Source organism: Hyphomonas sp. UBA4505 (assembly GCF_002388685.1).
Taxonomy (GTDB): domain Bacteria; phylum Pseudomonadota; class Alphaproteobacteria; order Caulobacterales; family Hyphomonadaceae; genus Hyphomonas.
The window spans coordinates 56,831-164,060 of record NZ_DGMZ01000009.1; the positions used below are offsets into that span (position 1 = coordinate 56,831).

Sequence of the window (107,230 nt, forward strand, 5' to 3'; positions counted from 1 at the left end):
GTGGAGATCGTCGAAACCGCCGTCGCGCTGCCGCTGCCCGGCCAGATGATGCCCATCGGCGCGCGTGTCACCACCAATGCCGATGGCAGCGTGACGCGGACCTACACAAGGACGATATCGCGTCCCTCAGTGTCACCGGCTGAAGCCATCAGACAGGGCCGCACCGGCGCGCTTATCGAACCTTCGGTCGATGGCTATGTGAACGCGATCCAGGTCTATCCCTATACAGAAGGCGCGCTCTACCGGCTCTATGCCAGCCCCGGACAGGTTTCGGACATTGCCCTGCAGCCGGGCGAGGAACTGGTCTCGGTCTCGGCAGGCGACACGGTCCGCTGGGTCGTGGGCGATACGATCTCCGGCTCTGGAAACACTTCCCGCGCGCATGTGCTGGTCAAACCGATTTCCTCCGGCATTCGCACCAATCTGATGATCGCCACGGACCGGCGCACCTATCATCTGGAACTTGAAAGCACGGACGGCGGCTATATGGCCGCTCTGTCCTGGCGCTACCCCGCGGATGAACTCGCAGGCCTCACTGCCCGCAATGAGCGCGCGATCGCACGGGACGCGGGAAGCATTGAGCGCGGCCTGACGCTGGAAGGCCTGAACTTCGACTATCGCCTCTCCGGCGACAGTCCGGACTGGAAGCCTGTCCGCGTCTTTGATGATGGCCGTCAGGTCTTCATCCAGATGCCGGAGGACATCGCCACAACCGACATGCCGCCGCTTTTCGTGCTCGGCACGGACGGTGATGCGGAACTGGTGAACTACCGTGTGCGCGGCAATTATTATGTCGTGGACCGGCTGTTCCGTGCGGCCGAGTTGCGCCTCGGCGAGCGGAACCAGACCGTGGTGCGAATCTCACGCAACGAGCGGCGCTCGCCGCTGGCTGGCCTGTTCGGGAACTGAGCCGATGTCCGAGCCCATTCCCTTCGACGAACATGCCGAGCGGCTGAAGATCCGCTCCAGCCCGAAGCCGGTGACGCGGATCAATCGCAAAGTATTGATGGTCGGCGCAGGCCTCGGCGTGCTCGCCCTGTTCGCAGCCATGAGCGTTGCCCTCAAACCGCCAACCGCTATCGATCCGGATGCCCGTCGCGAGCTCTACAACACGACGAACACGCGCAAGCCCGAAGGTCTCTCAACGCTTCCGACCAGCTATAGCGACATCACATCCGTCGAGGACCGCGTCACGCGTCTTGGCCCACCGCTTTCGGGCGATCTCGGCGCGACCATGCTGCGCGCCGAACGCGAGCTCGGTATCGAACCGGAATATGTGACCCGGTTCGAGGATGACTTTCGCCCGAACCCAGCCGACGAGGCCGAACGTGCAAGGCGCATGCGCGAGGCCGCCCTTGCCGATGAAGCCGCCCGCGCACCGGTCTTTTTCCGACTCGATTCTCAGAGCGGCACGGCAAGCACCACCGACACCCGTCCTGCTTATCGAGACCCCGCGCTTGATCTGGGTTCTGAGCTTCTGGCGCTCGCCGCTCTGCCGCAAGGCGCACGGTCCGCTTTCGGACAGCCTATCGATACAAATCTCCAGTCCCGCAAGCTCGCCTTTACGAGCGAAGGACCAGCAAGCGACATCTACAATCCACACGGCGTGGAAGACCCTGCCTCGCCGTATCAGGTCATGGCTGGCACGCTCATTCCGGCTTCAATGGTCACGGGCATCAACTCAGACCTGCCGGGCACGATCGTCGCGCAGCTCACCCAGCCCGTCTATGACACCGTCACCGGCCAATACCTCCTCATCCCGCAGGGCTCGCGCCTGATCGGGCGCTACCAGTCGGAAGTCTCTTTCGGGCAGGACCGCGCACTCGTGACCTGGGACCGGATCATCTTCCCGGACGGGTCGTCGATTGTGATTTCCGCGCCAGGCGCTGATGCGCAAGGCTTTGCGGGTCTCTCGGATCGAACCGATCATCATTGGGACCGCGTGTTCATCGCAGCAGGCCTCGCCACCATTCTCGGCGTCGGCGCAGAACTCGGTGCAGACGGTGACGGCGATCTCGAACGCGCGATCCGACGCGGCACGACCGACACCGTCAACCAGGCCGGCCAGCGCGTCGTCGAACGCAACCTTGGCATTCAGCCGACGGTCCGTGTGCGGCCGGGCTGGCCCGTGCGCGTGGTCGTCACCCGCGACCTCATCCTCAGACCCCATCCACAAGGAACAAGCAGATGACCCTACGCCTTGGACAGTTACCCGATCGCACCCCGGTGCGTATGAGCCTCTCGGTCGATCCCGACCTCGCCAGCGCCCTCAGCGACTATGCCGAAATCTACCGGCAAACCTATGGCGCGGAGGAAAAGCCCGAAGCGCTCATCCCCGCCATGATCGAAAGCTTCCTGGCGTCAGATGCCGGGTTCAAACGGGCGCGCCGCGCCCTTCATTCCAACGCCAGCAAAGGAGACTAACCCATGGCGCAGATCGGCACGTTCACCCTGAAAGATGGCAGCTATACCGGCACCATCCGTACCATGACCATCAACGTCAAAGCACAGCTTGTCCCGAACAGTGACAAGGCATCAGATGGCGCACCCGACTTCCGGCTCTATGCCGGCGGGGCCGAACTCGGTGCGGCCTGGCGTCAGGAAAGCAAGGACGGCGAAACCCCGTACCTCGCCGTCAAGCTCGACGATCCAAGCTTTGCCAGCCCCGTGCGCGCCGCCTTCTTCGAGAATGAAAAGGACGGCACCGGCGTCATGGTCTGGAACCGGACGAAGACCAACTAGCAAAGGGTCTGGCGCCCCAATGAGCCTCAGCCTGCATGATCTTGAAAAAGGCCGCCGCATTGCGGCGCTCGTCGTGCGCCATTGCGGTGAGAAGTATTTTCCCCTGTTCGACCGGTTCGACCGGGAAGTCCGCGAGCGGGCCTCGGCGGCCGACCGGATCGAGGACGCCATCGGCGCGAACATGCCCGCTCGGCCGAGAAAGCGAGGGCGCTCTTGATTTCCTCAGAAAGAACCGCTATATATCCCTTCAGTGGAAAGGATCGCTCAATGTCCCAAACAGCAGCCATCGACGCACAGGAACGGGCACGGGTGATGACCATGGCCGTGGTCCGGGCCGCTGAAAAGCTTGGTCTTTCCGGGAAGGACATGGCCCTGATTTTGGGGGTTTCGGAACCGACCGTGTCGCGGATGCGCAAGGATGAGTTCCGGCTGGAGGAAGGCACCAAGCCGTTTGAACTGGGAGCGCTGTTCGTTCGCCTGTTCCGGTCGCTTGATGCGATCACCGGCGGCGACGGCAAGGTGGCCAACGCCTGGCTACGCAATGAAAACCGGGCGCTTGGCGGTCGTCCACTCGATCAGATCAAGACGATTACAGGACTGACCCATGGCCTTGCCTATCTGGATTCCAGACGCGCTCCGCTCTGAGCGGCAAGGCGTATCCCGCGTTTTCTGGCGCTGCGTGGAGGCGCAACACATCGTCTCCACGCTTCAGCTTGTTGATACGCTGGATGAGCAGCGTATTCTCGAAGACATGCTCGAAGAAACAAAGCCGCCTGTACCCCCCGACTGCGCAGGGCTCCACTATCTCTACATGACGCCGTTCCGCTACGGCCTCTATCCGAACGGCTCGCGGTTCCGCCGCGCCGGACCGACGCCCGGCGTCTATTATGTGTCCGAAGAACCGGCGACAGCGATCATCGAAACCGCGTTTCATTTGCTGCTCTTCTACGCAGACTCTCCGGGCACGCCATTTCCGGCGCAGCCGAGCGAGCACACCGCATTCGACGTGCCGGTCCGCACCGACGCAGCCATAGATCTCATGTCAAAGCCATTTAGCGACGCTGCCAACCTCTGGACGCATCCAAACGACTACGAAGCGTGCCAGCAACTCGAAGAAGCTGCGCGTGCGGAGAGTATCGGGCTGATCCGCTATGCGTCAGTGCGCGATCCCGAGCACCGGCCAAATGCGGCTATTCTCTCCTGCGCCGCCTTCGCCGCCGCAACCCCGACACAAAACCAGACCTGGCGGCTATGGTTCAACAAGACAGGCGTGCACACGATATGTGAGTTTCGGGGAGAAAGATTTGGTATTCCAGCGCTTGCATGGGAAACCGACGAAAGACTCAAGCGACTGTTTTCTGCAGATACCACGCAGAAAACTCCATAAAATTGAATTACATAAATAGTCGGATCCCACTGAATCGAATGCTCCATGGAAAAAACACAGAATGAGCGCACTGTCCTCTTCGTCACAAAAGCGACGCCAGAGGATAATGAATTCACAGAGTGGCTCGCCCCGCGCCTTGAGGCTGCAGGATACCAGGTTTTCGCCGACATTCTGAATCTCGAAGGAGGTGAACGCTGGCGAAAAACATTGACCCGTACTTTGCAGGACCGGGCGGTAAAGCAATTGCTGATTTGCGCCGGAGATGGCTTGCATAAAAACGGCGTGCAGGAAGAAATTGGCATTGCAGCCGACGTCTCCCGCACGACCGGTGATGAAAAATTCACGATACCGCTTCGCGTTAGGAGCTTCCGCAAAGTCTTCGGCATGGGAGAACTACAATATCTGAACTTCGAGGATAGCTATGCGGATGGTCTCGCTGATCTGTTAGAGACGCTCGAAAAGCAGAACGTCCCAAAACTCAATGAACCTTTGATTCAGCCGCAATGGGAGCAGCACCGAAGGCGAAATGAGATCAGACTGGAAAACCGCGCCGAAACCCTGACCAGCAATTGGGTCGCGATCGAAAACGCGCCAGACGAGATCGCTTATGTCGCGCCGACTGGACCTTGCGATCGCGACAAGCTGAAAAGGCGCGCGAACAGCTTCGCTTTTCCCACTTATCCTCACTTATCTGGTTTCATCACCTTCGCTTCCCCCTTGGAAATGGCCGAGCATTTCGAGGGGTTCGGACCGATCAAGACGATTGCTACGAGTCGCCTTTCATCTTTCATGGAAAAGGGGTGGTCGGAACTCGACATAAAGAGTCGTGAAGCCAAAAATATTTTAGTCGCGCTATTCCGTCAGGCCTGGGAGCGACGTCTCTCTTCGATCGGGTTTCAAGAATATGGGTGGGCGAGCGGTCTCGGGCATCATGCCGCCCCCGCGCAGATTCGCATCAACGAACGCGTGGCATGGGGGCCAAAGGAAGGCAAGCGTAGGTCGGTTCTGCGGAACGTCGCAAAGGGGCGGGTTTGGTCCTACGGCGTGAGCGCAATTCCCAATCTCTATCCCTTCCCCCATTTCCGGCTCAAGGCTCGGGTTCTGTTTTCGGATATCAAGGAAAACGCTAAAGGAGATGAGGACCGTCAGGGCAGCATCATCGACGATAAGGAGAGGCAGCACCGTCATCGGCGCAGCGACTGCAAGGGCTGGAGGAACAAGTCCTGGCACGGTCGCATGATGGCGTTTCTGGAGCTTGTGGCGGGAGGCGATTCCTATATCTCACTTCCCATCGGCGCGGGCGGCAATCTCGTCCTCAACGTAATGCCTATACAGATGATTTCACCGGTGACGACACCGATCGTCCATGACGACGAGGACGCCGAAGAAACTGATCCCTCGACTCTGGCTGGCGATTTTGACCCCGAGGATGGGGATACCTCCGATGAAGAGGAGGCGCAGAAATGAAATTTGACGTCGTTACGCCGAGACTTATTCACCTCCCGGAACCAGCTCTCTCATTCGGTTTCGGTCAATCGACGGACCATCCCAAAGACGGGCTATATCTCTACGGACCCCACAAAGCGGATGATCGCAACAAGGTCATCACCATAGGCGTCATCGGCACAACAGAGGGACTGGAATATTTCCGGCGCTGGGGGCGCAGCGTGCTCGGCGATGTGCTCGTGCCGCCCCCAAAAAAGACGGACAAGGAACATCGTCTCCATCTCAGCAATTTTCCGGGGATGCCTGCGGCCTTTGGTGTTAGCTTCGACCCCCGAGACTTCATTGAATACGTGGTCGACGGCGACAAGATTGAGACAACCACAGCCCTGCAAAACCACCATGAAGCGGTCGCCCAGACAGTTGAAGTTTTTCTCGAACGCGTTCGCCATCATGACGAAAACGAAGAAAGACGTCCCGACGTCTGGGCGTTTGTCCTGCCAGAAATTATCTATACGCGTTGCACACGCCAGGCTCGGCGCAGCGGCGTGACTCTATCTCCTGGCGAATATGTGAAGCGTCAGAAGCAGCGCAGCAACTTGCCGCTTCTGGAAGATGTAATCGATCTTACGAAAGAAGACATCTTCGATGACGTTCCGGACTTCCATCGTCAGGCAAAAGCCAAGCTTCTGAAGCTGGGCTACACTTCGCAGCTCGTGCGGGAAACAACGCTTGCGCCGGAAGCATTCACAAATGCCCACGGCTATCCTATCCGCGGTGTCCAGGATGCAGCCACAATTGCCTGGAATCTGGCTACTGGTCTCTACTACAAAACGCAGGCCGAACCGCCGTGGAAGATCGCTAATATGCGCGATGGCGTCTGCTATGTTGGGCTCGTCTTCAAGAACCTCCCAAATGACAGGAACAATCATGCATGCTGCGCGGCACAGATGTTTTTGTCAGAAGGCGACGGGATCGTCTTCCGTGGAGCAAATGGCCCTTGGCAAACGGAAAACGGCGAGTTCCACTTGAAGAGCACCGCCGCCCGGGATCTCATCGGCAAAGTCCTTGAGACGTATGAGGAGAAATTCGGCGCACCCCCAAAGGAACTCTTCATCCACGGGCGCGCTGGATTTTCGAGCGAAGAATGGCGCGCCTTTGAGGCAGCCGCTCCCAAGGAAACGAATATCGTCGGTGTTCGAATTAAGACGACGACCGGCCAGGTGAAGCTGTTCCGGGACGGAAAGTATCCAACCTTGCGCGGCACGGCCATGATCCTCGATCAGAATAACGCCTTCCTCTGGACATCCGGCTACGCACCGAGATTGGACACATACATTGGTCCAGAAACGCCAAACCCTCTGAACGTGACTGTACTAAAGTCATCCGGCGAAAGACCGGATATTGAAACGGTGCTGTCCGACATCTTGGCGTTGACGAAAATCAACTACAACGCCTGCAACTACTCGGACGGCCTGCCCGTCACCATCCGATTCGCGAATAAAGTCGGTGACGTTCTGATTATGGGTAGCGCGAGAGGCGGCGGAAAGCAGCCGTTCAAATTCTATATCTGACGGAGAACATGAATGGTCTATGTAAATGGAACCGCACATATCCGTCACGCTCAGAGCGGTCAGGTCTATGAGATTGATGCCGACATGCTCGACTTCGAAAGCGTCTCCAGTGAAGAACGCAGCATGGGACCGGAAACAGCCTATTCGGCAGTCGTTGAACATCCGGAGCTTGGGCAGCTCACCTGGTCGATTTGGGAATATCCAATAGGCGCAGAAAATTATCGCGAGACCGATGTCGGCCCGCATGAATTGCTGAACAACCTTGAGTTTGGACTGGAACACGAACCGCCAGACCCGGACGAAGACGGCGACGAAAGAATAGACGAAGAAGACCGACAGGCGCAGATAGACGCGCTGGTTGAATGGTTCTTTGAGCGTTATGAAGATCCGGCCCAGCGGCTACCCTATATCAGCGCCGAAGGCGGCTACCAATGGATTTATGGCGGCCCTTACGATGCACGCGAGGAACTGGCTGAGAACTTCCCAGACTTGCCCGACGACGTCATCGAAGCTGCTGTCGATGAAATCGAATCTGACGGATTGACGGATTGGGCACCCGTCGCAAGTGCCGAGGACTATGATCAGTATGAGGACAACGAGCCGGATGATTTAGAAGTTTCCGCAATCGCGCGCGACCTTGAAGATTTAATTCAAGGCCTTCCAGAGGCCGTTGCTGAGCCAGCGTTTGAGGTCGGCGGTGATGGCCTGATCCATATGGCGATCCCTCCTGATGCGACGACGCCGGATGCGAACAACCCTTTGCTCGATGAGTTACGTGAGGCAACGCAGGATTTACTACACGAACTCAATGGAACGAATGCGCATACGGATCTTCTGAATGCCGTGCAGCGCTATCACGCTACCATCAGCGCTGATTCGATTTCTATTTCGCAGGTTTATTCTCGCGGCATACGGCTGGCGAACGTCGGTGAGGCAACCGAAAAAGCGATCGCGCGGGACTATCTTCCGTCATTCCCGTTGAGTGTTGAGGCGCATCTGTCCTCTGTGCTGGACCTGAACCGCGCTTACATTATGGCCCACCCGGAAGGACGCAGGATCGCCGAGAATTCTGCCGCCTATCAACGGACGCCATCAGATACAGAAGCAATGCGAAGGGCCGCGGATGATTTTGCCGATGCCGTTGCCAGTGCACGAAGCCTGTTTGCCGATGACGTCCGCGAACTCGTTGTACAGGCATCGTCGCAGATAGGGCACGGCCCCCAGCCAGGCCGGTCGAATCAGAACGCCGCACACACGTTCGGCAACCTGACTCGGTTCATTCTAAAGCAAGTTGGGACCGCAGCCTTGTTCACAGGCGCCGCTCTCGGCGGCGCGGCAATCACGGGAAGTATTCCGGGCGGGGCGTTGGCTGCAACCGGAACCGAGTACATCAATTTATGTTGGAGCTTTTTGGTCGCAAACGCATCCGCCCTTCACGCGATTGCCGCCTCCTTTGGCGCAGACTTGTCCTGGATGTCGTCTGCTGCGCACATTCTCGAGCGACACAAAGCGCAAAAGCCTGACTCATGATTTTGCGGAGCCGCCGACTGCCCAGAGTACATTTTCGCGATCAAACAACTCCATCACCCGAGGATCAAACGGGTGGATGATCTTGAGCAGTTCGTCACGCCGATACTCAAGCGAGCCACCGTCGCCATAGACGGGTCTTGTCGTCTTGTGGCCCATGAGCAGGCATCGCAGGCCGTAGTCGATATTGGCTTCCTGCATGCGTTTCTCGAAGGCGTGGCGGAATGAGTAGATCTTGTGGTCGGGCGACTCCAGCAGGCCGCGATTGCGGAAGTTCTTCATCATGTTGGCGGAGAAAAGCTCGCCCTTGTCGTAGTAGTGGGCAAAGGCTTTCGGCGCCGCGCGCTTTGCCGCTTCGAGTGCGATGCCGACCAGCGGAATGTCCCTCTCGGAGGTGTCGGTCTTCACTTCGCGGTCCGTCCGTGCGCGGATGGAGATGTAGGGCACCGGCTCATCAATGTGAAAATCTTCAACGCGTAGGTTGATGATCTCACTCGGTCGGCATCCTGTCTCGATCAGCATCAGCGTAATGAGCTGCAGTTCCGGCCGCCATTTACGGGTAGCACCCGGCGCAAGAATCTTCTCCCGCACCCAGTTGGATGAGAATGGCGGCACTTCGGTTCTCGCCTTCGCCTTGAAGTGCATATTGCGGAAGGGGTTCGGACGTTCCTCTTCGCCAATGTGCTTGAAGTAATCGGCATAGAGCGAACGGATATTGCCGATGTGACGGTTAGCGGTGTTAGGCGCGACCGGCTTTGCGTTCTGATCCTTGGGTCTGACCTGTTTGGCCCAGTGCTTCTGGTAATTGAGCGCGAGGTCACGGGTGATCTCCTCAAGGGCAATGTCACCGGCAAAGTCGATAAAATACTGAACTGAGGTTCGCTTAGTTTTCTCCCACGATGCGCGTTGGTTCGGCGATTTGTACAGCTGCGCGTTGTACGCGATCTCGTTCACATAGACTTCGAAAGCCTCGGACACGCTGACAGTCGGTTTCGGCGCGCCGCCAAGCAGCGCTTCGGCGTCCCGCACTTTGGGGATTTCGGCGGGCCCTGCGTTCTGATGAACCGCAAGCAGCCGTGCCAGCGCCTCTTCAAGCGGCGCAACAGTCGCGAGATGGTCGATGGGCTGATAGGTGAAGCCGCTCGCCAGCGCCTTGACGGTCGCCATGCGATAGCGGCGACGAACGGCCTCCGAAGTTTCCCGACTGGATGAGGGCCCGACCTCTTCGGCGATCTTCAACGATGCCCAGTAATGGTCATCGGCTTCGGCCAGCAAGTCGCGCTTGTAGCGAGCCTGGTCGATTGAAGTGGTCCCCAGCGATTCCTTGATCCGCTTGCGCGAATCAAGGTGCGCGAACTTACTCGGCACACGGCGGTTATACCACCAGACGCGGCCTCGCTGTTCGAGGTAGGAATTGTCGTCGACGCGCTTCATGACGCCGACCATTGGTCCACAATCTGGTCCCATTTTGGTCCACAGATTCCGGCCATTTTATGCAAAGCGAAGCAAACGAGATCAAAAATATCGTTTAACTTCAATGCTTTACACGGAAACCATTTCGAGAGAAATGGCGCGAGTGACGGGGCTCCTGTACGCTGCCGGCTCGCCCGGCGGGCGTCGCCCTTCCCTGTTCGACTGCCTGACACTGCTATCGACCTTTTGATAGCTCTGATAAACCGGACGGGGCGGGCCCGCATTTGCTAGAGCAAGCGCGCCGATCGGCTCACCAGGTAAGAGTTGGAATTCTTAAGGGGGACATGATGTCCGCGCGTATTATGGTTGCGGCTGCTATTCTCGCCGCAAGTCTGTGATACGGGGATCTCGACATGAAATTAAAACACATGTTCGCACTCAGCTTTCCAGCTTTACTCCTTCTCGGGGCCGCCTCTTGTACCAACAGCCCTAACCCAGTTGAAGAGAAGGCACCTGCCGCCAACGAGGTGGTGAGCGACACGCCTCATGTTGCGCGCGCTTTTGGCTCTGTGCTGCAGCGCGATCTCGATACGCGCATTCTGGAAATTACACATAGCCCGGTACCAGAAGCAGACTGGCCCATCATGCAAATGGAATTCTACGTCTCGAACGAGATTGAGTTAGCGGATTATCGGGCGGGCGACGCCGTTGAATTCATTTTCAATTTCGCGGCCGAGCAAACGCCTGTCATTATCGCCATGCGGCGAACGAGCGCTCAGGAACTAATAGGCGCGTTGTGGCCCGAGGCGTTCCCGGAAGACGACGCAGAAGCAGAATCAAACTGACTGAACACCCAAGTACGCAACGACAAGCTCAATCTCAAAAAACCTAACGCGACTGAGTGGGTGGAGGCGCGATAGAAGGCTAACATTCGTTTCCTGTGGGCGACAATCAATGTCGACACCAAGTGTTTTGAGGGGACGGCATAGTCTAGCCGTATCCCTGTAAGTGCGTGTCCAGAATCTTTATGCGCATTTGAAATTCTGGAACAAACCAACAAGAGCTGGTCTAGGTATCAGTCAGGAGAATGACGATGTATAATAGACGACGATTTTTAAAAACGACGATCGGAGCTGGCGCACTTGCCAGCGCCTCTGGCTTAGTGCCTGCCTGGGCGCGCCCTGCCAGCGATGGCAATCTCGGCATCCCATCGCTTACAGGCAACCAATTCGATCTCAGCATCGACAAGTTCCCGATACGCATAGATGGCCGCGCCACTGAAGCCATTGGCGTAAATGGCAGTGTTCCTGCGCCGCTTATTCGCTTTCGTGAGGGTGACGATATCGTCTTAAATGTGACAAACGCCTTAGAGGAAGACACGTCGATACATTGGCACGGGCTTCTGGTGCCTTTTGAAATGGATGGTGTTCCGGGCGTAGCCTTTCCGGGTATTAAGCCAGGTGAAACCTTTCAATACAAATTCGCAATGCCTCAAAATGGTACCTATTGGTATCACTCGCATAGTGGATTGCAGGAGCAATTGGGGCATTTCGGGCCGATCATCGTTGATCCGGCTGGCTCTGATCCGGTCGTTTATGACCGAGAATATGTTTTGATGCTGAGCGATTTTACGTTCGAAAACCCCTACAGGCTATTTTCCAAGTTGAAGGCTAATAGCGGATCCTTCAATTTCCAGAAAAGAACAGCCGCAGATTTCATGCGCGATGCCGACGAAAAAGGCTTGGCGGAAACTTTTCGCGACCGAGCGAATTGGGGCAAAATGCGCATGTCACCGACTGACTGGTCAGACATAACCGGCGCGCAATACACCTATCTTATCAACGGCCATTCAAGTGCTGACAACTGGAACGCCGTTTTCAAAGAGGGCGAGCGCATTCGGTTAAGAATCATCAACGCAGCTGCGATGACAATTTTCAATTTCCGTATCCCCGGCCTACCAATGACGGTGGTCGCCGCTGATGGACTGAACGTGCAGCCTGTTGAGACTGATGAGTTCCAAATCGGTGTCGCAGAGACTTATGATGTCATCGTGACGCCTGAACAAATCAAAGCCTATGCCCTGGTTGCCGAGGCGATTGATCGTTCGGGAATGGCGGTTGCGACGTTGGGCCCTAAACCAGGGATGAAAGCGCAGGCTCCCGCGCTACGCGAACCCGTTCCGCTCACCATGAAAGACATGGGCATGGGTGATATGAGCGCTATGGGCGGCATGCAAATGGACAATGGGTCCAAGGCGGACATGAGCAACATGGCCGGAATGGACGCTCCCACAATGCCTGGAATGGATCATTCCATGATGGAGGGTATGAACGGCAATGATATGATGGAAGGCCGCGACGCGATTCCGCTCATTGCTCCAGATTTGAAAACCGGTCCGTCCATAGCAAAATTGGCCATGGCACCAACCAGCAGACTAGATGAGCCTGGGCAAGGTCTGAATGATGTTGCGCACAGAACATTGACCTATTCACAACTGCGAAGTCTTGAGCCAAATCCCGATCAACGCGCACCAGCACGTGAGATTGAACTTCATCTGACTTCAAATATGGAACGATATATGTGGTCTTTCGACGGGTTGACCTGGTCAGAAGTCGACGGTCCCATCATTTTTAACGAGGGCGAACGCCTTCGATTGACGCTCGTCAATGACACGATGATGCCACACCCCATCCATTTACACGGCATGTTTTTCGATGTCGTAAATGGCGGTGGAAGCCATAAGCCCCGTAAGCACACAATCACCGTGAAACCCGGCGAAAAGCTCTCAGTCGATATCAGCGCCGAGCATGTGGGCGACTGGGCATTTCACTGTCACCTCCTTTATCACATGGAGGCCGGAATGTTTCGGGTCGTATCGGTGATGCCAAACAAGTCGAAGACTGAGGCCAATATGATGACCATGCCTATGGCTCTGGAGCATCCCCAAATGAAGCAGCCGTCGATGGACATGAACGATCACGGTTCAATGAAGATGCAGGATCAAGAACAATGACTCACATAAACAAGCGTTGGTCGCAATTGACCTTATGTTGCTTTGCCGCGTTGGCCGTTCCATTTTCCGCTTTGGCTCAAACATCAGGCATGACTTCCGAGAGCACCGAGGAAACCACCGTCGAAAAACCTGCCCCCGTAGCGGGTCAGCAGGCAGATGCATATTACTCAGAAGACGAGATGGAGAAATCGCGAGAAGAATTGAAGAAAATGCTCGGCAACCGTAAAACGGGGTCCATTCTATTCAATCAGTTTGAGGCGCAATCGGTAAATGGCAGCGAAGATTTGTATTGGAACGGACAGGCCTGGTATGGCGGTGATATAAATAAGATCTGGTTTAAGTCCGAAGGCTTGGTTTCACTGAATTCCGGAAAAGTGGATGACGCTGAATTACAGGCGCTTTGGTCTCGAGCTATTTCGCCATATTTCAACCTTCAAACCGGTATCCGCCATGACTTTAAACCGAAGGGGCTGGACCATGCTGTGTTTGGTGTCCAAGGACTTGCCCCTTATTGGTTTGAGGTCGATGTTTCTAGTTATCTGAGCACAAAGGGTGACGTTACCGCGCGGGCGGAGATTGAGTATGATTATCGGCTTACGCAGCGGCTTATTCTGCAGCCACGCATTGAAGCCAACTTTTCAGCGCAAGACATCGCCGAACGAGACCTTGGGTCGGGCCTGACGGACGTAAACGCCGGACTGAGAATGCGCTACGAAATCAAGCGGCAATTTGCACCTTATCTGGGTGTAGAATGGCAAGGTAAGTTCGGAGGAACGCGGGATATTTCGAAGCTCGCCGGAAACAGCGGCGACCAAACCGTATTCCTTGTCGGCATACGGTCTTGGTATTAGGGGTCAGACATGGCCGCATCACATAACCCTGAATACTCTTTGAAAACTCGCTTGGTTCATATGCTCATCGCTATCGCTGTGATCGTTCAGCTGGCCACGAGCCTGGTTATGAAGGCCCACCCTCAAGATGGGACTGAAGATGTTTTTTTTGAAGTCCACGAATATTCTGGACTGATTTCCTTTGCTGTCATCTGCGCGTTTTGGGTGATTATTTTATTCCGACAACGCGGGACCACGCTTGCAGAATTGTTCCCGTGGTTTTCGACCCGGCACCGGAAAGAGCTGATCGAAGCAGTCAAGGCTCGTTTCAGGAACACAGACAAAACCGGTCGCTTATCATTTTATGACGGCGACCCGTTCGCGAAAGCCGTGCATGGATTGGGTATCGCCATCATTTCGGTCATGGCAATGACAGGGGTGACCTATTTTGTAGCTCTGAAGCTCGGCGCAGACGAAGGCATTCTCGCATCTGGCGCAATGTTAATCCATGAGCCAGTATCGAAACTGGCTTGGGCGTATCTCGTCGCACATGCCGGCATCGCTGTTTTTCATGCGTTACTGAAGGAACGACCGCTGAGCGTGATGTGGAACATTTCCCCTTGGGCTCAGAAAAAGTAATTAATTTGGTTGAAAGTGCCCGACAATCATCCAGCTTCCAATTGCAACAAAGCCGGAGCCTGCAAGCAGTTTAAGTGGAAGTTCTGACAGATAACGCTCCAGTGCTGCTCCAAGCAAAACCGCAATGCCTGTCGAAGCAATGAGCGCGGCTGAGGCTGCGGCAAACACAAACCATCTATTCTGCTGTCCATCCGATGCGAACAAGACCGTGGCAAGCTGTGTCTTGTCTCCGAGTTCGGCCAGGAAAACAGTGGCAAAAATTGAAAAGAAAATACCCATGATTGACATTCACATTTGATTAGAGAGCTGGTTCTTCAACTCTAGGCACATCCGTTTGAAACCGTTCGTTTTTTAGGATGAGTTTGTACAAAGGGACACAAATTATTGCGAGCGCGAGCACGCCCAAACTCTCCCCGGTCAGGATAATTATTCCATTTGCATGGAGCGCGCTCAGAAGCCCCCAAATCATAACCAAACACATGACCCCGAGGGTTTGCGCGAGAAAAAAAGTCCCAATTGCTGCTTTTACGTAATCCATTGTTTTTAATCCGTATTTATTCCGATCAGTGTTGAATGCCCCAGAGCGCGCCTATGAACAGCCCTTTTGCGCGCGGCAATGCCCCAATCACCAGAATAATGATGAGGCCGGCCAAGAGTGGATAGCTAATCCACGGCGATAGGTTTGCACCTGCGATCGTCATAGTCAGTATAATGAGGACGGGACCCAAGGCGAGTACGGTGAGCCAGGTCGGTCCATCATCCGCTCGAACTGAACCTATGGGCGCATGACAAATCTCGCACCGCTCATATGGCTTGAGGTAGGTACGATATAGCCTTCCTCGCCCGCACGCAGGACAGAAACATCTGAGCCCCCGGAGAATGGATGTTCGCATTTGGACATTCCAGACTAATTTCAAAAAGTGGCGGGTCGCTGGTTCAATAACGACCCGCCGGTGATGGGCATCCCAGTTACTCGACATGCGATCTTTCTATCGCAAACAAGGTTCGGAAAGGGGCACTAGGCTGCCACACTCGCGCGCGCTGCGACCGCGATATCGCGCAGAACGCTAATTTCGAGTTCATCATGTTCATGAATTTTCGCGAGAACATCGCGAATGCTGAGTGTTGCAACTGGTACACCACAATCGGTTACAACAAGGTGGCGTATGCCATACCGCCCCATGAGGCGAAGCGCATCGGCTAGTTTTTCATCAATTGCGCAAGTGATGACTTTCTCTGTCATCCATTCATACACTTCGATGCCGGACAGATCGCCCTTGCTATGGGCCAGCGCCCGCATGATGTCGAAATCGGTCAGAATACCGACAAGATCTTCAGTGCCATTGAGGACCACGATCGCGTTAACGTTGTGATTAACCAGGTCACGGGCGACGTCGAGTAATTCATCCGTTGGCGCGCAATAGAGAAGTTCGGCCGCGGGATCTCCAAGAAGGTGAAGGACAGACATTTGGGTTACTCCTTTAGAGCAGAGGTACGCTACAAAGCGTGGTTTGAAGCTCCGCGCAGGTATCTGGGCGGAGGGGAAAAACGGATATTGCGGTCGCGCTGAGTCTTTGCAGATTGCTTTTCAGCTTGTTCAAGCCGCGGTTCAAAGACGAGATTTCCTGCTCGCTCAAACTGTGCAGTAGATCGTCTTTTAGCTCTTGCGCGGTCGCATCTAGCGATAGGACGAGGGCATTTGCGGCGGGCGTTAAGTCGAGAGTATAGGCACGGCGGTCATCGAGTGCGGGGGAGCGCACAATGAAATCCCGTTCTTCCAAACGGTCGATAAGTCGCCCGACGGCCGCCGCGCCCAGTTCCAGTTCCGACGCTAACTCTGACTGTGTCAGTCCTGGATTTTTTTTGATGACCCCAAGAGCCAACCATTTAATCCTTGTGAGATTATGGGGAGCGACGCGCCGGTCTGGACTGCTTCAGAAAAACTGGCCCATAGTTTGAGAGAGGATCGGCTCCAAAATGGAGTTGAACCATGGGCAAGAGAGCCAAGCCTGAAGAGATTATTGCAAAGCTGCGCGAGGTGGAGGTGCGCCTCAGCCAGGGCGAGACCATCGCGCAGGCGGTGCGCGCGATCGGTGTAACCGAGCAGACATTCTACCGCTGGCGCAAAGAATATGGCGGCCTTCGTGTTGGCCAGGCCAAGCGGATGAAGGAGATCGAGAAGGAGAATGCCCGGCTACGTCGTGCGGTCTCCGATCTAACGCTCGACAATCAAATCCTGAAGGAGGTCGTCCGGGGAAAGTACTAAGCCCTTCACGTAAACGCGTTGCGGTCGATCATGTGGTGGAAGAGCTCGGTGTTTCTGTGCGCCGCGCCTGCCGCGTGGTGGGCCAGCATCGCTCGACGCAGAGACGCGAGAAGACGCCCCGGCATGATGAAGGTGCGCTGACAGCGGCCATCATATCCCTGGCGGAGAGGTTCGGCCGATATGGCTATCGCCGGATCACAGCCTTGCTTCGTGAAGCAGGTTGGTCCGTCAGCACGGGCCGCGTCTATCGCATCTGGCGACGTGAAGGGCTGAAAGTCCCACAGAAACAACCCAAGCGCGGGCGGCTTTGGTTGAACGATGGATCATGCGTGCGGCTCAGGCCCGCCCACAAAGGCCATGTCTGGTCTTATGACTTCGTTCAGGACCGCACGCATGACGGCAAGGTCTTCCGCATGCTCTGCGTCATAGATGAATTTACGAGAGAGTGTCTGGCGATCCGCGTCGAACGAAGACTGAACTCACGCGATGTCCTGGACACACTTGGCGAGCTGTTCCTGGAGCACGGCCCACCGGAGCATATCCGGTCAGACAATGGGCCAGAGTTTATCGCCACCGCTTTGCGTGAATGGCTGCAGGCACTGGATGTCAGGACGCTCTATATCGAGCCGGGGTCGCCTTGGGAGAACGGATACTGCGAGAGCTTCAACTCGAAGCTTCGAGACGAACTCCTTGCCCGTGAAATCTTCTACGACCTGCGCGAGGCGCAGGTCCTGATCGAGAACTGGAGGCTGTTCTACAACACCGCAAGACCGCACTCATCGCTGGGCTATAAACCGCCCGCACCGAGAACCATCTTGCCCGCGACCTTCATGCCGCCTTATAGGTTGGAGGCGGCATGAACGCCGCTACAAACCAACCGTCGATCCCAACATTACGGTTGGGCCAGTCAGATCAGGCAGGCCACGTTGGGGTTTCCCTTCGTTTCACTCTCAATAGACGCAGTTTTTGTTTCATCCGCCAGTCCAACAGGCCTGGGCTTAAACTCAATCTGCTGTAGCCGGCCCTGATGAAGCGCGATGACCTTATCGGCCGCTGCTAATGTCTCAGGTCGATGAGCTGCAATGATGCGGGTGATCGATAGTTTTTTGAGCTCTTCATTGATGCGCCGCTCCGTTTGCACATCAAGCGCGCTCGTGCCCTCGTCCATGACGAGAAGGCGGGGCTCGCGATAGAGCGCACGGGCCAACATCACACGTTGTTGTTGGCCACCTGAGAGGGTTGTACCCATATCGCCGACCAAGGAGCGATAACCCATCGGCATGGCTTCAATGTCCTCGTGAATGGCGGCGATGCGCGCAACTTCCAGGATACGGTCTCTGTCCGGTCTTTCATCGAAGAGGCAGATATTTTCTTCAATCGATCCAGCCAGCAATGTATCGTCCTGCATGACCACGCCCATTTGCTGGCGCAGGCTCGATAACCCCCATTTGCTACCTTCAAGACCGTCATAGAAAATCTTGCCATGACTCGGCTGATAGAGGCCAAGGATCAGGCGGAGCAGGGTTGACTTGCCTTCGCCGGAGGGGGCCGCGAGCGCAATGAAGTCTCCGGGTTCAATCTCCAGGTTCGCGCCTTTCAAAATATCAGGCTCAAACTGTGCGTAGCGAAAGTGGAGGTTTTGGATTGTGATCCGTCCGTCCAGCTGTTTACCCGTCGACGGTTTTTGCAGCCCGTCCTCTTTCTTGGCGAGCGCGATGTCTGAGACGCGTTCCAGATGCACATCGAGCAGCTTGAAGTTCACATAGGTCTCAAGCAGCGCCATGAGCTTCTGTTCGAACTGCCCCTTATAGGCAACGAAGGCTGTGATCATGCCGATCGTCATTGCCCCGCCAATCGCACTGCTGGCAGCCAGGTAAATGACGAGAATATTGGAAAGCCCCATCAGGGTCTGACTGATCGCGCCATAGCCAATGTTCACGTTACCCATCCGAATTTGGGCGTTTAGCGTATCGGCCGCGAGATTGCGCCAAAGGCCTTCGCGTTCATTCTCTATTCCAGAAACTTTAACCGTCTGCATGGCGCGGAGCGTTTCAAGGAACTTGGTGTTCTCCTTCGCGTCCGCGACGAGGAAATCACCGGATAAACGCTTGGACAGCGACAAGAATGCAAAGCGAAGGGCGGCATAAACGACCACAAAGCCGACGACGACGAAGCCTAGCATCGCGTTGTAGAGAAAAATAATGATTCCTAGAAAAATGGCCAGGAAACCATCTATCAAAGCCGCAATGGCACCATTGGCAATGAAGTCTCGGATGGGTCCGAGCGATTGAAAACGCTGCTGAATGTCTCCGACATGTCGCCTGTGGAAGTAGGTCAGTGGGAGCCTTGCCATATGGTGGAACAAGCTCGCCTCCATATCAAAGGCGAGAATGTTCGAGAGGAACTGGAAGACGAGCCCGCGTATAATTGTGGTGATCGCTTCGAATAGCTTTAGGAGGGCAAAGCCGGTCGCAATAGCCATCAGCAGCGAGAAGTCGCCTTTCAGGATCGCCTCATCAATCACGAGCTGCATGTAGTATGGCGCTAGCAGGACAAAGACTTGCAGGAACACGGAGAGCGCCAGTCCTTGGACGACAGCTTTCCATGCCGTGCCGTCTAGTTTGACGAGACTGATAAGTTTGACGGGGTTGCGCTCGCGTTTGCGCTGGAACCCGGATGATGGCGTCAGTTCAAGTGCGACGCCCGTAAAGTGTTTGCTGGCCTCTTCAAGTGTCATGGTAACTTTGCCAGCGGCAGGGTCGTAGATGGTGAACTTGTTGCCACTCACGCCGCTGAACACGACGAAGTGGTTCATGTTCCAGTGCAGGATCGCGGGAACACGCAGTCCTTTGAGCTCTTCGGGTTCACAGCGCACGGCCCGCGCGCCCATATCCATCTGCGCCGAGATTTCGATAATGTCCTTAAGCGTCGCGCCCTTAAGAGAAATCGGGAACTTGGATCGCAGAGTAGGAAGGTCCATCTTGTGGCCATGAGCGCCTGCAATCATCCCGACACATGCAAGGCCACATTCGGCGGCCTCTGCTTGGCGGAGTAGAGGCATTTTTCGGACGCCAGAGAGATTGAGCACCGACATTCTAACGCTCAACCCTAGATGGAATGGCGGTTTTTCGGCTACAAGTGTCGTATTGCCAAGACGCGCAAAATCGCGCATAGGTAACGCAGGTCACAAATGCATCTCCACATGCAGTGATCACCGTCCCGGGACTGCTTCACCAGTCCCGGGACAATTTCATTTTCGGGACACAAAAGAAGACGCAGTAAATGTCAAAGTCAACATAGACTTTGTTCACAGTCTTCAAGACCTGTGGATGCATCACCCTTCGACCACATCGAAAAACCAGCCATGTCGCGATGCTTATGTCCGCTCTACGCCGAAAGCAGTCGTTAGTTGGGCGGCTCAAAATCGCCCCAAGTAGGACACTGGTGGAGATCACATCGATGACCGCAAATGGCGAATTTCAGTCGTTCTAATCGGAGTCCCCCCTAGTTCGAACCGCCTCGCAAATATTCTCCCCAGTCCGCCATCATTGGCCTTCGCTTTTCGACCTGCGACATGCGTTTGTAAGCGAGTTCAGTGTCGGAGCCCTGCTTGTGCGCGATCGCAATTTCGGCAAGTTCACCGGGATAGTCTGTAAGCTCAGCGACCCAGTCTCTAAAAGTAGATCGCAGACCATGGGGTACAGCCCTTTTCCCCGTCTGCTGATCCAGGAAACCTGAGCGACCAAGATTCACTTCATCGTTATGAATCTCCCGCATGATCTTTGAGATAGTGCTGTCACTCATGGGCCCGCCGTTCACTCCAGGAAAAACATAATCGCTAAAGCGGATATCTTCGGCATCACGCAGCAGCTTCATCATCGGGGCCGTGAGCGGGACGGTATGATGTCGTGTCTTCAGCTTGGTCCCCTCGCGGTTTGGTGGAATTGTCCAGACCTCAGCATCGAAGTCGATTTCTTTCCACGTCAGAAACCGCACATCCCCTGACCGCACCGCCGTGAGGCAAAGAAATTCCAACGCGCGCGCAGATATGGGCTCTTTCTGTCGGAGCAGCGAGAACCAAGTCGGGGCTTGAACAAAAGGAATTGCTGGCCTGTGTTGCGTGACCTTATCGCGACCAAGCGGATTCAAAATGGGCTTGAGATCAGCCCATTTTGCGGGGCTATCATCTGTCCGGTACCCCTTTGCCTTCAGCCAAACAAATATCTTATCGAGCCTGATGCGAAGCTTCTTCGCCATTTCGCGCTTTTCAATCCAAAGAGGCTTCATCACCTCGGCGACTTGTAAGGAGGTGATTGTGTTGACGTCTCGTTTTCCAAGCGAAGGTGTAATGTGGGTGTTCAGCGAGCTACGCCAGGCTTTTCGTTCCTTCTCTTTGACATCTTGGAGCTCTAACTCAGAAAACAGGTCGACGGCATAGGCAAAATTGATCCTACGTTCTTCGACAGCCTTTTTACTGGCGATCGGATCGATCCCCTCAGCGATAAGCTTTTTCCAGGCTTTTGCTTTTTCACGCGCCTCTGCGAGCGTGACGAATCTTGCTGAGCCCAATCCAAAATGACGTCGACGTCCGTTTAGCATCGCGCGAAACAGCCAAGACCGGGAGCCAGTTTCATAAATCACGAGGTATAAACCGTCGACAACGCCGACTGGGTGCATGGTCTTTCTGCCCACCCCATTGTGTTGTAAAGATTGGACGGCCTTGGCTGAAAGTGGGGTAACGATCTTCGGCATCTGAGTTCGACTCCGCAATGTGGAGCCAGTCTCGCCCCACCAACCTACCCACCAAAAGGAATTTGATTAAGGGGGTATATGATGGAACACGAGAGTACAAGAAAATTCTTCGAACACTCTGATTAAATTGCAATTTTCGTCGAAATGGAACAGCGTGAAATACGGTGAAATCGGCCAAAATTTCCTACTCGCGGAGCCACCTTCCCTTCCCGAAAAATCCTATACGTGACGTAGCCCATCCACGGGTCGCAGACTTCCAAGTCTTCTTCTACAAATGCTACACACCCGAAAGGGATTTCATGTATGGTGGAAAAAGATGGAACGCGGCCGATTGGCGGAACGATCGTCCTTTGGATCGTTGCAACCGGGTTTTGCGTGATCGCCCCCTTCATCACCTACTCGGTTCTCAAACCTGTCGGCCTGACCATCGCAGCACAGAACTGGGAGGCGCGTCCGGCCGTCATCCTGTCCAGCCATGTCCAGAATCGAAACCGGCAATATCGACTGCGAACCGAGTATAGCTATGTCTGGGACAACGAGACTCATGTCTCTCGTCGTACCTTCTTTGATCAAACCTTGGGCGTTCGGAAATCCTATTATCACCAGCTCAATCGCCAACTGAGTCGGCACATGTCTCGGAATGAGCCCCTATCCGTTTGGATTAATCCGAAAAGCCCCTCCAAGGCCGTCATCTATCGCCATATTCGCTGGGACAAGCTTGGGGCGGGGATCCTGTTTCTGAGCCTTTGGGCGCTGATCACATTCATATTGGTTCGCTCTGCCCTGGCCGAACTCAATCACGGACCGTCTTCAGAAGACTGAATTTTCCGCCTGATCAGGACCGATCAGCCGATCAGACGTTCCCAGAGCCGGATGACGAGATAGCAGCTGCCAACAAGACCCAGCGCCGCAAGAATCAGCACAAATCCATCGCGCGCGGTTAGCGCCAGCCCGAACAGTAGCACCGTCAAACCTGGCAGGACCGGCCCGAAAGGAATGAGGCCGAGCGGAAACGAGACGAGCGCCGCCGCTATACAAATCAACGCCACGAGCTGCACAAAGGGCGGGTCGGTCAGGAATGCGAGTCGCGGTTTCAAGAATCGGTCGACCTGGCAAACATAAGGATGCGCCTGTTCCACGCCCAGGATCAGCGCCGATCGCGGAAACTCGAAATCCAGAATGCGCCGCGGTACCCATGGATATTTCAGGCCCAGGACGATTTGACCCGCGATTATGAGAATGATCAGGGCGACGAGCCAGTTTGCGCCCGGAATGATGGTCAACGGGCTGATCGACACAAAACCCAGAAGCAGTAACAGTGGTCCGTAAGATCGTCGCCCGACCGCATCAAGCATGGCCCCAACGGTGACCTTCTCTCCCGATGTCTGCTCCCGCAGGCTGTCCAGTAGCGATCCGAGATTGTTGACTTGCGTCATCAGCACTCCACGACGTTGACGGCTAATCCGCCCTGACTGGTTTCCTTGTATTTCGTGGACATGTCGAGCCCGGTCTGCCGCATTGTCTCAATGACCTGATCCAGGGAGACATGCGAATGCCCGGTTGAATGCAAGGCGAGTCGCGCCGCATTGACGGCTTTCACCGCTCCGATGGCATTGCGTTCGATGCAAGGTATCTGGACAAGCCCGCCAACCGGGTCACATGTCAGGCCGAGATTGTGCTCCATACCGATTTCCGCTGCGTTGGACACCTGTTGAGGAACTGCGCCCCAAACGGCAGCGAGGCCGCCAGCCGCCATGGAACAAGCCACGCCGACTTCACCCTGACATCCCATCTCGGCACCCGAGATTGAGGCGCGCTGCTTGTAGAGAATGCCAATCGCGCCCGCGGTAAGCAGGAATTTACGCGTACGGTCACGCGCATCGTCTGTACCACTGCAATAATGACGGATCACGGAAGGGATAATACCAGCGGCGCCATTTGTTGGCGCGGTGACCACCTGCCCCCCCGACGCGTTTTCCTCATTCACCGCCATGGCATACACATTGAGCCAGTCAAACAATTGCTCGCGCTCGTTTGAGCCATGATCACTCGCGAGCTTCGCCCAAAGCGATGCAGCGCGACGTTTGACATTTAGCTTGCCCGGTAGGGTTCCCGACTGTGACAGGCCCCGCTCAATGCATTTCGCCATAACGTCAGAGATACGGTCGAGCGCTTCAAACGTTTCAGACCGAGGCCGCAGCGAATCCTCGTTGGCCAGGACGAGATGTTCAATCGTGAGGTCGTTCTGCGAACACATCGTGATTAGCTCAGCGGCAGACGAATAAGGGTAAGGCACGTCGACTTGAGTCTGGATGAGATCGTCTTCAAGCGGCTTTTCAAGTTGGCGCTGGGAGGCAATGAATCCCCCGCCTGTTGAATACCACGTCTCGTCGGACAAAATTTCACCCGATGCGTCGAACGCCCTTAACCGCATGCCGTTGGGATGCAGGCTGGGGATAATTCCATATGCGAATACGATATCCTTATCCGGATCAAACGTGATCTGGTGCGTTCCGGCCAAGGAGAGATTGTGGCTGGAGTTGATCTCAGAGACGGCCGCATCTGCCGCGTCCGGATCCAAAGTCTCTGGTGCAAACCCGGCGAGCCCAAGTAGAACCGCCTTCGGCGTAGCATGCCCCTCCCCCGTCAGCGCCAAGGAGCCCTGTAGCTCCACTTCGATCCGCTGAACTTGTGAGAGATTGCCCGCCTTCGCAAGTCCGTCAGAGAAACGCGCCGCAATCCGGATGGGCCCAACTGTGTGGGAACTGGAGGGGCCAATCCCCACGCGAAATAGGTCGAGAACTGAAAGCATAGGGACCCGAATATTGTTTCAAATGAAACATCTGAATGCCCGCTTCCCAGCGAGCTGACAAGCCGTGCGCCACTCAGCCCAGCGTGACGTCGTGCCCATACAGCCAGTCATTCCGCGAATGGATAAAGCCCTTCATCATGCGGCCGGCCATCCACATGGGACCGTATGTGGATAATTGGGTTATTGGATTACTGCGATGGAAAAGGCTCGCATTCTCTCTCGCGCCCGCCTGAACCTTGCTGGTGCGCGGTTTGCGGCAGGCCTCATAGGCCTTGAGAGCGTCGGGCACGTCTGCCGCGGACGAAACTTCCCTTGCAAGCACATAGGCATCTTCAATGGCCATCACGGCGCCCTGCGCAAGGAAAGGCAACATCGGATGACAGGCATCCCCCATCAATACTGCGCGCCCGTCGGACCAGCGCGGTAGCTCGTCGCGGTCAAACAGCGCCCAGCGATGCAGCACCGGCGCGTGTTCGATGATGCCGGTGACGGATGAGTGCCATCCCTTGAAATCAGCGAGCGCATCCTCTCGCGATCCTTCAGCGGTCCATGATTCCAGATGCTTCGCCTTGCGCTCCACCACGCCAACGAAATTGGCGAGACTGCCGCCTCTCAGTAGATAGGTGACAGCATGTCTGCGAGACCCGGTCCAGACTGTGGCCGTTGGAGGCGGGATTTCGGTCAGGTCCGAGACAGCGGACATGGCCCGCCAAGCCGTCATGCCAGTATATCGGGGCGCTTCAGTGCCGAGCATCTGAGTCCGGACGACAGAATGAATTCCATCTGCGCCGACAAGAAGCTCGCCCTCGACAGTTTCGCCGGTGTCCAATGTCGCACGAACGCCAGTCTCATCCTTCTGATAGGAAACAACTTTTCGGCCAAGACTGACTGCTTCCGGACGGCGTGCGACCAGTGCATCGTAGAGAGCCTGGATCAGGTCAGCCCGGTGGACATGGAGATAGTCAGCGCCCCAGCGATTGATCGCCGACTTGCGGAGCGGGATGTCGAACAGCCGACGACCGCTGCGGCCCATCCGCATTTCCAGAGCCTTGGGACGGAACGTATCCTTGAGAATGCGGGCGGATACTCCCAGCTGATTGAGCACCTGCATGCCATTGGGGCTGAGTTGGATACCCGCGCCGACTTCATCCAGCACGCTGGACTGTTCGAAAACGAAAACCTCGTGCCCAAAATGATCGAGCGCCAGAGCGGCGGTCAGGCCCCCAATGCCTCCGCCTGCTATCAGGACGCGCATTCGGACACCTCACACATCATCCGGCCGCAATCATCGCGCCCGTGAAGGGTCTTGCTTGCCGCCGATCAGAACGAATCGCCGGTCACAATATTTGCACTCGACGAAATCCTCGTCGCCCATTTCGTACCAAACGCGCGGATGTCCGAGGGCGCCGCCGCCGCCATTGCACGAGACCCTATGGCTCGTCACCATTGAGATTTCCGGCGGGTCGAACACATCGCGTTTCGTGGACATGACTTGTAATTCCATCTGCAATTTCGTCGGCATGGTTGTTACCGGTGCCACATGGTCCTACCTAGATTGCACCGCCCATCGGCGCAAGATCGAATGGACAGAGTGAAAAGGCCCCCACATGTCGTCCAGCAAACCTGCCCCTGACTTCGCCATTGAAGTCAAAGACCTCAACAAAATCTATCGCGCATCTGGCAAGATGCCCGAAAAGCATGCGCTAAAGGGCCTGAATCTGGAGATTCCGCGTGGCTCTATCTTCGGACTGCTTGGTCCGAACGGTGCGGGAAAATCGACCTTTATCAACATTCTGGCTGGCCTTGTAAACAAGACGTCGGGTTCGGCGAGCATTTGGGGGCTGGATATCGACAAATCTCCACGCCAGAGTCGGGCAGCCATCGGAGTGGTCAATCAGGAAATCGTTGCCGATCCCTTCTTCACGCCTTTGGAAATGCTTGAATTGATGGCTGGTTTTTACGGCGTGCCGAAATCGGAGCGCCGCAGCCTTGAAATCCTCACAGCCGTCGGGCTCGATGACAAGAAGGATGCCTATGTGCGCCAATTGTCGGGCGGCATGAAACGTCGCCTGATGGTGGCCAAGGCCCTCGTCCACAATCCCCCCGTCCTGATTCTCGACGAGCCAACAGCGGGTGTCGATGTGGAACTGCGCAGGTCTCTGTGGACCTATGTGCGGGAACTTCACGACAAAGGCACGACAATCATCCTGACGACTCATTATCTGGAAGAGGCCGAGGAGCTGTGTGATTCAATCGCCATCGTGAACCATGGTGAGATTGTTGCTTGCGAGCCGACCCCACAACTACTTTCCCGCCTCGACTACAAGACGCTGGTGATTACGCCGAAGGAACCGCTTGCGACCGTGCCCGCTGCCCTGTCGGATATGGATGCAGTGTTGCGCCCCGATGGCGATCTCGCCATTACGTTCCGGTCAAGCGAAACCGGTATCGGCAGGTTGCTGGAGACTGTACGCTCAAACGGAATCGGAATTGGCGACCTGGTTACAGAAGCACCTGACCTTGAAGACGTCTTCATCGCCCTGACCACGCAAGCTGCATAAAAAAACGCCGACATCGCTGCCGGCGTTTCTTCAATATCTACTTAGCAAGACGTTTTAGACGCTTTGCTTGATCCAGTCAGAGATGGCCTGTTTGCTCATCGCGCCCAAGTGCGTCGCGGCAACTTTGCCATCCTTGAAGATCATGAGAGTCGGCATACCCCGGACTCCATACTTCGAAGGCGCGATTGGGTTCTCGTCCACGTCGATCTTGGCGACCTTGATCTGGCCTGCCAGCTCTTCGGACACCGCATCAATGTGCGGCGACATCTGCTTACATGGACCGCACCACTCAGCCCAGAAGTCCACAACCACCGGCAAATCGGAATCGCCGATCAGGCCGTCAAATTCATCGTCGGTAACATTCACCGCAGCCATAGCGTGGCTCCTTCATGCTTTCTGTTTCAGTTGGAACATACATAGGAACTCTATTGGGAAGTCAAACCGGGCTCTGCGCACCCTTTAGAGCTTCTAATAGCATCTCCTCAGGCAAGAACATCAGGCGTGGACCGTCAGTCCAGCAAAGCGCCGTGCGCACCGTCCGTCCGGGATAGGCCCGCCTCAGAACAGCCCAATAAGCCGCCATCTGGGCACGATACGTTTCTGCTACACCGTCCGGCCTGTCAGGCGCAGGCTGATCGGTCTTGAAATCGACAATCAGCACTTCGTCATCCGTCACCACCAGCCGGTCGACCCGGCCATTGATGATCAGCCCGTCCGGCAGCTCAGGCGCCGAACCGACAATCGCAGCCTCCGCGCGCCCGCCGGGCCGGAACAGACGCTGCATGTCTGGCGCGTCCAGAATGCCAAAGACCGCAGCGTTCATTTCGTGGCGATCAGAATCTGTGAGGTCGGATAGGCGGGACAGGTACCTATCCGCGGCCGCCTGGCGCGCGGCAGGGTCCAGCGCCGGCAAGTATTCCAGCAAGGAATGAATGATTCTACCGCGGCGCAGGCGCGCCTGCCGCGTCTGGCTGAAAGGCGCAAGGACCGGTGTCTTGCGGCCAAGCAGGCTGGACGGCGCGCCGAACCTGCGCTGGCGTTCGGCCTGACGGGGTGGCGTAAACACCCAGTCTGGCAGCGCTGAATGCGCTTTGGATTCTTCGAATACATCCCGGTCTTTCGGAGGCACCCGTCCAAACCTGCGGATGCCATCCTCATCAGCCTCTTCAGCAAACCGGCTCATGGCCGCGCCACACAATGCATACCAGCTCCGGTCATGATACCCGGGCGGGCGCGCACCATGCCAATGACCGGCAATGATCAACCGGTCCTGCGCGCGGGTCAGCGCAACATAGAGAAGCCGGCGAAATTCTTCTTCGGATTTTGCGTTCGCAACAGCACGCGCATGCTCTGCAGCGGGGATGTCGCTGTCCTTGCGGGGAGACCAGATCGGCATGTCGCTGACGGTGAACATGGACGATGAAACAGACTTCGGCCCAGCGGTCGTATCGGGCAGCACGACGACCGGAGCCTGAAGCCCCTTGGCACCATGCACCGTCATCACCCTGACCTTTCCTTCAGGCGCGGCGAGATCTCGCTTGATCTCGACAAGCTTCGACTCCATCTCTGCAACGAAGGCCTGCAGTGAAGACGGCTCCGTCGCATCAAAGCCTTGAGCGCGGGAAAGCAGTGCCTCGACAGGATCATGAGCCGGCGCACCAAGCCGTGCATTGATCTTGTCCCAACCCGTCAAATCGTCCGCCCCCGGCACATCCAGCACCCGCGAGAGAAATTCGTATGGCGGCTCATGGCGACGCTCCAGCAGGCCTGACAAAAATCTTTCGGCAGCCTGCACATCGGGATCGTCACTCGCGCGAACGCGCGACCAGAGCGTCTCGCCCTTTCTGCGCTTGCTCGCAAGCCGGAACAGATACCGATCATCGTCCACCAGTCCGACGAAAGGCCCGCGCAGGATTTCCGCCAGTGTCAGATCACGCTCTGGCAGGAGCGCAAACCGCATCAAGTTCAGGCAATCCTGTACTGCAATATGGTCGGTGAGCTTCAACCGGTCGGCCCCAGCAACCGGGAGACCTTCGGACTTGAGCGCTGAAATCATTGCATCGAAGAGGCCACCCGTCCGGCTACGCACCAAGATCAGAATATCCTCAGGCTTCATGGCCCGGCGCTGCCAGTCCCGTGTCGGCAATTCCTCCCATACGGTCTCGCCCCGATCCACCATGGCTTTCAACTGTTTTGCAAGCCGGCTTGCAAGCTGCGCCTTTGGAGAACTTGAACGCAGCGCATTTACGGGTCGTGACCACGCATCAGCGTCTTCGTCCTCGTCACGCTCATCCACCGGCCAGAGCTCTACCAAGCCGGGCTGGTTCGCGCGACGAGCCGTATGTGTCACCTCATCCGCCGTCAGCGGAGGTTGTGCGCCAGATGCAATGTCGACCGGCGGGGCCGAGTTCCAGACCGCGTCGACGAAGCCGAGAATTTCCGGCGATGACCGGAACGACATTTCCATGGTTTGGGACAGGGCCGCCGGATCCTTCTGGATATAGGCCTGCTCCTGCGCACGAAGCTGGGCAGGCTCTGCGCCCTGGAAGGAATAGATAGACTGTTTCTCATCCCCCACCACGAACAAGGTACGCGGGTCCTGTTGGCGTTCGGCGCCGATGCCCGCGGTGAATTCTTCCGTCAACGCATTGATCAGCTGCCATTGTTCTGGGCTGGTATCCTGTGCTTCATCGAGCAGTATGTGACTGATTCCTCCGTCCAGTTTGTAAAGTACCCAGTCGGACATGCCGGTCCGGGTGAGCAAGTCACGTGTCTTGCGGATAAGGTCGTCGAAATCGAGCGCGCCGCGACGACGCTTCTCTTCCTGGTATGCGACCAGCGCACCCAGCCCGACTTCCAACAGAGCGGAGGTGCGCTCTACGGTCTCGGCCAGCTTCAACTTCGCCGCGAGCGCCTCAACGCGCGCCACTTCTGACCCAATTTCATCCTTGGTCGCGAACAGCGCGACCACATTGGCATCCTTACCCGCCTCTGCATTGTAAAGGGATTTGTATGCGTTGCCCTGAGCGCCGAAGAAGGCACCCTTGTAACAGCCCCACCGGCGGCCCGGGTCTTCTTCGTAAAGCGCCGCCTCTACGGCATTGGCCGTACGGGTATCATCACGCTTGCCAGAGGCGCGAAGACTGATGAGGGCCTCTCGCAGTGCACCAACTGGCATCTGCGAGCCCATTTCCAGCTCGAGAATTTCTGCAGGGCTCGCCTGAGGTGCGTTCAGCCCCTCAATGAGAGCAGCACGCATCGCAGCCTGATTGAATGCATGCGTTTCAGCGAAATCAAGATAGACGCTCATCTGGAACCGCATGGCATTCAACGCAACGTCCGCACCATCATGCCCCCCCTCCAGCGCCAATACGTTCAAAGCTTCAGGAGCCACCTCACTTGCGTTCAGCACCGCTTGCGCACGAACGGATTGCCAAATTGCCTGAGCCTCATCTTCTTCAATCTCTGCGAAGCCGGGTAGCACGCCGGCCTCCAACGGGAAGCGTCGCAGGATGCGCGCACAGAACGCATGAATCGTTTCGATCCGAAGGCCGCCTGGTGTTTCAAGCGCGCGAGCGAAGAGTGCGCGGGCCGCTCTCAGGTCATCTGTCTTGTAGGCATCTTTCGGTCGCCCCTCCAGGCGGGACAATTCCTCGCGCAACTTGTCGTCGCGCATGATCGACCATTTGCCGAGCGTTCGAAACAGACGCGACAGCATCTCGTTTGCGGCGGCCTTTGTGTAAGTTATGCAAAGGATCGAATCCGGAGCAGCGCCCACGCGCCCATCTTCGCGGCGCAGCAACAGGCGAGCGACGCGATCAATCAGGACTTTTGTCTTGCCGCTGCCCGCATTGGCCATAACGAAAACCGGACGTGCCGGATCGGCCGAAACGAGCTGGGCAGTGTTCGCACGACGGTAGTCTTCCGTATCCGGCGGAGTAATGGGCATCTTCACGTCAGGCATCCCCGCCCTCCCCGTCTTCGGTATCACCTGCCCACTCGGCACGGCGGGCCAGGAGATTGTAGCCATTGTCGTATTTCACGAATTTCACCCGCGGCGCAGACAGGAATTTCGAGTTGGGTTCGCGATAGGCCTCAATCAGGCGCAACAGGCCATCTTCAGCCATGGTTGCCATGTCGGCGGGCTCTGTCGGGAGGTTGTGCTTGCCCCCCAGGCTGAATGCATCGGGCTTCGCCTTGAAGGCCACATAGTGCAACTGGTCAACCCGTGCCGCTGGCACCCCGTCATAGCCACCCTTCTGGGCGATGAGGGCCTGCAAAGGCATTTGCTGGCTAAGCCCTGTGGCCACTTCCTTATCGCGCGGCGGACTGCCCGTCTTGAAGTCCACAATGACAAGATCGCCCCGGGCCGTTTGCTCTATCCGGTCAGCGGTCGCCGACAAAGTGAACGGCTGACCGGCGACGCTGTACTCAATGGAACCCTTGACTTCCTGCTTCAACTTGCCGCCCGACGTATCTCGCTGACTACGCCAGACCATGAACCAATCTACTGTACGCCGCCACACGGCCTCACGCGCCGCCCATGCGTCGCCAGGTTCGCCCACACGCAGCAATTCCTGCCTGAGCAGGCCCATCAAGTGTTCGGCCGTCTTCGGATTTCCGTCTTCCTCGAACAGCTCTAGCGCCCTATGAATTGCGGTCCCACGCGGCGCAGGGCCGAGTTCATCATTCAGCGCATCGATTGAGGAGAGACCCAGCACCTGTTCAGCCCAGAGCGCATATGGATCGCGCTGCAACAGGTCGACGCGTGTGGCGGACAAGCGCGCGGGCCAGCCTTCAGGGCGCGCGGATGGAGTCGGCTCGGCGCTAAAGTCGGGAACCGCATTCACCCGGTTCAGCTTTAGACCTTCCACCAGCTTGATCGGATCAAAAGCCGTGGGGGTGAAATGATCTGCAGCCTGATTTTCCAGCGCGCCTTCCGCGAGCGTCTTGAGCCGCCAGACCCAGCGCGACGCGACTGCCGGTGCATCATTTCTCCGTGAGGCGTAAACCAGAGTGACATCCGGCGCGCAGGCAAGCTGGGCAAAGTCGTGCGCGGCAAGTCCCATGCGCTCTTCAGGATCACCCAGGCCGAGGCGCGCACGGAAATGCCGGGGCAGGAACGCGTCCGGCGCCGGGCGCTTTGGCCAAACGTCCTCATTAAGTCCGGCAAGGATCACCCGATCCGCAGACTGAAGTCGCGCTTCCAGCGGCCCCCAGATCGAGAGTTGCGGATGCTCGGCTTCACCAAAACTGACGGTCATCTGGGACGCCTGCGCATTGACGAGATCGGCGAGCGCGGCCGGTCGCATCGGTCCCAGGGATTCAGAGACCTCGCGCACGAATTCAAGCAAGCGGCTCGTGGCTGCGCCGTCTTCCCCAGCCCAAGGCATCGGCGTCTGGCTGACCGATTCCGCCAAGGCTGCGATACGTTGAATTGCGTCGTCGCCGGTTACTTCTTCAATCTGGCTAAGGTCCGCATCGGCATGCTCGAACCGGGCAATCAGGGATTCCACAAGCGTGATCCCCCTAATCTGATCATCTGGCCCGAATTGCGGATAGGGCTCGATCATATCTCGAGTGCGAATGCTCTCGACCAGTTCCTGAAGGGATTTCCATCGTCGCGGACCTCTCAGGAAATGAAGCTCAAAGTCGGCGAGATCATCGACTGGCGCGGCCAGTTCATGCGTTAGAACCGCCACGATCAGGACCGGGTCGCCCGGATCGACCGCCCATTTCGCGCAGAGCCCCACGAAGCTACCGGCGGCTGTCCGCCCAACCGGAATACCGGCCGACGGCGGCACACTGATGTCCCAACGCTTCAGCAGGGCGGAAACCCGGCGCGCCAAACCAGCATCCGGCGTCACGAGGGCCGCCGTCCGGTCCTTGGCTTCCAATGTCTCGCGCATTATCAGGGCGATGGCACTTGCTTCAGCAGACTCGTCCGCAGCCTCTACGAGCGACAGGCCCTCCAGCGCGTCTCTTGCAAAACTTGGTACATCGGTGCCAGCTGTTGCGGAAAGTTGGTCGAGGGTATCTCGCCAGTCTGCTGTGGCATCGGCGGGCGCGAGCGCCTCCATGATCATGCGACGGCGCGCGTCGCGCTTGGGGCCAATCTCGATGCCAGGCCATTCAGCCACAGCCCCCGGCTCAATTTCGAGCGCGACCAATGTATTGAGCAACGTATTTTGCGGATGTCCGACCTCGGAAAGAATACCGGCACGATGCTCTTCCGAGGCGGCAGAATCGAGCCCGGGCAAAACGATAAGCCCCATCGGCAATTGCAGCGCGGCTTTCATCAACACGCGCCCGGCAGGCGTCGCCCCGGTCGAGCCGGCAATGATGACCGGTGCCTCGGGTGGATGCGCCAGCCAAGCCTCTGCGGTCGCTTCCGCAGCCAGCAATCTCCTTTGAAGGGGGTCGGTGACGCCCTGCTCTTCAAGCCATTTCGGCCAGGCATCGGTTATGATTTCGAGGAATTTGGCCGAGTTCTCCCAATGCTGGGCAAGGTCGGCGTCTTTCGCCAGATCTGCCAGCCCACTCCAGTCAGCCCCGGGGCTGAGATGAGCCTGGTCCAGCAATCGCGCCAGCTCGTTCGCGGCTGCAAGCGCCGACGATGGCGGAACATCCATGCCGGAACTCTCGCGATAATAGGCCTGCACAAGAGAGGCCAATGTTCCGAGCCGCTTGGCAGGCGCCAGTGCTGGGGGCAAATCGGTTACTGAAAACTCGGCGACAGGCGGGGCCTCGTCGCTTTCGAGATCGCCCATCGCCCGGATGTCTGGCGACAGGATCGGGGTTTCGTTCGCGGCGAGGAAAAGGGCGGCAGTCAATTCCCGCGCAGACCGGCGGTTTGGAACATAAATGGTGGCGTCCGCCAACGCATCCGGGATGTTTTGCAAATCCACCGCGCGAGCCAGTTCCGCTGCGAGGCATTTCAGGAAGTTTTCGCCCGGCGGGATGGACCAGACTTTTGGCGCGCCTACGCCAAACAGGGCAGGATCACGCGCCATGGCAGCGCAACCACATTTCGGCATCTTTCAGGGCGTCCGGATCGCCCACATGCAGCCAGAAATCATCCAGTGGCAGACCATGCAGCCGTCCGGATTCGACAAGCGGCCCCCAAATTCGCCAAGCAACCGAGAAGCGCTCCACGGCGAGGCCTGAGAATGCTTGCGGTTTGAGGATGCGTACTCCCGCATAGGCCCATGGGGCAGACGGGTTTTCGCCGCGTCGCTTGAGGCTGCCATCCTCGGCACGGAGAAAGTCTCCGGCGCCCCCATATCCCAGGCTGCGCTGCGTATCCGCGAGAAGGAGGATCTCGTCCATCTGCGCTGGGTCAAATGCGTTGGCCAGATCGAGGAAAGGTCTCGAATCACCGTTACCCCAGAACGCATCTGTATTGACCACGAAGACGGGATCATCGCCAAGCATCGGCGCGGCTTTCACCAGCGCGCCGCCTGTTTCAAGCACTTCGCCACGTTCGTCCGACACAATCAGGTCCACACCCTTGATGCCCGAAACATGATCCTCGACCTGATCGGCGAGCCAATGGACATTGACGACGATCCGCTGAACGCCCGCTTCGATCAGTGGGTCGATCATCCGGTCCATCAGACGCTTGCCACCAACCTCTATCAGGGGCTTCGGACATGTGTCCGTCAGCGGCCGCATCCGGGTACCGAGCCCGGCGGCCAGCACCATCGCCGTATGCGGAATATTTGATGACATCAGCTTTCCTTGAACACGAAGGGGGTCGTCTCCCGCACGAAGGCCGCCATGGGCTCCAGTGCGGGGTGGGACAGATTGCAGGCCAGCAGTTTCAGTTGGCGCGGTTGGAATGTGCCATACCGGGCCTTGCCATCACGATGCTGCAACCGGGAGAACACACCTGCAATACGCAGCGCGTTGAGAGCCCCAATCACGGCGAGCCGCTCGTCAAAGGCCTCGCGCGTCTTGCCGGTCTGGTCGAGATAGTGCCGGATCGCGGCTTCGGACGCCTCATGCGAAACGTCCCGTCGCGCGTCCTGGGTCAGCATGGCCATATCCCACGCATCCCAGCCCTTCACCGCGTCCTGAAAATCGAGCAGCGCGATGCGGTCGTCGCCCAACCAGAGCAGGTTTTCTGCATGATAGTCACGCAGAGTGAACACACGCGGGAACGCCATTGCCTGTTCGATCAGGGCATCACGTTCGGACTCCCACCTAACGCGGGCAAGTCCAGTCAGCGCACCGCCACCCGCCTCCACTGGCAACCAGTCCGCATACAGGTCAGCATTCGAGGACAATGCGAGGCGGTCAAAATCGAGAATCGGCCATTGCTCGGCCCCATAGATCACAGCCTCGGGGATCGGTTGCTGATGAAGTTTTGCCAACATGCCAGCGGCCAGCATGTAGGCGGGCACTTCCAAAGCTGGATCCTGCTCGATCTGCCGAGCCAATTCCCTACCGTCGCCGTAATCCTGCAGAATAGCCAACCCGGCTTCAGTATCATGCGCAAATATCTCCGGCGCCTCAAAACCGAGTAATCTGAGATGGTGCGCAATCAGGACGAAGGCGTCGACACGAGAGGCCGCCAAACGCGTCTGTGCATTCCAGCCCATCGCGTTGCGCGTGGCATCATCGGCATCTGGTGGGCATGGGTCGGCTTCGATGCGTGGGGCATCCATCAGCATCGCCGCCGAACCATCAGCGCGCACCATCCGAACATACCGGCGCGTGGATGCGTCTTGTCCCAATGGCTTGAGGTCTGCACCACCCCATCCATGACGCGCAAGAAAATCGGCGATCAGCGCGTCGCGGGAATTAGAATTGAAATTCATTGCAGCGCGCCCGCCAATCTTCGCCTTGGGGTTCCAGGGATACGAGCCGATGTTCGCCTTCAAAGTCAAAGACGATATCCAGCCGCCACGCAGGAAGGTGCTTTCCCGCTTTCTCCGGCCACTCGACAATCGCCACGCCTTCCGGCGTCTCGTCCCACCCAATCTCAGCCATCTCGTCAGGCGATCCCAGCCGATAGAGGTCAAAATGCCAGACGGGAAAATCCGGAGCCTCGTAGGCTTGGACCAGAGTATATGTCGGGCTCGGCACTTCCTGAATGTCCGGTATGAGCGCCCGGACCAGCCCTCGCGTAAATGTCGTCTTCCCGACACCCAGTCCGCCATGCAAGGCAATCACGTCGCCCGGCTTCAGCAAGGGGGCGATCGCATTGCCGAATGCGAGCGTGTGAGCCTCATTGTCGAGTCGGTAGGTCAATTTCATCATCATGTGCATATAAAAGACTGACCTCACACACCATCGTTTCCTGACCAAATTGCGGCAAAACGCGTGGTGACATGCCTTGCAGTAGCAGGCAGACTGGCCTAGAACATTAAAAAATGACGCAGGCGTCACGAATTGACCCTACGTAGACCGGGAATAGCACATTGGATTTGACAGACGCAAAACGCATTGTGGTGCTTGGGGCTGGGCAAGCTGCGGCGCAAGCAATTCAATCCCTGCGCATGGGTGGCTATACGGGCGAATTGACATTGGTCGGTGAAGAACCGGCACTGCCCTACCAGCGCCCACCATTGTCAAAAGCCTATATGAAGGGGGAGTTCGCCGAGGAGCGCCTCTACTTCAAACCAGCCGCCTGGTACGAAGACAACAATGTGGAATTGATCCTTTCGACACGTGCAACCAGCATCGACCGGGCGGAACGCAGAGTGGATCTCGAACATGGTGGCCGCCTCGAATATGACGCGCTGATCATCGCGACGGGTTCGCGCCCTCGCGCCCTGCCGATCGACGGTGCAGAGCTTGAGCATGTCTACGCGCTGCGCGGTCTTGCCGATGTCGAGCGGATCCGGCCGCAAATGGTGGCCGGACGCTCCATGGTGATTATCGGAGCTGGTTATATCGGTCTTGAAGCAGCGGCCGTCGCCCAGCAAATGGGTCTGAAAACGACCGTTCTGGAAATGGCACCACGTGTTCTAGCCAGAGTTACAAGCCCGATCATGAGCGAGTTCTATGAGGCTGAGCATCGCCGCCAGGGCGTTGAGATTCGCACAGAGACGAGCCTGTCGAAGCTTGAAGGGAATGATGGCGCGGTGACCGCTGCCGTGCTCACCGATGGGACCAAACTCGATGCGGACATTGTTCTGGTCGGCATCGGTATCCTGCCAAACGAAGCACTCGCCAAAGATTCCGGAATTGCCTGCAATAACGGCATTCTTGTTGATCGCGATGCGCGCACATCCGACCCACGAATCTTTGCCGCAGGCGATTGCGCCAGTCGGCCGCTGGTGCATTTTGGTCGCTCTGGCCGGCTTGAAAGCGTCCACAATGCCATCGAGCAGGGCAAGCTCGCTGCCGCCGCCATTCTTGGCAAACCGCGACCGAATGAAGATTGCCCTTGGTTCTGGTCAGACCAGTACGACCTCAAGCTCCAGATCGCCGGGCTCGGCGCCGGGTATGACGAGATCGTCGTGAGGGGTTCACCGGAGGATCGAAAGTTTGCGGCCTTCTACCTGAAGAACGGAACGCTCATCGCAGTGGATGCGATCAACAGTCCGCCCGAATTCCTCGCATCCAAGAAGCTCATCATGTCAGGCGCCAAGCTTTCGGCTGACATTCTTGCAGACACATCAATAACAATGAAAGAGATTGCCACTAACGCAGTGGCAGCTTGAAGGAGAGAAACCCGCACATGGCGAAAATTACCTATATCGACCACGACGGCACCGAGCGCGTTGTGGAGGCCCAGAACGGCGAGACCGTGATGGAAGCTGCTATCAAGAACTCCATTCCGGGCATTGATGCCGATTGCGGCGGCGCCTGCGCGTGTGCCACATGCCATGTATATGTCGACCAGGCCTTCATGGACAAAGTTGGAGAGCAGGAAGAAATGGAAAAATCCATGCTGGATTTCGCTGAAAATGTTCAGGAAAATTCCCGCCTGTCTTGCCAGATCACCGTTTCGGAAGATCTGGATGGCTTGAAAGTCACGACACCGGAGAGCCAGCACTAGGCTGCGCCCTATCGAAAACATTGAGCGTCCCGGTGATATGCCGGGGCGCTTTTTTGTTCGCATACCCCGGCGTCAAGAGTTGGTTCCTTTCCAGAACTGACTAAATTGGCGCTCTGTAGTCAGGGAGAGACTGATGGATTTCACCACCCTCATGCGCAGCGGCAAACAGACCGGCGACCATGCCATGTCTTTTCATGTGCCGGAGACCTGGATGCAAGGCCGCACAACCTATGGGGGGCTGACTGCGGCGCTGTGCCTGCAGGCCGCGATGCCGACCTCTGGCGGGCGTCAGATCCGGTCTGCGCAAGTGGCATTTGTCGGGCCTGTGTCGGGTGACGTCGAATGCACCGCCACCCTGCTGCGCGAAGGCAAGAATACCGTCTTTACGAGCGTGCGCATGATGGGCGAAGCAGGCGTTGCTGCCGAGGCGATCTTTGCCTTTGGGGCACACCGTGAGTCATCCCTCAATTTTGCAAACCTTCCTGCGCCTGAAGTTACCTCCCCGGACGAGACCGCATCTTTCTTCGGAGAGTCGCCGAGGCGCCCTGCCTTCACCCGCAACTTCAACATGCGGCTGGCGAATGGAAGCCCCCCGATGTCGGGTGCGCCAGACGCAGACATGTCTCTCTGGATGCGGCACAAGGATGGCTCGGTTCCGCCGGACGCGGTTTCCGTCCTGGCACTCGCAGACGCACCACCGCCTGCGGCAATGTCGATGCTGACAGGACAGGCCCGTATCAGCTCCATGACATGGATGGCAGAATTCCTGACAGATGACATTCGGACGAACGAGGGGTGGTTCCTGGCCCGGCATGTCGCCGATACGTCAAAGGATGGCTATAACAGCCAAGCCATGACGTTGTGGAATACATCAGGCCAACCGATCATGATCGGCCGACAGACCATCGCCGTCTTCGCCTGAACTAGTTTTCAGGCTCCGGCTCTTCAGTATCATTCACGATCGGCCCCGGCTCGAGCACTTTCATGAGTGATGCTGGCACCTGGCCTGCTGGACAGGCTTCCTGAAGGACATAAGCATTTCCGACACCCGGTGCACCGGCATAGACCGGAGCGGTGATCGTCTGAGAGCGGAAAATCCAGCTCAGGAAAAACATTGCGAACACGGCTGCGCCAACTGCGGCAATCGTGCCCCATCCCATGCCCAATGGATCTGAAGTGGCAGGCGCCGCTGAGCTTGTTGGGCGTTGGCCTGGACCGGAACTTGCGACATGCGGTTTGACGGAAGCCTTTGCCAAGGCGGCTGCGCTGGCCGTCTCGGCCGCTGGCGCAGGCTTGATACCCATCGCCTTCTCACGCTTCTTCTTTGCATCAATAGCAAGCGGGTCGTCCGGATGAGCCGTGAGCCAGTCTTCCCGCGCTTCTTCATCCTTCGAGCCATACCCCATCCACTCTCGAAGGTCGGAGCGCCCATCGCGCTGGCCGAGCTCTTCGATCAGTTTGTAAAAGCCTTCAGGAGTCTTGCGCGACGTCATGCCCTCAATCGAGAAACGTTTGTCGCTTTTGAACGGCTCGTAAGGGATCGTCTTGTCGACGCTGACCTGGGCCAACATGCCAGGCCGCGAATGCCCGACAGAAGCCGCCGCACGCACCCAGTCGCTCTTCACTGCATGTTCGGACCACATGACAAGCATATGCTTGGAATTGCCCGCATTGCGTGCATCCTTGGCATCGAACGTATTGTCCACCTGCTTTTGATCGAACCAGACCTTGAACTTCAGCGAACGCAGCCGACGTGCGACCAACTTCGCCATGTCGCGATCTTCGATCGCCGATACCAGGAAAACATCGTACGCCATATGCGCGCTACCTCTTGAAGTAATGAGCCAAGCATACCCATAGACCCTTAATATTCCACCCAATTCCGCTATCAGGCGATATTTCCGTCTGTTTTTCGGCTGTGAATACGGCTATTTGCGCGGCGAACAAGTTACTCAGGAGACCGGTATGGGCTTCAAATGCGGCATCGTAGGCCTTCCCAATGTGGGAAAGTCCACACTCTTCAATGCGCTCACTCAGACGGCCACAGCGCAAGCGGCCAACTATCCATTCTGCACGATTGAGCCAAATGTTGGCGAAGTCGCCGTACCAGAGCCCAGGCTGGAGAAGCTCGCCGAAGTCGGTGGCTCGAAGGAGATCATCCCGGCGCGCATGAACTTCGTGGACATTGCGGGTCTCGTAGAGGGCGCCTCCCAAGGTGAAGGCCTTGGCAACAAATTCCTCGCCAATATCCGTGAGACAGACGCGATCATCTATGTCCTTCGCTGTTTCGAGAATGACGATATCACGCATGTCAGCGGGAAGGTCGACCCGATTGCCGACTTCGAAGTCGTCGAGACCGAACTCATGCTGGCTGACATGGAAAGCCTTGAAAAGCGCAAGGCCGGCGTCGTGAAAAAGGCCAATTCCGGTGACAAGGAAGCCAAGGCTCAGGTCGCTTTGATTGATCTCGCACTTGCCGAGCTGAACGAAGGTCGCCCGGCCCGACGCGCTGTTGTCTCGAAAGACGACACAAAAGCGTGGAACATGCTGCAGCTCTTGACCTCAAAACCGGTTCTGTTCGTCGCGAACGTTGATGAGGATAGTGCCGCAACAGGTAACGAATATTCCAGTCGTGTCGAGGCCCGCGCGACTGAAGAAGGCGCTGCGTGCGTTGTGATTTCAGCTCAAATTGAAGCCGAGCTCGCCCTGTTGGATGAGCCGGACCGCAGCGAATATCTTGAGACGCTCGGACTGGAAGAGCCGGGCCTGACCCGTCTGATCCATACCGGATACGACCTTCTCGACCTGCAGACCTATTTCACGGTCGGACCGAAGGAATCCCGCGCATGGACCATCCGGAAAGGTTGGAGTGCTCCCAAGGCTGCCGGGGTTATCCATGGTGACTTTGAGAAAGGCTTTATCCGCGCCGAAACCGTTGCCTACATGGACTATGTCGAGCATGGCGGCGAAGCAGGCGCGAAAGAAGCCGGCAAGATGCGGTCAGAAGGCAAGGATTACATAGTCCAGGATGGCGATGTGATGCTGTTTCGCTTCAACGTCTAGGCTATTTTGCCGACAACGCAGCGCGCCTTTTCCCGCGCTCGCTTCCAGACAAGCTGGCCCAATCCGGACGGACGTACAGGAAATTGAGCGGCGTGCCGCGAATGAGGGCGTGGAAGGCAAGCGGGAGCGCAACAGCGAATGTCAGGGTCAAGGCGGACGCCAGCCCCACATCGCCGAAGGGCGCTCCGATTGCAGGCAGCACCAGTCGCTCCATCGCAACGAGCGGAAACGCGTAGGTCAGGTAGATGACGATCGAGTGCCGACCGCAATATCTGAGAAAGTCTGCTGCGCGGAACCGGGTCAGCAGCGCTGACACGACGCAGACGGCAGTCGCGCCGGCAATGCCCAGAATGAAACTGGCAACCACTTCTTCATGCAAGGCGAGGCTGACTGCCCACCAATTCAGAATGCCCCAAGCCAGCAAACCAAGGGCTCCGATCCAAGGCGCTTTGGCCGCCCTTCCGGCAAATCGGAAGATTTGTGGTGCAAACGCGTACCCCATGAAGAAATAAACATACCGGTTTGCGAACCGGTCGATCACGCCCCATCCCGTATCAATCAGCACAAGTTGGTAGAGAGACTGGAGGATGAAGGCGCCTGCAAACACGATCCAGACCGGCACGTTTCGCAGCAAGCGCGTAACCACATAGAAGATCGCCAACATGTGCACGAACCAAAGCGAGTTCGAGGGTTCGACGAAGCTGTAGAACCATAGCTTCAGGACATAACCAGGATGGGACACCAACGCATCGAACTCCAGAACGGGAAGCTGGAGCGTGAGCCAGAGCACGTAGAAATATATGAAATGCACGACTTTCCGGTCGAGATAGTCGGCGAGCGGCGCATGAATCGACCGGCTCAGGAACAGACCCGCCACCAAAAAGAAGTCTGGAATTCGGAAGGGCCGTGCAAAATCGATGATGGGATGCATCCATCCTTGCTCATCGAACAGATATTCGACGCCATTTACCGCGTGCATCATTACCACCAGAATGATGCAGATGCCCTTCGCGTAATCTACCCAATCTACCCGTTGCGCAGGTGGTGCGGCGATAAGATGCGTCGAAAACATTCAATGCAACTCCAATGGCGACATCGTTTCAGCGTCGGGATGCAGAAACCACCGACAAGGTGGGATGATCATTACAATAGGCTTTGATGCAAGCAGTGAACCAATCGAATGTCTGGTCCACGCGGGTGACTGCATCGCGTTGGCGCGACAAAACGCTGGCCTTGCCATGGGGCAACCAGAAATACGGATTGGCCTCCCATATGATGATGTGCCCCTCTGGACGGATGCTATAATCGACCGCGGCAAAGTCCAGCCCGAGCGCCCTGACCGCCTTAACGAGTTCCTGCGCCTCTTCCAAAGGCGCGGAGAAATATGCCTTGTCTGCAGCAATCAGGTCGGCTCGCAAACGCTCATGATAGCCAAAATATCTTGCCAGACGCCGCAGTCGGCTCGCCTCCCGCTGGAACAGACTGTTGGACAGGCCAACGATTCTCTCGGTCGAAAAGAACAGGTGAGATGCCAGAACACGGTCACCACACACGAACGCTCGGGCCTTGTGGTGATAGCGCGCAAAGAGATCGGAGCGGGGCCTGCCAACGTCACGGTATTCCTGACGGATGTCATACAGCTTCAGAACAACTGCTGGCAGTAACCCCTCGCTGTCGAGCGCCTTTGCGTCCTCAGCCTTGAACAGGGTCGCAACCTGTCTTTGTGCATGCTCCTGATCACTTCGGACGATACAGGGAAATCCGATTTGCTCGATCGCGCCCGCCATCTCCTCCAATGTCGATGCCGACGCAGCGGCGGCGCATGGTACGCCTGCGTCAGCCCAGATATGCGCCTGCCTGGATTTGGTCGTGTTGCTGAGCGCGTCTGGATGGTTGAGGATACGAATCCCTCGATCAACCGCCTCTTCGGCAATGGCCAAAGCATCAACATAACAGGCCGGGTACTTCTGCATCAGAGGATCGCCCAGCCAGAAGACGACCAGCCCCACACCCTCAAAGTTGGCGGACCCGGAACCTGTGCGATGGATCCGGATATCCTTGAGCAAGGGATCAGACTTCGCTGCCAGCCGTTTCAGGAAAACATCGCCTGTCGGCACTTTGCGGCCGCGACCCGCGCCATGCGTAATGAAGAGAATCTTGCTGTTGCCGGAGGCGTACATACGCACCTTGGTCTCGAATCCTGACAGTCGCACAATCGCCGCGACACACAGACTCTACGACGCAAAAGGTATGCCAAGATAGAGAAACAAGCACAGGATGCATGCGCCAAGTGTGGCGAGACTGTGTGGCTCTTGGCGCCACCGAACCTTGCCCGCCGACTTAGTTGTGACGCCCGGATTTTCAGGCTGCGCAGGATATGCGGAAGCAGGTCGGAAAGCCGCGCGACTGGCGCCGAACCTCCAGGAAAAAGCTGACATGAGAAATTTGCCGAGCCTGTACAATCGCCTCCGATGCTGCCTAGAACCCCGCCACACGATTTAAGTAAACGGGCATTCTTCATCATGCAGACACCTACAGATACGGATGCATCCCATTCTGAAGCGCAATTTGAAGCTCAGATTCGCGCAGCAATCGACGGCAAAACCAAACCAGTTGGCGCGCTGGGGGGGATCGAAACGCTTGCTGTTCAGATCGCGCAGATCCAGAAATCCCTGACGCCTCGCGCGGACACATGCAGGCTCTCCATCTTTGCAGCTGACCATGGCATGGCAACAGCGGGTGTCTCGGCATTCCCGCAGGATGTGACCCGCCAGATGGTGCTCAACTTTCTTTCGGAGGGCGCAGCCGCCAATGTCTTCGCCCGTTCTGTTGGCGCGAGCGTCCGCGTGGTTGACGCTGGAGTAGCTGGACAGCTGATCGATCACCCAGGCCTGATCCCACGTCGGATCGCAGCAGGCACGGCCAACGCCATTGAGCGGCCCGCCATGACATCTTCCGAGCGCGCTGCTGCGCTGTCTTCCGGGTCAGCGCTGGGTCATGAAGGCGACGAAACGGTTGCGTGTTTTGGCGAGATGGGCATCGGCAACACATCCTCAGCAAGCCTCGTGGCGGCCAAAATACTCGGAGTGCCAGTTGCCGACCTGACTGGACGGGGCACAGGTCTCGACGATGATGGTCTTCGCCGCAAATGCGAACTGTTGGAAAAAGCTGCAAACCGGACGAACGATAAACTGGAAGCTGGTCTGGCGCTCCAGGAGTATGGCGGCTTCGAGATTGCCATGATGGCCGGCGCCATGATCGGAGCAGCAGCGAGCGGCAAGATTGTCATCGTGGACGGCTTCATTGCGACAGTCGCCGCATTGGCCGCTGAAGCGATTTCACCCGATTGCCTGAAGAACATGATCTTTGCGCACCAATCCGCAGAGGCCGGACATGGGCGTGTACTGGCCGCGCTAAAGGCCAGGCCTTTGCTGCATCTGGGCATGCGCCTGGGCGAGGGTACGGGCGCATTGCTCGCCTTTCCGCTTGTGAAGGCAGCCGCAGCGATGCTGCGTGAGATGGCGAGCTTCGAGAGCGCCGGAGTGAGTGGCCCGGCATGAATGGCGAACTCGCCAAACTCGTACTCGCTGTGCAATTTCTGACTCGGCTACCGCTCAGAACAGACAAGATGTTCACACCGGAGCGCATGGCGCAAGCGCCGAGATATTTCCCCCTGGTCGGCATACTTGTGGGGCTCGTGAGTGCGGGCGTTTTCTGGATCGCCGCCCTGGTCCTGCCGGACTTCATGGCGGCGTTGCTGGCGGTCAGCGCAGGCCTGCTGCTGACAGGTGCGTTCCATGAGGATGGCTTGGCCGACACGTTTGACGGCATTGGCGGCGGACATACACCTGTTCGTGCATTGGAAATCATGAAGGATAGTCGGCTCGGCACATATGGGACCGCCGCGCTGTTCCTGGCGCTCGCAATCAAGGTGGGTGCGCTGTCGGCGATACCGCCAATCTGGGTCTGCGCTGCCCTGCCCGTTGCGCATTGCGTCTCTCGGTTCTCAGCTGTGTGTGTGATCGCGACCAGCCGGTATGTGCGGGAGGAAGGTACGGGAAAGCCTGTGGCAACGGGTATATCTGCGTCCAGCTTGATAATTGCCGGTTTCACAGCGTTGGGGGCTGTTGCAGTCGGTGCTGTCCTGTTTCCTTTCGTCTCACTTTTGTCCGGTATTGTTTCATTGTGTTTCGCGCATGTTCTAATGCGCCTGTTCTTTGAGCCCAAACTGGGGGGCTATACGGGCGACACGCTCGGCGCGGTACAGCAAGCAAGCGAGATCGGATTCTATCTGGGGCTCCTCGCATGGCTCTGACCCTCCTTCGGCATACAACGCCTGATGTCGCACCCGGCACCTGTTATGGTCGAACTGACCTGGCGCTCGCGACCTCTTTTGCGGACGAGGCCAGCATCGTTCTGGCCGGACTGCCACGGATAGACCGCATCGTATCGAGCCCGCTGACCCGGTGCGCTGAGCTTGCCGAATTCGTCGGAGAACGGAGTGGGCTGAACATCATCCGGGATGAACGACTGGCCGAGATGGATTTCGGAACATGGGAGATGAAGCCCTGGAGCGAATTGCCGAGACATGAACTCGATGCCTGGGCGTCGGACTTCCTCCATGCGAGGCCTCATGAGGGGGAAAGCGTCGCCATGCTGACCGCCCGCACTCAGAACGCCATAGCCGAATTCAACCACCCCGACAGCCACACTCTTGTCGTGACCCATGCCGGCGTAATCAAGGCAGCCTTTGCCGCGCTCGGCGGCCACCATCACTATCAGAGCTCGGTCGCCTATGGCGGCCTCATCACGCTGCTGGAACACTCAGGAAACGCGACATGACCGACGACACTTCCCATACTGAAAAGATGAAGGCGCTGCAGGCAGAGCAACGCAAGAAGACCGACGCGGCCGCCGTGCCGGATCGCGGGCTGGTGCTGGTTCACACGGGAAATGGCAAGGGCAAGTCAAGCTCGGCCTTCGGCGTCATTGCCCGTGCCCTTGGCTGGGGTCACCATGTGGGGGTCGTCCAGTTCATCAAGGGCAAATGGATTACCGGTGAACGACAATTCTTCGACAAGTTCCCCGATCAACTCGAATGGCACACAATGGGTGAAGGCTTCACTTGGGACACACAGGACGAGGCTCGCGACATCGCCGCCGCCGAGGCAGCGTTCGACCGTGCGAAAACCATGATGGCGAATGGCTCCTACAATCTTGTTGTGCTGGATGAGATCAACATCGCCATGCGCTATGACTATCTCTCAACCGACGCTGTTCTCGAGGGACTGAAAGCGCGCGACAGCCAGACCAGCGTCATCCTGACGGGGCGCGATGCCAAACCCGAACTTTGCGACTATGCCGATCTTGTCAGCGAGATGGTCGAGGTGAAGCACCCCTTCAAAGCGGGGCTCAAAGCCAAGCGTGGCGTCGACTTCTGACCATTTTGCCGCGCGTCCTGTAATAGCGGCAGTATTGACAGGTCGCGAGGCTTGCAACATTACCACTTTCAGATGGTGCTTTCTGCAAGGAAAGCTAAGAGGGAAGCCGATGTGAATTCGGCGCTGTACCCGCAACTGTGAGCCGGGAGTTGAAGGCCATACAGCCACTGGAGCAATCGCTCTGGGAAGGCGGCCTGAGATGACGATCGGTGAGCCAGGAGACCTGCCATCGCGTCGTTCGTCCGGAGGCCGGGAATAGTTCTCAGCGGGCGGGAAGGCTTCAAGCCTATCCTTTGTAACGACATCCGAACCCCTGGGCCTGGCCGTCCGCACCAATCACAAGGTGAGGCCAGATTGTCGTTATGAACTGCATCCACCATTCGGGCGGCTGGGATGCGAGGAAAAGATATGTTCTACAAAACCGCCCTGCTGGGGGCTGTTGCGTTCGGCTTTACCGTCTCGGCGACCGCCCAGACTGCAAGCATCGAAGAAACCAAACTCGATACGATCATCGTCAATGGATCACGCCTTGACCAGACGATGACCGAAATTGGCTCAAGTGTCTCCGTCATCACGCGGGACGACCTGGAAGAGTTGGGCGTCGACTTTGCCCTGGACGCTATTGCAACCGCGCCCGGTGTCACGGTCAACCAGAACGGCGCCTTTGGCGGCAACGCCAGCGTGCGTATACGCGGTGCTTCCAATGACCAGACATTGGTGCTGATCGACGGCGTACCCGTAAACGATCCGACCGGCACCGGTGGCGGCTACAACTTCGCTTATCTGGACACAGACACCATTGAGCGTATCGAAGTGCTGAAAGGCCCGCAATCGACGCTCTGGGGGAGTGATGCCATTGGCGGCGTCGTGTCCATCACGACCAAGCGCCCCACAGAAGGCTTGTCAGGCACGGTGTTCGGCGAATACGGCTCCTTCAATACATTGCGCGGCGGCGCGTCGATCAGCAATGCGAATGAAATCGGTGATTTCCGGCTCGCGGCTACCGGACTGACCACAGATGGTATTTCCAAAGCGGATGAGGCGAATGGTAACTCCGAAGACGACGGCTACGACTCACAGACGGTCTCGGCCAAAGGCGGTTTGAACCTGCCGGCCAGTGTTCGTCTCGAAACCAGCCTGATGTGGAGCGACGCAGAGTCTGAATATGACAGCTATGCGTTCGGTGCGCAGGGCAGCGTGGCGGATGGTGATGAGGTCACGAATTCGGAGACGCTGTCTGGAAACATCACCCTGAAAGCGCCACTGTTCGATGGCCGACTCGAGAACCTTGTTCAGATTGGCTATGCCGATATTGAACGCGAAAATACGTCAAACGGTGTCCAGAGTTATTTCACCGAAGGTGACCGCGTGCTGTTTCGCTATCAGGGCACATTCGCCATCAACGACACAAATACATTGGCCTTTGGAACGGAGCGCGAAGAGACAAGTGCCAATGAGCAAGAGTCCTCGATTGACAGTTTGTTTGCGCTCTACGAATTCAAACCCGTGGACAGTTTGACACTGACAGGCGGAATTCGGGTCGACGATCACGAGACTTTCGGCTCTGAAACAACGGGTCGCGTGGCAGCAGCCTGGACCGCAACAGATCAGCTCACCTTCAAGGCAAGCTGGGGTCAAGGCTTCAAGGCACCCAGCATCTTTCAGTCGACCTATATCTGCACCTTCTGTGGACTGACCGCCCCCAATACCAACCTCAAGGCTGAAACCTCCGAGGCTTATGACATTGGTGTGCAATGGCAGTCTGCTGACGAGCGCATCGTCCTTGGTGCAACCCTGTTCGATCAGGAAACCGAAAACATGATCGATTTCTCTTACACGGCTGGCTACGACAATATCGCCCTTGTGGACTCGCAGGGGGGCGAGTTGACTGGCGCTTACGCGATCAACAACTGGCTGGGTATCGCGGCGAGTTATACGTTCATTGACTCAGATGATGGCAACGGAAACGCATTGGCCCGCCTCCCGGAAAGCACCGGGAACATCTCAGCTTCTTTTGATCCGGACGGCCCCTTCTCTGGCGCAGTGCTCGTTCGCTACAATGGCGAAGAAACTAATACAGACGGATCCGAACTCGACAGCTGGACACGCGTCGACCTGACCGGCAGCTATGATCTCAATGATACAGTCGAAATCTATGGCCGGATCGAGAACCTGCTCGATGAGGAGTACCAGCAGATCCTGGGATATGGCACACCCGGACTGTCCGGATCTGTCGGCGTGCGGCTCCGCTACTAGGACATCTCCATGTCGAGGCTGATGATCCCAATTCTTGCGCTTCTTCTGTCTGCTTGCGGACAGGCCGGCAAGAATGTGCTCACAAAGCCTGAGCGCCCTGCCCGGATTGTCAGCCTCGACTATTGTGCCGACCAGTATGTTTTGAAGCTTGTCGACCGGGAACGCATCCTGGCCTTGTCGCCGGATGCGGGTCGGGAATTTTCCTATATGCGGAACACCGCCGACGGCATCGCGACCGTCAGGCCAAACGCCGAGAATGTACTGATCCTCAAGCCCGACCTTGTTGTGCGGTCCTATGGCGGCGGACCGAATGCCGCCGCGTTCTTCGAGAAGGCAGGCGTGCCTGTGGTGGAAGTTGGTTGGACGCCTGACATTCCTTCCGTGATGAAAAACACGCAACGCATCGCCAACGAGTTGGGAGAGCCTGAACGGGGTGCGGTCGTGAACACTGAGATGCAACACCGCCTTGCGCGGTTGAGAAAGCGCGAGACTGGCCAGACCGCATTGTACATGACGCCCGCAGGTGTAACGACCGGACCGGGCTCGCTGATTCATGAAATGATCGTGGCGGGGGGCCTGACCAATATGGAAACAGAACATGGCTGGCGATCCATCCCGTTGGAAACGCTTGCCTATGAGAAACCTGATGTCGTAGCGGCTGCCTTCTTCGGATCGCGCACCAATCATCCGGACGCGTGGAGTCCGATGAAGCACCCTGTCGCAAAGGCGCAGCTTACCCAGAGCGAAGTCGTATCGCTTGAAGGCGCGTGGACCTCGTGCAGCGGCTGGTTCTTGATGGATGCCGTCGAGGCGTTGGCCGGAAAGGACGGACAATGACGCGTGAAACCCTGCTCATGCCGACATTGATCGCCGCAAGTGTGTTGGCAATTCTCTCGGCATGCCTCCTCGGATCAACCGCCCTGCCCGCCGACCGGTTGCTGGCAGCCCTCTTCGGGGGAGCGGAAGCAGGCGACCGCCTGGTCGTTTGGCAGATACGGCTGCCGCGGGCGATCGCGGCTTATATCGTCGGGGCCGCGCTGGGCATCAGCGGCGCTGCCTTGCAGGGCTTGCTGAGGAACCCTCTGGCAGAACCGGGGGTTCTGGGAGTCTCGGCGTCTGCGTCGCTTATGGCTACGTTCGCACTCTATTACGGGATCGCCTCGATCACGCCCTGGGCCGTACCGATTGCCGCGATCATTGGTGCACTGACGGCAACAGCTCTCATTACCATCGCCGCATTGCGCACCCAGTCTGTTGTCACGCTCATCCTGATCGGTGTTGGCCTGTCGAGCTTTGCTGGCGCGGCCATGAGCCTGTTGATGAACCTGGCACCGAACCCGTTTTCACTATCTGACATGATCAACTGGATGCTGGGCTCAGTTGCCAATCGCAGCTTTGACGAAATTACGCTGGCGGCGCCCTTCATCCTTGCGGGCGGCGCAACTCTGTTTGCTACGCGGCGCGGTCTGTCTGCATTAACTCTCGGCGAAGAGGCAGCAGCAGGGATTGGCCTCAATCTGCGGCGCCAGCAGATATTCACCGTGGTTGGCGCGGGTCTGGCAACCGGTGGCGCGGTGGCGCTGGCTGGAGCAATTGGCTTTGTCGGCATTGTTGCGCCTCATATCATTCGTCCCTTCGTCGGGCATGACCCAGCGCGCTCGCTTGTGCCGTCTGCGCTGTTCTCCGGATTGATCCTGGTCGTCGCTGACATTTTCGTTCGCCTGATGCCGACGTCAGCGGAGCTTAAACTCGGCGTTGTCGCGGCGCTCATCGGTGCACCCGCTTTTGTCTGGATCGCGATGCAAAGGCGGACCGGAAATGACTGATCTCGTCGTCGAAAACATCTCCGTTCTCGCAAGGGAGAGCGTGCTGGTAGACGATGCCAGCTTTCGCCTCGGCTGTGGCGAGTTCGTCGCGCTGCTTGGTCCGAATGGTGCGGGCAAGACGAGCCTGATCCGCGCCGGTCTGGGCCTGCAATCGGCGAGTGCGGGGCTCAGCTTGCTTGGCGGTAAACCGGTTGATGCTCTCTCACCGACGCAGCGCGCCCGGCAAATAGCCTACCTTCCCCAGACCCGGCCGCTTGCCTGGCCGAATAGTGTCCGTGACGTCGTATCCCTTGGGCGGTTCAGCCACGGAGCGCCGTTGGGCCGCTTGAAAGGATTAGACGCCGAAGCCGTTGACCGCGCGCTTCAGGCCTGCGGACTTCTGGAACTGGCGGGGCGCCGAACGGATACGCTTTCAGGCGGGGAGCTGGCCCGCGTCCATTGTGCGCGCGCGTTTGCCGCCGAAGCGCCTTTGCTCATCGCGGATGAGCCCATAGCTGCGCTGGACCCCCGTCAGCAATTTCGGATTCTCGACCTGATCCGCACCTATGTGGACCAAGGTGGCGGCGCACTGGTCGTGCTCCATGATATTCAGCTCGCTGCACGCTATGCCTCTCGCATGGTCTGGATGAAGGATGGGCGTATTGAAGCGGATGGCCCTCCGTCCGAAACACTGACAGCCGAGCGAATGAGAGACATTTATGGCGTTGCGGCACGGGTCGAGGGGCTGAACATTCATATTGACGGTGCCGCATGACCGCCCGCGCACTGATGTTGCAAGGCACTGGCTCGGATGTCGGCAAGTCTGTCCTGACGGCGGCCCTTTGCCGGATCGCGCGGCGCCGAGGTCTGAGTGTTGCCCCCTTCAAACCTCAAAACATGTCCAACAATGCCGCCGCCTGTCCAACGGGGGGTGAAATTGGCCGCGCTCAGGCGCTGCAGGCGCGTGCGGCAGGTCTGGATCCCCATGTTGACATGAATCCGGTGCTGCTGAAGCCCCAGACAGACTGCACCGCGCAGCTCGTCGTGCATGGCAAGGCTACTCATGCCATGGAAGCCGCAGACTATATGGCCAATCGCGACCAGTTGATGGGCGCAGTCATGGAGAGCTTTGGCCGACTTACCAATGCGTACGATCTGGTCATTGTCGAGGGCGCCGGCAGCCCGGCGGAAACAAATCTGCGCGACCGGGACATAGCAAATATGGGGTTTGCCCGACGCGCGGGCGTTCCCGTTTGTCTGGTTGGCGACATCGAAAAAGGTGGTGTCATTGCCAGTCTTGTTGGAACACGGAATGTAATTGAGAAGAAAGACAGTGCGATGATCCGCGCCTTTCTGGTGAACAAGTTCCGGGGCGATTTGAAACTGTTTGATGAAGGCGTGACGGAAATCGAAACCCGCGCCAGGTGGCCGTGCCTCGGCGTGATACCCTGGTTGCCCGCCGCTTCGAAACTGCCTGCCGAAGACGCGCTCGTCCTGGACACGCCGCTCACACCCTCTGGAAAGGCTTTGAAAATCGCGGCACCCATACTGTCGCGGATTGCAAATTTCGACGATGCCGACCCTCTCAAGCTTGAGGAGAACGTCAAATTCAGTTGGATTCCTCCGGGCCAGGCCATTCCGCGCAACACGGATGTTGTTATCCTGTTTGGCACGAAATCAACACTCGGTGATCTCGCTTTCCTGCGCGCACAGGGTTGGGACCACGACATCATCGCGCACGCACGTGCGGGAGGCCGGGTGCTCGGTATTTGTGGAGGATACCAGATGCTTGGCAATCGGGTCTCTGACCCTTTCGGCGTCGATGGTGACCCGGGCGAGGCAGCCGGCCTTGGATTGCTCGATGTCGATACGATCATGACCCGGCACAAGGAAGTGAAACCTGTTAGCAGAGGCGTGACGGCCCTGGGACCGACTACATCCGGTTATGTCATTCATGCTGGTCGCACGTCAGGCCCTGATGCGAACCGGCCATTCATAAATTTTGGTGCGGAGCAGGATGGCGCGCGCAGCGCAAATGGCCGGATCGAAGGAACATATCTGCACGGAGCATTCGCAGGCAATGAGTTTCGCCGCGCGTGGCTGGAACAGGCCGGACATTTTCGCGGGGCAAATCTCGACTATGGTGCGGCGGTGGACACCGCTCTGGACGAATTGGCCGATGGCGTCGAGCAAGCCGTGGATGTTGATGCGCTGCTGAAGCTTGCGGAGGAGCCTGGTTGGCGCCGGAAAACTTGATGGGGTTCGCGCCGTTGATACTGTGCGCATGGGGGTTGGAGGTTACAATTGGCTGGCCTCAACAACTGTTTCGCCGAATTGGTCACCCCGTGACATGGCTGGGCGGAGTAATCGGCACCGCGGACCAGATGCTCAACCGCCCGGATTGGTCGCACGGGGTTCGTTACCTGATCGGCGGATTTGCAAGTGCGGTTCTCGTATTGAGTGTCGCCACTCTGGCGCACGCCATTTCGAGCCTGTTGCCTCCAACGCTTGTCGGAACTGTTCTTGAAGCAGCCATCGCCTCAAGCCTCATCGCGTCCCGTAGCCTTCATTCGCACGTGGCTGACGTGGCGAAACCGCTAACGACCGGAGATATCAGTGGAGCACGCCAGGCGGTTTCATTGATCGTGGGCCGGGACCCTGCGCAACTGGAGGAAGATGGCATCGCGCGCGCAGCGCTGGAAAGCCTGGCCGAAAACATGTCTGACGGCGTGATTGCTCCGGTATTCTGGGGGCTTGTATTCGGATTGCCGGGAATTGCTGCGTACAAAGCCATCAACACACTCGATTCGATGATCGGGCATCGCAGTGACCGGCACTATGCGTTCGGTGGTTTTGCCGCAAGACTGGATGACGCGGCAAACTTCCTTCCGGCGCGCCTGACGGGCTTGCTCCTCGCCTTCACCTCCCTGAAGGGACAAGCGTGGAGAGTGATGCTGAGAGACGCAAGACGACACCGTTCTCCCAATGCTGGATGGCCTGAAGCTGCAATGGCGGGCGCGCTTGGCATTCGGCTGTCGGGACCGCGCGCATATGAAGGACGCACCACCAGTCAGCCCTGGCTAAATGGTGGTGCGAGAGATCCGGCGCGGGGTGATGTGTTGAGGGGACTGGCGCTGTACCGCCGTTCATGCGCGATGGCATTCGCATTGGTGGCATTGGTCGTTTTCGGAGCGTACATGTTATGAGGCACGATCTCGTTCACGGTGGCTCCCTCGACAAGATGCGCGCCGCATTTCCAAATGCGTCAGGGCCATGGATAGATCTATCGACCGGAATCAATCCGTGGTCCTATCCAGTACCGGATGTTTCGCCAGATACGCTGAATGCCCTGCCGACCCGCGACGCATATCAACAATGCCGAGCCGCCATGGCATCGGTCATTGGCGCGCCCGCTGACACATTGGCGCTTGCGCCTGGAAGTGAATTGCTGATCCGGCTGTTGCCGCAGATCATTTCTCCGAAACGTGTCGCGGTTCTGACCCCCACTTATGGGGATCATGCACAAGTTTGGCGCACAGCCGGATGTAGCGTCATAGAAACCACTTCCCCCCTGTCTTTATCCAGTGACGTCGACGCCGTCGCCATCTGCAACCCAAACAATCCTGATGGGCGTCTCTTCCATCCGGATGAACTGGAGGCAGCTCGTGCGAAGCTGGCAGAGCGGGGCGGATGGTTGATCGTGGACGAGGCGTATACTGACCTTGCACCAGAGTTCAGCCTCGCCCGGTATGCCGGGGCACCCGGCTTGATTGTGTTGCGGTCCTTTGGAAAATTTTACGGGCTCGCTGGCCTGCGCCTTGGCGCAATCATCGCTTCTGAAGATATACTGCGACCGATATCAAACCTTCTCGGTGTTTGGCCCGTATCCGGATTGGCGCTCGACATTGGCAAGCGCGCCTATCAAGACACTTCCTGGCAAGTCAGCACACGAGCGCGGCTTGACGATGCCCGAAGACGTCTGGACGAGATATTGGTGGGCACCGGAATCAAGGAGATTCACGGAACCAATCTTTTTCGGTTTGTTGAGTGCGAAGATGCTCATCTGATCTGGAGACGACTCGCCGAGCGCGGCATTTACGTGCGTCGCTTTTCCTGGTCGAACCAGCATCTGCGTTTTGGCCTCATCGCGAACGAAGCGGCAGAGACGCGATTGCTGGAAGCGCTCAGCCTTTCAGTCTGAGCGGAAGGCCGGCAGCGACAAAATCCACCTGATCGCAAACAGCAGCAACATTCTGGTTCAGCCGCCCCTGTGCATCCCGAAAAGCCCGTCCCAAAGATGTCTCCGGCACCAACCCCAGGCCAATTTCATTAGAGACGAGTGCAATCTGCACCTGTGACGACTGGAGCGCATTACAAAGCGCCATAGTTTCCTGCTCTATATCTCGATTGTGGTGGAATAGATTGGAGAGCCAGAGCGTCAGGCAATCTATGAGTACGGACTCACCCGGATTGATCTCTCCCTGAATCACGGACACCAGATCAAGCGGCGCTTCAATTGTTCGCCAGCCTTCACCGCGATCGGCCTGATGCCGTTTAATCCTGTCGGTCATTTCGGCATCGAGTGCCTCGGCGGTTGCCACGAACAGGCGGTGCGGCGAGGCGGCCTCTGCGAGAGCCTGCGCGCGGGCGCTTTTACCGGATCGTGCGCCCCCCAGAATGAGGAATTTCGTCATCGGCTCAATAAGCAGAATTGCATCGGCTTGGCCAAATTATTCGTCTCGGTTCATGTGCGCTCAGTCGGCGGCTGGATCAGGCGGGTGTATCGTCGTCGTTATCCAGAATGCGATAGGCAGGTCCCTGCATGTCGTCAAACTGACCCGAGCGGATCGACCATACAAACGCGCCCAACCCCAGCAGGCCAAGTGCCAGAGCAACTGGAATGAGATAGATGATGATGGTCATAGACCTTTAGTTCTCGATCTGCAGCCGTATTGCGTTGAGGGTTACAATAATTGAGGACAGCGACATGGCAATGGCGGCGATCAGAGGTGTTACGTGCCCGGTCACCGCAATCGGAACGGCGACAACATTGTAGGCAGCGGCCAGCGCGAAATTCTGCCGCATGACCGACCGTGTTTTTCTCGCTACGCGCAAAACGACCGGAATGGCTTCGAGCCCCCCACTATATACGGCGTCGCTCGCTGACTGGGTGATGTCGATCGCGGCTCCCGGTGCCAAAGATGCGTGGGCCAGGGACAAAGCGCCGGCATCGTTCAGCCCGTCCCCCACCATAAGGACGCGGCGGCCATCGGCGCGGAGACTCTCCAGACGGGCGACCTTTTCCTGCGGTGTGGCTTCTCCGGTCCAGTCGCTGATCCCGAGGGCCCCAGCCAGCGAGGCAACGGCGCTATTCTGGTCTCCCGACACTATCTCCAACTCGATGCCCTGGTCTCGAAGCGTCTCAAGCGCCTCAGCAGCACCCGGCTGTACATCATCAACGAAGCGAAATTGGACCGCTGGAGTGTCGCCCTGGTCTAGCCACAAGGATGGGCCGAGCAGAGCGCCTTTCGCTGCCGCACCTGTCCAGCCGGCCGAGCCCAGCCGCCAAACCTGACCATCCACTTCCGCCTCAAGACCGCGCCCGGCAATTTCATGTACACCTTCCAGCACAGTTCCCGGTCCCGCCATGGCCACGAGGGCGCGCGAAAGCGGATGATGGCTGACACGGGCCATGCTGGCGGAATCTGCAAGCATGGCTGCAGCCTCAGTCGACGCAAGTGGCACCGGGCAGCCATTCTGCTGAATGCCTTCTAGTTTCGGCGTACCGAGAGTAAGTGTCCCGGTCTTGTCAAAGACGATATGATCCACTTCGGCAAGACGCTCAAACGCATCCCCGGACCGTAGATAGACGCCCTTGCGAAACAGTCGCCCCGCCGCCACGACTTGAGCCACTGGCGCCGCGAGGGCGAGCGCACACGGGCAGGTAATGATGAGGGTCGCTACGGCGATCATCAGCGCCTCTGGTAGTGACGCGCCAAGCAGCAACCAACCGACACAGGCGAGCACCGCTGTCGTATGAACGAACGGCACGTAGATGGAAACGGCACGGTCGGCGATCCGGCGATAGGCAGACCGGCGCTGCTCACCAGCCTCCAGCATTTCGCCAATTTGTGACAGCAACGACTCTTCAGCGACCTTCAACGCCTCACCACGAAGAGGTCCGGTCACGTTGATCGCGCCCGCATGAAGCGTCATTCCCGGAGAGAATGTACGAGGCAGAGATTCACCCGTCACCAGGCTCTCATCCACATCGCTGATGCCTGTGAGAATACGCATATCCACCATTGCGCGCTCTCCTGGCGCGAGCAGGATGCGATCCCCTGCCGCAATGTCGCTGGCCGCGACAGAGACGGCGCTTCCATTGTCGTTCAGGCGGGTGACAGCACTTGTCTGCATTGCCGCCAGGGCATTCGCTGCCGCATGCGCCTGCCGACGGAGACGCGCATCCAGGAACCGTCCGATCAACAGGAAGAAGCACAACATCACGACGGCGTCGAAATAGGCGTGTTCACCGCCGCGTATCGTTTCAAAAAGGCTAACCCCAAACGCGAGGCTCAGCGCCAGTGAGATTGGGACATCCATGTTCGCATGCCCCTTGCTGAGCGCGGCCCATGCCGAGCGAAAGAAGTGGCGCCCGGAAAACAGGAGGACTGGAAGAGCAATTATCCCGGAGAGCGCATGCAGCGTTTTGCGTGTCGCCTCGCCCATCTCGCCATGTCCGGCCCAGACAGACACCGACAGCAACATGATGTTGGCGGCCGCAAAGCCTGCGACGCCCATCGAGATGAGGAGGGAGCGTTCTTCGCGCGCCTTGTCGGCTGCGCCGGTATCGGCTGCCTGCGCCGAAACACCATAACCGAGATCGGATATCGTCTGGGCAATCCGGTCAGCGGCAAGAGGGCCGGTCCACCGCACCCGCATCTGTCCGCTCGAAAGGTTCAACCGTGCCTGCGTCACACCCGGCAGGGCCGAGACGGATTTTTCAATCTTGCTGAGGCAGCCACCGCACTTCGCCCCCCGCACAACGAGATCAATCGCGCGCTCGTCTCCGACAATCCGAACAAAGCCCGAATATCCCCTTTTGGTATCTCGCGTGGCTGCAGGTGCAAGACCAGAGGGGCATCCGGGTACGGAGGGAATCGCTGTCGTCACGGCAGAATCACGATCCGCTTGTTCGCACGGAACACCACCTCGTCTGCCTCAGCATCAAAGACCTGGAACCGAGCGTCCCATCTACCAGCCGGTAAATCGGCAACACTCGTGACATAGTCACCTGAACCATGAGACTCGAGCACTACGACCTCGTCGTGCGTCGTACTGCCGGGATGGCGCAACTCGACAGATACCAAACGCGCCGATATGGGCTCGCCAGCGGAGTCAGCCAGATTGAACACAAGATTTTCGTCATACAGGCCAGCCGCAGCGCTCCATCCGAGCAGGTCTTGCGAGGCCTTCGCTTCCAGCGTGCTGTTATAGTCCAAACCCTGCAGGTAGGACTTCTTCACATCCTCACCCGGAAAGCTGGTAATCGCATGATAGAGGAAAATACCGTTCACCGTGAACATGAGACCGAAGAAGCCCAGCATGATCCAGAACACATGCCATCCGGTTAATTTTCCACTCTTGGAACTCGGGTCAGCGCTCAGCGCATGGTCTGTCATTGTTCATCTCCTCTGAACGAAGATATGTTTACATCGGTCTCACCCGTGGCCGCGTCGCGCACCGTGAACGTCACTTGTCGGCGAGGAACGGTCGCATTTGCCACTACGAGGATGCGGTAGCGATCCACCCCAAATGCCTCCACAGGCAATTCGAGCGTGTCGCTGCCTTCATGCTCCATACCGATCACCTTGAACGCCCCCCCTTCCAATCCACTGACATCAAGCAGCATTGTACGGGGTTCACTTGCCTTGTTCACGAGCTTGAGTGTGTAACCATTCTGAATACGTCCGTCCGAAAGGGTGACAAAGGGGGGCGAGCGATCCTTGAGTATGTTTGCTTCAATGGTCGACTTGGTGGCAAGCCCCCACGCCATCAGACTCCCGATGGCAAGCATGACGACAGCATAGACGACAGTACGTGCTCGAATCAGTTTGTGCTTGGGCGGGATCAGCCCTTCATTTCGCGCAGCCACGGCAATCTGTGTATCATAGGCAATAAGACCCTTGGGCCGATCTACCTTCGCCATGATCTCGTCGCACGCATCGATGCATAGTGCGCAATGGATGCATTCGAGTTGCTCACCATCCCGGATATCGATGCCCATCGGACAAACCTGAACACATTGATTGCAATCAATGCAATCGCCACGGTCGTCCCAGCTCTCGGATTTACGCTTCGGACCTCGGGGTTCACCGCGGTCATAGCGATAGGTCACATTGAGGGCCTGCTCATCTGTCAAAGCGCCCTGAATGCGCGGCCAGGGGCACATATAAGTGCACACCTGTTCGCGCATCGTCCCTGCCAGGAAATAAGTTGTCAATGTGAGGATTCCGGCGAACCAATAGGCGGTCAGGGGCGCATCACCGGTAAACCAGCCAGCAGCGACAGTCGGTGCGTCATGCCAGTAGAGAATGAAAGCGCCACCGGTCCAGAATGCGATAACAAGCCAGACAGCATGTTTGCCCAATTTTCTCGCGATCTTGTTTGCCGTCCAAGGTGCTTTGTCGAGACGCATGCGGGTCGCACGGTCACCCTCAAAGGCGCGCTCGACCCATATGTAGAGATCGGTCCAAACGGTTTGTGGGCATGTGTATCCGCACCAGACCCGACCAAGCAGGGAGGTCACAAGAAACAACAATAGGGAGGCGAGTATCAGCCCGCCAGCCATGTAGTGGATGTCCTGCGGCCAGAGTTCGATAAAGAAAAAGTAGAATTTTTCGCTGGAGAAGTCTGCCAACACAGCCTGATCTGGAATGCCTTCACCGCGATTCCATCTTACCCATGGCAAGCCATAGTAAACACCCAGAGTGGCGGCCATCACAATCCATTTGATCGTCCGGAACTTGCCATGCGCGAGCTTGGGGTAGATCTGCTTGCGCTTGGCGTAGAGGTCTTCATGCCGCGGTGGCTCCCCGCCTGATTGGGCAGGGAGTTCCGAAGCGTGGTCGATCAAGGTTGTGCTGGCCATACTGGCTCCTACTCGCCGCCGCCGAGCGAATGTACGTAAACGGCAATCGCCTTGATAGTTGCGTCATCCAATCGGTCGTCCCAAGCTGGCATGTGGGAATTGCGGGCATTGTAGATAGTGGCTTCGATGTCCGCTTCGCGGTCACCATACAGCCACTCTGCATCCGTCAAATTTGGTGCCCCTTGGGTGCGATCCCCGGTCCCGTCCGCCCCATGACAAGTAGCGCATTGCTGCTGAAAGATTGGTGCGGCCCGCAATACAGCTTCCGGATCATCACTGTGCCCTGACAGATCAAGAACGTACTGCGCAAGATCATCCACTTCGCTGCGCTTCAGCAGGCCATCTCGTCCAAATGCCGGCATCGCGGAAAAGCGGGTTCCATCATCGGTATCGTGACGGATACCGTGTCGGATCGTGTATTCGATACCGTCCAGGGAACCATCCCAAAGCCAAACGTCATCCGCCAGCGCCGGGTACCCAATGGCACCGCGCCCACCTGCCCCATGGCAAGTTGCGCAATTGTCGCCGAAGGCACTTTCACCCATGGCCAACGCAAACTGCTGCAAGGTGCGGTCGGTTTCGATCTTTTCGAGCCCAGCATCCAAAAGGACGATGGATTGTGCGTCACGCGCCGTCTTGAGTTCGCTCACCGCCTTGGCGACTTCAACTCGATCTGAATGTCCGCGAAGACCTTTGGTGTTGGTACCGAGTCCCGGCAACGCAGGTATGGCCGGCATCAGGATCATGTAGACAATCGCCCAAGCAATTGACATGTACCAGACAAACAACCACCAGCGCGGCAGCGGATTGTTCAGCTCCTTGATTCCGTCCCACGAGTGTCCGGTCGTCTCAACGCCGGAATGTTCGTCAATATCCTTGGATTCATCAGTCATTTGACGGCCCCTTGTCTTCAAGCGGAGAATTGGCGGCGCGGTCGAATGTTTCCTGGTTGCTGGGCCACAAGGCGTAGATCAATGCCCCGGCAAACATGAGGACGAAATAGACCAGGCCACCGGTCTGAGCGAAACTTGAGAGTGCTTCATACATGCGAGTTGCCTCCTAGCGCCGATTGCTGAGGTCATCAGCTTCATAGGTCGAGAAGTCGACGAGCGTGCCGGTCATTTGAAGATAGGCCACAATGGCATCCATCTCCGTGACGCGCCGAGGATCACCATCATAGTCGCGAAACTCAACGGAGCCCTCGCGCCCGGATGCGCCATCATATTGTTCAAGTAAGCCATCTAGATAATCATATCCTTTTTCGTCTGGATCGGCCTGAGCGTAGAGGTGCCCTTCCGCGTTCTCGATCATTTCATCTGTATAAGGCACGCCAAGCATGCGCTCGGTACGAAGGCGATCCTCAATCCGGTCGAAGTTCAGCTTCTTCTCTGCAAGAAAGGCATAAGGCGGCATGACACTTTCCGGCACCAGCGCACGCGGATCCTTGAGGTGGTCCACTTGCCATTCAGCAGAATACTTTCCACCAACACGGGCCAAATCGGGACCAGTCCGCTTGGACCCCCACTGGAAAGGATGGTCGTACATACTTTCTGCCGCGAGTGAGTAGTGGCCATAGCGTTCCACTTCATCCCGCAAAGGGCGCACCATCTGGCTGTGGCAAACATAGCAGCCTTCTCGGACGTAGATGTCCCGGCCCATCAGTTCGAGCGGGGTGTAGGGACGCATCCCGTCCACTTTCTCGATCGTGTTGTCCATATAGGCAAGCGGTGCCATCTGGATCAGTCCGCCGATGGAGACCACAACCAAGATACCTATGGTGAGCAGAAGCGAGTGACGCTCCAGCAATCCATGTTTGTTCAGAATACTCATGGATTCGCTCCTATTCAGCCGGAACCAGCGTCGTGCGTGGTTCGGGAGTTGCGTATGGGTCGGGCTTGGCCTCGACCGGCTCGGCAGCGCCATGACCAAGTGCGGTACGCACAAGGTTGTAGGCCATGATCAAGGCACCGCTGAAGTAAAGACTGCCGCCCAGCGCACGGATCATGTAGCTGATGTGCTTGGCTTCGACGGTTTCCACGAAGCTGTATTCGAGGAAGCCATACTCGTTATAGGCACGCCACATCAGGCCTTCCATGATTCCGGCAAACCACATGGAGATCATGTAGAACAGGATGCCGATCGTGGAGATCCAGAAGTGCCATTCGACAAGAGACTTTGAGAACAGAGCCTTCTTCTTGTAGAGCCACGGCACGAGGCAATAGAGCGCCCCGAAGCTGATATACCCAACCCAGCCGAGCGCCCCGGAGTGAACATGCCCGATTCCCCATTCCGTATAGTGACTGAGTGAGTTGACGGCACGCACTGACATAAGCGGACCTTCGAACGTCGCCATGCCGTAGAACGCCAACGACACGACCATCATGCGAACCACTGGATCCGTGCGCAGCTTGTCCCAGGCACCAGACAGGGTCATGACGCCGTTGATCATGCCGCCCCAGCTGGGCATCCAGAGCATGATCGAGAAGGTCATTCCAAGCGTTTGCGCCCATTGGGGCAGCGCCGTGTAATGGAGGTGATGCGGCCCCGCCCAGATATAGATGAAGATAAGGCTCCAGAAGTGAACAATGGACAGCCGGTAGGAATAGACTGGTCGATTAACCCGCTTCGGAATGAAATAATACATGATGGCGAGGAAGCCTGTGGTCAGGAAAAAGCCGACCGCATTGTGGCCGTACCACCATTGCGTCATCGCATCCTGAACACCCGAAAATACCTGCACTGACTTTGTGCCCGTCAATGACACGGGAATGGACAAGTTGTTTACGATGTGAAGCATCGCGATGGTCACGATAAAGGAAAGGTAGAACCAGTTCGCCACATAGATATGCGGCTCTTTGCGCTTCCACAGCGTACCGAGGAACACGAGCAGGTAGGCAACCCACACAATCGTCAGCCACAGATCTACGTACCATTCAGGCTCTGCATACTCTTTCGACTGGGTCACCCCCATCAGGTAGCCAGTCGCCGCAAGCACAATGAATATCTGGTAGCCCCAAAAAACAAACCAGGGCCACATACCGCCCGCTATGCGCGTGCGACAGGTGCGCTGGACGACATAAAAGCTTGTCGCTAGCAGCACGTTTCCACCAAAGGCGAAGATCACGGCGCTGGTATGCAACGGCCGCAATCGCCCAAAATTCGTCCATCCCAGTTCAGGGAAGTAGAAGATGTTCGGGAAGGTCAGTTGAAGCGCGATAATGACGCCAACCAATAGTCCCGCAATACCCCAGAACATGGACGCGAATACACCATATTTTACCAGCGTGTCTTCATAGCGCGACTCATCGAATGGATTGCGGTCGAGCAAATTGCCAGCCCACAAACCCGTGCCCACCAGAAACGCCGTGGCCAGCGCGATGAACGTCATCGCCTGGATGCCCATGGCGTGATCAATCGTGCGTCCTGCGATGATCAGGGCGAGCACCCCGAAGATCGCAACCAGCGCGGAGACACTTGCGATACTCCCCCCGCTGGCATTCGATGAATTGGTTCGTGATGTCATCATTCTGTTTAGCCCCTTCCGCAGAGCGTTGCGGTTGCGTCGTATGGGGCTTGATTACGGTGATCGCTTTGCGGCGCGTATAGGGGCTTTCCCGTATGGGACAGTTCGTCCGCTTCTCTTAAACGAGGGCGGGAATTGGAGGGTCTTGCCTGTGAAACGAATTCATTCTTATGCCATCGCCGCCGCGCTGGTGTTTGCGGGCATCACCAAGATGGTCTTGCAGGCTTCTGCGCAATCCACGCTCATCCTGCCGACCTGTCTTGGAAAGTCTGTGACTATTCCGATTGAAAGCGCCGGCGCACAACTGACGCATTGCTGGGGATGCTACGTGCTTCTGCTCGGGCTGTTGGCTTTCGGTGCGCTCCTGTTGAACGACCTGCGGCATTCACGTCTCCGCACGAGGTCTGTTCTTTCCTAAATGCCCAGCCGCACCTACAGTGCTGGGATCATGCCGAATCCCCTGTCTGACCTCTGGCGCTTGGAGAATACCGACTTTCAGGATTCGGATTCGCTCCAGTCGATTCTGAGATCCATCCTGCTGTCGGTCCCAGATGCCATGATCGTGATTGATGACACGGGAATCATCATGGCGTTCAGCCGGGCGGCCGAAAACTTGTTCGGCTACAAGTCGGAAGATGTCGTTGGGACGAATATCAAATGCCTGATGACCCAATCTGACCAGACGCATCACGACCAATATATCCGCAACTACCTAACCACCGGAGAGCGCCAGATCATTGGTATCGGTCGGATCGTTGAAGCGCGCCTCGCAAATGGCGATTCCATACCGGTGGAATTGAAGATTGGCGAAGCCAGTATCGGCGGCCGCAAGCTGTTTACGGGGTTCATCCGTGATATCACCGAGAAACAGGCCAACATGCATCGTATCGGGGAGCTCCAGGCGGAACTCGGAAACTTCTCGCGGCTGAGCGCGGTCGGGACGATGGCCTCCGCCATGGCTCACGAACTCAATCAGCCGCTCACAGCCGTCGCAAACTATCTCGAAGCCGCACGTGACCTGCTGGATGAACCGAGCGAGAATGACCTGGCCATGGTTCAGGAAGCGGTGTCCGCCGCTGCAGAACAATCAATCCGGGCTGGCCAGATTGTTCGCCGGTTGCGCGATTACGTCTCACGCGGGGAACTCGATCTCAGGCCCGCTCCCCTGAAGGGTGTGATTGACGACGCTGCGGCCATCGCCAAGGTCGGCATCGAAGGCCCCCTCGCCCGAGTAATTCTTCGAATGGAAGATCCCGGGATCATTGTCATGGCGGACAGGCTCCAGTTGCGACAGGTGTTCGCCAATCTCATCAGGAATGCCATTGAGGCGCTTTCGGGAACAGAAACACCTCAGATCTGGATCTATACGCAGTCTTCCGGCGAGGAAGTGACGATCGAGGTCAAGGACAATGGCCCGGGGCTTTCAGAGGAGTTGCTCCATTCCCCATTTGATGCTTTTCAAACAACCAAAGCCAGTGGCATGGGGCTTGGCTTGTCGATTTGCCAAACCATAATCGAGGCGCATGGCAGCACGATTGCGGTTTCGTCCGAACCTGGCGCTGGAGCATCGTTTACGTTTACTTTAAGAGTAGCCACGAACGTGGCAGGGTGAGCATGCGATGACGAAGACCATTTTCCTCGTAGATGACGATGATGCCATCCGGCATTCCGCCAGCTTCATGCTGCGGCATGCCGGCTACACGGTGAAGACCTATCCGGATGGCGTGAGCTTCCTGGACGCATATGAGCCGAACGACTCCGCCTGCATACTTCTGGATGTTCGCATGCCTGTGATGGATGGCCTGACTGTACAGCAGGCCTTGTCCGAACGCGGCAACAAGATGCCCATCATTGTGCTCACCGGGCATGGAGATGTATCGGTCGCCGTTCAGGCCATGAAGAATGGCGCCATCGAATTCCTGGAAAAACCTTATGAGAAAAAGGCTCTGCTTGAAGCCATCGAAACCGGTTTCAGCCGCATTTCCGACGACGAGGCCCAACAAGGGCTCAAGAATGAGGCGGTTGCGAAACTAACCCGACTAACGACCCGAGAATCCGAAGTGCTCGATTGCCTGGTTGAGGGCATGACCAACAAGGCCATCGCCGACGAATTGTCGATCTCCCCCCGAACGGTGGAAATTCACCGTGCAAACCTGATGGAAAAACTTGAAGCCGACAGTTTGTCTGCAGCGCTGCGCGTTGCATTCATGGCGGAACGAGGCCGCAAAGAGGCGCGCTAAGTAGGTCTACTTAGAGACGTCATACTCCTGCGATCATAGATGTGTGACTCCGAAACTATCGAGACCACGCCTAAATGAATCAGTCCGTTTCACAGCCCGACCTGCTGAGGGTTGCACTTGTCGAGGATGATGAGGAGGTTCGCTACTCCCTCATGATGCTCCTGCGATCACGCGGGTTTGCCGTAGATTCCTATCGCAACGGCATGGAAATCCTGATGAACCAACCAAGTCTGCAAGTCGATTGCCTTTTGATCGATTACAAACTACCTCGGTTTGACGGTGTGGATCTTCTCGAGAAAATGAGGCTGGCTGGCGACATGACACCCGCAATCCTGATCACTGGCTATTACTCCACAACGCTCAAGGAGCGCGCGCTCAAGGCTGGATATGCCGCTGTTGTCGAAAAGTCTTCTGCTCCTCAGGAAATCCTGGACCGATTGTCAGAGGCGACAAAGCAACTCCATTAGGTTCGTCTCGTCTTCTGCAGGAATCACTGGTCGTAGAATTTGCACAATGTCTCTATGACTGCAGTGCCAACACCTCCGGTCGAACGGTAGAATATCGCCTGACCGTCCCGTCGCGACGCAACCAGCCCCTCGGCCTTCAATTTCGACAAATGTTGCGACACGGCTGATAGCGATTGGTTCACTGCCTCGGCAATCTGGTTTACAGGCATTTCACCGTCAAACAACTCACAGAGAATACGTAGACGGGTCTCATTGGCCATCGCCCGCAGTGTCGCGCAAACTTCGGATACTTGATCCGACAGCGCATCAACTGAATCTGGATCGGGACGTGGATCGGCAGGCTCGCTCATGCCGTCTGACCTTCTGTGACAAGATCGTCATCGCCATCAGAAACCGCTGGTGCCACCCAATCTGGGCCCTTCAGCGCCACATAGATCGCCGGAATCACGAGCACCGTCAGAGCCGTTGAAGAGGCAAGCCCGAAAAGGAGCGAAATCGCGAGTCCCTGAAAGATCGGATCTGTCAGAATCACCGCCGCACCAATCATCGCCGCCAGCGCCGTCAACAGGATTGGCTTGAAGCGGATCGCGCCCGCATCCAGCAGAACTTCTTTCAATGGCTTGTCCGCAAATTGGCCATGCCGAACGAAATCGACCAGCAAGATCGAGTTTCGAACAATAATTCCGGCAAGGGCTATAAAGCCAATCATGGAGGTCGCAGTAAACGCCGCGCCGAACAGCCAGTGCCCGATCATGATGCCGATCAGAGTGAGCGGCACAGGTGTCAGGATAACGAGGGGTGTCCGGAACGTGCCAAACTGGGCGACCACCAAAATGTATATGGCGACCAGAGCCACCCCAAACGCCACACCCATGTCACGGAAAGTGACATAGGTGATTTCCCACTCGCCGTCCCAAAGCAGGGAGGGCTTTGATTCATCAGATGGCTGACCATAGAGACGGATAGCAGGCTGCTCCAGCCCCGCACTTTTCCAATCATACGATTCCACCTGATCCTGAATTGCCAACATCCCATAGATCGGCGCTTCGAACCGGCCAGCAAGCTCGCCCATGACCATGTCAGCGAAGTAGCCATCTCTCCGGAAAATCGTCGATGACCCCGCTTCCATCCGGGCGTCCACGAGCGTGCCCAGTTCGACAGCTTGCGCGCCCGACTGTATGGGAACTGGCAAACTGGCCGTGCGCTCGGACCAGACCTGCGCAGATTTCGGTAGGCGGATCGATACGGAGAGTGGGTCACGTCCTTCGCCGCGGGGTGCCACGCCAACGATCTGGCCTGAATAGATCAACGCCAGCGAATCCAGTATATCCTGCTCAGCGACGCCCTGATCAGCCGCAATCGTCTCATTCACGGAAAGGACGAGACGCGGTTGCGGTCCTCCGAAGGAATTGTCCACATCGACAATGTACTCCGTGTCTCGGAACAATTGCTCAATCACATCGGCCGTCTTGCGCCGCGTTTCGGCATCCGGGCCGTATATCTCGGCCAGCAGTGTCGAAAGGACTGGCGGACCGGGCGGCACTTCCACCACTTTCACACTCGCCCCTTCGGGCAATGGCACGACATGCAACTGGTCCCGCAAAGCAAGAGCGATGTCATGGCTGGACCGGTCTCGATGACTCTTTTCCAGAAGATTGACCTGCAAGTCCCCTAGTTCCGGTGCGGCACGCAGGAAGTAGTGACGCACCAACCCATTGAAATTGAACGGCGCTGCTGTGCCAGCATAAGCCTGAACGGATTCAACTTCCTCTACATCGTACATCGTCGCGGCGAGGGCAAACAGGGTGCGTTCGGTCTCTTCCAATGTCGTGCCTTCCGGCATGTCCAGCACGATCTGAATTTCCGATTTGTTGTCAAAGGGCAGCAGCTTGACGGTAACAGCCTTGGTGGCAAATAAAGTAAGCGATGCGAGCGTCGCAACGCCGACAAGCCCCAAGAATATCCAGGCATTTTTCCGGCTCGCGACAATCGGTCCCGCAACAGATCGGTAGAAGCGACCCAAAGGGGTCTCCTCATGCTCTGAGTGCCCACTGACAGGCGCCTTCCCGGCAATCTTCATCAGCAACCAAGGCGCGATTCCCACCGCGACGAAGAAAGAGAACAGCATGGCGGCCGATGCGTTTGCGGGAATAGGCGCCATGTAAGGGCCCATGAGCCCCGAGACGAACATCATGGGCAAGAGGGCCGCAATAACGGTCAGTGTGGCAACAATGGTAGGATTTCCTACTTCCGATACCGCATCGATGGCGGCCTGAGCGCGTGGGCGACCGTCCTTCATCGCCCAATGCCGGGAGATATTTTCGATCATGACGATCGCATCATCAACCAGAATGCCGATCGAGAAGATCAGCGCAAACAGGCTGACTCGATTGATCGTGTATCCCATCATCAGTGCCGCAAACAAGGTCAGCAGGATTGTGGTCGGGATGACAATCAGGGTCACCAAGGCTTCACGCCAACCAATGGAAAACGCGATCAGCACCACAATCGAAACGGTCGCCAGCCCCAGATGGAAGAGCAACTCATTCGCCTTGTGGTTTGCCGTTTCGCCATAATTGCGGGTCACAGCAATATGGACCCCTTCCGGTATCATTTCACGCTTCAATAGTTCAAGACGCTCGAGGATCTGATCCGCAACCACCACCGCGTTGGCGCCTGGCCGTTTCGCCAGGGAAAGCGTAACGGCAGGAAATGATTCGAATTCCGCACGCTCAGCATTCCGCTCCAGCGTCCAGGCTCGTGCCTCTGTCTCGATGCCGGCCACACGGACCCGCGCGACGTCGGAAAGATAAACCATGCGACCATCAGGAGCTTGAATTTCCAGCCGTTCGAGATCGCCCACAGCGGCGATCCGGTCGCCAGCCTGAATGATGATTGAGTCGCCAGAGCCGCGAGCCGTGCCAATGGGACGCGCCTGAACGGCCTGCGCCGTCACATCGACCAACGCCTGAAGAGAGACGCCATAAGAAGACAGCGCCTCGATGTCGGGTTCAACGCGAAGCTCGAGACTACGTCCCCCAATAACGTCAGTCAGGCCGACATCCTCCACCTTCAGGAGTTCTTTCAGAACCTCATCGGCGAGCATGCGCAGGCTGGTATCGTTCCAGACATTTCCGGTCCACGTTTCCGGGGACAGCGTCAATGTAACGATGGGAACATCGTCAATGCCGCGCCCCACGACTTGCGGCATCTGAACTTCAGGTGGGATGCGGTCGATATTGGCGCGAATCTTTTCGTGAATTCTCAGAATTGCGTCATCGGCATCAGTACCGACCATGAACCGCGCCGTGACGATAGCGCCGTCATCGCGGCTCTGACTGTAGACATGTTCGACGTCGGGAATCGCCTTGATGATTTCTTCCAGCGGCTCAGTGACCTGCTCGACCGTATCAGCCGCTCGCAGCCCGGGCGACTGGACCAGAATGTCCACCATCGGCACTGATATCTGCGGCTCTTCCTCGCGCGGTATAGTCAACAGGGCGATCAGACCAACAGCCAGCGCTGCCAGAAGGACCAGAGGCGTTAGCGGTGAACGGATCGTGGCTCGGGTGATGGAGCCGGAAACATCGGCCTTCATGAGTTCTCCGCTCCCGGCAATGTGACCACATCGCCCGGTCTCAGTCCGGAGAGCACCTCAAAGACCCCATTGGAAACCAATGGCTCCGCCAGCACGACGGGGGCCTCAACGAAGCGATCACCCACCTTTACGCGCACAAAGTCTACTCCATAGCGCGTGGTGACGTATTCCTGTGGCAGAATGATCGCGCGGCGATCACCCACCGGGGCGAGCACATCGGCCCGTTCGCCCACCAGCGCATTCAATCCGCCATCCACAACTGCGTCCGCGACCACTGCACCGTCTCGCAGCGCTGGATAAATCTTCTCAATGCGTGCTGTGCGCACGTCATTGTCGCGCGCGGGCAGGCGTAACGAAACTTCTCCGCCTTCAGCCAGAAAGTTCAAATGCCGCTCCGGCAAGGACAATCGCACCAGCCCGTCGAGCGTCGCGAGGTTGGCAACGACCTGCCCCGGAGATACCACACTGCCTTCAACCACGAGTACATCTGTCACTCGTGAGTCAACTGGCGCGCGGACATACCCTTCCGCCCGACGGGCGATCAGACTGCGGCGTTCTTCTTCTGCGGAGGCTCGATTGGCCTTCACAACATCCAGAGCGGCCTTTTCCTGCTCGAACCGGGCTTTGGGATAAAATCCATCTGCTAACAGTTTGCTCGCGCGGGCGAGGTCTTCTTCCTGCTGTGTCATTTGCGCCGTCAATCCATCGACGCGAGATTGGAGTGCATTGATTTGCGGCGCTATCGTGTCGTCAGCCACGAAGGCGAGCACCTCACCAGCCTTGACCGTTTGGCCCTCATCGATGCTCAACTGTGTGATGACACCCTGAAGGCGAGACCGCGCCATAGCTGTATCACTCGCCTCAATACGCCCCACAACCGGACGAAAATCCGTGATGATGGACTCCTGAATGGTCAGTGTCTGCGCGGTGGCAGTCATGCTCAGCGCCAAGCCAACAATGAGACCACCGATATGTCGGGCGATCATCTCAATAGTCTCCCTTGTCAACGATCGCACCCGTCGACGGGTCCAGCCGAATGCAGGGCTGCCCTGCCGACGTCCAGGCCGCGATGCCTCCCGCCAGATGAGCCGCGTCTGCGCCTGTTTCCTTCATGAAAGTGTTGAGCGCCATTCTGGACCGTTTGCCAGATCCACACTGAAACACGATCCGCCTGCTTCCATCCGCAGGAATCGCTTTGGGTTCAAACGTGGATAAGGGGTGCAGCAATGCGCCATGAATGCGTTGGTTTGCGAATTCTGCAGGCTCGCGGACGTCGACCAATACGATCTTGCCAGCCTTGAGGTCTGCAAAGACACTTTGCGGTGTCAGGTCATATTTATCAGCCATGATTTTTTCCTCTGCCAAGCCACCGGTCGCATTCGCGCAGTCGGTCTTTGATTTAGCTCAATGCCATCGTGACCTATATAGGTAATATTGCGTATTTGCGAAAGTGCTAATATACAACATGTTTCCGGCAAGGAGGATTGGTTATGGCGAACATTGTAATTCTCGGCGCGGGCCTAGGCGGATTGATCGCCGCCTACGAAATCAAAAAGACCCTCGGGCGGGACCATCAGGTTTCGATCATCAGCGAAACGGACTACTACCAGTTCCAACCTTCCAATCCCTGGGTGATGGTAGGGTGGCGGGATCGCAAGGACATCACGGTCGACTTGGCAAAACCCCTCCGCAAGCGAAACGTCAACTTGATTGTCGGCAGGGCAGAGAAAGTTGATCCCGCGCACAAATGCGTGCGTATGCCGGATGGGTCGCAGGTAGAATACGACTATCTGGTCATAGCCACGGGTCCGGAACTCGCCTTCGATGATGTCGAAGGGCTCGGCCCGAACGGCCACACTCAATCGGTCTGCCACATCGACCATGCCGAAGCAGGAGCCTCGGCCTTTGAGGCGTTTTGCAAGAATCCGGGCCCAATCGTGATTGGAGCGGCACAAGGGGCTTCCTGTTTCGGGCCAGCCTATGAAACCGCGATGATCATTGAGACCGAACTGCGCAAACGCAAGATTCGCGATCAAGTGCCGATCACCTTTATTACCCCCGAACCCTATATCGGTCACCTCGGCCTCGATGGTGTGGGCGATACCAAAGGTCTGCTCGAAAGCGAGATGCGCAATCGCCATATCAAATGGATAACCAACGCCAGAGTTCTTGGCGCCGCAGCCGACATGGTACGTGTTGAGGAGTTGAACGAAGATGGCTCTGTCAAGCAAACGCATGAACTGCCGACCCGGTACACTATGCTCATGCCACCTTTCAGGGGGGTCGAAGCCGTGCGTGATGTCGAGGGCTTGGTGAACCCCAAGGGTTTCGTGATTACGGACGACTTCCAGCGTAATCCAGAATGGCCGGATATCTTTGGTATCGGCGTCTGCATCGCGATTCCGCCCATGGGGAAAACGCCCGTGCCAGTTGGCGTACCCAAAACAGGCTTCATGATCGAATCCATGGTGGAAGCAACCGCCCGCAACATCGCGCAGCTTATCGAAGGAACCCAGCCAACACACAAGGCGAGCTGGAATGCGATCTGTCTCGCTGACTTCGGCGATGGCGGCGTGGCGTTCGTTGCGCAGCCCCAGATCCCCCCTCGCAATGTTAACTGGTCGGCTTCCGGGGGATGGGTACACTTGGCCAAGGCGGGATTCGAAAAGTATTTCCTACACAAGCTGCGTACAGGCCAGTCTGAAACCTTCTATGAAAATGCAGCGTTGGGTCTACTGAAGACTCATAAATTGAAAGACCATTCCTGATGCCTGATCACCAGCATATTGTTTGCACCAAATGTGGCGCCGTAAATCGTGCGCCCATAGGGAGTAGCTTGGCGAGAGGCCATTGTGGATCGTGCAAGGGTGACCTTGCGAGCGATGCTCCCGTCGAGATCAACACGAAGATTCTCAACCGACTCATGTCCCGTGACGAAGGCAGTTTTCTCCTGGATGTATGGGCCCCTTGGTGTGGACCGTGTCGGATGATGGCGCCTTCATTTGCTGAGGCCGCAAAGCACTTTGATGGCAATCTTCGCTTCTTCAAACTCAACACGGAAGCCCATCCGGAAGGTGGAGCCGCATTGAATGTTCGCGGCATTCCTGCCCTCCTGTTGTTCCAAGACGGCAGCGTGATTGATCAGCGGTCTGGTGTAATGACTGCGCCCACAATCATCCAGTGGGTGAATAGCCTGAATATTCTGAAAACCAGCGCCTGACAGTATCTGACGAAAGGAAACAGATATGAATCTTGATCGTGCCGTACTCGCCTTTGCCGGATTGGTCGTTCTGATCAGCCTCGCATTGGGATACTGGGTATCCCCCTATTGGTTCCTGCTGACTGCTTTTGCGGGGCTTAACATGTTTCAGGCCGCCTTTACCGGTTTTTGTCCGGCCGCACTGGTCTTCAAGGCTATCGGCATACGGAGCGGCAACGCCTTCAAATAACGTCTGAGAGATTTGAGTTCGACCTTGGGTCAACAGCACATCACAAGGGCGACGTCCGCCGCCAGCTATCGCACTAAGCTTGATGGCTCATCGCTTGTCGCAAACTGAAGGCCAACATGGAAGCCGTCTGCCGAAGGATCTCGCCTTCATCAATCGACGGTTCGTCAAACACCATCTCGACCACCGCATACCCGATCTCAACACTCAGCCTCGCTGATGGCAGGATACGTCCATGATCAAGATCAGGTCGTGTTTTGATTATCCGTTCCGCCAACAATCGCGCAACATGTCGGTGAGACTCAACCCTGACACCCGCCAATACAGGCGTGGCATGCATGGACCGCATAATCCACGCGCCTGCTTTGGTCTGTCGAGTTACCCGTATTGTCTCGAAGAGTAGCATTTCGATTTCGGCCTCAAGATTGCTCAAGTCACCTGCGTCGAGGCTCCAATTCTCCATCAAAATATTCTGCTGAGCCATCAGTCGCTCGCCCAGTTCTTTCAGGACCGAATATTTGTTCGGGAAGTAGCGGTACAATGCCGGCGGCGTGAGTTCAGCTCGTCTACAGATCATGTTTGTCGAGAGCTTCTCGAACCCGACCTCCTCAATCAAGTCAGCCGCGGCGATCAAAATCTGCTCAAGCGTGTCTCGACTTCGCTGCTGGTTAGGCGCGGATCGTCTTGTGGTGTTGGGTTCGATTTTCGTTGTCATCACTCAAACGTACTTCATTGACAGTTCAAGGGCGGCTGCCTATCGATAGTCATCGCTACCATTTTGGGGAGGTTGGCGCAATGGGAGTATCCAGACGGAGAGTGGTTCAAGCTGGCCTTGGACTCACGGCAGTATCTGCCGTTCCAATAGTTCAACACGTAGCGTGGGGCACGAGAGACTATGTCCGCGAAGACTACGCTCCAGATCATCCTGAGCCACCTATTGGCGAAGAGAGTTGGAGGAACTGGTCAGGCGCGCAAACTGCTACGCCCAAACAGTTTCAGTCTCCAGCGTCAGCTGCCGAACTTTCGGAAATCATCCGAACTACGCCAGGACGCATCCGCCCAAGAGGCAGCGGCCATTCTTTTTCGGGGCTCGTACCCAGTGAAGGAGTTATTCTGGATGTTGGGCAGCTCGCCGGCTTGAAAGCCTATGACCCTGTAACTCAGCGCGCGACCTTTGGCGCTGGAACCGTTCTGTTCCAGGCAGCATCCCAATTGAATGAGATTGATCGGGCCTTTCCAAACCTTCCCGACATCGTCGACCAAACACTCGCGGGATCCTTCTCGACCGCCACCCACGGCACAGGCCAAACCCTGACCGCACTTCATGACTACATCCACTCCTTCAAACTGGTAACTGCTGACGGCAGTCTGTTGGACGTCACGGCCGATTCCAACCCCGATCTGTTTTCTGCGGGCAAAGTCTCTCTCGGTGCGCTGGGCGTGATCAGCGAGTACACGGTTGAGACCATCCCCTCCTTCAATCTGAGGCGTATCGTCAGTGCAGAACCCATAGATGCCGTACTCGATGACGCTTTTTCCCGTGCCAGCTCATATCGAAATTTCGAATTCTATTATCTTCCAGGTACGGGACTCGCTGCCAGTATCACTCACGATCTGCATCGCGGAGAGACGACCGGTCTGGAACCTTCCAACGATGACGATGAAATGTTGGAGGGCCTTAAACAGTTACGGAATGAATTCGGGTGGTGGCCCTGGCTCCGTAAACGCATTGCGCAATCTGCTCTTCCCAGCGGCACGATTGAAGATGTCAGTGATGCCTCCCTCCAGCTCCTGGCCACGACCCGCCCGATAAAGTTCAACGAAATGGAGTATCACCTCCCTTGGGACGATGGTCTCAAGGCCTTGAGGCAGATCATCAAAATGATGGATCAGCGAAAGCACGTCTTCTTTCCCATGGAGGTCCGGTTTACCGCTCCCGACGATGCCTGGCTTAGCCCGTTCCTTGGTGGCCCCCGAATATCCATCGCGATCCATGCGGCAGTCGACGAAGCCTATGATTATTTCTTCAGCGAGTTCGAACCAGTTTTCAAAATGTATGGCGGCCGCCCCCATTGGGGCAAACACCACAGCCTGCAACGCAAAGATTTGGAAGCTCTCTATCCGGACTTTACCAAGTTCGCAGACTTGCGCCGTTCGCTCGATCCGACTGGAAAATTCCTGAACCCCCATCTCGCCGATGTGTTTGGAGCTCCCTTCAATGCCTGAACTTAGCAGAAGGACACTCTTGATCGGAGGAACAGCTTTAGCAGGAGTAGCAACTCTCATGTCGAAACCCAGTGACAAGAGCGGACCAAGAGATCCTTATTTCTTGCAAATGCAAAAAGCTCTCACCGATGCAGGGATCGCAACACCGACCCTGGTGATCGATCGCGCACGGCTCAACGCCAATATTGATACGCTGAAACACCACCTGCCGCAGGGCATGGGATATCGTATTGTCGCCAAGTCCCTGCCATCGCTTCGATTGATTGACCATATTCGCAAGCGAACCGGCACGGATCGGTTGATGACATTCAATTTACCCATGCTGCTGGCACTGAGCACAGAAATGCCCGAAGCCAGCCAGTTGCTTGGCAAACCCCTGCCCATTCAGGCTGCGCGCCAATATTTTCACAAACTACCGCCCGAGCGCTCTGATGCGGCAGGCCGCGTCCAATGGCTCATAGATACTCCGAAGCGACTTGAGCAGTACCAGGATCTCGCAAAGGATGTTGGTCGCACCCTGAATATTAATCTGGAACTGGATGTGGGACTCCACAGGGGCGGCTTCGAACCAGGTTCCGGGTTGGGGAGCGTGTTGCACGAAATAGAACTGGATGCGAGTTTGGAATTTGCGGGTTTCATGGGTTACGAACCGCATATTCCCAGCCTGCCCACAAGCTTGGGCTGGCGCGACAAGGCGCTCGCAGGAGCTTGGCGTTCATACAGGGCGGCGCTTGATCAAGCCGCTGAGGTGTTTGGCAAGGAAGCCATAGAGCAAATCACCCGAAACGCAGCAGGCAGTCCGACCTATCGCTACTACGAGGACACTTCGATTGCGAATGAAGTCTCTGCAGGGTCGTGCCTGATGAAGCCAACGCATTTTGACACTGAATTGTTGGAGCCCCATACGCCCGCGAGCTTCATTGCAACACCGGTCATCAAATCTGTCGCCAAAACACGGATGCCCGGCCTCGAGTTCGCCGACAAAACCAAACGGGTGTGGGATCCAAACTACAGCAAGACCATATTCATTTATGGAGGCCACTGGCTCGCCGACCCGGTTGATCCGCCCGGCCTGGAATACAATTCGACGTTCGGACGCTCCTCCAACCAGGAAATGCTGAATGGTGGGCCGGAGCTGCAAATCGCGCCAGACGAGTTCGTATTTCTTCGTCCGCACCAGAGCGAAGCAGTCTTCCTGCAATTCGGGGATATCGCCGTTTACGAAGACGGAGAAATTGTGGACTCCTGGCCCGTCTTTGAGGCTTCAGCTTAGACTGTTTCATCAGTATCTTCAGCCTGGAGCGCGAGACTGCTCCACAACGCCTCGTCCGCTTCAGCCAGACCGTTGCGGGGTATCATGGCAACTTCCAGAGATCGGGTACGCAGGGCAACCTGGATCACGCCGCGTCTGTCGAGATCTTTGAAGCGGGTCGGGACACGCCGGACATAGTGACACCAACCGCTGCGATCCTTCAGAAATCTTGATCCAAGTGAGAAATGCTTCATCGCCCTTTGTTGTGCAACAAGTTTGCATTTTGTGGGGTAAATTGTAGTGCACGATCAGCGAAAAGGCCTGGAGCGCCTGAGCTTTCCCAAGTATTTTCAATGATTTCAAAGGAGGTGTCAGGCGTCACCCTGAAAGAAATGGCGCGAGTGACGGGGCTCGAGATTATTCACAATACATAATGATTTCAATGCATTACAGGCTTTGCATTTCAAATTTGTATCACAATATGGTTCCATTTTGTATCACAATTTGTCTCATTTTCGGCAGGTTCGATTTAAGGTCGTGCCTCCTCAAGATCGTTATGCTCAAAGGCGCTCGCCATTCTGTCAATCTGTACCTTCGATTGACCGAGTGTCTGCGCAACAATTCGCCATTCCGCAACCGCCTTTCCAACATCTGCGATAATCTCAGAAGCCCGTTTGCTTGAAAGCCCGAACAGCGTGGCCTGGTCGCGCGCGAGTTCGATAGAACACGTGCCCTCATCAATACTGATATTTGTTGTCAGGATGCGAGCCTTGAGATCTGTCGGGGTTGGGTTCAGATCATAGGCCGGAGATATCACCCACCCCTCCTTCCCTGCCCAAAGGAATCCGTGATTGCGCAAATGGTCGTCGACGTTTGAGATCAGAATGTTGAACACCATCCGCCTGAAGAGTTCAGCCGCATCCTCCCCAGCGCGCGCGCCGTGGCGTGCAAGTTCATCGACGATCTCAGGATAGCTGCCGCGATCTCCATCTTTAAGCTGTAATAGGGACATTGCTGACAAGAAAGGCGTTCGGATTTCATCGCTCCGATCAAACCGCCAAGAAATCAGAACAGGCCTACCGCCAACCTGCTGCAACTTGTGACGCGGCACGCGCATTCCAGCACGGTCGGCTAATATGAGTGCAATGTGCTCCCAGGTCTCGAGACTGTATTCGTCGGACTCCTTCGGAAATTTCGCAATGGCGAGATGACCATGCGCATCAATCACCGAAGCTTTGGGCCGGGCGCCGCCCAAGGACGACCCGGGGGCAAAAATCAAGGCGAGGTCTTCATCGGTTTCCTCGTCCCGGTCGATGCGCTGCGCGCTCTCGAGCAATCGCCCGAGTTGGATAAATCCTGGAACACCCTCACCAATCGGCTTTTGAAACGCGTCATCCTCCGGCCGCTTAAAACGCAAAGCTCCAAGTCGCGAGAAGTCTGTTACACCCAGAAGGAAATCTGCTTCCTGTAGCGTTCTTGGCGAACGGCCCTCCTTAACGGCTTGCCTGCGTTCAGACCGCTGCATGAGACGGCGCCCCCAAGTGTCTGGAGACGAGTCACCGATCGATCCAAAAATCTCTTTCGCCCCGCCCGGATGGAAAATGCCCTGACCAAGGGAAAGACTTGGCTCTAATGCAAATGCCACCCCATGGCTAAGCCAGTCGGGATGATATTCAAAGGTGACCGACTCGCGTCCCCTGGCCGCCTGTCTGAACAGTGTGCCGACCCTGAAGGTCTCACCCTCAAGAGAGATATGGATTTCAATTTCGCTCATGATTTTCAGCTTCTAATGCGCTTGGGCAGCTTGGCTGACGCCAGCGTCATGCCGAGTTCATCATTCGATGGATCAGCCAGCTCTCCCAATCCTTCCAACAGACCAAGGGCGTGCAACACGGAGGCATAGATGCCGATGCTGACGCCAAAATCACCGTCCTCGACGCGCTGCAAAGTCTTGCGGGATGTGAAGGCTCGATCAGCCACGACTTCCATCGACAAACCACGGCGTTTTCGTGCATCCTGAATGTCCTGACCCAGTTTTCGCAGGGTCCGGCGGACTGCATTAGGCGGTGTCGTTGGTGTTGGCATAATGTAACCTTCAGTTCTCAATAAGCCCCATAATGGGTCACGAAGGTTACAATTTCAAGAATAATCACCTTATTCAGGGGACAAATCGCTGAAACGGCTGATCCGCTCAGATAGAAGGTTGGATCCGCAAACCTTCTGGCCAACCTGTTCAATAAAGAAGTCAAAGCGCCTCAACCCGAGCGCATGCGCGGCCTCGCGTTCGCTTTCTGGCAGCGGATCGGTCCGTGTCAGCCAGTAGAAGACAAACTGGCCAATGGCTTCCAGTGCGATTTCGACATCCCGTTCGATCTCGCCCTGGCGCAGGTCGAACTTGTCCATGCGCTTCAGGATGCGCTCTTCCATACCCTGCCGGATTTCGGGATTGAAATACTCACGCAAGGCTTGCTCGATGATGGCCGACTTGGTGGCTCCGGGACGACGCGTCATCTCATCGAGCTTCGCGTAGACATCGCCAGAGAGGCGCAAATTGATACGTGGCTTAGGCATGGCGCTAGAAGTCCGGAAGCGTGTCAGGGTTAGTAAGATCAAGCGTTGCGGCCCGGCGTATCGTTTCAAGGTGTTGGGCCTCAGCCACATCAAGCGTCTCGTCCTCGGCGATGAGGACGTCCGGCTCAGGCACAGGCGGGGTTGTCTCCGGCTGAGCGGCAAGCTCTGGTGCGATCTCCAGACTGCCCGCGCCTGAGCTCCCCGACCCGTCCGGTTTCTCCGGATCGGTATCAGCGCCGATCGCAAGACCTGACCAATCGTCTGGGCGTTTGCTGGCCGAGACCGCCACCGAAGAAGGCGGGAGCACGCGCTGCGTGAAATTCCGGTCCTTGTAGTATCGCAGCTTCGTCGCGCGCACAGGCGGCGCGCCGGAGACCATAACGATCTCATCGCTGGCAGGAAGTTGCATGACTTCTCCGGGTGTCAGAAGCGGTCGCTGGGTTTCCTGCCTGGACACCATCATGTGCGATAGCCAAGGCGCGAGCCGGTGACCGGTATAGTTCTTCTGCGCGCGAAGTTCGGTCTTCGCGCCAAGAGCGTCAGATATCCGTTTGGCGGTTCGTTCGTCATTGGTGGCAAAGGCGACCCGCACATGACAATTGTCGAGGATTGAATGGTTTGGGCCGTAGGCTTTCTCAATTTGATTGAGCGACTGAGCGATCAGAAAGGCGCGCACGCCATATCCTGCCATGAAGGCCAGCGCTGTCTCGAAGAAGTCCAGCCGCCCCAGTGCCGGGAACTCGTCCAGCATCATCAAGAGCTTGCGCCGACCTGGCTTTGGCAATTCTTCGGTCAGCCTACGCCCGATCTGATTCAGGATAAGCCGCATCAGAGGCTTCGTGCGCGACATATCGGAGGGCGGACAGGCGAGATAGAGCGAGACTGGCTTATCATCATCGGTGAGATCTGCGAGCCGCCAGTCGCTAGCAGATGTGATATCCGCAATCACGGGGTCACGGTAAAGCGACAGAAAGCTCAGCGCGGTTGAGAGAACACCCGAGCGTTCATTTTCCGACTTGTTGAGAAGTTCGCGGGCGGCCTGCGCGACCACGGGATGGACCTGATCGCCACCTAGATGCTGCGTGCGCATCATTCGCGTGAGCGTGGCTGTAAAGCTGCGCGAAGGATCAGACAGAAACTGCCCACAACCGGCGAGCGTCTTTTCATCTTCCGCATAAAGCACATGCAGCATGACACCGACGAGCAAAGCATGCGCGGTCTTCTCCCAATGATTGCGCCGCTCCAGCGAGCCTTCAGGATCGACCAGTATGTCCGCGATATTCTGGACGTCGCGAACCTCCTGAAGCCCGCGTCGGACTTCAAGCAGCGGATTGTATTTCGGAGAACGCGTATCGGTCGGATCAAACCGAAGGCAGGTCGAAAAGCGTGACCGCCAGCCCGATGTCAGGTCCCAGTTCTCACCCTTAATGTCATGGATGACAGCACTTCCGGTCCAAGAGAGGAGCGTTGGCACCACGAGACCGACGCCCTTGCCCGAACGGGTGGGCGCAAAGGCCATAACGTGTTCAGGTCCGTTATGGCGCAGATAGTCCGAGTTCCATTTTCCGAGGAAGACGCCGTCCCTATCCATAAGCCCGTGGCGTTTCAAATCTGAGGCCTTCGCCCAGCGCGCTGAGCCATAGGTGGTGACATTGGCAGCATCCTGGCTTCGAACAACCGAACCAATGACTGCTGCAAATATGCCGAGCAGCCCACCACTGGAAGCGATCAATCCCGCCCGCGCAAAAACATCCGGTGCGTAAGCCTCATAGGCATACCACCACTGGAATAGCCGCCAGGGTTTGTAAACCGCGATCTCACTGACAAAGAACCACGGCCGTCCGAGCGCAGGCTGATAGCCGAACATATGCGCTGTCCATTGGGTTGCGCCCCAAATGGTTAGAACGATCAATAAAAAGACAATCAGGACCTGTCCAAGCAGGATTTTTCCAGGGCGCATATCTAACTCCTCGCGTAACAGCAACACGGGGAACATGCTGGCCCAAGTATATTTGACCGCCTAGTTTGCGGCGAGGCTATTGCAGGCAGACATATGCAAGTCTGTCCAACTCAACTCGAGATCGTTATCTCGACAATACCTTGGCCCGGCCAACACCAATCGTCCATGAGACCCCTTTCGCTGTCCGCCGTGCAATCATCTCGCGCCCACGGTGTCGTTCTATTTCTGGACGCCAAGGCACAAGCGCGAACGCTTTCGCATTACCGATAAGGGCAAGTCGGCGATTGCCCAGATCAACCGCGCCTTCAAAGCGCCCGTCGAACGTTTCCCCTGTTCCAAGGTGAACAGCCTGCCGACCTGTCTGGGACGCAAGGCGCACCTCTGCCCGCTTTTTCTCAAGCTTTGCAAGCTCAGCTCGCGCAGCTGACGTAAGATCCACCTCGTCGCCGCGTAGGAGCCCCTGTTCGCGCAGCCATTTCAGGCGTGCCTGCTTTGCAGCTTCTACCCTTCCGCCGACGATCTCACCACCATGCTCGTCCAGCCAGGTCAATCCATGTCTCTCGATTTGGTCGTTCAACGCGATCCAGGAGCGCACCTGAACATGGACGCCAGATCGCGACTGCTCAAATATTGCCGCCTTGCGCAGATAGTCTTCCGGTATTTGCCAAGTACCATCGCCAATGCGTTCGGCGAGCCCCGCTCGTCTAAGGGCTTCCAATCTCCGGAGATGAGCCGTTCGATAGGCCGTCGTTGAAGATGGGTCTGCTTCGCGATGCAGGTCGGCTGAATAATAGCCACCGGTCTGCTCTGCGATTTGAGCAATCGTCCGATCAGAAGTGCGAATCTGCGCCGTGCGAGATCCCACTTCAACAATCGCGCTTTCTGGGGGTGTCGTCCCGGGCTCCATTGCGCCAGCGTTCACAAGCCAACGCCTACCCTCAAAGTCTTCTATTACAAGGGACCGCGTTCCCTTGAGTTCATCATCCGGCAGCCCCGTCATGACCGTGCCCATTAGTTTGCCTTTCGACGCCCTGGCAGGGTCGAACTTTTGCAGTCTCTCATGACCATCCTGGCGGCCAAATTTTGCCGCCAGCGTCGCGATCACATCGTTGCGACGTCCGAGTTCTGAAAGCTGTTCGTTCCAGCCCTCGCTCATCTGCCAGCGTCCGCTCTCTATCTTATGGGCAAGACCCAACTCTTCGAGATGTGCGAGGCGTTGTCGTCTCAGCGAGCGGTCAAACCGATCCGCTGGTGTCGTTACATCCCTGCCGAAACGGATTTCACCGCTCGACATGTCCTTCAGCAAAGACCGATCAATATCTGTGAATCGGTCACGATGAACTTCGGCATGGCGAGCGCGCGCAATTTCGATATCCCGCCTTGGACCCAGTGTCTCAGTGACGATCTGTGCAGCTCGGCGGCGCATGCCGGATTTTACATATTCCGGTGCAATGACGAGATCAGCCCCGCGCTGATCCGAACCGCGCACAATGATATGGGTGTGGGGATGACCAGTATTATGGTGATCGACCGCGACCCAGTCGAGACGGGTGCCAAGATCATGTTCCATGCGATCCATAAGAGCCCGCGTGGTCTCTCTCAGGTCGCCGAGGGCCTGACCGTCTTCAGGGGAAACAATGATACGGAACTGGTGGCGATCATGTTCGCTCCGTTCCAAGAACCCTTTCGGTTCAGGTGTCTCGCCCTCTCTGGTATAGAGGTCTCCGCCTTGCCCGCCGCGTTCAACACCGTCGCGTTGGATATAGTGTAAGTGGGCGCGGAACGTTCCGATCCCGCCGCCTCTCCCGGCCCGCGCAATATGTGTCTTCACGCTCACGCGCCGCGCCCGAAACGTTTGCCATCTTCGCGATGCGAAATCGAGCTGTCTCGCAGCTGCCGCACCACGTCCGTTTTGACGCCCTGTGAAACCGGACTTTCCGCGCCCTCTGCTTAGTCGCCTTGCCGCCGCTCGGACTTGCTTTGAAAGCCGTTTGCTTCCTGCCGCCCCGCGATCCCGGATCCGGCCCAGCCGGGGGGAAAAATCATCATCCATTGCAAAAACGATGGCGAAAGTGCTTGGCGCCATCCCAACCGCCCGTGTTTACAGGCGATTGCACGATTTCACGGGCGCCTCGACTTGGTGCAACAGGCGCCGAAAAAACGATGTGCAGACAATGACTTGGACGCTGCATGGCGCCAAGTGTTTTATCTTGCCCTACCGGGTCCGCTTTCCACCGCCCTGCATCCGCTTGCATTGCTTTGGCTGCGCTTGAGAGCATCATCGGTCAGATCCTTCTAGGAGAAGGGTCGCTACGCCGTCTAAATCGCTTGTTTTGGTCACACCGAAATATCGCCCATCTAGCGATCTTGAGTGCGGATTGAGCAAGAAAACTTCGCTATCTTTTAGCGTGTGGCAGCCCTGCCAGATAGGCAGGGATCGGTCTAAAGTATCCTGCGCTAGTGCCTCGGCCACAAGCGTTCCGTTAATCGAGATCTGTGTCCCGTGACGGCAGATTTCGTCACCCACCACACCAGAAACCTGCTTGATCATTGGCCAGTCCCGGCCAACAAAGCCATAGGCTTGTGCCCACTGCGCAGCATCACTTCTGGCTGAGACGACGACCCATCTGCCGGGGGTGAATGGGGCGTCGCTCAGCCAGTAAATCCCGACTGGCGCACTTGCAGTTCGGTTCCAGATCAGCCTCTCCTGCGGTTTCCAGACGAAGACTGAAAGACACGCCAGGGACACCGCGCCGCCAATCAATAACCAGCCTCGCTTCATGATTTTGGACGGACGCGGTTCGATGTTGAAGAGTAGGCATGGCGCTGTGACCAACGGATCAAGCTCGCCCGCGTATAGAAAACACGCACGCCATGTTTGCGGTAAATCGGTCCGCGTCCAACACAGCGATAATGGTCGAGCGTTGATCTGGTCACGCGCAAAAAAGTAGCAGCTTCCTCTGTCGTCAGGAGCGTGTGCTCATCCTCATCTGAAGGTGGTTTCATGGATGTATCAGTCATGGTTATCTCCTTTGTTTTGAGCGTGTTGCTCGCTGCAAAGGAAAGCGCCCAACTGCACAGGATCAAAGGGAGAAAATGAAACCTCTTCATTTTCTCCCTATAGATTAACCATTGGTTTTAAACGCAAAAACCGCCCCGAAGATCATCTCCGGAGCGGCTGATTTTTCGATGGGTGTGCCCCTAGTCCCGCGGGTTCCAGAGGATCACGTGGCGGCCTTTCTTGCCTTTCACGGGGGCGAGGTTCGCGTAAATCTTGCGCGGTCCGATTTGTGGGTCTGCAAGCGTGATCGAGACATATTCACGTCCTGAAGCTTTGGCTTTGCGCATCCAGCCGCCGCCGATTTCCGTCGAAGTTTCGCCGGCATAGATGCGATAGTCCGGTTGTCCGTCCTCTGCTTTCTCACCGTTCTTTTCGATACGGATGGCAGCCGAGAGGTTCATCATTGCGAGGGCGCCTTCGAAGCCTGTTTTGGTTTCGCTGACATATCCGAGTGCATTGGCCATGGTGTTCTCCTTTTCGTTTCCTTGGCTGTCTTGGAGGACCTCTTGTCCCCGTCGACGCCGGACCGTCAGGACGGGGCCGGACGGCCTCGAACCGCTTGCGGGCGCAACGCAGTGAAGCACCGGTTAGGCAAGAAAACTTGTTTCGCGAGGAGCCGCAAAGCGGCGGGGAAGTTTTCTTGAATGGCCGGTTTCAAGGCAGGCTGGCCGCGTCCAGGTCATACGGCAAGAGACGGGAACAGGAGGTCTTCCTCTGACAAGGAGACATCAGAAAAGGACTGCCACTGGCGGAGCATACGGACACAAAGCAGACCTAAAGACGGGCGATTTTTCACGCCGTTCTCCCTAGAACCTAACCTGCCAACCAACCACTCAAGAAAGCGAAAGCCGCCCGATGACCAGCACCGAACGACCTCCATTTTCCGCACTGACGGGAGACTAAATCGTCAGGCGGCGTTCAGTTGTTCAAAGTTCTCTACATCGGAATCACATACTGTCTGGCTCGCTTCAAACAGGCCCTTGATCCGTTCCCACGCATCAACAGGCGCACAGGCTGCGCCCTCGACAAGGCGCGTCGGTGGCACCTGCATCCAGCTGGGTCGCCAGTCGGGATTAGGCTCACACCCCTCCCCAATAATCCGGTTTCCGATAATCATCTTCTGGGCTTTTGCGGTGTCGGTGGCGCAGCTTTCCGCCAGCGACGTCGTCCCAATATCCGCAACCATCGCATTGATCGCCCGCTTATCACGCAGAAGGTCGAAGAAGGCAGGTTCTGGCTTCCAATATCTGGCCATATCCGTCTCGCAGACATGGGCTACTGCCTCAACAATCGCCCCGCCTGCTTCCAAAGTGTCAGCCATAGTAAAGGCGAGCACTTGCATCACCTCGTCATCTGACATGGCGAGCAAGGCCGCAAAGACTTCGCACAAGCGATAGGCATCACCATTACGGCGGGCACTACCATTGACGTTCAAGGCAGAGAATAATTCACTCACCTGCTCGCGGGCTATGTCCGTTTCAGCGGTCGCCTTCGCCCCTTCAACACTGGCTAGCGTGTCCTCTTTGCGGCTGCGGGCCTCGTGCGGTCGCACGTCCCAGAGGGCAGAACCTGTCATCGCATGGGCCACCATCAGGCGCAGCGCGATGGCTGGCTGTTTCAGCAGACTGGAACGGGCCGCGCCATGGCGGTGCAGGCCGATATAATCCGCCATCGGACCGGACATTTCTGGTTTGATTTGAGTAGGTTCTGTATCGCTCTCACCATTGGCTGCGCGGTCGAGTCTTCTGGCTTCGGCTTGGCTGACATAGCCTTCATGACAGGTCACAGTCCCGTCATGACGAATTTCAATATAGACCTTGCCGCCATCCTCTTTTGAGCGCTGGGCGTGGTCCCATTTGTAAAAATACTGCCCGCGTTCAAGGCAGGACACATCGCGCCAGCCATCAGCGAGATAGGCCTCCACCCTTGCAGCAATGGCTTTGGATTGCGCCTGCCAGAACTGGTCTGCATCAGCGAACACGCCATGCTCACCGAACAGGTCAGCGGTGATTTGCCCCTCATAATCTGACAGATCGAACAGGGCCTTATCAGTCGTAATCGTCGTGCCACCCGTCACCCATGCTTTGCAATTTCGGCCCATTGGGGCGCGCTCTTCCTCGCTCTCGAACAGACGCAACCATTCAGCCTGTTGCGCCTCACTCGAGAGTGTTAGGGCGCGTATGGTCTCGCGGTCTATCTCCTCTTCCGCGTAAAGTTTACAGATTGGAGCGCTAAGCGAAGCGAGCGCGAGAACCCGCCGCACCAGCAATTCTGTCACACCAAAATAGGCGGCAATATCATCCACAGCGCGGCCTTCCTCGTGCAGGCGTTTGAAAGCGGTATATTGCTCCATCTCGGTCGCGGGCAGTCTGCCCACATTCTCAATGACAGAAGCTTCAATCGCACTGGCCGCGTCCTTTTCTGACATGATGGCGCAAGGCACTAAGGGCGTCTCGCCTGTCTCTTTGGCAATGGCTTGCAAAGCAAAGAAGCGGCGGCGTCCGGCAATGACGCCATAATGCTTGCCCTCACGGCGCACCAGCAAAGTCTGGCGAATGCCGCCTGCTTTTATGGACGGTAGAATGTCGGACACGTCCGGCTTTTTGCGTCCGTGCCGCATGTTTAACTTGCTGATGCGAAGCTCATTGAGTGGAATGTGTTTAAGGGTGGGTTGTGCCATGTCGGTCTCCTGTTCTGGCGGGTAGAGGGAGAGGCCCAGCTTCCAAGCCGGGTCTCTCCAGTTGATTTTGGTGAAGGGAAAGCCATCTGCGTCGCGCGACGGATGGGGGTCGGTTTCGCCCCAATCATAGTCGCGGATGGAAATGATCGGGGCGCGGCCCTCGACCCAAATCTCTGCCACTTGCTGCTGGCAAATGACCAAGGTCATGCGCGGGCGCGGTCCAAGCTGGTCGAAGATACAGCTCATGGGAAAGTCCCATCGCCAAGGGTTGCGGCGCGGCCTGCAAGCCTTGAGAGCACTGCGCGGCCTGCGTCCAGAGCTTCGGGCAAAAGCTCGTTGGCGACATCGGTCAGATAGGCATTATCGCTATCGGGATAGTTGGCCTCAATGCCCCAAAGGCTCGCGGCATGGTTCTCAAGTTCAACGCCCTCAAGCGCGACGGATAGAACAATCCCGCAATAGAACCATTCATCCTTACGCCATGCTTCCATGACCGCTTCGGCCTTGGCCTGCGCCTGCGCAAACCGCTCGCGCCAGTGATTACCGGCCCCAATGAATCCCGGCGCGTCCTTGTAGAGCGAAGGCCAGAATCCATCCTGCCTCTCGTCGGGCGCGTCGGGGCAATCATCGCGCACAATCCGCGCAATGATCTCTAAGCCTGCGACCTCGCAAGAGATGCTATCACCCTCACACACGAAGGATTGGAAGCGTTCCGTGAAGGCCATGACTATCGGCTCCAGAACACGTGGACTTCATCGAAGCCCGTCTGGAACACCATGATCTCGCCATTTAGGGCCATGTCGCGGGCAAGCGCCTGCCAATCGATATAGTATTGCAAGCTGTCTGGAATCTCGGTGCCGATGTCATCGTGCAGGCTCTCGGCAAAATCCGCCGCGCTTTTATATTCGCCAGCATAATCGTCAAAGGCTGCGCGCGCTTGGTCGAGATCACAGGCAAAGCACTCGTAGAGTTTCGCGCCGAGCTCACCATGCTCTTCAAGGAAAGCGGCAAGCTCGCACACCGTGTCAAAGCCCGCATATTCAGAAATATTGCAGCCGTAGAAATTGTCATAATCGTGGATCGCCCATTCTTCAGCGTCCGGCTCCGGCGATGCGGCAAGCATAGCGTTCACCTGCTCCCACACTTTGTGCGGGTCGGTGGCGTCAATCCAGCGCCCATGCAGGCGGCCATTATTGTAAGCGGCTAGGCAAGCCACATAGATACGGGGCGTGTCCAAAGTCGTGGAAGCTAGGGTTGCTACAAGGGGTGCAATGCTCGCGTGTTGGTCAGTCATGTCAGTCTCCTTCCGCCGCTCGCATTCTTTCCCCGGCTGGCGGGGGTGGGCGGCGAAAAGGTGCTCAGCCAGAGCGCATAAGGGCGCTGCGCAAGGGGCTGCTGAAGGTAGGACACCTAAAGACGTTCAAAGATGAAAAAGACCCGCCCCCTTGCGCGGCGACCGCGCTCTGGCAGACGCACCGTCCGCCCAGACCCGTCTGCTGGGAGAGATATTGAGGCGGAAGGACGCAACAGACGGACGATCGCCGCATTGGGATGCGACCAAATTGGCAAGGAAGCGATTTCGCGCTTGCCATATACGGACGAAGCCGAAAAGAGTGATGGGGAATATCACTTTTAATCAGGACGGGCAGATGAGCAACAAGGATCAGATTGACTATTGGAACGGTCCAGGCGGCGAGAAATGGGTCACTCATGCGGACAGGCTCGATGGGCTATTAGCGCCATTTGCCGAGGCGGTGCTTGATCAGGCGCAATTGCAATCTGGGGAAAGTGTGCTCGACATTGGATGCGGGGCGGGCGCCCTCTCGCTGAAGGCGGCAGGCCAAGTTGGTGAAATGCGCGGGGTGCGCGGCGTCGATGTTTCACGCCCGCTCGTCGGTCTCGCATCGCAAAGAGCTGCCTTATCGGGAGCGCCGGCAAAGTTTGAGGTCGCCGATGCAAGCGCGTATCGCGCCCCGGATCCGATCGACGCTGTAATTTCCCGGTTCGGTGTCATGTTTTTCGAAGATCCGGTCTCCGCTTTCGCGAATATTCGGATCAGTGTGCGGCCGGAGGGTCGGATCGTCTTTGCCTGCTGGCAGTCATTGGCGCTTAACGACTGGGCGAGCGCGCCGCTCGAAGCTGCTATACCCCTGCTACCTGCGCCGCCAACACCGCCGCCTGCAGGCGCGCCGGGCCCGTTTGCATTCGCTGATCGCGACTATGTCTCGTCCATATTGCGTGATGCTGGATGGCGCGGGATCGCGGTTACACCATGGCAAGACAATTTGCGCTTACCTGGAAATTCGATCGCTGAGGTGGCGGGGTTCATGATGGAACTCGGCCCCGTCGCTCGCCTCGTCAAAGAGGCGGGCGTCGACCTCGCCAAGGTTGAGATGGCTTTGCAGACCTCACTCGAGCTTCATCTGCAAAAGGACGGGCATGTTTACATGCCCGCGGCAGCCTGGATCGTTTCTGCGACCGCCTCCTAAAGCGAAATGGCCTCTATCGCGAGAGCCGGCCGAGGGCTTCGCGATTCAGAACTTTCAAAACGCCGCGATGCAGCTCAACCCATGACTGCTTTTCCCAATCCTTGAGCTTGCGACTGACGACTTCCCGCGCGGTCCCCAACTCGTCAGCAATGGACTTGTGAGAGAGTGAGATCATGTCTGAATGATCAGCGCGGATCAAAAGAAACTCGGCCAGCTCCGCGCTCAAGTCTCTGGATGTGAGACGATCGACTAGCGCCGTCATTTCCGCAATCCGGCCGGCATAATCTGAGAGAAGGAAGCGCATCATGTCGGGAGAGGCTTGCAAGGCTTCTCGAAAGGCCGAGGACGGAATCGTGATCAGTTCCAGGTCGGTCTCAGCAACGCCTTCGGCATAATAAGGGCTCTCTGACAACAGACAGGAGGTTGTCAGGGCGCATGACTGTCCCGGCAGAAGCCGAAACAGCGTCATGTCCCGCCCGGTTTTGGTCGAGAGCTGCACACGGGCCTCACCCGATGCGACGATAACAAAATTCTCGCAAACATCTCCCGACGCGAACAGCTTTGCGCCGACAGGCGCTGCAGACACCGTCGCAGCGGATGCAAGAGCCTGGATAGCTTTCGTGTTTGAGCTCATCGAAAAGAGCTTTGAAAGATGTTCAATCACCAGGCTCATAAAGCCCAGCCAATGGCTGTTCTTGCATCAAGGACAAGCGAGGTTGCCATAATGGCACTCGCAGCTAAGAACCAGACGCGATAAATCAAACCTGAACGACCCTCAAAATCAGAGATCCGCCGTGTCGCCGCGCTCGGCCTCCAGATCATCCATAAAACGGGCGTCCAGAAAATCAGATGTACGCTCGTGCCGATCATTGTTCGGCTAAACGCGGGAAAAAACGCCTTGATCAGGATTAGGCCAAGAATGTTCACGAGCGTAGCGGCGAGGATCCAGCGCGCGCCAGCTTTCCACGGCGCAAAGATTACGCTGCTCAGGAATGCAATGGACATGACCGCCATCCAAATGCGAACGCCTTGAGAATAAGTCGCTGCATCGGCCTGGTTTGCGGCCATTGCTTCCCTTATCAGATCAAGCATCGACGCTTAGTCCATGCTGCAGGTTCGCAGCCCGAAGATGCGGTAGAGCGGGCAAAACTTGATCATGCTTGTGCCGACCATAATGGCGCCGACAGCAACGAGCGCGATCCGCTCCCAGCCCCAACCGCCAGACGCTGCGATAGGTCCTACAAAGACCAGCGCGATGGCGGCGATGCCAATCAACAGGCGCAAAATACGATCAATAGTTCCAACATTGGCTGACATGATTATCTCCTCAAAAGTGATGTCGTGTCCTCGCCTAGCATCCCATTGGCGCCAGGGAGTGTGACTCGGTCACACAAGTAATGGCTTATGCCGCTGTGCGTTCTTTCGAGATTTGGTTGAACAGCTCAAAAAGGCCCATGCCTGCGGCCATGGACGCCATGAAGATGAAGATTGGCGGGCCGCCAAAGCTCAAGGCTGATATTGCAGGCCCTGGGCAGAGGCCCACGAGCCCCCATCCCGCACCAAAAAGTATGGCTCCAGTGGCGAGACGGGCATCGATTGACCGATTGCCCGGCACTTGGAACTGCGTCGCAAAGAGGGGCCGTTCGGCGCGCCAGACGATGCGATAACCGATGGCGGTGACCAGCAATGCCGCGCCCATGACAAATGCAAGCGAGGGATCCCAGTTTCCAAGAATATCCAGAAATGCGAGCACTTTGGCAGGGTTGACCATTTCCGAAAAAGTCAGTCCGAGGCCAAAGACCAAGCCAGCGATCAATGCAGATAGATTGCGGCCCATATCAGCCTCCCAATACGATTTTTGCGACGGCAACCGTGATCATGCCAGCAGCCATGAACAGACCGACAGACGCCATTGAGCGGGGTGATAGGCGTGCCAGGCCGCAAACACCGTGACCGCTTGTGCAGCCCGAGCCAAGGCGGGTCCCGAAGCCGACCAAAAGGCCGCCAGCTATGATCAGGCTCCAATTGTCCGTGATCTCAAATTTAGGCTGACTGCCCTGCACAAGTGTCCATAAAATCGGCGCCGCAATCAGACCAACGACAAACAGGACGCGCCAGAATTTATCGCCGCGTTCAGCAAAGACCGAGCCCGAAAAGACGCCGCTGATCCCTGCGATCCGGCCATTCAGCGCCATCAGCATGACGGCTGAGAGCCCGATCAGGGCTCCACCGATTGATGCGCTTATGGGGGTGAAGTTCTCCATGGGTCATACCTTTGTTAATTGATTTACAATCTTGTATTGACATATCTGTAAACTGTATTTTATTAACAGGCAAGCCAGAGATGTTCATCATGACCGAAACCGACACCGCACAGTCCTCACAGCCGCTCACCGCGCGCATTGACGATGTCGCACCAGACTTTACGGCGCGCACCACGCAAGGCGAAGTCAGCCTGTCTGACTATCGCGGACGGTGGCTGCTCTTCTTCTCGCATCCCGCGGATTTCACCCCGGTCTGCACGTCCGAGTTCGTCGCACTGCAAAAGGCGAAACCGCAATTCGATGAGCTAAACTGCGACTTGCTTGGCCTATCCATTGATAGTCTCTACGCCCACATCGCGTGGGTGAAAGATATCGAGGCACGGTTCGGCACGAAGATTACGTTTCCGATTATCGAAGACATTTCCATGGCCGTCAGCCGTATCTACGGCATGATCCATGAAGGCTCAGCGACAACGGCGGCGGTCCGCTCGGTCTTCTTCATCGATCCGGAGGGGTATGTCCGGGCGTTGATCCATTACCCGATGAATGTGGGACGCTCGGTTGAAGAGCTCCTGCGAGTCCTGAACGCCTTGCAGACCTCCGACGCCTGTCATCTTGCAACACCTGAGGGCTGGAAGCCGGGCGATGAGGCGGTCTTGCCGCCGCCGCTCGATCAAGCCGAAGCGGACAAACGGTCGGCCATGAATGGCGGCGCTTGGTATCTCACCCATGCCGAGGCGAACCAATGACCCCAATATCAAAAGATCTTGCACCCCTGGCAAACGAAGCGACTGAGCTTCTGAAAGCGCTCGCCCATCCTGAGCGTCTCATCATTTGCTGTCAGTTACGCGATACGGAAATGTCGGTCGGCGATATTGAAACGACCCTTGGCATTAAACAGCCGCGCCTATCGAGAGAGCTCTCAAAACTGCGCGACACCGGGCTCGTCACGACACGTAAAGAATCGAAGCTGGTCTTTTACACATTGAGCGACACGCCGCGTGTTCGGAGCATGATCGACGCGATCTGCGCCGTCATGCTTGGTAAAACAGCAATAAATTCGGCGGGTTCGACCGCCTCCCCCAAACCAAAACCCAATCGTCCCGGAGGTTATGGCGTGTTCGCCCGTACCGGGACTTAATCACTACTATGGAGCCAGAGATGCATTATCCAGAAGTCACCGGGTTCTTCGACGAAGCCACCTTCACAATCAGCTATGTGGTCACCGACCCTGAAACGAAAAAGTGCGCAGTCATCGACTCGCTGCTAGACTTTGACCAGGCTTCAGGGCGGACAAAAACGACGTCTGCTGACAGATTGATTGCCTTTGTCAAAGACCAGGGCCTGACATGTGAGTGGATTATTGACACCCATGTTCATGCCGACCACCTCACTGCAGCGCCGTACATTCGAGATCAGCTCGGCGGCAAGACAGCGATTGGTAACAAAATCCCGGTGGTACAGCGCATCTTCGGTGAAATCTTCAATGAGGGCCAGAGCTTCCACACAGATGGCAGCCAGTTCGACCACCTCTTCAAGCCCGGCGAGTCGTACCGTATCGGGAATATTGAGGCGCGCGCTCTGCCGACACCTGGGCATACGCCCGCCTGCATGACCCACCTGATCGGTGACGCCATGTTTGTTGGCGACACGATCTTCATGCCAGACTTTGGGTCAGCACGTTGCGACTTTCCTGGCGGTGATGCTGGTACGCTCTACGACTCCATCCAGATGCTGTTCGACTTCCCTGACGAGACGCGAATGTTCCTTTGCCACGACTACAAGGCACCAGGGCGCGACGAGTATGTTTGGGAAACCACAATTGGCGAACAGAAGCGTTCCAACATCCATGTGAAGGATGGCATTTCGCGCGATGACTTTATCAAGATGCGTTCCGAGCGTGATGCGACACTCGCCATGCCGAAACTGATCCTGCCATCTGTGCAGGTCAATATGCGGGCCGGAGACATGCCTCCGCCAGAGGACAATGGCGTTCGGTACATGAAGGTGCCGATCAACGCCCTGTAGGCTCAAATCATAAAATAGGGAGGAGGATTCCCATGGATATCAAGACGATTGCACCAGACCTGTCGGTCTCATCGCAAATAACAGCTCAGGACGTCGGCATCGCCGCGAGTCAGGGATTTAGATCTGTGATCATTAACCGTCCGAATGGCGAGTCTGCTGACCAGCCCGATCGCACGGAGATTGAGGGCGCGGCGCGTCGTCATGGTATGGAGGTGAGCTATGTACCGGTCGTGTCTGGAAAGGTCACCGACGCCGATGTTGAGGCCTTCGACAAAGCTCTGCATGAGCTGCCAGCGCCAGCGCTTGCTTATTGTCGAACTGGTACACGCTCGGCGACACTCTGGGCCCTCTCTCAGGCAGGTCATTTGTCAACCGATGCCATTCTCAAAACTGCATCGGGCGCAGGCTATGACTTGTCCGGGTTGCGGGCGCGTCTGGATGCGCGCGACAAGGCGGCTGACGGCGAAATCGGTCCGGTAAAGTCTCATGATGTCGTCATTATAGGCGGCGGCGCTGCTGGCATTTCAACTGCCGCGTCTATTCTCAAGCGCCGAAAGGGTGTGGATATTGCCATTGTGGAGCCACGCACCGAGCACTATTATCAGCCAGGCTGGACCCTGGTCGGCGGCGGCGTCTTCAAACGCGAACAGACAGAGCGTCCCATGGTCAAACTAATGCCGAAGGGCGTCCAGTGGATCCGCTCCGCCTGCGCCGGGTTTGACCCGGAACGCAATCAGGTCATCCTCGAAGATGGCGAGCGTATCGGCTACAAGACCCTTGTCGTGGCCCCAGGTCTGAAGCTCAACTGGGACGGCGTTGAGGGGCTTATAGACACCCTCGGCAAGAACGGCGTGACATCGAACTATCTCTTCGACATGGCTCCCTACACTTGGGAACTGGTCCAGGCGATGAAGGGTGGGCGAGCGCTCTTTACCCAACCACCTATGCCAATCAAATGCGCCGGCGCGCCACAAAAGGCCATGTATCTCGCCTGCGATGCCTGGAGCCGCAAAGGCGTTTTGAAAGACATAGACGTCGAATTTCATAATGCCGGCGGCGTCATCTTTGGCGTAAAGGAGTATGTTCCAGCGCTAATGAAATATGTCGACAAATACGGCATCGATCTTTGCTTCAGCGAAACACTCGTTGCAGTGGATGGCGAAAAGAAGACCGCCTTTTTCGACGTTAAAGACGCGGATGGAAATGTAACCCGTCAGGCCCGCGAATTCGACATGATGCATGTCTGTCCGCCCCAAACCTCGCTCGAATTCGTTGCGAACAGCCCCCTGGCCAATGAGGCCGGATGGGTCGATGTCAGCGGTGAGACCCTGCAACACACCCAGTATGGAAATGTGTTCGGTCTTGGCGATGCAGGTTCGACCCCGAACGCCAAGACCGCCGCGGCTGTCCGCAAGCAGGCACCAGTTGCCGCGCACAATGTGCTTTGTGTTCTCGACGGCAAGGCGCCAAACGCGATTTACAACGGTTATGGCTCCTGCCCATTGACGGTCGAGCGCGGCAAAATTGTACTTGCTGAATTCGCTTACGGCGGGAAACTCGATCCGACAGTGCCTCAATGGATGCTCAACGGCACCAAGGCGACTCGAGCGGGCTGGTTCCTGAAGGAGAAGATGCTGCCCAGCATCTATTTCGACATGATGCTGCGCGGCTCTGAGACCCTCGCCAAACCCAAGCTCCTCCCGCATCGGCCGGCTTCGCATGAGGCTCAACAAGCCGTTGACTTCAAGGATCCGTCGTCGAAAGCGGCGTAGACTTGACCTGAAGAAGGCCTGCCCGCGCTCGCGTCCTCCCACTCAGCCAGCCGCCGCAGGTCTTCTTCTTTTCTTCAAATTTCTTTCATCAGGCGGCGAACCGATGCGACTCGTAAAATACTTTCCAATTTTAGACTGGGGCCCGAAATACCGGGGCGATACCTTTGTCAACGACATGGTCGCAGCAGTGATCGTGACCATCATGCTGATCCCGCAATCGCTCGCCTATGCGCTGCTGGCGGGGCTGCCGCCTGAAATTGGGCTTTACGCCTCGATCCTGCCGCTGCTCGTCTACGCGATCTTTGGATCTTCCAGACAGCTCGCCGTCGGCCCGGTTGCAATCCTGTCTCTGATGACGGCGGCGGCGGCGGGCAAGATCGCAGCTCAGGGCAGTGCAGAATACATTCAGGCGGCACTTATCCTCGCGCTCCTGTCCGGCCTCATTCTGCTCGCCATGGGCCTTTTTCGCATGGGGTTCCTTGCAAACTTTCTCAGTCACCCCGTGGTCTCAGCCTTCATCACAGCGTCTGGGGTCATCATCGCTGCGTCTCAGATGAAGCACATTCTTGGCATTGATGCAGGCGGGCATAACCTCTTTGAGATTGTCGTCTCCCTCTTTGAAAAACTCCCCGAAACGAACTTACCCACACTCTATATTGGCGGCGCCTCGCTCATTTTTCTATTCTGGGTGCGCAAACAGTTTAAACCGCTACTCAAGGCGATAGGCCTTGGCGACAAAGCAGCAACCATCATCGCGCGGGCAGGTCCGGTCTTTGCGGTTGTCGTCGGTATTCTTGTGGTCGCGGGCATGGGCCTGGACAAACAGGGTGTCAAAATACTCGGCGACGTTCCTACCAGCCTTCCCGAGATTGGCGTCCCGACGTTCAATGCGGATATCTGGGTACAACTTCTCGGCTCTGCAGCGCTGATTAGCCTGATCGGCTTTGTGGAATCGGTTTCCGTTGGCCAGACACTCGCAGCGAAGAACCGAACGCGAATTGATCCGAACCAAGAGCTAATTGGCTTGGGTGCAGCGAGCGTTTCTGCTGGCGTCTCTTCAGGTTATCCGGTCACGGGTGGTCTCGCCCGCTCAGCGGTAAATTTCGACGCGGGCGCGGAAACGCCCGCCGCAGGTGCCTTCACAGCCGTCGGCATTGCGCTGGCCACGGTCTTCCTGACTCCATTTCTCTTCTATCTGCCACAGGCGGTACTCGCTGCGACCATCATTGTTGCGGTGCTGACGCTGGTAAACATTCCAGAAGTCATTAAGGTTTGGAAATATTCTAAATCGGATTTTGCTGCGATGGCGGCCACGATCTTCGTCACGCTCGGTTTCGGCGTGGAGCTCGGCGTCACAACTGGTGTCGTCCTGTCGCTCCTCTTGCACCTCTACAATACCAGCCGCCCGCACTTCGCGCTGGTTGGACAGGTTCCGGGCACCTACCATTTCCGCAATGTAAATCGTCACGCTGTCGTAATCTCCGACAAGGTGCTGACGGTCCGCATTGACGAGAGTCTTTATTTCGCCAATGCGCGTTTCCTAGAAGACACGGTTTATTGCATGCTCTCAAACCGGCCAGACATGGAGCACCTGGTTCTGATGTGCCCGGCTGTAAATCATATTGATGCAAGCGGTCTTGAAAGCCTGGAAGCCATCAATCACCGCCTTAAAGATGCAGGGGTCACACTTCACCTTTCCGAGGTGAAAGGGCCTGTAACCGATCGTCTTAAACGCACACATTTCATCGAAGAGCTGACCGGTCATATCTATCTTTCTCAGCACGCCGCAATGATGGACCTTGATGCAGACTGCGTAGCATCAGCCTTTGAAGATAACGTTCAGACGACCGAACCTGGCACGGATCCTTGCCCGTCTCTTCGCTATGCCGGTCTCGAAGCCGTGAGCTGAGACAGATGCCCGCAATTCACCCACAGCATGAAGATCGGCGCACCATACAGGACGAGGCGCATGCGCGTCCGCCGATGCCGATCGAGAAACCCGAAGCGCAGGCTTGGCACTGGGTTCTGCATGCACCCGCCGGTCAATGCGGGATCTGGCCGGAGGCATTCAGTCGAACAGCGAGACACCAACTAATTGAGTGTGGTGATGGCGTCATTCGGTATGAACGTCACACCGAGTTTGCAGCGATCACGTTCTTTGGTGAGACCGAACCCGGCGCGGCGACGCTGGATCTCATCGCAGCCTGCCCGGGGCCGCAGATCGCTGGCGCGAAGATCGTCATCTCCGAGACCGCAGACCCCGAGAACCTGTTCGGCGGGGCGCGCTTGTTCGGCGGCGAGGCGCTCTTTGATGGGGTGACTGTGTCCACTGACTTCCAGATCGACGACACAGGCCTTGTGACCTTTGCCGTCACCGGGACGTTCGAAGACGCATTTGCCAGGGGCCGCCTGGTCAAACGGCTGCTCGACCTAGAGACGTATCGCCTGGCGTCCTTGCTCGCATTGCCGCTCATTCGCCGGTTGACGCCCGAACTTGAAACCCTGGAGCGCCGAGCGATGGAGGCCACCGACACCATCGCCAGCAAGGCGGTCGATCTACAGAGTGCCGTAGAGGATCTGTCAGCAACCTTGAAAGATGTCGCGCGCTTCAAATCCAGCGCTGCGTTCCGGATATCAGCGGCTTACGCCTATGACGATCTGGTCGCCGCGCGCCTTGCAAGCCTTAATGAAACGCCGGTTGGCCAGCGCCAGACCATGAAAGGGTTTGTCGAACACCGCCTTCGCCCCGGCATAAATTCCATACGCGCCTTTGAAGCGAGAACTGAACGCGTGGCCAAGACTGTGGCAGATGCTTTGGCGCTTGCCCGGACACAGCTCGATCAGGTGGCGCAGCGAAACGCCGAAGCGCTCTTGAGCTCGATGGAGAAACGCGCCCGCCAACAAGTTCACCTGTCACAGGCCGTCGAAGGGCTCTCGGTTGCCGCCATCACCTATTATCTCGTCGGCCTCGTCGGTACAGCCCTGAAAGCGCTACCTGAAACCGGAATTCCGATTAGCCAGATCCAGGCTGTCAGCATTCCGCTCATCGCGCTCTTTGTGTGGTGGAACGTTCGCCGCGCCAAGGGATTGCTTGAGACGCTCTAAGCACATGAAAGACACGAACTATGTATCTGGAACGTATTGAAACAACAGGTCTTGCCCATTTCTCCTATCTGATCTGCGATGGCGGCGTTGCCGCTGTGATTGATCCGCGCCGGGATGTCGATATCTATCTTGAGATCGCGCGCCGCGAGAGCGTGGAAATCCGGCACATCTTTGAAACCCACCGCAACGAGGATTTGATCTCGGGCGCAGCCACCTTGTCAAAACTGACAGGCGCGCGCGTTTATCATGGTCCAAACCCAGCTGGACACATCGCTTATGCGGACATCGTTTCCGAACCTTTTCATGTAGCGGCTGGAAACCTCCGCCTAGAGGTGTTGGAAACGCCAGGACATACAGACGACTCCATATCGATCGCGATTTATGATGAGGCTTATCCGGACGGCGCTGTCGGCGTCTTTACAGGCGACGCGCTATTTGTCGGCGACGTCGGGCGAACAGACTTCTATCAGGACCGCGAAGCAGAGATGGCGGGCAAGCTCTGGGACAGTCTTCAGAAGCTTCTCGCGCTTGGCGACCAGGTCATTGTCTATCCCGCCCATGGCGCGGGATCGGTTTGCGGTTCGGGTGTTGCGGAGCGCGCCTTCTCTACGCTTGGTCATGAGCGACGGAATAATCGCCGGCTATCGCTTGCCTCTCGCGAAGCTTTCGTGGCCGCAAAAACAGCCGAGCATCACTATCAGCCGCCCTATTTCAGCTTTGTCGAGCGATTGAACCTCGAAGGCGCAGCGCCGAGAAACAACAGTTTTTCACCGCCCATTTTAAGCCTTAAAGACCTGCGGGCCCGTGAGCCGGATCATTTGATTGATATCCGGTCTGTCACAGGTTTTCTCGGCGGCCATGTCGAGGGCGCGCAAGCGCTTCCTGTATCCATGATTTCGGCCTTTGCAGGCTGGTATATTGGTGAGGCGGAGACAATCGGCCTGATCGCCGACAGGGCCGAGGATGTGACGATTGCAATCAATCATCTTGGCCGGATCGGGTTTGATCAGGTCATTGGCGCCACTCTCAACCCACTCGCTATGGCGGCATCCGGCACGCCGCTGAAAACGGTTCCGATCGTAGATCTCGACACAGTCGCTGAACGGACAAAAACGTCAGATGGCTGGACCCTGTTGGACGTGCGCTCGATTGAGGAGTTCGAGGCGGGGCACGTCCCCGGCGCAAGCCATTTCTATGTCGGCGATGTGTTGGCAGCGTGCGATAAGCCTGACCTGTCTGGGCCTGCCACAATCATGTGTGGCAGCGGTGCGCGGGCGACGGTCGCAGCCTCCGCACTTCTACGTTGCGGCTATACCGACATCGACGTCTTTATCGGATCATTCAAAGCCTGGCAGGCCGCAGGCAAGTCAGTTGAGGGCGCTTAATCATGCCCTGCGGACTGCATCGCCTGCTGAGTCGCCTGATTGGCCATCAACCGCTCGATCAAGACCGGGCCGTCGGCGATCATATCGGCGAGCGTGACCTTGTCGAGTTCGGCAAAGAAGGCCTTAAGCCCGGCGCGAAACAGCACGCTGAGCTTGCAGACCCCGATCAAGGGGCAGGTATTGCTCTCGGGATTGAAGCATTCGACCAGTTCAAGGTCGCCTTCGGTGTGGCGGACCACTTCGCCGATCACAATGTCTTCTGGTGCGCGCCCGAGCCGAACGCCGCCGCTGCGACCACGAACATTTTCCAGATAACCCAATTGACCAAGTTGGCGCGCCGCCTTCAGCAGATGCGCGCGCGAAATGCCGTAAGCATCAGACACATCTTCCATACGGACCAGTTGGCTGGGATGCAGCGCACAAAACATAAGCGTGCGCAGCGCATAATTTGTGTAGGCGGTCAGTCTCAAGCGGCGCTCCCTGATCAATTCTGTCACATGCGACATAAAGTGTTATCGAAAATAGCACTTATACGTTTAAGTAGTCTTTCAAATGACACTTTATATGTCGCCCGTCAATTTATGAGAGGTAAAGCCTCATGTTAGAAGCTCTCGACGCCGTACTCCTCGCGCGCATACAATTCGCCTTTACGGTCAGTTTTCACATCATCTTTCCAGCCTTCTCGATTGGCCTGGCCTCCTATCTTATGGTGCTGGAAGGCCTGTGGCTGAAAACCGACAATCCAGTCTATTTGCGCCTGTTCAAATACTGGCGGAAGATATTCGCTGTCGCGTTCGGCATGGGCGTCGTCTCTGGCATCGTCATGTCTTACCAGTTCGGCACCAATTGGAGCGTCTTCTCAGACAAAGCTGGCCCAGTGATCGGGCCCCTTATGGCCTATGAAGTTCTGACCGCCTTTTTCCTCGAAGCAGGTTTTCTTGGTGTGATGCTATTTGGCATGGGCCGGGTGTCCAAAAAGCTCCACTTCCTGGCCACGATCATGGTCGCCTTTGGAACGCTTCTGTCAGCGACATGGATCCTCTCGGTCAACAGCTGGATGCAGACACCGGCGGGGTTCTCCATCAACGAGGTCGGCCAGTTCGTGCCTGAAAACTGGTGGGCGATCGTTTTCAACCCATCCTTCCCTTATCGCCTCGTGCATATGGTGCTCGCCGCTTATCTGACGACCTCACTTGTCGTCGGCGCGGTCGGCGCACTGCACCTCTTGCGCAACAAGACCAATCTCGAAGCGCGCAAGATGTTCTCCATGGCGATGTGGATGCTGGCCATCGTCGCGCCCTTGCAAGTTGTGGCGGGCGACTTTCACGGCGTGAACACTTACGAGCACCAGCCTGTGAAAGTCATGGCCATGGAGGGCCATTATGAGAGCCACCCGGAAGGTGCGCCGCTCTACCTGTTCGGCATCCCGAATGAAGAGGAGCAACGTCTCGACTATGCCGTTGGCATTCCAAAACTCTCATCTCTAATCATCAAGCACGACCTCAATGCCCCGATGAAGGGCCTCGACACCGTGCCGGATGAGTTGCAGCCGCCTGTGCCTGTCGTCTTCTGGAGCTTCCGTATTATGGTCGGCCTCGGCATGCTGATGATGCTCGTCGGGTTTATCAGCCTGTTCTTGCGCTGGCGCAAAAGTCTCTATGATACGCCGCTCTTCCATCGCCTCGCCATGCTAATGGGGCCGACAGGATTTGTCGCCGTGCTTGCAGGTTGGATCACGACCGAAGTCGGCCGCCAGCCCTACACCGTTTACGGCCATCTGATGACGATCGAGTCGATTGCCCCGGTTGAAGCCCCTGCCGTCGCCGCCTCGCTGATTGCCTTCATTTTCGTCTACTTCGCCCTGTTCGGCGCGGGCACCTATTACATCCTGAAAATGATGAACAAGCTGCCGGGTGACGTCGCACCGCTTCCAGAAACCCCAACCCGGACAGCTGGCACAACCCAGCTCGCCGCCAAGCGCCCTGACGCGCTTCCGGCAGAATAGGAGGCGTCTCAATGTTTGATCTCCCTACGATTTGGGCCGGGCTGCTTGCCCTCGCCATCTTCATCTATGTCATCCTTGATGGCTTCGATCTCGGGATTGGGATTGTCTTTCCCTTCCTCAAGAATGATGCCGACCGTGACGTCGCCATGAACTCAGTTGCCCCGGTATGGGACGGCAATGAGACCTGGCTTGTCCTCGGCGGCGGCGGCCTGTTTGCAGCATTTCCGCTCGCTTATGCCGTGGTGATGCCAGCGCTCTATGCGCCCTTCATCATCATGATCCTGGCTTTGGTCTTTCGCGGCGTCGCTTTTGAGTATCGCTGGCGTGACAAGGCCCATGAGAAGATCTGGGACCGATCTTTCTTTTTCGGATCACTGATCGCGACGTTCTGCCAGGGCATTGTTTTGGGCGCCTTCGTTCAGGGTATCGAAGTTGATGGCCGCGCCTATGGCGGCGGCTGGTGGGATTGGCTGACGCCATTCACCGTGACGTGCGGAATCGCCTTGGTGGCAGGATACGCCTTACTGGGCACGACCTGGCTGGTGTTAAAAACTGAAGGTACGTTGCGCGACAGCGCTTATCGCTTTGCCATACGCAGCGGGCTTGCGACGCTCGCCTTTGTCGGCATTGTCAGTCTCTGGACGCCGTTCCTCTCACCAGAGATTGCCGAACGCTGGTTCACCTTCCCGCAGCTTCTGTTTGTCCTGCCGGTGCCGACGCTCACCGCGATCCTCGCTGCAATCCTTGGTTGGAGTCTCATCAAACGAAAGGACGCTATTGCGTTCCCAACGACAATTGGTCTGTTCGCGCTCTGCTTTGCAGGGCTTGGCATCGGCATCACGCCCTACATTGTGCCGCGCGCGATTACGATCCAGGAGGCGGCCGCGCCTGATTCCAGCCTGCTCTTCATGTTGGTAGGCGCGGTTATCCTGCTGCCCCTCATTCTCGCTTACACCGCCTATTCCTACTGGGTATTTCGCGGAAAAGTCGATCCAGATGCGGGGTATCACTGATGCGGGAAGAAGATCGCGGTCATGTCGAAAAGACAGGCCTGAAAGAGATTGGCTGGTTTGTCGGGCTTTGGGCGCTGGGGGTTGCAGCAATCCTCATCGTCGGCGGCATTATCAAGCTGGTGATTTAGGAGATGCGCGCTTTGCCCCGGAACACCATCCGTAGCGCCCTTGGGTCTCTGAATGCGCGCAAGAAGGAACTCTTCTGGGTTTGGATTGCCTATCAGACCATCAAAGGCCTGCTCACGACCTCGCTCATCTGGGTTCCTTTATTCCTATTGTGGCGCGGCTAGACGAAAGGAAATTCCCCATGTGCAAGCAAAAGAGACATCGCCGACGAGGCGCGCATAAGCGGGCCTGTGTTGCAGCGGCGACAGTATCGGCCATGGTCCCTGCGACAAGCGCAGCACAAGCGCCGCTGCCAGAGCCTGTGATTGAAGCGCTTCATCTGGCGCTTGCCGATGAACGCCATGCCTTGGCGACTTATACGATCGTACTCGACCGTTTCGGCGATGTGAGACCCTTTATAAACATCGCCCGCGCAGAGCAGCGCCACATAGACGCGCTGCTTCCGCTCTATCAGCGCTACGGTGTAGCCGTACCTGTCGATGAAACCGAGATAGATCCCCGCACCGAAACGCTGGATCTGAAAGGTCTGTGCGAAATTGGTGTTGCAGCGGAGATTGAAAATGTCCGCTTGTATGATGAGGATCTTCTGCCTCGCGTCCAGAACTATCCCGACATTGCGCGTGTGTTGAACGCCTTGAGGGATGCCTCTGCTAACAATCATTTGCCTGCTTTCCAGCGTTGCGTCGCGCGAAGTGGGCGTCCCGGATATGGCGCAGGCGGAGGCCGCAAATGACGATCAAGCAAATATCCACAGCAGTCCTGACAGCTCTGGCTGTATCAGCCTGCGCGACCGCATCTGTGCCGGCAGCGTCGTTTCAAACCCTGGAACATGACACAATGATAACCATTATTACTGACCAAAATCCAGAAACCCAGTTGATGGCGCTTGTGTTGACGATGAGTGCCAAGGCGCAAGGCGAAACGCCGCGCATTTTACTCTGCAGCGCAGGCGGTGATCTTGGCCTTAAGGCGGCACCGGAAAGCGCGACAACGCCATTGGCGCCAAAAGGCACCAGCCCGCAAGGTTTGCTTAAAAAATTGATGAGCGAAGGGGTCCCCGTAGACGTATGTGCGATTTACCTTCCCAACCGGCCTTTTGGCGAAGAGGCGCTTTTGGATGGGGTGGGCGTTGCTACACCAGCTGAGATGGGGACTATCCTAGCCCAGCCCGGCGAAACTGTGTTGAGTTTTTGAGGTGGCGACCTTAACCCAAACTCTGGCCGTGGGCGTCATCGGTGCGCTCGCCGGTTGCGGCATAACTTATCTTGCTATGACCGGCGCACACTCAACCAAAGCTGAACCAACGATCATTGCGCCGCAGCCTATGGCTGAGCGCGCCGAGGATGGTCGCCTTGCCGTATATCTGACAGCAGAAGAGCGCGCCCACGTCCGCGAAGAAATGATCGCCTTTCTACAGGGCCTGCAGACGGCGTCTTATGCCCTTGCCGACAGCGACCGCGACCTGCTGCTAGAAACAGCCCAAGATATATCCAAAGGGGCCGGTGAACCGATTGGACGAACAATCCGGCAAAAGGTACCCGCGCCGTTCCGGGAGATGTCGCAAACAGTTCGGCACGAATTCGGCGCACTCGCTGACATGGCCAATGAGGCCCCAGTCGGGAATCTTCAACTGCAATTCTCAACCATTCTGAGTGGGTGTGCCGCCTGTCATGGCTCTTATGCCGTTGTGGAGCAGCAGCCATAGAGTAAATCGATACCTCATCGCATAATTATCAATTTTAAAAGTGTGATACAATATACTACTTTAAACCGGAACGTCAGCGTTCCTCCCAACGGACATCGTCCACAACCTCAAAACAGGAGCATATCATGTCTCTCAGAATCGGCGACACCGCCCCAAATTTCACGATCCCGACCACCAAGGGTGAGATCACTTTTCACGACTGGATCGGCGACAGCTGGGTCTTCTTCTTCAGTCACCCGGCAGACTTCACGCCGGTCTGCACGACCGAAATGGGCCGTACGGCGCAGCTGTCCCAGGAATTCGTCAATCGCAACACAAAACCACTCGGTCTCTCCACTGATACAGTCGAAGAGCACATCAAATGGATCGATGATGTGAATGACACACAAGACACCGATCTGGCTTTCCCGATTGTTGCCGACGCCGATCACAAGGTGGCTCAGCTCTACGACATGATTCACCCAGGTGAGAGTGAAACGGCTGCGGTCCGCTCGGTCTTCATCATCGACCCGAACAAGAAAATCCGCCTGACCATGACCTATCCGATGAGCGTCGGTCGCAACTTTGATGAAATTCTGCGTGTCATCGACGCGCTCCAGACCGGCGACAAATACGGGATCGCGACGCCAGCCGACTGGCTACCAGGCGGCAAGGTCATCATCCCGCCATCGGTGACCAATGAGCAAGCCAGCGTGAAATTCCCGCAGGGATGGGATGAGCTTCGTCCATATCTGCGCTTCACTGACGTCAAATAAAAAAACCTTGGCTTGCGCCGGATCTTCGCTGATCCGGCGCAGGCTTTCTTGGAGGCTTGTCATGTCTGTATCCGTCCCCCTGAAAGCCGCCCTTCGCGGGCGCTGCGGTGTTTGCGGCGAAGGCAAGCTGTTTCACGGCTATCTGAAACTCAAATCCAAATGCGACCATTGCCAGCAGGATTTCACAGTGGCAGATACCGCTGTCGGCTTCGCCATCATGATTTTGATGGCCCCGTTTTACTTCATTTTGCCGATCGCAGACATCTCAATTGCTGCAAAAATAGCAGGTTATGTCTTTGTGCTCGGCGCAACGTTTGGTCTCACACTATGGCTGTTACCGCTCGCCAAGGCTGCATTGTTTAATCTACAAATCCACCACCGCGCCGAAGAAGCGCAATTTGAAAAGAGAGGCTAAGACCTCAGAAAGACACGATCATGGATATCAATATTGGTATTTCCGAGTCCGACCGCCAACGTTCGGCTCAATCTGTCGCCAAACTATTGGCTGATACGTATACGCTTTATCTAAAAACCCACGGCTATCATTGGAATGTGGAAGGCCCTCATTTTCAACAATTACACGTTCAGTTTATGGACCAGTATACTGAAATGTGGACTGCGGTTGATGAGCTTGCTGAACGTATTCGCGCACTCGGCGAGTATGCGCCCGTCTCATATGGCGAGATGGCAAAGCTCTCGAGTATCAAAGAAGAGACGGGCCGTCCGGACTGGAAAGAAATGGTCGAAACGCTTGCAAAAGGCCATGAGCAAGTCGCGAAGTCCGCGCGCGATGTCCTGCGGATCGCAGAAGATATTGGCGACGATGCCACAGCTGATGTGGTCACGCCGCGCATCACACTGCACGAGAAAACGGCTTGGATGCTGAGAGCGACAGCCTCCTGAATTGTGTGACTCGGTCACTGTCCTGGACTAACAAGAGGCCCTATGACGGGCATAATGATGTTTCGTCTCATTCTGTTTTACGCGGCCCTTTCGATACCCGGTCTCTTGGGCAAGGCGATGGCGGACCCGGGAAAACTCGATCTGATCGCAAGCGATCTAGAAGCCTCCTTTCCCGAGATCGGACATCTCTCCACGGCGCATTTTGCGGATATGGTCGAGCAAGATGACGGCATCATTTTAGCCGATGTTCGCCGCGAAGCGGAGTATGCGGTCAGCCACATTCCAGGCGCGGTGCGTATCAGTCCGCGCGCTTCTGCCATGCAAGTTGCAGAAGCTATTGGCCCAAATGCGGCAAACAAGAGCGTGATCTTTTATTGCTCTGTCGGCGTGCGCTCTTCGAAGCTGGCGGACAAATCCAAGGACGCGCTGCAGGCAATTGGCACGCGCGAGATTTACAATCTGAGCGGCGGCATTTTTGCGTGGCACAATGAGAGCCGTCCGCTGGTCGATGAGAGCGGCGCGACAGATCTGGTGCACCCCTATGATCGAAATTGGGGCAAGCTGCTTGCGCGTCAGGGCTCAGTCGCCATGAGACCGGAACGCCGCCATGGCCAATGACCCAGTCACGCTTTTCGGACTGTCTGAGCCAGTTTTCAGGATGGGTGTCTTTCTGGCGGCATTCTTTCTGTTCTCGGCGCTGGAAGCGATGGCGCCGCGCCGACCGCGACTGCAATCTCGGCTGAAGCGCTGGACGACAAATACCGCAATGCTGGTCATCGCAACCGGTCTCGTGCGCGCGCTCCTCCTGATCGCCCCGTTATTGGCGATGACGGCAGCTGCGGGCCTCGCGGCCGAGCTTGGCTGGGGGCTCTTCAACCTGACGGGTCTACCGCTTTGGCTCGAAATCTGTCTTGCTGTCATGTTGCTCGATCTTGCGATTTGGCTTCAGCTGTTCCCCGTCAGCGACCAT

110 protein-coding genes, 2 pseudogenes and 1 riboswitch (1 of these 113 only partly in view) are annotated in these 107,230 nt (G+C 56.9%); of the genes and pseudogenes, 60 read left to right on the forward strand and 52 right to left on the reverse strand.

The genetic code is table 11. From position 1 onward, the window contains the following. The 10 genes in view from trbG to B3527_RS05515 are tightly spaced (at most 50 nt apart) and all read left to right on the forward strand, a layout consistent with a single transcriptional unit that may run on beyond the window. A protein-coding gene (gene trbG, locus B3527_RS05470) for a P-type conjugative transfer protein TrbG (RefSeq protein ID WP_035549589.1) crosses the window boundary here: on the forward strand, positions 1-909 show its 3' portion. It extends 129 nt beyond the left edge of the window; only the last 909 of its 1,038 coding nucleotides appear in the window; the start codon falls outside the window, past its left edge; the stop codon is at positions 907-909. Between the two features lie 4 nt (positions 910-913). Beyond that, positions 914-2,191 (forward strand): TrbI/VirB10 family protein, encoded by a 1,278-nt coding sequence (locus B3527_RS05475; RefSeq protein WP_065383282.1) that lies wholly within the window; start codon positions 914-916, stop codon positions 2,189-2,191. Continuing rightward, complete coding sequence (locus B3527_RS05480; RefSeq protein WP_035549547.1) at positions 2,188-2,424, forward strand: DUF2274 domain-containing protein; 237 nt, start codon at positions 2,188-2,190, stop codon at positions 2,422-2,424. The genes B3527_RS05475 and B3527_RS05480 overlap by 4 nt, the downstream gene beginning before the upstream one ends. A 3-nt stretch (positions 2,425-2,427) precedes the next feature. Continuing rightward, positions 2,428-2,742, forward strand: a complete 315-nt coding sequence (locus tag B3527_RS05485) for a DUF736 domain-containing protein (RefSeq protein WP_035549546.1) — start codon at positions 2,428-2,430, stop codon at positions 2,740-2,742. Between the two features lie 19 nt (positions 2,743-2,761). Then, positions 2,762-2,959, forward strand: coding sequence for a hypothetical protein (locus B3527_RS05490; protein WP_035549544.1), 198 nt, complete (start codon positions 2,762-2,764; stop codon positions 2,957-2,959). A gap of 50 nt (positions 2,960-3,009) precedes the next feature. After that, positions 3,010-3,387: an antitoxin Xre/MbcA/ParS toxin-binding domain-containing protein gene (locus B3527_RS05495; RefSeq protein ID WP_035549543.1), complete on the forward strand. Its 378-nt coding sequence runs from the start codon at positions 3,010-3,012 to the stop codon at positions 3,385-3,387. Then, positions 3,347-4,129 carry an RES family NAD+ phosphorylase gene (locus B3527_RS05500; protein ID WP_035549541.1) on the forward strand — a complete coding sequence of 261 codons (783 nt, stop codon included), beginning with the start codon at positions 3,347-3,349 and terminating at the stop codon, positions 4,127-4,129. The genes B3527_RS05495 and B3527_RS05500 overlap by 41 nt, the downstream gene beginning before the upstream one ends. Positions 4,130-4,174: 45 nt before the next feature. Then, the gene (locus B3527_RS05505; protein WP_051602527.1) at positions 4,175-5,596 is read left to right on the forward strand and encodes a toll/interleukin-1 receptor domain-containing protein; all 1,422 of its coding nucleotides are present in this window, start codon (positions 4,175-4,177) and stop codon (positions 5,594-5,596) included. Next, entirely contained in the window at positions 5,593-7,146 is a 1,554-nt protein-coding gene (locus B3527_RS05510; protein ID WP_035549539.1) for an argonaute/piwi family protein, read from the forward strand. Before B3527_RS05505 ends, B3527_RS05510 begins: the two co-directional genes overlap by 4 nt. A gap of 12 nt (positions 7,147-7,158) precedes the next feature. After that, positions 7,159-8,676 carry a hypothetical protein gene (locus B3527_RS05515; RefSeq protein WP_051602526.1) on the forward strand — a complete coding sequence of 506 codons (1,518 nt, stop codon included), beginning with the start codon at positions 7,159-7,161 and terminating at the stop codon, positions 8,674-8,676. Here B3527_RS05515 and B3527_RS05520 read toward each other — a convergent pair. Next, complete coding sequence (locus tag B3527_RS05520) at positions 8,671-10,140, reverse strand: DUF6538 domain-containing protein (RefSeq protein WP_233346128.1); 1,470 nt, start codon at positions 10,138-10,140, stop codon at positions 8,671-8,673. The genes B3527_RS05515 and B3527_RS05520 overlap by 6 nt on opposite strands. Positions 10,141-10,514: 374 nt before the next feature. Between B3527_RS05520 and B3527_RS05525 the strand changes: the two genes are divergently transcribed. From B3527_RS05525 to B3527_RS05540, 4 genes are all read left to right on the forward strand, one after another. After that, positions 10,515-10,931 carry a copper-binding protein gene (locus B3527_RS05525; protein WP_290479346.1) on the forward strand — a complete coding sequence of 139 codons (417 nt, stop codon included), beginning with the start codon at positions 10,515-10,517 and terminating at the stop codon, positions 10,929-10,931. Positions 10,932-11,179: 248 nt separating this feature from the next. Next, positions 11,180-13,099, forward strand: coding sequence for a copper resistance system multicopper oxidase (locus B3527_RS05530; protein WP_290479345.1), 1,920 nt, complete (start codon positions 11,180-11,182; stop codon positions 13,097-13,099). Further along, entirely contained in the window at positions 13,096-13,950 is an 855-nt protein-coding gene (locus B3527_RS05535) for a copper resistance protein B (RefSeq protein ID WP_290479344.1), read from the forward strand. Before B3527_RS05530 ends, B3527_RS05535 begins: the two co-directional genes overlap by 4 nt. Positions 13,951-13,959: 9 nt before the next feature. Next, complete coding sequence (locus tag B3527_RS05540; RefSeq protein WP_290479343.1) at positions 13,960-14,568, forward strand: cytochrome b/b6 domain-containing protein; 609 nt, start codon at positions 13,960-13,962, stop codon at positions 14,566-14,568. Here the strand turns inward: B3527_RS05540 and B3527_RS05545 are convergent, their stop codons facing one another. The 4 genes and pseudogenes from B3527_RS05545 to B3527_RS05560 all read right to left on the reverse strand — a co-directional run. Further along, entirely contained in the window at positions 14,569-14,847 is a 279-nt protein-coding gene (locus tag B3527_RS05545; RefSeq protein WP_290479342.1) for a TMEM165/GDT1 family protein, read from the reverse strand. Between the two features lie 284 nt (positions 14,848-15,131). Further along, complete coding sequence (locus B3527_RS05550; RefSeq protein WP_349677827.1) at positions 15,132-15,548, reverse strand: DUF983 domain-containing protein; 417 nt, start codon at positions 15,546-15,548, stop codon at positions 15,132-15,134. 38 nt (positions 15,549-15,586) lie between these two features. Further along, complete coding sequence (locus tag B3527_RS05555; RefSeq protein ID WP_290479341.1) at positions 15,587-16,036, reverse strand: cyclic nucleotide-binding/CBS domain-containing protein; 450 nt, start codon at positions 16,034-16,036, stop codon at positions 15,587-15,589. A 13-nt stretch (positions 16,037-16,049) separates the two neighbouring features. Then, positions 16,050-16,463 (reverse strand): annotated as a pseudogene (locus B3527_RS05560) (MarR family winged helix-turn-helix transcriptional regulator); the annotation flags it as partial. 95 nt (positions 16,464-16,558) lie between these two features. Between B3527_RS05560 and B3527_RS05565 the strand changes: the two are divergent. Next, positions 16,559-17,694, forward strand: a protein-coding gene (locus tag B3527_RS05565) for an IS3 family transposase (RefSeq protein WP_414651597.1) whose coding sequence is annotated in 2 segments (ribosomal slippage) — positions 16,559-16,820 and positions 16,820-17,694 — 1,137 coding nt in all. Because the reading frame shifts where the segments join, the coding sequence is not laid out codon by codon here. 47 nt (positions 17,695-17,741) lie between these two features. Here B3527_RS05565 and B3527_RS05570 read toward each other — a convergent pair. Then, positions 17,742-19,895 carry a peptidase domain-containing ABC transporter gene (locus tag B3527_RS05570; RefSeq protein WP_290479339.1) on the reverse strand — a complete coding sequence of 718 codons (2,154 nt, stop codon included), beginning with the start codon at positions 19,893-19,895 and terminating at the stop codon, positions 17,742-17,744. 443 nt (positions 19,896-20,338) lie between these two features. Then, positions 20,339-21,586 (reverse strand): tyrosine-type recombinase/integrase, encoded by a 1,248-nt coding sequence (locus B3527_RS05575; RefSeq protein ID WP_290479338.1) that lies wholly within the window; start codon positions 21,584-21,586, stop codon positions 20,339-20,341. 303 nt (positions 21,587-21,889) lie between these two features. Here B3527_RS05575 and B3527_RS05580 point away from each other — a divergent pair, with 303 nt between their 5' ends. After that, entirely contained in the window at positions 21,890-22,408 is a 519-nt protein-coding gene (locus tag B3527_RS05580) for a DUF3592 domain-containing protein (RefSeq protein WP_290479337.1), read from the forward strand. Between the two features lie 23 nt (positions 22,409-22,431). On the opposite strand, the gene B3527_RS05585 is transcribed toward B3527_RS05580, so the two are convergent. The 4 genes from B3527_RS05585 to B3527_RS05600 all read right to left on the reverse strand — a co-directional run bounded on the left by B3527_RS05585 (position 22,432) and on the right by B3527_RS05600 (position 25,887). Continuing rightward, the gene (locus B3527_RS05585; RefSeq protein ID WP_206992979.1) at positions 22,432-23,022 is read right to left on the reverse strand and encodes an exopolysaccharide biosynthesis protein; all 591 of its coding nucleotides are present in this window, start codon (positions 23,020-23,022) and stop codon (positions 22,432-22,434) included. Next, entirely contained in the window at positions 23,022-24,398 is a 1,377-nt protein-coding gene (locus tag B3527_RS05590) for an L-serine ammonia-lyase (protein WP_290479336.1), read from the reverse strand. Before B3527_RS05590 ends, B3527_RS05585 begins: the two co-directional genes overlap by 1 nt. Positions 24,399-24,471: 73 nt before the next feature. Further along, positions 24,472-25,653 carry an FAD-dependent monooxygenase gene (locus B3527_RS05595; RefSeq protein WP_290479335.1) on the reverse strand — a complete coding sequence of 394 codons (1,182 nt, stop codon included), beginning with the start codon at positions 25,651-25,653 and terminating at the stop codon, positions 24,472-24,474. Between the two features lie 30 nt (positions 25,654-25,683). Then, the gene (locus B3527_RS05600; RefSeq protein WP_034813464.1) at positions 25,684-25,887 is read right to left on the reverse strand and encodes a zinc-finger domain-containing protein; all 204 of its coding nucleotides are present in this window, start codon (positions 25,885-25,887) and stop codon (positions 25,684-25,686) included. 118 nt (positions 25,888-26,005) lie between these two features. Between B3527_RS05600 and B3527_RS05605 the strand changes: the two genes are divergently transcribed. Beyond that, the gene (locus B3527_RS05605; protein WP_290479334.1) at positions 26,006-26,959 is read left to right on the forward strand and encodes an ABC transporter ATP-binding protein; all 954 of its coding nucleotides are present in this window, start codon (positions 26,006-26,008) and stop codon (positions 26,957-26,959) included. A 54-nt stretch (positions 26,960-27,013) separates the two neighbouring features. Here B3527_RS05605 and trxA read toward each other — a convergent pair whose 3' ends face one another. The 6 genes from trxA to tsaE form a co-directional block, all read right to left on the reverse strand. Beyond that, complete coding sequence (trxA, locus tag B3527_RS05610; protein WP_034813468.1) at positions 27,014-27,334, reverse strand: thioredoxin; 321 nt, start codon at positions 27,332-27,334, stop codon at positions 27,014-27,016. A gap of 61 nt (positions 27,335-27,395) precedes the next feature. Continuing rightward, positions 27,396-30,923 carry a double-strand break repair helicase AddA gene (addA, locus tag B3527_RS05615; protein ID WP_290479333.1) on the reverse strand — a complete coding sequence of 1,176 codons (3,528 nt, stop codon included), beginning with the start codon at positions 30,921-30,923 and terminating at the stop codon, positions 27,396-27,398. Further along, complete coding sequence (gene addB, locus B3527_RS05620) at positions 30,916-33,972, reverse strand: double-strand break repair protein AddB (RefSeq protein ID WP_290479332.1); 3,057 nt, start codon at positions 33,970-33,972, stop codon at positions 30,916-30,918. Before addB ends, addA begins: the two co-directional genes overlap by 8 nt. Continuing rightward, a complete protein-coding gene (locus B3527_RS05625) occupies positions 33,962-34,690 on the reverse strand; it encodes a nucleotidyltransferase family protein (RefSeq protein ID WP_290479331.1) in 729 nt (242 codons plus the stop codon). Before B3527_RS05625 ends, addB begins: the two co-directional genes overlap by 11 nt. Beyond that, the gene (locus B3527_RS05630; RefSeq protein ID WP_290479330.1) at positions 34,690-35,781 is read right to left on the reverse strand and encodes an aminoglycoside phosphotransferase family protein; all 1,092 of its coding nucleotides are present in this window, start codon (positions 35,779-35,781) and stop codon (positions 34,690-34,692) included. Before B3527_RS05630 ends, B3527_RS05625 begins: the two co-directional genes overlap by 1 nt. Then, positions 35,765-36,220, reverse strand: coding sequence for a tRNA (adenosine(37)-N6)-threonylcarbamoyltransferase complex ATPase subunit type 1 TsaE (gene tsaE / locus B3527_RS05635; RefSeq protein WP_290480838.1), 456 nt, complete (start codon positions 36,218-36,220; stop codon positions 35,765-35,767). Before tsaE ends, B3527_RS05630 begins: the two co-directional genes overlap by 17 nt. 164 nt (positions 36,221-36,384) lie before the next feature. Between tsaE and B3527_RS05640 the strand changes: the two genes are divergently transcribed. The 3 genes from B3527_RS05640 (at position 36,385) to B3527_RS05650 (ending at position 38,892) form a co-directional block, all read left to right on the forward strand. Continuing rightward, positions 36,385-37,632 carry an NAD(P)/FAD-dependent oxidoreductase gene (locus B3527_RS05640; protein WP_290480995.1) on the forward strand — a complete coding sequence of 416 codons (1,248 nt, stop codon included), beginning with the start codon at positions 36,385-36,387 and terminating at the stop codon, positions 37,630-37,632. A gap of 17 nt (positions 37,633-37,649) precedes the next feature. Next, the gene (locus tag B3527_RS05645; RefSeq protein WP_034813477.1) at positions 37,650-37,970 is read left to right on the forward strand and encodes a 2Fe-2S iron-sulfur cluster-binding protein; all 321 of its coding nucleotides are present in this window, start codon (positions 37,650-37,652) and stop codon (positions 37,968-37,970) included. 133 nt (positions 37,971-38,103) lie between these two features. Beyond that, the gene (locus B3527_RS05650; RefSeq protein WP_290479327.1) at positions 38,104-38,892 is read left to right on the forward strand and encodes a thioesterase family protein; all 789 of its coding nucleotides are present in this window, start codon (positions 38,104-38,106) and stop codon (positions 38,890-38,892) included. A 1-nt stretch (position 38,893) separates the two neighbouring features. Here the strand turns inward: B3527_RS05650 and B3527_RS05655 are convergent, their stop codons facing one another. Further along, positions 38,894-39,787 (reverse strand): toll/interleukin-1 receptor domain-containing protein, encoded by an 894-nt coding sequence (locus B3527_RS05655; RefSeq protein ID WP_206992970.1) that lies wholly within the window; start codon positions 39,785-39,787, stop codon positions 38,894-38,896. 148 nt (positions 39,788-39,935) lie between these two features. Between B3527_RS05655 and ychF the strand changes: the two genes are divergently transcribed. Further along, the gene (gene ychF / locus B3527_RS05660; RefSeq protein WP_290479326.1) at positions 39,936-41,033 is read left to right on the forward strand and encodes a redox-regulated ATPase YchF; all 1,098 of its coding nucleotides are present in this window, start codon (positions 39,936-39,938) and stop codon (positions 41,031-41,033) included. Position 41,034: 1 nt separating this feature from the next. On the opposite strand, the gene B3527_RS05665 is transcribed toward ychF, so the two are convergent. Then, positions 41,035-42,105: an acyltransferase family protein gene (locus B3527_RS05665; protein ID WP_290479325.1), complete on the reverse strand. Its 1,071-nt coding sequence runs from the start codon at positions 42,103-42,105 to the stop codon at positions 41,035-41,037. A 28-nt stretch (positions 42,106-42,133) separates the two neighbouring features. Beyond that, complete coding sequence (locus B3527_RS05670) at positions 42,134-43,219, reverse strand: hypothetical protein (RefSeq protein ID WP_290479324.1); 1,086 nt, start codon at positions 43,217-43,219, stop codon at positions 42,134-42,136. Positions 43,220-43,555: 336 nt separating this feature from the next. On the opposite strand from B3527_RS05670, the gene cobT reads away from it, so the two are divergent. The 11 genes from cobT to cobD all read left to right on the forward strand — a co-directional run bounded on the left by cobT (position 43,556) and on the right by cobD (position 54,736). Beyond that, positions 43,556-44,593, forward strand: coding sequence for a nicotinate-nucleotide--dimethylbenzimidazole phosphoribosyltransferase (gene cobT / locus B3527_RS05675; protein WP_290479323.1), 1,038 nt, complete (start codon positions 43,556-43,558; stop codon positions 44,591-44,593). Beyond that, a complete protein-coding gene (gene cobS / locus B3527_RS05680; RefSeq protein WP_290479322.1) occupies positions 44,590-45,348 on the forward strand; it encodes an adenosylcobinamide-GDP ribazoletransferase in 759 nt (252 codons plus the stop codon). The genes cobT and cobS overlap by 4 nt, the downstream gene beginning before the upstream one ends. Next, complete coding sequence (gene cobC, locus B3527_RS05685; protein WP_206992964.1) at positions 45,339-45,875, forward strand: alpha-ribazole phosphatase; 537 nt, start codon at positions 45,339-45,341, stop codon at positions 45,873-45,875. Before cobS ends, cobC begins: the two co-directional genes overlap by 10 nt. Further along, positions 45,872-46,474 (forward strand): cob(I)yrinic acid a,c-diamide adenosyltransferase, encoded by a 603-nt coding sequence (gene cobO, locus B3527_RS05690; protein ID WP_290479321.1) that lies wholly within the window; start codon positions 45,872-45,874, stop codon positions 46,472-46,474. The genes cobC and cobO overlap by 4 nt, the downstream gene beginning before the upstream one ends. Positions 46,475-46,530: 56 nt before the next feature. Next, a riboswitch (cobalamin riboswitch) is annotated at positions 46,531-46,719 on the forward strand. 163 nt (positions 46,720-46,882) lie between these two features. Then, a complete protein-coding gene (locus B3527_RS05695; RefSeq protein ID WP_290479320.1) occupies positions 46,883-48,730 on the forward strand; it encodes a TonB-dependent receptor plug domain-containing protein in 1,848 nt (615 codons plus the stop codon). A gap of 9 nt (positions 48,731-48,739) precedes the next feature. After that, the gene (locus B3527_RS05700; RefSeq protein WP_290479319.1) at positions 48,740-49,567 is read left to right on the forward strand and encodes an ABC transporter substrate-binding protein; all 828 of its coding nucleotides are present in this window, start codon (positions 48,740-48,742) and stop codon (positions 49,565-49,567) included. After that, positions 49,564-50,556, forward strand: coding sequence for a FecCD family ABC transporter permease (locus B3527_RS05705; RefSeq protein WP_290479318.1), 993 nt, complete (start codon positions 49,564-49,566; stop codon positions 50,554-50,556). Before B3527_RS05700 ends, B3527_RS05705 begins: the two co-directional genes overlap by 4 nt. Then, on the forward strand, positions 50,549-51,310 hold the full coding sequence (locus B3527_RS05710; RefSeq protein ID WP_290479317.1) for an ABC transporter ATP-binding protein: 762 nt from the start codon (positions 50,549-50,551) through the stop codon (positions 51,308-51,310). Before B3527_RS05705 ends, B3527_RS05710 begins: the two co-directional genes overlap by 8 nt. Further along, the gene (locus tag B3527_RS05715; protein ID WP_290479316.1) at positions 51,307-52,791 is read left to right on the forward strand and encodes a cobyric acid synthase; all 1,485 of its coding nucleotides are present in this window, start codon (positions 51,307-51,309) and stop codon (positions 52,789-52,791) included. The genes B3527_RS05710 and B3527_RS05715 overlap by 4 nt, the downstream gene beginning before the upstream one ends. Beyond that, a complete protein-coding gene (gene cbiB, locus B3527_RS05720; protein WP_290479372.1) occupies positions 52,791-53,741 on the forward strand; it encodes an adenosylcobinamide-phosphate synthase CbiB in 951 nt (316 codons plus the stop codon). Before B3527_RS05715 ends, cbiB begins: the two co-directional genes overlap by 1 nt. Beyond that, on the forward strand, positions 53,738-54,736 hold the full coding sequence (gene cobD, locus B3527_RS05725) for a threonine-phosphate decarboxylase CobD (RefSeq protein WP_290479315.1): 999 nt from the start codon (positions 53,738-53,740) through the stop codon (positions 54,734-54,736). Before cbiB ends, cobD begins: the two co-directional genes overlap by 4 nt. Here the strand turns inward: cobD and cobU are convergent. The 9 genes from cobU to ccoN form a co-directional block, all read right to left on the reverse strand. Then, positions 54,720-55,229, reverse strand: a complete 510-nt coding sequence (gene cobU, locus B3527_RS05730) for a bifunctional adenosylcobinamide kinase/adenosylcobinamide-phosphate guanylyltransferase (RefSeq protein WP_290479314.1) — start codon at positions 55,227-55,229, stop codon at positions 54,720-54,722. The genes cobD and cobU overlap by 17 nt on opposite strands. Positions 55,230-55,305: 76 nt before the next feature. Beyond that, the gene (gene ccoS, locus B3527_RS05735; protein ID WP_084333195.1) at positions 55,306-55,458 is read right to left on the reverse strand and encodes a cbb3-type cytochrome oxidase assembly protein CcoS; all 153 of its coding nucleotides are present in this window, start codon (positions 55,456-55,458) and stop codon (positions 55,306-55,308) included. A 6-nt stretch (positions 55,459-55,464) separates the two neighbouring features. Beyond that, positions 55,465-57,708: a heavy metal translocating P-type ATPase gene (locus B3527_RS05740; RefSeq protein WP_290479313.1), complete on the reverse strand. Its 2,244-nt coding sequence runs from the start codon at positions 57,706-57,708 to the stop codon at positions 55,465-55,467. Beyond that, positions 57,705-58,217 (reverse strand): FixH family protein, encoded by a 513-nt coding sequence (locus B3527_RS05745; RefSeq protein ID WP_290479312.1) that lies wholly within the window; start codon positions 58,215-58,217, stop codon positions 57,705-57,707. Before B3527_RS05745 ends, B3527_RS05740 begins: the two co-directional genes overlap by 4 nt. Beyond that, complete coding sequence (ccoG, locus tag B3527_RS05750) at positions 58,214-59,686, reverse strand: cytochrome c oxidase accessory protein CcoG (RefSeq protein ID WP_290479311.1); 1,473 nt, start codon at positions 59,684-59,686, stop codon at positions 58,214-58,216. The genes B3527_RS05745 and ccoG overlap by 4 nt, the downstream gene beginning before the upstream one ends. Before the next feature lie 8 nt (positions 59,687-59,694). Then, on the reverse strand, positions 59,695-60,579 hold the full coding sequence (gene ccoP, locus B3527_RS05755; protein ID WP_290479310.1) for a cytochrome-c oxidase, cbb3-type subunit III: 885 nt from the start codon (positions 60,577-60,579) through the stop codon (positions 59,695-59,697). Then, positions 60,572-60,733: a cbb3-type cytochrome c oxidase subunit 3 gene (locus tag B3527_RS05760; protein ID WP_206992951.1), complete on the reverse strand. Its 162-nt coding sequence runs from the start codon at positions 60,731-60,733 to the stop codon at positions 60,572-60,574. The genes ccoP and B3527_RS05760 overlap by 8 nt, the downstream gene beginning before the upstream one ends. Positions 60,734-60,745: 12 nt before the next feature. Then, positions 60,746-61,516: a cytochrome-c oxidase, cbb3-type subunit II gene (ccoO, locus tag B3527_RS05765; RefSeq protein ID WP_034813539.1), complete on the reverse strand. Its 771-nt coding sequence runs from the start codon at positions 61,514-61,516 to the stop codon at positions 60,746-60,748. Between the two features lie 10 nt (positions 61,517-61,526). After that, positions 61,527-63,209 carry a cytochrome-c oxidase, cbb3-type subunit I gene (ccoN, locus tag B3527_RS05770; protein ID WP_349677830.1) on the reverse strand — a complete coding sequence of 561 codons (1,683 nt, stop codon included), beginning with the start codon at positions 63,207-63,209 and terminating at the stop codon, positions 61,527-61,529. A gap of 151 nt (positions 63,210-63,360) precedes the next feature. Between ccoN and B3527_RS05775 the strand changes: the two genes are divergently transcribed. The 4 genes from B3527_RS05775 to B3527_RS05790 all read left to right on the forward strand — a co-directional run bounded on the left by B3527_RS05775 (position 63,361) and on the right by B3527_RS05790 (position 65,916). After that, entirely contained in the window at positions 63,361-63,627 is a 267-nt protein-coding gene (locus B3527_RS05775) for a hypothetical protein (protein ID WP_206992949.1), read from the forward strand. Between the two features lie 30 nt (positions 63,628-63,657). Further along, positions 63,658-64,821 (forward strand): PAS domain-containing sensor histidine kinase, encoded by a 1,164-nt coding sequence (locus tag B3527_RS05780; RefSeq protein ID WP_290479308.1) that lies wholly within the window; start codon positions 63,658-63,660, stop codon positions 64,819-64,821. A gap of 7 nt (positions 64,822-64,828) precedes the next feature. Continuing rightward, on the forward strand, positions 64,829-65,449 hold the full coding sequence (locus B3527_RS05785; RefSeq protein ID WP_206992947.1) for a response regulator transcription factor: 621 nt from the start codon (positions 64,829-64,831) through the stop codon (positions 65,447-65,449). Between the two features lie 74 nt (positions 65,450-65,523). Then, entirely contained in the window at positions 65,524-65,916 is a 393-nt protein-coding gene (locus B3527_RS05790; protein ID WP_290479307.1) for a response regulator, read from the forward strand. 23 nt (positions 65,917-65,939) lie between these two features. Here the strand turns inward: B3527_RS05790 and B3527_RS05795 are convergent, their stop codons facing one another. From B3527_RS05795 to B3527_RS05810, 4 genes are read right to left on the reverse strand one after another with little or no spacing between them, the layout of a single operon-like run. Next, positions 65,940-66,266, reverse strand: coding sequence for an ArsR/SmtB family transcription factor (locus tag B3527_RS05795; RefSeq protein ID WP_034813549.1), 327 nt, complete (start codon positions 66,264-66,266; stop codon positions 65,940-65,942). Continuing rightward, positions 66,263-69,514 carry an efflux RND transporter permease subunit gene (locus tag B3527_RS05800; protein WP_290479306.1) on the reverse strand — a complete coding sequence of 1,084 codons (3,252 nt, stop codon included), beginning with the start codon at positions 69,512-69,514 and terminating at the stop codon, positions 66,263-66,265. The genes B3527_RS05795 and B3527_RS05800 overlap by 4 nt, the downstream gene beginning before the upstream one ends. Continuing rightward, a complete protein-coding gene (locus B3527_RS05805) occupies positions 69,511-70,500 on the reverse strand; it encodes an efflux RND transporter periplasmic adaptor subunit (protein WP_206992944.1) in 990 nt (329 codons plus the stop codon). The genes B3527_RS05800 and B3527_RS05805 overlap by 4 nt, the downstream gene beginning before the upstream one ends. Position 70,501: 1 nt before the next feature. Next, positions 70,502-70,861 carry a rhodanese-like domain-containing protein gene (locus tag B3527_RS05810; protein ID WP_290479305.1) on the reverse strand — a complete coding sequence of 120 codons (360 nt, stop codon included), beginning with the start codon at positions 70,859-70,861 and terminating at the stop codon, positions 70,502-70,504. Positions 70,862-71,004: 143 nt separating this feature from the next. On the opposite strand from B3527_RS05810, the gene B3527_RS05815 reads away from it, so the two are divergent. The 3 genes from B3527_RS05815 (at position 71,005) to B3527_RS05825 (ending at position 72,963) form a co-directional block, all read left to right on the forward strand. Next, positions 71,005-72,282: an NAD(P)/FAD-dependent oxidoreductase gene (locus tag B3527_RS05815; protein ID WP_290479304.1), complete on the forward strand. Its 1,278-nt coding sequence runs from the start codon at positions 71,005-71,007 to the stop codon at positions 72,280-72,282. A 155-nt stretch (positions 72,283-72,437) separates the two neighbouring features. Then, positions 72,438-72,734, forward strand: a complete 297-nt coding sequence (locus tag B3527_RS05820; protein ID WP_198019758.1) for a thioredoxin family protein — start codon at positions 72,438-72,440, stop codon at positions 72,732-72,734. 25 nt (positions 72,735-72,759) lie between these two features. Beyond that, positions 72,760-72,963 (forward strand): YgaP family membrane protein, encoded by a 204-nt coding sequence (locus B3527_RS05825; protein ID WP_034813564.1) that lies wholly within the window; start codon positions 72,760-72,762, stop codon positions 72,961-72,963. Between the two features lie 73 nt (positions 72,964-73,036). On the opposite strand, the gene B3527_RS05830 is transcribed toward B3527_RS05825, so the two are convergent. Beyond that, on the reverse strand, positions 73,037-73,675 hold the full coding sequence (locus B3527_RS05830) for a TetR/AcrR family transcriptional regulator (protein ID WP_290479303.1): 639 nt from the start codon (positions 73,673-73,675) through the stop codon (positions 73,037-73,039). Between the two features lie 80 nt (positions 73,676-73,755). Here B3527_RS05830 and B3527_RS05835 point away from each other — a divergent pair, with 80 nt between their 5' ends. Together B3527_RS05835 and B3527_RS05840 are read left to right on the forward strand one after the other, a co-directional pair. Continuing rightward, the gene (locus B3527_RS05835) at positions 73,756-75,186 is read left to right on the forward strand and encodes a D-arabinono-1,4-lactone oxidase (RefSeq protein ID WP_290479302.1); all 1,431 of its coding nucleotides are present in this window, start codon (positions 73,756-73,758) and stop codon (positions 75,184-75,186) included. Positions 75,187-75,244: 58 nt separating this feature from the next. Next, positions 75,245-76,459: an alanine racemase gene (locus B3527_RS05840; protein WP_290479301.1), complete on the forward strand. Its 1,215-nt coding sequence runs from the start codon at positions 75,245-75,247 to the stop codon at positions 76,457-76,459. Here B3527_RS05840 and B3527_RS05845 read toward each other — a convergent pair. From B3527_RS05845 to B3527_RS05895, 12 genes are all read right to left on the reverse strand, one after another. After that, positions 76,456-76,692, reverse strand: coding sequence for a hypothetical protein (locus tag B3527_RS05845; RefSeq protein WP_290479300.1), 237 nt, complete (start codon positions 76,690-76,692; stop codon positions 76,456-76,458). The two genes, B3527_RS05840 and B3527_RS05845, sit on opposite strands and share 4 nt — an antisense overlap. Positions 76,693-76,967: 275 nt before the next feature. After that, the gene (locus B3527_RS05850) at positions 76,968-78,212 is read right to left on the reverse strand and encodes a type II toxin-antitoxin system HipA family toxin (protein WP_290479299.1); all 1,245 of its coding nucleotides are present in this window, start codon (positions 78,210-78,212) and stop codon (positions 76,968-76,970) included. Positions 78,213-78,217: 5 nt separating this feature from the next. Continuing rightward, positions 78,218-78,523 carry a helix-turn-helix domain-containing protein gene (locus B3527_RS05855; RefSeq protein ID WP_290479298.1) on the reverse strand — a complete coding sequence of 102 codons (306 nt, stop codon included), beginning with the start codon at positions 78,521-78,523 and terminating at the stop codon, positions 78,218-78,220. Between the two features lie 69 nt (positions 78,524-78,592). Next, on the reverse strand, positions 78,593-79,009 hold the full coding sequence (locus B3527_RS05860; RefSeq protein ID WP_290479297.1) for a ribbon-helix-helix domain-containing protein: 417 nt from the start codon (positions 79,007-79,009) through the stop codon (positions 78,593-78,595). 4 nt (positions 79,010-79,013) lie between these two features. After that, positions 79,014-80,969 (reverse strand): conjugal transfer protein TraG, encoded by a 1,956-nt coding sequence (locus tag B3527_RS05865; RefSeq protein WP_290479296.1) that lies wholly within the window; start codon positions 80,967-80,969, stop codon positions 79,014-79,016. A gap of 124 nt (positions 80,970-81,093) precedes the next feature. Then, on the reverse strand, positions 81,094-82,806 hold the full coding sequence (locus B3527_RS05870) for a DUF3363 domain-containing protein (RefSeq protein ID WP_290481985.1): 1,713 nt from the start codon (positions 82,804-82,806) through the stop codon (positions 81,094-81,096). Positions 82,807-83,247: 441 nt separating this feature from the next. Next, positions 83,248-83,751 carry a S26 family signal peptidase gene (locus tag B3527_RS16900; RefSeq protein WP_290943138.1) on the reverse strand — a complete coding sequence of 168 codons (504 nt, stop codon included), beginning with the start codon at positions 83,749-83,751 and terminating at the stop codon, positions 83,248-83,250. Next, a complete protein-coding gene (locus B3527_RS05875) occupies positions 83,748-83,990 on the reverse strand; it encodes a helix-turn-helix domain-containing protein (protein WP_290479294.1) in 243 nt (80 codons plus the stop codon). Before B3527_RS05875 ends, B3527_RS16900 begins: the two co-directional genes overlap by 4 nt. 180 nt (positions 83,991-84,170) lie before the next feature. After that, entirely contained in the window at positions 84,171-84,494 is a 324-nt protein-coding gene (locus B3527_RS05880) for a DUF736 domain-containing protein (protein ID WP_290479293.1), read from the reverse strand. Between the two features lie 443 nt (positions 84,495-84,937). Next, positions 84,938-86,956 (reverse strand): ParB/RepB/Spo0J family partition protein, encoded by a 2,019-nt coding sequence (locus B3527_RS05885; RefSeq protein ID WP_290479292.1) that lies wholly within the window; start codon positions 86,954-86,956, stop codon positions 84,938-84,940. Continuing rightward, positions 86,953-87,435: a hypothetical protein gene (locus tag B3527_RS05890; RefSeq protein WP_290479291.1), complete on the reverse strand. Its 483-nt coding sequence runs from the start codon at positions 87,433-87,435 to the stop codon at positions 86,953-86,955. Before B3527_RS05890 ends, B3527_RS05885 begins: the two co-directional genes overlap by 4 nt. 2 nt (positions 87,436-87,437) lie before the next feature. Continuing rightward, positions 87,438-88,004: an antirestriction protein ArdA gene (locus tag B3527_RS05895; RefSeq protein ID WP_290479290.1), complete on the reverse strand. Its 567-nt coding sequence runs from the start codon at positions 88,002-88,004 to the stop codon at positions 87,438-87,440. Positions 88,005-88,359: 355 nt separating this feature from the next. On the opposite strand from B3527_RS05895, the gene B3527_RS05900 reads away from it, so the two are divergent. Then, positions 88,360-89,199: a class I SAM-dependent methyltransferase gene (locus tag B3527_RS05900; protein WP_290479289.1), complete on the forward strand. Its 840-nt coding sequence runs from the start codon at positions 88,360-88,362 to the stop codon at positions 89,197-89,199. Between the two features lie 13 nt (positions 89,200-89,212). Here the strand turns inward: B3527_RS05900 and B3527_RS05905 are convergent, their stop codons facing one another. From B3527_RS05905 to B3527_RS05925, 5 genes are all read right to left on the reverse strand, one after another. Continuing rightward, positions 89,213-89,872 carry a Crp/Fnr family transcriptional regulator gene (locus B3527_RS05905; protein ID WP_290481984.1) on the reverse strand — a complete coding sequence of 220 codons (660 nt, stop codon included), beginning with the start codon at positions 89,870-89,872 and terminating at the stop codon, positions 89,213-89,215. Beyond that, positions 89,869-90,204 carry a hypothetical protein gene (locus tag B3527_RS05910; RefSeq protein ID WP_290479287.1) on the reverse strand — a complete coding sequence of 112 codons (336 nt, stop codon included), beginning with the start codon at positions 90,202-90,204 and terminating at the stop codon, positions 89,869-89,871. Before B3527_RS05910 ends, B3527_RS05905 begins: the two co-directional genes overlap by 4 nt. Positions 90,205-90,297: 93 nt before the next feature. Then, positions 90,298-90,516, reverse strand: coding sequence for a YgaP family membrane protein (locus B3527_RS05915; RefSeq protein WP_290479286.1), 219 nt, complete (start codon positions 90,514-90,516; stop codon positions 90,298-90,300). A gap of 85 nt (positions 90,517-90,601) precedes the next feature. Continuing rightward, positions 90,602-91,036: a DUF6691 family protein gene (locus B3527_RS05920; RefSeq protein WP_290479285.1), complete on the reverse strand. Its 435-nt coding sequence runs from the start codon at positions 91,034-91,036 to the stop codon at positions 90,602-90,604. A 1-nt stretch (position 91,037) separates the two neighbouring features. Continuing rightward, positions 91,038-91,463, reverse strand: coding sequence for a YeeE/YedE family protein (locus tag B3527_RS05925; RefSeq protein ID WP_290479284.1), 426 nt, complete (start codon positions 91,461-91,463; stop codon positions 91,038-91,040). Positions 91,464-91,552: 89 nt separating this feature from the next. Here B3527_RS05925 and B3527_RS05930 point away from each other — a divergent pair, with 89 nt between their 5' ends. The 7 genes from B3527_RS05930 (at position 91,553) to B3527_RS05960 (ending at position 99,753) form a co-directional block, all read left to right on the forward strand. Next, positions 91,553-92,212: a peroxiredoxin gene (locus B3527_RS05930; RefSeq protein WP_290479283.1), complete on the forward strand. Its 660-nt coding sequence runs from the start codon at positions 91,553-91,555 to the stop codon at positions 92,210-92,212. Further along, on the forward strand, positions 92,209-92,604 hold the full coding sequence (locus B3527_RS05935; RefSeq protein WP_290479282.1) for an ArsR/SmtB family transcription factor: 396 nt from the start codon (positions 92,209-92,211) through the stop codon (positions 92,602-92,604). Before B3527_RS05930 ends, B3527_RS05935 begins: the two co-directional genes overlap by 4 nt. Before the next feature lie 20 nt (positions 92,605-92,624). After that, on the forward strand, positions 92,625-93,491 hold the full coding sequence (locus tag B3527_RS05940) for an MBL fold metallo-hydrolase (RefSeq protein WP_290479281.1): 867 nt from the start codon (positions 92,625-92,627) through the stop codon (positions 93,489-93,491). A gap of 32 nt (positions 93,492-93,523) precedes the next feature. Further along, positions 93,524-95,263, forward strand: a complete 1,740-nt coding sequence (locus tag B3527_RS05945; protein ID WP_290479280.1) for a bifunctional protein tyrosine phosphatase family protein/NAD(P)/FAD-dependent oxidoreductase — start codon at positions 93,524-93,526, stop codon at positions 95,261-95,263. Between the two features lie 103 nt (positions 95,264-95,366). Continuing rightward, positions 95,367-97,172, forward strand: coding sequence for a SulP family inorganic anion transporter (locus B3527_RS05950; RefSeq protein WP_290479279.1), 1,806 nt, complete (start codon positions 95,367-95,369; stop codon positions 97,170-97,172). Between the two features lie 5 nt (positions 97,173-97,177). Then, complete coding sequence (locus tag B3527_RS05955; protein ID WP_290479278.1) at positions 97,178-98,368, forward strand: DUF3422 domain-containing protein; 1,191 nt, start codon at positions 97,178-97,180, stop codon at positions 98,366-98,368. Positions 98,369-98,388: 20 nt separating this feature from the next. Further along, complete coding sequence (locus tag B3527_RS05960) at positions 98,389-99,753, forward strand: MBL fold metallo-hydrolase (RefSeq protein ID WP_290479277.1); 1,365 nt, start codon at positions 98,389-98,391, stop codon at positions 99,751-99,753. Here B3527_RS05960 and B3527_RS05965 read toward each other — a convergent pair. After that, a complete protein-coding gene (locus B3527_RS05965) occupies positions 99,750-100,223 on the reverse strand; it encodes an RrF2 family transcriptional regulator (RefSeq protein ID WP_290479276.1) in 474 nt (157 codons plus the stop codon). The genes B3527_RS05960 and B3527_RS05965 overlap by 4 nt on opposite strands. A 128-nt stretch (positions 100,224-100,351) precedes the next feature. Between B3527_RS05965 and B3527_RS05970 the strand changes: the two genes are divergently transcribed. The 11 genes and pseudogenes from B3527_RS05970 to B3527_RS06020 all read left to right on the forward strand — a co-directional run. Then, positions 100,352-101,758 carry a cytochrome ubiquinol oxidase subunit I gene (locus tag B3527_RS05970; protein WP_290479275.1) on the forward strand — a complete coding sequence of 469 codons (1,407 nt, stop codon included), beginning with the start codon at positions 100,352-100,354 and terminating at the stop codon, positions 101,756-101,758. A gap of 11 nt (positions 101,759-101,769) precedes the next feature. Beyond that, the gene (gene cydB / locus B3527_RS05975; RefSeq protein WP_290479274.1) at positions 101,770-102,771 is read left to right on the forward strand and encodes a cytochrome d ubiquinol oxidase subunit II; all 1,002 of its coding nucleotides are present in this window, start codon (positions 101,770-101,772) and stop codon (positions 102,769-102,771) included. Continuing rightward, complete coding sequence (locus B3527_RS05980; protein WP_290479273.1) at positions 102,771-102,899, forward strand: hypothetical protein; 129 nt, start codon at positions 102,771-102,773, stop codon at positions 102,897-102,899. Before cydB ends, B3527_RS05980 begins: the two co-directional genes overlap by 1 nt. A 254-nt stretch (positions 102,900-103,153) precedes the next feature. Then, positions 103,154-103,630: a ferritin-like domain-containing protein gene (locus B3527_RS05985; protein WP_290479272.1), complete on the forward strand. Its 477-nt coding sequence runs from the start codon at positions 103,154-103,156 to the stop codon at positions 103,628-103,630. After that, positions 103,627-104,091 (forward strand): hypothetical protein, encoded by a 465-nt coding sequence (locus B3527_RS05990; protein ID WP_290479271.1) that lies wholly within the window; start codon positions 103,627-103,629, stop codon positions 104,089-104,091. Before B3527_RS05985 ends, B3527_RS05990 begins: the two co-directional genes overlap by 4 nt. Position 104,092: 1 nt before the next feature. Beyond that, positions 104,093-104,602, forward strand: a complete 510-nt coding sequence (locus tag B3527_RS05995; protein WP_290479270.1) for a hypothetical protein — start codon at positions 104,093-104,095, stop codon at positions 104,600-104,602. Positions 104,603-104,727: 125 nt separating this feature from the next. Beyond that, positions 104,728-105,357 carry a peroxiredoxin gene (locus B3527_RS06000; protein WP_290479269.1) on the forward strand — a complete coding sequence of 210 codons (630 nt, stop codon included), beginning with the start codon at positions 104,728-104,730 and terminating at the stop codon, positions 105,355-105,357. Between the two features lie 61 nt (positions 105,358-105,418). After that, a complete protein-coding gene (locus B3527_RS06005; protein WP_290479268.1) occupies positions 105,419-105,772 on the forward strand; it encodes a DUF983 domain-containing protein in 354 nt (117 codons plus the stop codon). A 20-nt stretch (positions 105,773-105,792) separates the two neighbouring features. Further along, positions 105,793-106,260 carry a Dps family protein gene (locus B3527_RS06010; RefSeq protein ID WP_290479267.1) on the forward strand — a complete coding sequence of 156 codons (468 nt, stop codon included), beginning with the start codon at positions 105,793-105,795 and terminating at the stop codon, positions 106,258-106,260. A gap of 54 nt (positions 106,261-106,314) precedes the next feature. Next, entirely contained in the window at positions 106,315-106,878 is a 564-nt protein-coding gene (locus B3527_RS06015; protein WP_290479266.1) for a rhodanese-like domain-containing protein, read from the forward strand. Then, positions 106,868-107,230: pseudogene (locus B3527_RS06020) on the forward strand (hypothetical protein); the annotation flags it as partial. The gene B3527_RS06015 and the pseudogene B3527_RS06020, both read left to right, overlap by 11 nt.

Bases quoted from the DNA above. Each gene is read 5' to 3' on its own strand.
- B3527_RS05475 (WP_065383282.1), top strand. From the start codon at position 914: ATGTCCGAGCCCATTCCCTTCGACGAACATGCCGAGCGGCTGAAGATC.
- B3527_RS05480 (WP_035549547.1), top strand. From the start codon at position 2,188: ATGACCCTACGCCTTGGACAGTTACCCGATCGCACCCCGGTGCGTATG.
- B3527_RS05485 (WP_035549546.1), top strand. From the start codon at position 2,428: ATGGCGCAGATCGGCACGTTCACCCTGAAAGATGGCAGCTATACCGGC.
- B3527_RS05490 (WP_035549544.1), top strand. From the start codon at position 2,762: ATGAGCCTCAGCCTGCATGATCTTGAAAAAGGCCGCCGCATTGCGGCG.
- B3527_RS05495 (WP_035549543.1), top strand. From the start codon at position 3,010: ATGTCCCAAACAGCAGCCATCGACGCACAGGAACGGGCACGGGTGATG.
- B3527_RS05500 (WP_035549541.1), top strand. From the start codon at position 3,347: ATGGCCTTGCCTATCTGGATTCCAGACGCGCTCCGCTCTGAGCGGCAA.
- B3527_RS05505 (WP_051602527.1), top strand. From the start codon at position 4,175: ATGGAAAAAACACAGAATGAGCGCACTGTCCTCTTCGTCACAAAAGCG.
- B3527_RS05510 (WP_035549539.1), top strand. From the start codon at position 5,593: ATGAAATTTGACGTCGTTACGCCGAGACTTATTCACCTCCCGGAACCA.
- B3527_RS05515 (WP_051602526.1), top strand. From the start codon at position 7,159: ATGGTCTATGTAAATGGAACCGCACATATCCGTCACGCTCAGAGCGGT.
- B3527_RS05520 (WP_233346128.1), bottom strand. From the start codon at position 10,140: ATGGGACCAGATTGTGGACCAATGGTCGGCGTCATGAAGCGCGTCGAC.
- B3527_RS05525 (WP_290479346.1), top strand. From the start codon at position 10,515: ATGTTCGCACTCAGCTTTCCAGCTTTACTCCTTCTCGGGGCCGCCTCT.
- B3527_RS05530 (WP_290479345.1), top strand. From the start codon at position 11,180: ATGTATAATAGACGACGATTTTTAAAAACGACGATCGGAGCTGGCGCA.
- B3527_RS05535 (WP_290479344.1), top strand. From the start codon at position 13,096: ATGACTCACATAAACAAGCGTTGGTCGCAATTGACCTTATGTTGCTTT.
- B3527_RS05540 (WP_290479343.1), top strand. From the start codon at position 13,960: ATGGCCGCATCACATAACCCTGAATACTCTTTGAAAACTCGCTTGGTT.
- B3527_RS05545 (WP_290479342.1), bottom strand. From the start codon at position 14,847: ATGGGTATTTTCTTTTCAATTTTTGCCACTGTTTTCCTGGCCGAACTC.
- B3527_RS05550 (WP_349677827.1), bottom strand. From the start codon at position 15,548: ATGTCGAGTAACTGGGATGCCCATCACCGGCGGGTCGTTATTGAACCA.
- B3527_RS05555 (WP_290479341.1), bottom strand. From the start codon at position 16,036: ATGTCTGTCCTTCACCTTCTTGGAGATCCCGCGGCCGAACTTCTCTAT.
- B3527_RS05570 (WP_290479339.1), bottom strand. From the start codon at position 19,895: ATGCCTCTACTCCGCCAAGCAGAGGCCGCCGAATGTGGCCTTGCATGT.
- B3527_RS05575 (WP_290479338.1), bottom strand. From the start codon at position 21,586: ATGCCGAAGATCGTTACCCCACTTTCAGCCAAGGCCGTCCAATCTTTA.
- B3527_RS05580 (WP_290479337.1), top strand. From the start codon at position 21,890: ATGGTGGAAAAAGATGGAACGCGGCCGATTGGCGGAACGATCGTCCTT.
- B3527_RS05585 (WP_206992979.1), bottom strand. From the start codon at position 23,022: ATGACGCAAGTCAACAATCTCGGATCGCTACTGGACAGCCTGCGGGAG.
- B3527_RS05590 (WP_290479336.1), bottom strand. From the start codon at position 24,398: ATGCTTTCAGTTCTCGACCTATTTCGCGTGGGGATTGGCCCCTCCAGT.
- B3527_RS05595 (WP_290479335.1), bottom strand. From the start codon at position 25,653: ATGCGCGTCCTGATAGCAGGCGGAGGCATTGGGGGCCTGACCGCCGCT.
- B3527_RS05600 (WP_034813464.1), bottom strand. From the start codon at position 25,887: ATGTCCACGAAACGCGATGTGTTCGACCCGCCGGAAATCTCAATGGTG.
- B3527_RS05605 (WP_290479334.1), top strand. From the start codon at position 26,006: ATGTCGTCCAGCAAACCTGCCCCTGACTTCGCCATTGAAGTCAAAGAC.
- trxA (WP_034813468.1), bottom strand. From the start codon at position 27,334: ATGGCTGCGGTGAATGTTACCGACGATGAATTTGACGGCCTGATCGGC.
- addA (WP_290479333.1), bottom strand. From the start codon at position 30,923: ATGCCTGACGTGAAGATGCCCATTACTCCGCCGGATACGGAAGACTAC.
- addB (WP_290479332.1), bottom strand. From the start codon at position 33,972: ATGGCGCGTGATCCTGCCCTGTTTGGCGTAGGCGCGCCAAAAGTCTGG.
- B3527_RS05625 (WP_290479331.1), bottom strand. From the start codon at position 34,690: ATGTCATCAAATATTCCGCATACGGCGATGGTGCTGGCCGCCGGGCTC.
- B3527_RS05630 (WP_290479330.1), bottom strand. From the start codon at position 35,781: ATGAATTTCAATTCTAATTCCCGCGACGCGCTGATCGCCGATTTTCTT.
- tsaE (WP_290480838.1), bottom strand. From the start codon at position 36,220: ATGAAATTGACCTACCGACTCGACAATGAGGCTCACACGCTCGCATTC.
- B3527_RS05645 (WP_034813477.1), top strand. From the start codon at position 37,650: ATGGCGAAAATTACCTATATCGACCACGACGGCACCGAGCGCGTTGTG.
- B3527_RS05650 (WP_290479327.1), top strand. From the start codon at position 38,104: ATGGATTTCACCACCCTCATGCGCAGCGGCAAACAGACCGGCGACCAT.
- B3527_RS05655 (WP_206992970.1), bottom strand. From the start codon at position 39,787: ATGGCGTACGATGTTTTCCTGGTATCGGCGATCGAAGATCGCGACATG.
- ychF (WP_290479326.1), top strand. From the start codon at position 39,936: ATGGGCTTCAAATGCGGCATCGTAGGCCTTCCCAATGTGGGAAAGTCC.
- B3527_RS05665 (WP_290479325.1), bottom strand. From the start codon at position 42,105: ATGTTTTCGACGCATCTTATCGCCGCACCACCTGCGCAACGGGTAGAT.
- cobT (WP_290479323.1), top strand. From the start codon at position 43,556: ATGCAGACACCTACAGATACGGATGCATCCCATTCTGAAGCGCAATTT.
- cobS (WP_290479322.1), top strand. From the start codon at position 44,590: ATGAATGGCGAACTCGCCAAACTCGTACTCGCTGTGCAATTTCTGACT.
- cobC (WP_206992964.1), top strand. From the start codon at position 45,339: ATGGCTCTGACCCTCCTTCGGCATACAACGCCTGATGTCGCACCCGGC.
- cobO (WP_290479321.1), top strand. From the start codon at position 45,872: ATGACCGACGACACTTCCCATACTGAAAAGATGAAGGCGCTGCAGGCA.
- B3527_RS05695 (WP_290479320.1), top strand. From the start codon at position 46,883: ATGTTCTACAAAACCGCCCTGCTGGGGGCTGTTGCGTTCGGCTTTACC.
- B3527_RS05700 (WP_290479319.1), top strand. From the start codon at position 48,740: ATGTCGAGGCTGATGATCCCAATTCTTGCGCTTCTTCTGTCTGCTTGC.
- B3527_RS05705 (WP_290479318.1), top strand. From the start codon at position 49,564: ATGACGCGTGAAACCCTGCTCATGCCGACATTGATCGCCGCAAGTGTG.
- B3527_RS05710 (WP_290479317.1), top strand. From the start codon at position 50,549: ATGACTGATCTCGTCGTCGAAAACATCTCCGTTCTCGCAAGGGAGAGC.
- B3527_RS05715 (WP_290479316.1), top strand. From the start codon at position 51,307: ATGACCGCCCGCGCACTGATGTTGCAAGGCACTGGCTCGGATGTCGGC.
- cbiB (WP_290479372.1), top strand. From the start codon at position 52,791: ATGGGGTTCGCGCCGTTGATACTGTGCGCATGGGGGTTGGAGGTTACA.
- cobD (WP_290479315.1), top strand. From the start codon at position 53,738: ATGAGGCACGATCTCGTTCACGGTGGCTCCCTCGACAAGATGCGCGCC.
- cobU (WP_290479314.1), bottom strand. From the start codon at position 55,229: ATGACGAAATTCCTCATTCTGGGGGGCGCACGATCCGGTAAAAGCGCC.
- ccoS (WP_084333195.1), bottom strand. From the start codon at position 55,458: ATGACCATCATCATCTATCTCATTCCAGTTGCTCTGGCACTTGGCCTG.
- B3527_RS05745 (WP_290479312.1), bottom strand. From the start codon at position 58,217: ATGACAGACCATGCGCTGAGCGCTGACCCGAGTTCCAAGAGTGGAAAA.
- ccoG (WP_290479311.1), bottom strand. From the start codon at position 59,686: ATGGCCAGCACAACCTTGATCGACCACGCTTCGGAACTCCCTGCCCAA.
- ccoP (WP_290479310.1), bottom strand. From the start codon at position 60,579: ATGACTGATGAATCCAAGGATATTGACGAACATTCCGGCGTTGAGACG.
- B3527_RS05760 (WP_206992951.1), bottom strand. From the start codon at position 60,733: ATGTATGAAGCACTCTCAAGTTTCGCTCAGACCGGTGGCCTGGTCTAT.
- ccoO (WP_034813539.1), bottom strand. From the start codon at position 61,516: ATGAGTATTCTGAACAAACATGGATTGCTGGAGCGTCACTCGCTTCTG.
- ccoN (WP_349677830.1), bottom strand. From the start codon at position 63,209: ATGACATCACGAACCAATTCATCGAATGCCAGCGGGGGGAGTATCGCA.
- B3527_RS05780 (WP_290479308.1), top strand. From the start codon at position 63,658: ATGCCGAATCCCCTGTCTGACCTCTGGCGCTTGGAGAATACCGACTTT.
- B3527_RS05785 (WP_206992947.1), top strand. From the start codon at position 64,829: ATGACGAAGACCATTTTCCTCGTAGATGACGATGATGCCATCCGGCAT.
- B3527_RS05790 (WP_290479307.1), top strand. From the start codon at position 65,524: ATGAATCAGTCCGTTTCACAGCCCGACCTGCTGAGGGTTGCACTTGTC.
- B3527_RS05795 (WP_034813549.1), bottom strand. From the start codon at position 66,266: ATGAGCGAGCCTGCCGATCCACGTCCCGATCCAGATTCAGTTGATGCG.
- B3527_RS05800 (WP_290479306.1), bottom strand. From the start codon at position 69,514: ATGAAGGCCGATGTTTCCGGCTCCATCACCCGAGCCACGATCCGTTCA.
- B3527_RS05805 (WP_206992944.1), bottom strand. From the start codon at position 70,500: ATGATCGCCCGACATATCGGTGGTCTCATTGTTGGCTTGGCGCTGAGC.
- B3527_RS05810 (WP_290479305.1), bottom strand. From the start codon at position 70,861: ATGGCTGATAAATATGACCTGACACCGCAAAGTGTCTTTGCAGACCTC.
- B3527_RS05815 (WP_290479304.1), top strand. From the start codon at position 71,005: ATGGCGAACATTGTAATTCTCGGCGCGGGCCTAGGCGGATTGATCGCC.
- B3527_RS05820 (WP_198019758.1), top strand. From the start codon at position 72,438: ATGTCCCGTGACGAAGGCAGTTTTCTCCTGGATGTATGGGCCCCTTGG.
- B3527_RS05825 (WP_034813564.1), top strand. From the start codon at position 72,760: ATGAATCTTGATCGTGCCGTACTCGCCTTTGCCGGATTGGTCGTTCTG.
- B3527_RS05830 (WP_290479303.1), bottom strand. From the start codon at position 73,675: ATGACAACGAAAATCGAACCCAACACCACAAGACGATCCGCGCCTAAC.
- B3527_RS05835 (WP_290479302.1), top strand. From the start codon at position 73,756: ATGGGAGTATCCAGACGGAGAGTGGTTCAAGCTGGCCTTGGACTCACG.
- B3527_RS05840 (WP_290479301.1), top strand. From the start codon at position 75,245: ATGTCGAAACCCAGTGACAAGAGCGGACCAAGAGATCCTTATTTCTTG.
- B3527_RS05845 (WP_290479300.1), bottom strand. From the start codon at position 76,692: ATGAAGCATTTCTCACTTGGATCAAGATTTCTGAAGGATCGCAGCGGT.
- B3527_RS05850 (WP_290479299.1), bottom strand. From the start codon at position 78,212: ATGAGCGAAATTGAAATCCATATCTCTCTTGAGGGTGAGACCTTCAGG.
- B3527_RS05855 (WP_290479298.1), bottom strand. From the start codon at position 78,523: ATGCCAACACCAACGACACCGCCTAATGCAGTCCGCCGGACCCTGCGA.
- B3527_RS05860 (WP_290479297.1), bottom strand. From the start codon at position 79,009: ATGCCTAAGCCACGTATCAATTTGCGCCTCTCTGGCGATGTCTACGCG.
- B3527_RS05865 (WP_290479296.1), bottom strand. From the start codon at position 80,969: ATGCGCCCTGGAAAAATCCTGCTTGGACAGGTCCTGATTGTCTTTTTA.
- B3527_RS16900 (WP_290943138.1), bottom strand. From the start codon at position 83,751: ATGAAGCGAGGCTGGTTATTGATTGGCGGCGCGGTGTCCCTGGCGTGT.
- B3527_RS05875 (WP_290479294.1), bottom strand. From the start codon at position 83,990: ATGACTGATACATCCATGAAACCACCTTCAGATGAGGATGAGCACACG.
- B3527_RS05880 (WP_290479293.1), bottom strand. From the start codon at position 84,494: ATGGCCAATGCACTCGGATATGTCAGCGAAACCAAAACAGGCTTCGAA.
- B3527_RS05885 (WP_290479292.1), bottom strand. From the start codon at position 86,956: ATGAGCTGTATCTTCGACCAGCTTGGACCGCGCCCGCGCATGACCTTG.
- B3527_RS05890 (WP_290479291.1), bottom strand. From the start codon at position 87,435: ATGGCCTTCACGGAACGCTTCCAATCCTTCGTGTGTGAGGGTGATAGC.
- B3527_RS05895 (WP_290479290.1), bottom strand. From the start codon at position 88,004: ATGACTGACCAACACGCGAGCATTGCACCCCTTGTAGCAACCCTAGCT.
- B3527_RS05900 (WP_290479289.1), top strand. From the start codon at position 88,360: ATGAGCAACAAGGATCAGATTGACTATTGGAACGGTCCAGGCGGCGAG.
- B3527_RS05905 (WP_290481984.1), bottom strand. From the start codon at position 89,872: ATGAGCCTGGTGATTGAACATCTTTCAAAGCTCTTTTCGATGAGCTCA.
- B3527_RS05910 (WP_290479287.1), bottom strand. From the start codon at position 90,204: ATGTCCATTGCATTCCTGAGCAGCGTAATCTTTGCGCCGTGGAAAGCT.
- B3527_RS05915 (WP_290479286.1), bottom strand. From the start codon at position 90,516: ATGTCAGCCAATGTTGGAACTATTGATCGTATTTTGCGCCTGTTGATT.
- B3527_RS05920 (WP_290479285.1), bottom strand. From the start codon at position 91,036: ATGGGCCGCAATCTATCTGCATTGATCGCTGGCTTGGTCTTTGGCCTC.
- B3527_RS05925 (WP_290479284.1), bottom strand. From the start codon at position 91,463: ATGGAGAACTTCACCCCCATAAGCGCATCAATCGGTGGAGCCCTGATC.
- B3527_RS05930 (WP_290479283.1), top strand. From the start codon at position 91,553: ATGACCGAAACCGACACCGCACAGTCCTCACAGCCGCTCACCGCGCGC.
- B3527_RS05935 (WP_290479282.1), top strand. From the start codon at position 92,209: ATGACCCCAATATCAAAAGATCTTGCACCCCTGGCAAACGAAGCGACT.
- B3527_RS05940 (WP_290479281.1), top strand. From the start codon at position 92,625: ATGCATTATCCAGAAGTCACCGGGTTCTTCGACGAAGCCACCTTCACA.
- B3527_RS05945 (WP_290479280.1), top strand. From the start codon at position 93,524: ATGGATATCAAGACGATTGCACCAGACCTGTCGGTCTCATCGCAAATA.
- B3527_RS05950 (WP_290479279.1), top strand. From the start codon at position 95,367: ATGCGACTCGTAAAATACTTTCCAATTTTAGACTGGGGCCCGAAATAC.
- B3527_RS05955 (WP_290479278.1), top strand. From the start codon at position 97,178: ATGCCCGCAATTCACCCACAGCATGAAGATCGGCGCACCATACAGGAC.
- B3527_RS05960 (WP_290479277.1), top strand. From the start codon at position 98,389: ATGTATCTGGAACGTATTGAAACAACAGGTCTTGCCCATTTCTCCTAT.
- B3527_RS05970 (WP_290479275.1), top strand. From the start codon at position 100,352: ATGTTAGAAGCTCTCGACGCCGTACTCCTCGCGCGCATACAATTCGCC.
- cydB (WP_290479274.1), top strand. From the start codon at position 101,770: ATGTTTGATCTCCCTACGATTTGGGCCGGGCTGCTTGCCCTCGCCATC.
- B3527_RS05980 (WP_290479273.1), top strand. From the start codon at position 102,771: ATGCGGGAAGAAGATCGCGGTCATGTCGAAAAGACAGGCCTGAAAGAG.
- B3527_RS05985 (WP_290479272.1), top strand. From the start codon at position 103,154: ATGGTCCCTGCGACAAGCGCAGCACAAGCGCCGCTGCCAGAGCCTGTG.
- B3527_RS05990 (WP_290479271.1), top strand. From the start codon at position 103,627: ATGACGATCAAGCAAATATCCACAGCAGTCCTGACAGCTCTGGCTGTA.
- B3527_RS06000 (WP_290479269.1), top strand. From the start codon at position 104,728: ATGTCTCTCAGAATCGGCGACACCGCCCCAAATTTCACGATCCCGACC.
- B3527_RS06005 (WP_290479268.1), top strand. From the start codon at position 105,419: ATGTCTGTATCCGTCCCCCTGAAAGCCGCCCTTCGCGGGCGCTGCGGT.
- B3527_RS06010 (WP_290479267.1), top strand. From the start codon at position 105,793: ATGGATATCAATATTGGTATTTCCGAGTCCGACCGCCAACGTTCGGCT.
- B3527_RS06015 (WP_290479266.1), top strand. From the start codon at position 106,315: ATGATGTTTCGTCTCATTCTGTTTTACGCGGCCCTTTCGATACCCGGT.